Annotated in this window: 98 protein-coding genes, 2 pseudogenes and 1 riboswitch (2 of these 101 cut by a window edge); of the genes and pseudogenes, 67 read left to right on the top strand and 33 right to left on the bottom strand. The window is 62.5% G+C overall.

Translation table 11 applies throughout. The annotated features are described in order from the left end of the window. On the bottom strand, positions 1-1,695 hold the 5' portion of the coding sequence (argS, locus tag O3298_RS27625) for an arginine--tRNA ligase (RefSeq protein WP_305061050.1). It extends 15 nt beyond the left edge of the window; 1,695 of the gene's 1,710 nt are visible here — the first part of the coding sequence; its start codon is at positions 1,693-1,695; the stop codon falls past the left edge of the window. Positions 1,696-2,071: 376 nt separating this feature from the next. Here argS and rsmB point away from each other — a divergent pair, with 376 nt between their 5' ends. From rsmB to O3298_RS27585, 8 genes are all read left to right on the top strand, one after another. Further along, positions 2,072-3,493: a 16S rRNA (cytosine(967)-C(5))-methyltransferase RsmB gene (gene rsmB, locus O3298_RS27620; RefSeq protein ID WP_289913574.1), complete on the top strand. Its 1,422-nt coding sequence runs from the start codon at positions 2,072-2,074 to the stop codon at positions 3,491-3,493. A gap of 97 nt (positions 3,494-3,590) precedes the next feature. Then, positions 3,591-4,097 (top strand): DUF4390 domain-containing protein, encoded by a 507-nt coding sequence (locus O3298_RS27615; protein WP_251350982.1) that lies wholly within the window; start codon positions 3,591-3,593, stop codon positions 4,095-4,097. Continuing rightward, entirely contained in the window at positions 4,097-6,394 is a 2,298-nt protein-coding gene (locus tag O3298_RS27610; RefSeq protein WP_099665532.1) for a PAS domain-containing sensor histidine kinase, read from the top strand. Before O3298_RS27615 ends, O3298_RS27610 begins: the two co-directional genes overlap by 1 nt. Positions 6,395-6,492: 98 nt before the next feature. Further along, a complete protein-coding gene (locus O3298_RS27605; protein WP_034784724.1) occupies positions 6,493-7,212 on the top strand; it encodes a response regulator in 720 nt (239 codons plus the stop codon). Continuing rightward, entirely contained in the window at positions 7,209-7,610 is a 402-nt protein-coding gene (locus tag O3298_RS27600) for a GTPase (RefSeq protein WP_305061049.1), read from the top strand. Before O3298_RS27605 ends, O3298_RS27600 begins: the two co-directional genes overlap by 4 nt. 153 nt (positions 7,611-7,763) lie before the next feature. Then, positions 7,764-8,021, top strand: coding sequence for a DUF3567 domain-containing protein (locus O3298_RS27595; protein WP_077399469.1), 258 nt, complete (start codon positions 7,764-7,766; stop codon positions 8,019-8,021). A gap of 77 nt (positions 8,022-8,098) precedes the next feature. Beyond that, positions 8,099-8,878: a class II glutamine amidotransferase gene (locus O3298_RS27590; RefSeq protein ID WP_305061048.1), complete on the top strand. Its 780-nt coding sequence runs from the start codon at positions 8,099-8,101 to the stop codon at positions 8,876-8,878. 137 nt (positions 8,879-9,015) lie between these two features. Then, positions 9,016-10,296: an EAL and HDOD domain-containing protein gene (locus tag O3298_RS27585; protein ID WP_077399474.1), complete on the top strand. Its 1,281-nt coding sequence runs from the start codon at positions 9,016-9,018 to the stop codon at positions 10,294-10,296. Between the two features lie 72 nt (positions 10,297-10,368). Here the strand turns inward: O3298_RS27585 and O3298_RS27580 are convergent, their stop codons facing one another. Both O3298_RS27580 and metH read right to left on the bottom strand, forming a co-directional pair. After that, positions 10,369-10,740, bottom strand: coding sequence for an SPW repeat protein (locus O3298_RS27580; RefSeq protein WP_099665530.1), 372 nt, complete (start codon positions 10,738-10,740; stop codon positions 10,369-10,371). 120 nt (positions 10,741-10,860) lie between these two features. Then, positions 10,861-14,655: a methionine synthase gene (metH, locus tag O3298_RS27575; RefSeq protein ID WP_180278628.1), complete on the bottom strand. Its 3,795-nt coding sequence runs from the start codon at positions 14,653-14,655 to the stop codon at positions 10,861-10,863. Between the two features lie 641 nt (positions 14,656-15,296). Between metH and O3298_RS27570 the strand changes: the two genes are divergently transcribed. Beyond that, complete coding sequence (locus O3298_RS27570; protein WP_305061047.1) at positions 15,297-17,774, top strand: IPT/TIG domain-containing protein; 2,478 nt, start codon at positions 15,297-15,299, stop codon at positions 17,772-17,774. 88 nt (positions 17,775-17,862) lie between these two features. On the opposite strand, the gene fmt is transcribed toward O3298_RS27570, so the two are convergent. Further along, on the bottom strand, positions 17,863-18,819 hold the full coding sequence (gene fmt / locus O3298_RS27565; RefSeq protein WP_289906774.1) for a methionyl-tRNA formyltransferase: 957 nt from the start codon (positions 18,817-18,819) through the stop codon (positions 17,863-17,865). A gap of 108 nt (positions 18,820-18,927) precedes the next feature. Next, on the bottom strand, positions 18,928-19,470 hold the full coding sequence (gene def / locus O3298_RS27560; RefSeq protein ID WP_034784735.1) for a peptide deformylase: 543 nt from the start codon (positions 19,468-19,470) through the stop codon (positions 18,928-18,930). A 305-nt stretch (positions 19,471-19,775) separates the two neighbouring features. On the opposite strand from def, the gene dprA reads away from it, so the two are divergent. The 3 genes from dprA (at position 19,776) to O3298_RS27545 (ending at position 24,397) form a co-directional block, all read left to right on the top strand. Continuing rightward, complete coding sequence (dprA, locus tag O3298_RS27555; protein ID WP_289913576.1) at positions 19,776-20,879, top strand: DNA-processing protein DprA; 1,104 nt, start codon at positions 19,776-19,778, stop codon at positions 20,877-20,879. 94 nt (positions 20,880-20,973) lie between these two features. After that, complete coding sequence (locus tag O3298_RS27550; RefSeq protein ID WP_099665525.1) at positions 20,974-21,438, top strand: DUF494 family protein; 465 nt, start codon at positions 20,974-20,976, stop codon at positions 21,436-21,438. Positions 21,439-21,730: 292 nt separating this feature from the next. Beyond that, positions 21,731-24,397, top strand: a complete 2,667-nt coding sequence (locus O3298_RS27545) for a DNA topoisomerase III (RefSeq protein WP_289913577.1) — start codon at positions 21,731-21,733, stop codon at positions 24,395-24,397. 231 nt (positions 24,398-24,628) lie between these two features. Here the strand turns inward: O3298_RS27545 and O3298_RS27540 are convergent, their stop codons facing one another. The 3 genes from O3298_RS27540 to O3298_RS27530 all read right to left on the bottom strand — a co-directional run bounded on the left by O3298_RS27540 (position 24,629) and on the right by O3298_RS27530 (position 28,346). Beyond that, the gene (locus tag O3298_RS27540; RefSeq protein ID WP_289913578.1) at positions 24,629-25,366 is read right to left on the bottom strand and encodes a hypothetical protein; all 738 of its coding nucleotides are present in this window, start codon (positions 25,364-25,366) and stop codon (positions 24,629-24,631) included. Positions 25,367-25,440: 74 nt separating this feature from the next. Then, positions 25,441-26,865 carry an alkaline phosphatase gene (locus O3298_RS27535; protein WP_289913579.1) on the bottom strand — a complete coding sequence of 475 codons (1,425 nt, stop codon included), beginning with the start codon at positions 26,863-26,865 and terminating at the stop codon, positions 25,441-25,443. Between the two features lie 29 nt (positions 26,866-26,894). Continuing rightward, positions 26,895-28,346 (bottom strand): alkaline phosphatase, encoded by a 1,452-nt coding sequence (locus O3298_RS27530; protein WP_180278627.1) that lies wholly within the window; start codon positions 28,344-28,346, stop codon positions 26,895-26,897. 269 nt (positions 28,347-28,615) lie between these two features. Here O3298_RS27530 and O3298_RS27525 point away from each other — a divergent pair, with 269 nt between their 5' ends. The 4 genes from O3298_RS27525 to O3298_RS27510 all read left to right on the top strand — a co-directional run bounded on the left by O3298_RS27525 (position 28,616) and on the right by O3298_RS27510 (position 32,401). Beyond that, positions 28,616-29,485 carry an MBL fold metallo-hydrolase gene (locus O3298_RS27525; RefSeq protein WP_305061046.1) on the top strand — a complete coding sequence of 290 codons (870 nt, stop codon included), beginning with the start codon at positions 28,616-28,618 and terminating at the stop codon, positions 29,483-29,485. A gap of 148 nt (positions 29,486-29,633) precedes the next feature. Further along, a complete protein-coding gene (locus tag O3298_RS27520) occupies positions 29,634-30,290 on the top strand; it encodes a DsbA family protein (RefSeq protein WP_305061045.1) in 657 nt (218 codons plus the stop codon). Between the two features lie 93 nt (positions 30,291-30,383). Then, positions 30,384-31,847: a catalase gene (locus tag O3298_RS27515; protein ID WP_289913582.1), complete on the top strand. Its 1,464-nt coding sequence runs from the start codon at positions 30,384-30,386 to the stop codon at positions 31,845-31,847. Positions 31,848-32,017: 170 nt separating this feature from the next. Continuing rightward, positions 32,018-32,401: a hypothetical protein gene (locus O3298_RS27510; RefSeq protein ID WP_251350992.1), complete on the top strand. Its 384-nt coding sequence runs from the start codon at positions 32,018-32,020 to the stop codon at positions 32,399-32,401. Positions 32,402-32,454: 53 nt separating this feature from the next. On the opposite strand, the gene O3298_RS27505 is transcribed toward O3298_RS27510, so the two are convergent. From O3298_RS27505 to O3298_RS27490, 4 genes are all read right to left on the bottom strand, one after another. Beyond that, positions 32,455-36,033, bottom strand: a complete 3,579-nt coding sequence (locus tag O3298_RS27505) for a M1 family aminopeptidase (RefSeq protein ID WP_305061044.1) — start codon at positions 36,031-36,033, stop codon at positions 32,455-32,457. Positions 36,034-36,043: 10 nt separating this feature from the next. Beyond that, the gene (locus O3298_RS27500; protein ID WP_035824559.1) at positions 36,044-36,937 is read right to left on the bottom strand and encodes an ABC transporter ATP-binding protein; all 894 of its coding nucleotides are present in this window, start codon (positions 36,935-36,937) and stop codon (positions 36,044-36,046) included. Positions 36,938-37,140: 203 nt separating this feature from the next. Continuing rightward, on the bottom strand, positions 37,141-38,337 hold the full coding sequence (locus O3298_RS27495; RefSeq protein ID WP_077399518.1) for an ABC transporter permease: 1,197 nt from the start codon (positions 38,335-38,337) through the stop codon (positions 37,141-37,143). 3 nt (positions 38,338-38,340) lie between these two features. Further along, complete coding sequence (locus tag O3298_RS27490) at positions 38,341-39,120, bottom strand: ATP-binding cassette domain-containing protein (RefSeq protein ID WP_289919697.1); 780 nt, start codon at positions 39,118-39,120, stop codon at positions 38,341-38,343. Between the two features lie 148 nt (positions 39,121-39,268). Between O3298_RS27490 and O3298_RS27485 the strand changes: the two genes are divergently transcribed. Next, on the top strand, positions 39,269-39,700 hold the full coding sequence (locus O3298_RS27485; protein WP_077399521.1) for a hypothetical protein: 432 nt from the start codon (positions 39,269-39,271) through the stop codon (positions 39,698-39,700). A gap of 85 nt (positions 39,701-39,785) precedes the next feature. Further along, a complete protein-coding gene (gene coq7, locus O3298_RS27480; RefSeq protein WP_035824568.1) occupies positions 39,786-40,430 on the top strand; it encodes a 2-polyprenyl-3-methyl-6-methoxy-1,4-benzoquinone monooxygenase in 645 nt (214 codons plus the stop codon). Between the two features lie 160 nt (positions 40,431-40,590). Here coq7 and O3298_RS27475 read toward each other — a convergent pair whose 3' ends face one another. Beyond that, positions 40,591-41,019, bottom strand: coding sequence for an OsmC family protein (locus O3298_RS27475; RefSeq protein ID WP_070278278.1), 429 nt, complete (start codon positions 41,017-41,019; stop codon positions 40,591-40,593). Positions 41,020-41,244: 225 nt separating this feature from the next. Here O3298_RS27475 and rplM point away from each other — a divergent pair, with 225 nt between their 5' ends. The 5 genes from rplM (at position 41,245) to erpA (ending at position 44,219) form a co-directional block, all read left to right on the top strand. Continuing rightward, positions 41,245-41,673 carry a 50S ribosomal protein L13 gene (gene rplM / locus O3298_RS27470; protein WP_010393282.1) on the top strand — a complete coding sequence of 143 codons (429 nt, stop codon included), beginning with the start codon at positions 41,245-41,247 and terminating at the stop codon, positions 41,671-41,673. A 9-nt stretch (positions 41,674-41,682) separates the two neighbouring features. Beyond that, positions 41,683-42,075: a 30S ribosomal protein S9 gene (gene rpsI / locus O3298_RS27465; protein ID WP_010393285.1), complete on the top strand. Its 393-nt coding sequence runs from the start codon at positions 41,683-41,685 to the stop codon at positions 42,073-42,075. A gap of 169 nt (positions 42,076-42,244) precedes the next feature. Then, positions 42,245-43,282: an N-acetyl-gamma-glutamyl-phosphate reductase gene (gene argC, locus O3298_RS27460; RefSeq protein WP_305061042.1), complete on the top strand. Its 1,038-nt coding sequence runs from the start codon at positions 42,245-42,247 to the stop codon at positions 43,280-43,282. Between the two features lie 90 nt (positions 43,283-43,372). Further along, complete coding sequence (locus O3298_RS27455; protein ID WP_077408960.1) at positions 43,373-43,762, top strand: polymer-forming cytoskeletal protein; 390 nt, start codon at positions 43,373-43,375, stop codon at positions 43,760-43,762. 94 nt (positions 43,763-43,856) lie between these two features. Then, positions 43,857-44,219 (top strand): iron-sulfur cluster insertion protein ErpA, encoded by a 363-nt coding sequence (gene erpA / locus O3298_RS27450; protein WP_029496047.1) that lies wholly within the window; start codon positions 43,857-43,859, stop codon positions 44,217-44,219. 185 nt (positions 44,220-44,404) lie between these two features. Here erpA and O3298_RS27445 read toward each other — a convergent pair whose 3' ends face one another. Then, entirely contained in the window at positions 44,405-45,532 is a 1,128-nt protein-coding gene (locus O3298_RS27445; RefSeq protein ID WP_305061041.1) for an anhydro-N-acetylmuramic acid kinase, read from the bottom strand. 120 nt (positions 45,533-45,652) lie between these two features. Beyond that, the gene (locus tag O3298_RS27440) at positions 45,653-47,020 is read right to left on the bottom strand and encodes a M23 family metallopeptidase (RefSeq protein ID WP_099403330.1); all 1,368 of its coding nucleotides are present in this window, start codon (positions 47,018-47,020) and stop codon (positions 45,653-45,655) included. Between the two features lie 154 nt (positions 47,021-47,174). Between O3298_RS27440 and tyrS the strand changes: the two genes are divergently transcribed. From tyrS to O3298_RS27385, 11 genes are all read left to right on the top strand, one after another. Beyond that, positions 47,175-48,440 carry a tyrosine--tRNA ligase gene (gene tyrS / locus O3298_RS27435; protein ID WP_305061040.1) on the top strand — a complete coding sequence of 422 codons (1,266 nt, stop codon included), beginning with the start codon at positions 47,175-47,177 and terminating at the stop codon, positions 48,438-48,440. Then, entirely contained in the window at positions 48,437-48,886 is a 450-nt protein-coding gene (gene dtd, locus O3298_RS27430) for a D-aminoacyl-tRNA deacylase (RefSeq protein WP_305061039.1), read from the top strand. The genes tyrS and dtd overlap by 4 nt, the downstream gene beginning before the upstream one ends. An 18-nt stretch (positions 48,887-48,904) precedes the next feature. Then, the gene (locus O3298_RS27425) at positions 48,905-49,543 is read left to right on the top strand and encodes a YbhB/YbcL family Raf kinase inhibitor-like protein (protein ID WP_305061038.1); all 639 of its coding nucleotides are present in this window, start codon (positions 48,905-48,907) and stop codon (positions 49,541-49,543) included. 3 nt (positions 49,544-49,546) lie between these two features. Next, entirely contained in the window at positions 49,547-50,191 is a 645-nt protein-coding gene (locus O3298_RS27420; RefSeq protein ID WP_289919685.1) for a histidine phosphatase family protein, read from the top strand. Positions 50,192-50,295: 104 nt separating this feature from the next. Next, the gene (dusB, locus tag O3298_RS27415) at positions 50,296-51,348 is read left to right on the top strand and encodes a tRNA dihydrouridine synthase DusB (RefSeq protein ID WP_305061037.1); all 1,053 of its coding nucleotides are present in this window, start codon (positions 50,296-50,298) and stop codon (positions 51,346-51,348) included. A 170-nt stretch (positions 51,349-51,518) separates the two neighbouring features. Continuing rightward, positions 51,519-51,752 carry a helix-turn-helix domain-containing protein gene (locus O3298_RS27410; protein ID WP_008445162.1) on the top strand — a complete coding sequence of 78 codons (234 nt, stop codon included), beginning with the start codon at positions 51,519-51,521 and terminating at the stop codon, positions 51,750-51,752. A 102-nt stretch (positions 51,753-51,854) separates the two neighbouring features. Next, entirely contained in the window at positions 51,855-53,441 is a 1,587-nt protein-coding gene (purH, locus tag O3298_RS27405) for a bifunctional phosphoribosylaminoimidazolecarboxamide formyltransferase/IMP cyclohydrolase (RefSeq protein WP_305061036.1), read from the top strand. Between the two features lie 99 nt (positions 53,442-53,540). Next, complete coding sequence (gene ruvC, locus O3298_RS27400) at positions 53,541-54,080, top strand: crossover junction endodeoxyribonuclease RuvC (protein WP_289913592.1); 540 nt, start codon at positions 53,541-53,543, stop codon at positions 54,078-54,080. Positions 54,081-54,122: 42 nt separating this feature from the next. Continuing rightward, positions 54,123-54,701 carry a Holliday junction branch migration protein RuvA gene (gene ruvA / locus O3298_RS27395; protein ID WP_034784779.1) on the top strand — a complete coding sequence of 193 codons (579 nt, stop codon included), beginning with the start codon at positions 54,123-54,125 and terminating at the stop codon, positions 54,699-54,701. Between the two features lie 6 nt (positions 54,702-54,707). Beyond that, positions 54,708-55,763: a Holliday junction branch migration DNA helicase RuvB gene (gene ruvB / locus O3298_RS27390; RefSeq protein WP_034749202.1), complete on the top strand. Its 1,056-nt coding sequence runs from the start codon at positions 54,708-54,710 to the stop codon at positions 55,761-55,763. 32 nt (positions 55,764-55,795) lie between these two features. Further along, positions 55,796-56,254: a YaiI/YqxD family protein gene (locus tag O3298_RS27385; RefSeq protein WP_099668247.1), complete on the top strand. Its 459-nt coding sequence runs from the start codon at positions 55,796-55,798 to the stop codon at positions 56,252-56,254. A gap of 54 nt (positions 56,255-56,308) precedes the next feature. Here O3298_RS27385 and O3298_RS27380 read toward each other — a convergent pair whose 3' ends face one another. The 4 genes from O3298_RS27380 to O3298_RS27365 form a co-directional block, all read right to left on the bottom strand. Continuing rightward, positions 56,309-57,451, bottom strand: coding sequence for an OmpA family protein (locus O3298_RS27380; RefSeq protein ID WP_305061035.1), 1,143 nt, complete (start codon positions 57,449-57,451; stop codon positions 56,309-56,311). A gap of 13 nt (positions 57,452-57,464) precedes the next feature. Next, positions 57,465-59,240, bottom strand: coding sequence for an ice-binding family protein (locus O3298_RS27375; RefSeq protein WP_305061033.1), 1,776 nt, complete (start codon positions 59,238-59,240; stop codon positions 57,465-57,467). 274 nt (positions 59,241-59,514) lie between these two features. After that, positions 59,515-59,982, bottom strand: a complete 468-nt coding sequence (locus O3298_RS27370) for a DUF2147 domain-containing protein (RefSeq protein WP_099665508.1) — start codon at positions 59,980-59,982, stop codon at positions 59,515-59,517. Positions 59,983-60,096: 114 nt separating this feature from the next. Beyond that, positions 60,097-62,904: a valine--tRNA ligase gene (locus O3298_RS27365; protein ID WP_305061032.1), complete on the bottom strand. Its 2,808-nt coding sequence runs from the start codon at positions 62,902-62,904 to the stop codon at positions 60,097-60,099. Positions 62,905-63,074: 170 nt separating this feature from the next. On the opposite strand from O3298_RS27365, the gene O3298_RS27360 reads away from it, so the two are divergent. Continuing rightward, positions 63,075-65,429 (top strand): ankyrin repeat domain-containing protein, encoded by a 2,355-nt coding sequence (locus O3298_RS27360; protein ID WP_305061031.1) that lies wholly within the window; start codon positions 63,075-63,077, stop codon positions 65,427-65,429. Between the two features lie 537 nt (positions 65,430-65,966). Next, on the top strand, positions 65,967-67,046 hold the full coding sequence (locus tag O3298_RS27355) for a porin (protein ID WP_305061030.1): 1,080 nt from the start codon (positions 65,967-65,969) through the stop codon (positions 67,044-67,046). On the opposite strand, the gene O3298_RS27350 is transcribed toward O3298_RS27355, so the two are convergent. Beyond that, positions 67,043-69,127: a bifunctional diguanylate cyclase/phosphodiesterase gene (locus O3298_RS27350; protein ID WP_305061029.1), complete on the bottom strand. Its 2,085-nt coding sequence runs from the start codon at positions 69,125-69,127 to the stop codon at positions 67,043-67,045. The two genes, O3298_RS27355 and O3298_RS27350, sit on opposite strands and share 4 nt — an antisense overlap. Positions 69,128-69,364: 237 nt before the next feature. Here O3298_RS27350 and O3298_RS27345 point away from each other — a divergent pair, with 237 nt between their 5' ends. From O3298_RS27345 to O3298_RS27290, 12 genes are all read left to right on the top strand, one after another. Next, positions 69,365-70,105 (top strand): Crp/Fnr family transcriptional regulator, encoded by a 741-nt coding sequence (locus O3298_RS27345; protein ID WP_289906795.1) that lies wholly within the window; start codon positions 69,365-69,367, stop codon positions 70,103-70,105. A gap of 49 nt (positions 70,106-70,154) precedes the next feature. Next, on the top strand, positions 70,155-72,059 hold the full coding sequence (locus tag O3298_RS27340) for an ATP-binding protein (protein ID WP_305061028.1): 1,905 nt from the start codon (positions 70,155-70,157) through the stop codon (positions 72,057-72,059). A 28-nt stretch (positions 72,060-72,087) separates the two neighbouring features. After that, positions 72,088-72,894 carry a response regulator gene (locus tag O3298_RS27335; RefSeq protein ID WP_099665502.1) on the top strand — a complete coding sequence of 269 codons (807 nt, stop codon included), beginning with the start codon at positions 72,088-72,090 and terminating at the stop codon, positions 72,892-72,894. Between the two features lie 38 nt (positions 72,895-72,932). Beyond that, entirely contained in the window at positions 72,933-73,187 is a 255-nt protein-coding gene (locus tag O3298_RS27330; protein ID WP_077399591.1) for a hypothetical protein, read from the top strand. Positions 73,188-73,295: 108 nt separating this feature from the next. Beyond that, positions 73,296-73,411: riboswitch (TPP riboswitch) on the top strand. A 79-nt stretch (positions 73,412-73,490) separates the two neighbouring features. Then, entirely contained in the window at positions 73,491-75,404 is a 1,914-nt protein-coding gene (gene thiC / locus O3298_RS27325; RefSeq protein WP_099665500.1) for a phosphomethylpyrimidine synthase ThiC, read from the top strand. Between the two features lie 20 nt (positions 75,405-75,424). Beyond that, positions 75,425-75,628 (top strand): sulfur carrier protein ThiS, encoded by a 204-nt coding sequence (gene thiS, locus O3298_RS27320; protein WP_305061071.1) that lies wholly within the window; start codon positions 75,425-75,427, stop codon positions 75,626-75,628. Positions 75,629-75,653: 25 nt separating this feature from the next. Then, on the top strand, positions 75,654-76,448 hold the full coding sequence (locus tag O3298_RS27315) for a thiazole synthase (protein ID WP_305061027.1): 795 nt from the start codon (positions 75,654-75,656) through the stop codon (positions 76,446-76,448). Continuing rightward, a complete protein-coding gene (locus tag O3298_RS27310; protein ID WP_305061026.1) occupies positions 76,448-77,212 on the top strand; it encodes a hydroxymethylpyrimidine/phosphomethylpyrimidine kinase in 765 nt (254 codons plus the stop codon). The genes O3298_RS27315 and O3298_RS27310 overlap by 1 nt, the downstream gene beginning before the upstream one ends. A gap of 10 nt (positions 77,213-77,222) precedes the next feature. Beyond that, the gene (gene thiE / locus O3298_RS27305; RefSeq protein ID WP_305061025.1) at positions 77,223-77,858 is read left to right on the top strand and encodes a thiamine phosphate synthase; all 636 of its coding nucleotides are present in this window, start codon (positions 77,223-77,225) and stop codon (positions 77,856-77,858) included. 67 nt (positions 77,859-77,925) lie between these two features. Beyond that, positions 77,926-78,558: an ANTAR domain-containing response regulator gene (locus O3298_RS27300; RefSeq protein ID WP_034749164.1), complete on the top strand. Its 633-nt coding sequence runs from the start codon at positions 77,926-77,928 to the stop codon at positions 78,556-78,558. Positions 78,559-78,684: 126 nt separating this feature from the next. Further along, complete coding sequence (locus O3298_RS27295) at positions 78,685-79,791, top strand: S-(hydroxymethyl)glutathione dehydrogenase/class III alcohol dehydrogenase (RefSeq protein WP_305061024.1); 1,107 nt, start codon at positions 78,685-78,687, stop codon at positions 79,789-79,791. A gap of 200 nt (positions 79,792-79,991) precedes the next feature. Then, on the top strand, positions 79,992-80,846 hold the full coding sequence (locus O3298_RS27290) for a hypothetical protein (protein WP_305061023.1): 855 nt from the start codon (positions 79,992-79,994) through the stop codon (positions 80,844-80,846). A 13-nt stretch (positions 80,847-80,859) separates the two neighbouring features. Here O3298_RS27290 and O3298_RS27285 read toward each other — a convergent pair whose 3' ends face one another. Both O3298_RS27285 and O3298_RS27280 read right to left on the bottom strand, forming a co-directional pair. Further along, positions 80,860-81,396: a GNAT family N-acetyltransferase gene (locus tag O3298_RS27285; protein ID WP_305061022.1), complete on the bottom strand. Its 537-nt coding sequence runs from the start codon at positions 81,394-81,396 to the stop codon at positions 80,860-80,862. Next, complete coding sequence (locus O3298_RS27280) at positions 81,381-81,653, bottom strand: hypothetical protein (RefSeq protein ID WP_305061021.1); 273 nt, start codon at positions 81,651-81,653, stop codon at positions 81,381-81,383. Before O3298_RS27280 ends, O3298_RS27285 begins: the two co-directional genes overlap by 16 nt. Before the next feature lie 114 nt (positions 81,654-81,767). On the opposite strand from O3298_RS27280, the gene O3298_RS27275 reads away from it, so the two are divergent. Next, positions 81,768-84,077, top strand: a complete 2,310-nt coding sequence (locus O3298_RS27275) for a UvrD-helicase domain-containing protein (RefSeq protein WP_099665494.1) — start codon at positions 81,768-81,770, stop codon at positions 84,075-84,077. Between the two features lie 64 nt (positions 84,078-84,141). On the opposite strand, the gene O3298_RS27270 is transcribed toward O3298_RS27275, so the two are convergent. The 3 genes from O3298_RS27270 to O3298_RS27260 form a co-directional block, all read right to left on the bottom strand. After that, positions 84,142-84,933: a BPSS1780 family membrane protein gene (locus O3298_RS27270; protein WP_034784808.1), complete on the bottom strand. Its 792-nt coding sequence runs from the start codon at positions 84,931-84,933 to the stop codon at positions 84,142-84,144. A gap of 2 nt (positions 84,934-84,935) precedes the next feature. Beyond that, a complete protein-coding gene (locus O3298_RS27265; RefSeq protein ID WP_305061020.1) occupies positions 84,936-85,892 on the bottom strand; it encodes a homoserine kinase in 957 nt (318 codons plus the stop codon). 83 nt (positions 85,893-85,975) lie between these two features. Next, positions 85,976-86,371 (bottom strand): hypothetical protein, encoded by a 396-nt coding sequence (locus tag O3298_RS27260; RefSeq protein ID WP_070278239.1) that lies wholly within the window; start codon positions 86,369-86,371, stop codon positions 85,976-85,978. Positions 86,372-86,675: 304 nt separating this feature from the next. Between O3298_RS27260 and polA the strand changes: the two genes are divergently transcribed. The 4 genes from polA to O3298_RS27240 all read left to right on the top strand — a co-directional run bounded on the left by polA (position 86,676) and on the right by O3298_RS27240 (position 93,372). Beyond that, the gene (gene polA, locus O3298_RS27255) at positions 86,676-89,435 is read left to right on the top strand and encodes a DNA polymerase I (protein ID WP_305061019.1); all 2,760 of its coding nucleotides are present in this window, start codon (positions 86,676-86,678) and stop codon (positions 89,433-89,435) included. Positions 89,436-89,463: 28 nt separating this feature from the next. Beyond that, positions 89,464-90,348 (top strand): dienelactone hydrolase family protein, encoded by an 885-nt coding sequence (locus O3298_RS27250; RefSeq protein ID WP_099665491.1) that lies wholly within the window; start codon positions 89,464-89,466, stop codon positions 90,346-90,348. 246 nt (positions 90,349-90,594) lie between these two features. Continuing rightward, positions 90,595-91,353, top strand: a complete 759-nt coding sequence (locus O3298_RS27245; RefSeq protein ID WP_099665490.1) for a ZIP family metal transporter — start codon at positions 90,595-90,597, stop codon at positions 91,351-91,353. A gap of 276 nt (positions 91,354-91,629) precedes the next feature. Beyond that, complete coding sequence (locus O3298_RS27240; RefSeq protein ID WP_305061018.1) at positions 91,630-93,372, top strand: ABC-F family ATP-binding cassette domain-containing protein; 1,743 nt, start codon at positions 91,630-91,632, stop codon at positions 93,370-93,372. A gap of 43 nt (positions 93,373-93,415) precedes the next feature. On the opposite strand, the gene O3298_RS27235 is transcribed toward O3298_RS27240, so the two are convergent. Continuing rightward, the gene (locus tag O3298_RS27235) at positions 93,416-94,267 is read right to left on the bottom strand and encodes a sulfurtransferase (protein WP_305061017.1); all 852 of its coding nucleotides are present in this window, start codon (positions 94,265-94,267) and stop codon (positions 93,416-93,418) included. 473 nt (positions 94,268-94,740) lie between these two features. Between O3298_RS27235 and O3298_RS29195 the strand changes: the two are divergent. Further along, positions 94,741-94,860 (top strand): annotated as a pseudogene (locus O3298_RS29195) (hypothetical protein); the annotation flags it as partial. Here O3298_RS29195 and O3298_RS29190 read toward each other — a convergent pair. Together O3298_RS29190 and O3298_RS27225 are read right to left on the bottom strand one after the other, a co-directional pair. Next, positions 94,812-95,189 (bottom strand): annotated as a pseudogene (locus O3298_RS29190) (EamA family transporter); the annotation flags it as partial. The pseudogenes O3298_RS29195 and O3298_RS29190 sit on opposite strands and share 49 nt — an antisense overlap. A gap of 72 nt (positions 95,190-95,261) precedes the next feature. Further along, complete coding sequence (locus O3298_RS27225) at positions 95,262-96,362, bottom strand: aromatic ring-hydroxylating dioxygenase subunit alpha (RefSeq protein ID WP_092612841.1); 1,101 nt, start codon at positions 96,360-96,362, stop codon at positions 95,262-95,264. Positions 96,363-96,767: 405 nt separating this feature from the next. On the opposite strand from O3298_RS27225, the gene O3298_RS27220 reads away from it, so the two are divergent. The 8 genes from O3298_RS27220 to O3298_RS27185 all read left to right on the top strand — a co-directional run bounded on the left by O3298_RS27220 (position 96,768) and on the right by O3298_RS27185 (position 104,785). Next, positions 96,768-97,019 (top strand): exodeoxyribonuclease VII small subunit, encoded by a 252-nt coding sequence (locus O3298_RS27220; protein ID WP_251351026.1) that lies wholly within the window; start codon positions 96,768-96,770, stop codon positions 97,017-97,019. Between the two features lie 8 nt (positions 97,020-97,027). Beyond that, on the top strand, positions 97,028-97,927 hold the full coding sequence (locus O3298_RS27215) for a polyprenyl synthetase family protein (protein ID WP_305061016.1): 900 nt from the start codon (positions 97,028-97,030) through the stop codon (positions 97,925-97,927). Next, positions 97,928-99,799: a 1-deoxy-D-xylulose-5-phosphate synthase gene (gene dxs, locus O3298_RS27210; protein WP_289919649.1), complete on the top strand. Its 1,872-nt coding sequence runs from the start codon at positions 97,928-97,930 to the stop codon at positions 99,797-99,799. Between the two features lie 133 nt (positions 99,800-99,932). Next, positions 99,933-102,074 carry an FUSC family protein gene (locus tag O3298_RS27205; RefSeq protein WP_305061015.1) on the top strand — a complete coding sequence of 714 codons (2,142 nt, stop codon included), beginning with the start codon at positions 99,933-99,935 and terminating at the stop codon, positions 102,072-102,074. Between the two features lie 86 nt (positions 102,075-102,160). Continuing rightward, the gene (locus O3298_RS27200) at positions 102,161-103,300 is read left to right on the top strand and encodes a cytochrome-c peroxidase (protein ID WP_305061014.1); all 1,140 of its coding nucleotides are present in this window, start codon (positions 102,161-102,163) and stop codon (positions 103,298-103,300) included. 275 nt (positions 103,301-103,575) lie between these two features. After that, the gene (locus O3298_RS27195; protein WP_289906814.1) at positions 103,576-103,761 is read left to right on the top strand and encodes a hypothetical protein; all 186 of its coding nucleotides are present in this window, start codon (positions 103,576-103,578) and stop codon (positions 103,759-103,761) included. Between the two features lie 78 nt (positions 103,762-103,839). Continuing rightward, positions 103,840-104,220 carry a glutaredoxin family protein gene (locus O3298_RS27190; RefSeq protein ID WP_289913612.1) on the top strand — a complete coding sequence of 127 codons (381 nt, stop codon included), beginning with the start codon at positions 103,840-103,842 and terminating at the stop codon, positions 104,218-104,220. A 364-nt stretch (positions 104,221-104,584) separates the two neighbouring features. Then, positions 104,585-104,785, top strand: coding sequence for a hypothetical protein (locus tag O3298_RS27185; RefSeq protein WP_289913615.1), 201 nt, complete (start codon positions 104,585-104,587; stop codon positions 104,783-104,785). A 53-nt stretch (positions 104,786-104,838) separates the two neighbouring features. Here O3298_RS27185 and O3298_RS27180 read toward each other — a convergent pair whose 3' ends face one another. Then, positions 104,839-105,393 (bottom strand): cob(I)yrinic acid a,c-diamide adenosyltransferase, encoded by a 555-nt coding sequence (locus tag O3298_RS27180; RefSeq protein WP_305061013.1) that lies wholly within the window; start codon positions 105,391-105,393, stop codon positions 104,839-104,841. A gap of 150 nt (positions 105,394-105,543) precedes the next feature. Here O3298_RS27180 and O3298_RS27175 point away from each other — a divergent pair, with 150 nt between their 5' ends. The 3 genes from O3298_RS27175 to glcF are packed head-to-tail and all read left to right on the top strand — an operon-like array spanning position 105,544 to position 109,364. Next, complete coding sequence (locus O3298_RS27175; protein ID WP_289913616.1) at positions 105,544-107,034, top strand: FAD-linked oxidase C-terminal domain-containing protein; 1,491 nt, start codon at positions 105,544-105,546, stop codon at positions 107,032-107,034. Positions 107,035-107,050: 16 nt separating this feature from the next. Further along, positions 107,051-108,121 carry a glycolate oxidase subunit GlcE gene (gene glcE, locus O3298_RS27170; protein WP_305061012.1) on the top strand — a complete coding sequence of 357 codons (1,071 nt, stop codon included), beginning with the start codon at positions 107,051-107,053 and terminating at the stop codon, positions 108,119-108,121. 4 nt (positions 108,122-108,125) lie between these two features. After that, positions 108,126-109,364, top strand: a complete 1,239-nt coding sequence (gene glcF, locus O3298_RS27165; RefSeq protein ID WP_305061011.1) for a glycolate oxidase subunit GlcF — start codon at positions 108,126-108,128, stop codon at positions 109,362-109,364. On the opposite strand, the gene O3298_RS27160 is transcribed toward glcF, so the two are convergent. The 4 genes from O3298_RS27160 to O3298_RS27145 form a co-directional block, all read right to left on the bottom strand. Then, a complete protein-coding gene (locus tag O3298_RS27160; protein ID WP_099665478.1) occupies positions 109,357-111,468 on the bottom strand; it encodes a bifunctional diguanylate cyclase/phosphodiesterase in 2,112 nt (703 codons plus the stop codon). The two genes, glcF and O3298_RS27160, sit on opposite strands and share 8 nt — an antisense overlap. A 185-nt stretch (positions 111,469-111,653) precedes the next feature. Beyond that, positions 111,654-112,139 (bottom strand): glutathione peroxidase, encoded by a 486-nt coding sequence (locus O3298_RS27155; protein WP_305061010.1) that lies wholly within the window; start codon positions 112,137-112,139, stop codon positions 111,654-111,656. Position 112,140: 1 nt separating this feature from the next. Continuing rightward, positions 112,141-113,280 (bottom strand): PilT/PilU family type 4a pilus ATPase, encoded by a 1,140-nt coding sequence (locus tag O3298_RS27150; protein WP_305061009.1) that lies wholly within the window; start codon positions 113,278-113,280, stop codon positions 112,141-112,143. A gap of 3 nt (positions 113,281-113,283) precedes the next feature. Next, entirely contained in the window at positions 113,284-114,327 is a 1,044-nt protein-coding gene (locus O3298_RS27145) for a type IV pilus twitching motility protein PilT (protein ID WP_099665476.1), read from the bottom strand. 70 nt (positions 114,328-114,397) lie between these two features. Here O3298_RS27145 and O3298_RS27140 point away from each other — a divergent pair, with 70 nt between their 5' ends. After that, positions 114,398-115,099: a YggS family pyridoxal phosphate-dependent enzyme gene (locus O3298_RS27140; protein WP_305061008.1), complete on the top strand. Its 702-nt coding sequence runs from the start codon at positions 114,398-114,400 to the stop codon at positions 115,097-115,099. A 22-nt stretch (positions 115,100-115,121) separates the two neighbouring features. Then, a protein-coding gene (gene proC, locus O3298_RS27135) for a pyrroline-5-carboxylate reductase (protein ID WP_305061007.1) crosses the window boundary here: on the top strand, positions 115,122-115,343 show its beginning. The gene runs 609 nt beyond the window's last position; 222 of the gene's 831 nt are visible here — the first part of the coding sequence; its start codon is at positions 115,122-115,124; its stop codon lies off the right edge, out of view.

Here is a 115,343-nt window from a genome sequence, read left to right as displayed (position 1 = left end):
CGCGGACACGCCGATCAGTGCCAGGCCGTTGCGCAGTACCTGGCGCGCGGCGATGACGAGGGCCAGGCGGGCCAACTTTACGGCTTCGTCCTCGACCAGCACTTTTTCGGCGAAGTAGAAGCTGTGCAGGTTGGCGGCCAGGTCGCGCAGGTAGAAGGCGACTTGGTGCGGTCCCAGTTCGGCTTGCGCGCGCGCCAGCATTTCAGGGTAGGCGGCCAGGGTCGCCAGCAGGGTCGCTTCGGTCGGCGCCGTCAGCGGGGAAAGGTCGACGCTGGCGACCGTGCTTGCATCGCCGCCCCAGTTTTCCAGGATGCGGCAAATGCGCGCATGCGCGTATTGCACGTAATAGACGGGGTTTTCGTCGGTGGTTTTCAGCGCCACGTCGACGTCGAAGACGAATTCCGTGTCGGCCTTGCGCGAGATCAGGAAGAAGCGCACGGCGTCGCGGCCCTTGGCGATGTCGCCGCCGCCCGACCATTCGATCAGGTCGCGCACGGTCACGTAGGAGCCGGCGCGCTTCGAAATCTTGACTTCTTCGCCATCCTTCATGACGGTGACCATCTTGTGCAGCACGTAGTCGGGGTAGCCTTGCGGGATGCCCATGTCGACCGCCTGCAGGCCGGCGCGCACGCGCGCGATGGTGCCGTGGTGGTCGCTGCCCTGGATATTGATGGCTTGCACGAAGCCGCGCTGCCATTTCACCAGGTGATACGCGACGTCCGGCACGAAATACGTGTAGGTGCCGTCCGTCTTGCGCATGACGCGGTCCTTGTCGTCGCCGAAGTCGGTGGTGCGCAGCCACAGCGCGCCATCCTGCTCATACGTGTGGCCCGCCTTGATCAGGGTTTCCACCGCGCTGTTGACCTTGCCGTCCGCATACAGCGACGATTCCAGGTAGTAATTGTCGAACTTCACGCCAAACGCCTGCAAGTCGATGTCTTGCTCGTTGCGCAGGTAGGTGACGGCGAACGGGCGGATCGAATCGATGTCTTCCACGTTACCGTTGGCCGTCGCTGGCTGGCCATCGCTGGCCGAGACCGTCTTGCCTGCCTTGAAGTCGTTGGCGATATCGGCGATGTAGTCGCCGTTGTAGGCGGACTCTGGCCATTCGGCGTCGCCCGGCTTGAAGCCGCGCGCGCGCGCCTGCACGGAATTGGCCAGGGTCTGGATCTGCACGCCCGCGTCGTTGTAGTAGAACTCGCGCGTCACTTTGTAGCCTTGCGCGTCGAACAGCGAGGACAGGGCGTCGCCCAGGGCTGCCTGGCGGCCGTGGCCCACGTGCAGCGGACCGGTCGGGTTGGCCGAGACGAATTCCAGGATGACTTGCTTGCCGGCGCCTGCCGTGCAGCGGCCATAGCTGTCGGCCTCGCTCAAGATGGTTTTCACCACGGCTTGCTTGGCGGCGGCGGAGACGCGCACGTTGATGAAGCCGGGACCGGCGATTTCCACTGCCTCGACCAGGCCCTTGCCGGCCGGATTGGCCAGCACGGCCGTCACGATGGTTTGCGCCAGTTCGCGGGGATTCTGTTTCAGCTGCTTGGCCAGTTGCATGGCGATATTGCAGGCGACGTCGCCATGCGATGCATCGCGTGGTCGCTCGAGCACTACGCTAGGCGCAAGCGAGGTGCCGGCCAGGACGGGAGCGAGGGCGGCCTGGAACAGGGCGATGATTTCTTGTTTCTGTTGGGCGAGCATGAGCAGGATGGCGGTGGAACCGCGTTAAGAATGAATAGAATGAATCAAAAAGCAAAACGGACGGCCAGTACCCAAGCCGCCCAGACTGCGTTAATTATACTGGTTTGCTGCCGGGAACAATACGCCAGCCGGCAGTGTGCCCGTGCCGGCGCTTTTCACGATATTATCAGGACAGCATGCCTATGTTGGTGCATGAAAACATCAGCATGGCGCATTCTGCTTGTATATATGCAGTTTTTTGCCGCAATTTACATGTATCGCTGCAATCGCTTGGGCCAGAGGGCGCCACAAACGCTACAATCGACCCTTTATTGATGACGCGCGGCCACGACTTTGCCACCATGCAGCCCGCCGCGCGCAGCCACACCGGATAACTATGAACAAGCGCCCCACGCTGAAATTGAAAACCAAGCCGGCGCCAGGCCAGGCTCCTGCCGCACCGAAATTGCGTCCCAGCTACCATCCCGACCTGAAACCGGTCTTGCAGCCAGGCTTCCAACCCGATTTGCGCGCCGACTCGCTGGCGTTTTGCCTGCTGGGCGCAGCCAATGCCGTGGCGCAAGTGCGCACGGGCACGGCCCTGCCGCAGGCGCTGGCCAAGGTGTTTACGCAATCGAACGCCAGCCCGCAGGCGCGCGGCGCCATCCAGGATATCTCCTACCGTACCATGCGCCAGCTGGGCCGCAGCGAAACCCTGGTCGGCCTGATGACGTCGAAGGCGCCCGAGCCGCCGATGCTGGCCGCCCTGCTGTGCTGCGCGCTGTCGCTGATGTCGGCCGAGCCGGGCGAGCAGCCGTACGAAGAATTTACCGTTGTCGACCAGGCTGTCACAGTGGCCACTTCGCACCCTGACCTGGCGCATGCCAAGGGCATGGTGAATGCCGTCTTGCGCCGTTTCTTGCGCGAGCGCAAATCCTTGCTGGAAGCGGCCCTGCAGCAACCGTTGGCACAATGGAATTATCCGCAGTGGTGGATCGACTCGCTGCGCCTGGCTTACCCGCGCGATTGGCAAGCCATTCTGACGGCTGGCAATGCCGTGCCGCCCTTGACCTTGCGCGTGAACCGCCGCAAGAGCACGGTCGAAGCGTATCTGGCCGTGCTGGCGGAGGCGGGCATCGCCGCGCGCCAGGTGGGACCGTTCGCCGTGCGCCTGGACAAACCGATCGGCGTGGCGCTGATCCCCGGCTTCGAGCAGGGCGTCGTTTCCGTGCAAGATGCTGGCGCGCAATTGGCCGCGCCGCTGCTGGACTTGCAAGATGGCATGCGCGTGCTGGACGCCTGCGCCGCGCCGGGCGGCAAGACGTGCCACATCCTGGAACTGGCCGACGTGCAAGTGACGGCCATCGATGCGGACGCCAAGCGCCTGCCGCGCATCGCGGAAAACCTCGAGCGCCTGGGCCTGGATGCCACTCTGAAGGCGCAGGATGCGCAATCGAGCGCGTGGTGGGACGGCCAGCAGTACGACCGCATCCTGGCCGACGTGCCGTGCACGGCCTCGGGCATCGTGCGCCGCCATCCCGACATTCGCTGGTTGCGCCGCAAGGGTGATGCGTTCCAACTTGCAACACTTTCCTCCAAAATTCTGGACAACCTGTGGCAGATGCTGCGCCCCGATGGTAAATTGCTGTTCGTGACATGTTCATTGTGGCCGCAAGAATCCGAGGCACAGGCGGCGGCATTTGCGGTACGCAATAATGCGATCCGATTGACAGCGCCTGGCCAGCTGTTGCCGACTGGCAGCGCGGAGCAGGACCACGACGGTTTGTTCTATGCGCTATTCCAAAAAAATGCGGCTTGAGCGATTCGTCGAACCTTATCTTACGGACACTACCGGCACACTTGTGACAACACGACTCTTCCGACTCCTGGCCCTGCTGCTGATGCTGGCATGTACCATGCCACGCGCGCATGCCGCCGACATGGTCGAGATCACCCGTGCCTATATCGAGTCGGGCGAAGAGGGCTACAAGCTGGCCGCCACGTATTCCTTCGAGCTCAATCACGACCTCGATGATGCAGTACAGCATGGCGTGCCGCTGTATTTCACGACAGAAATCGAACTGACCCGGCCCCGCTGGTACTGGTTCGATGAAAAAGCCATCGTGGCGCGCCAGACCAGCAAGCTGTCCTATAACGTGCTGACGCGCCAGTATCATGTGTCGGGCGGCGGCTTGCAGCAAAGCTTTCCCACGCTCGACGATGCGCTGTTCCTGATCCGCCGTCCCAGCCGCTGGCTGGTGGCGCGGCGCGGCGAGCTGAAAGTGGGGCAGACGTACAACGTCACCTTGCGCATGGGCATGGACCGCGACTACCTGCCCAAGCCGATACAGGTCAATGCCTTCAATAACAGCGACTGGCGCCTGGCTTCGAATAAAAAAACCTTCTTGTATACGGCGGAGTAGTGAGTCAAGCATTGCGCTATTTGCTGGTGGTGGGCGGCGGCATTGTCAGTATCCTGCTGTTCCTGCTGGCGTCGGCTTCCGACAATTCCGGCTTTTTCGACCGCTATTACACCTGGCTGCTGGGCCTGAACGCGGCCGTCGCCGTGTCCCTGCTGGCGCTGGTGGGCATTTCCCTGGCGCGCCTGTACGCGCGCTACAAGAGCGGCAAGTTCGGCTCCAAGCTGATGACGCGCCTGGTGATGCTGTTCGCCGCCGTCGGCATCCTGCCGGGCCTGGTGATTTTCCTTGTCTCAGTGCAATTCGTCTCCCACTCCATCGAATCCTGGTTCAACGTCAAGATCGAAGCGGCGCTGGAATCGGGGATTGAGCTGGGCCGTGCCGGCCTCGATGCGGCCCTGGTCGAGCTCGACCACCGGGGCCACAAGGCCGTCGAAGAACTGGGCGCCGACCCGGTGGCCGGTCCGGCCGTGCTGACGAGCCTGCTGCGCGAAGAGGGCATGCAAAACGTCATGCTCGTCAGCGGCGACGGCGTGCTGCTGGCCAGCGCCGGGCCGCACAGCGCGGCCGACTTGCCGACGCCGCCCATGCTGGTGCAGGCGGCCTTGCCGGCCGGCTATGCCTCCGCCGAGGGCGGACTGGAGTTGCACGACGATGGCACGGAGTCGGGCGGTGGCGGTTTCCGCTCGGGCCTGCCGGCGTCGCTGGAAACGGCGGCCAGCCTGCGCCTGCGCGTGCTGGTGGCCGTGCCGGGGCCTTCCGTCTCGCCCCGCTATTTGCAACTGCTGCAATCGGTACCGCCCAAGCTGGCGACGAATGGCGAAGTGCTGCGCGCCGCCTACAGCGAATACAAGGAACGTTTCGTCGCGCGCGTGGGACTGCGCAAGATGTACATGGAAATCCTCACCCTGACCCTGCTGCTGGCTATTTTCGGCGCCATCGGCAGCGCTTTCCTGATCGCCGGCAACCTGGCCCAGCCCCTGCTGCTGCTGGCTGAAGGCACGCGCGCCGTGGCTGAGGGCGACCTGTCGCCGCGCCCCATCGTCGCCACCAAGGATGAACTGGGCACCCTGACGCAGTCGTTCAACATCATGACGCGCCAGTTGCTCGATGCGCGCACGGCCGTGGAAAGCAACCGCGCCGCCTTGCAAAACGCCAAGGCCCACCTGGAATCGGTGCTGGCGAACATGTCGGCCGGCGTGATGGTGCTCGACGGCGACTTTAAACTGGTGACCTGCAATGAGTCGGTCGAGCGCATCCTGCAGCATTCGGGCATGAGCATGGTGGGCCAGCCGCTGGCGAATATTGCTGGAATGGAAGAGTTTGGCGGCGCCATCATCAGCGCCTTCACGGCGCAAAGCGCGCAATCGGCATCGGGCCGCAACCAGCAGCGCCTGCACTGGCAGCGCCAGATCGAGATTCCGCGCCGCCTGGGCAGCAGTGCCGACGAGCATGACATTACCTTGCTGGCGCGCGGTTCGCGCCTGCCGCTGGAGTCCGGCAGCGGCTACATCGTCGTCTTCGACGATATTTCCGACGTAATTTCCGCGCAGCGCTCGATCGCCTGGGGCGAGGTGGCGCGCCGCCTGGCGCATGAAATCAAGAATCCGCTCACGCCCATCCAGCTTTCGGCCGAGCGCCTGCAGATGAAGCTCGAAGGCAAGCTGGAGCAGCCTGATGCCGACCTGCTCAGCCGCGCCACCACCACCATCGTCAAGCAGGTCGATGCGATGAAGCGCATGGTCGACGACTTCCGCGACTATGCGCGCACGCCGCCGGCCGTGCTCACGCCGCTGCGCTTGAACGAGCTGATCGAAGAGATACTGAACCTGTACCTGCGCGGCGACGATGGCGACATCATCCACCCGCTGCTGGCGCCGAATTTGCCGATGGTGATGGGCGATCCGACCCAGTTGCGCCAGGTGATACACAACTTGCTGCAGAACGCGCAGGACGCCATGGCCGACCTGCCGCCGGACTCGCCGCATCCGCGGATTGACGTAAGGACGGAAGCAATTCATTATCGCAGTGCGGACGGCGGCGTGAATATCGCCGTGCGGCTGGCCATCAGCGACAATGGCCCTGGTTTCGCGCCAAAAATCCTGGCGCGGGCCTTCGAACCCTATGTGACCTCGAAGGCGCGCGGCACGGGATTGGGCTTGGCGATGGTCAAGAAAATTATCGATGAACACGGCGGACGCATCGATATCGAGAACCGGGTCGACGGCAATGGCGCTTCGGTGGTCATTTTGCTGTTAAAGTTAGCTCCCGACACTCCTGCCCAGGAATTCCTGGCGTGAGGGTCTGGTTTAGTATTTAAAACACTAATAAAATCATAGTTGTCCGCCGTGTGCATCTTGTGCGCGACGGCCGGCGAAATGAGGAAGGCAAGACACGAATGGCAAACATACTCGTAGTGGATGATGAAATGGGTATCCGTGAGTTGCTCTCGGAAATTTTGGGCGACGAAGGACATGCTATCCAGCTGGCCGAAAATGCGCAGCAGGCGCGCGAAGCGCGTGCCGCCGGTGCGCCGGATCTGGTATTGCTGGATATCTGGATGCCCGACACCGATGGCGTCACCCTGCTCAAGGAATGGCAGCGCGACGGCTTGCTGACCATGCCGGTGATCATGATGTCGGGCCACGCCACCATCGATACGGCGGTCGAGGCGACGCGCATCGGCGCCATGAACTTCCTGGAGAAACCGATTGCCCTGCAAAAACTGCTGAAGGCAGTCCAGCAAGGCTTGACGCGGGCACAGGAAACCGTGCGCGCGCCGAGCGTGGCGCCGCGCCCCGTGGCGCCCGTGGTGGCCGAGGAAAGCAGCCATCCCGTACCGAGCTTTGGCGGCAGCGCGCCGCAACAGCTGATGGTGCGCCCAGGCATCGCCGTACCGGCGGTGGCCGAAGGCCATGGCTACAACCTGTCGTTCGACTTGCCGCTGCGCGAGGCACGCGACGCGTTCGAGCGCATGTATTTCGAACATCACCTGGGACGCGAAGGCGGCAGCATGACCCGCGTGGCGGAAAAAACGGGCCTCGAGCGCACCCATTTATATCGCAAGCTGAAACAGCTGGGCGTCGAACCGGGCAAGCTGGCCAAGAAAAGCCTGTGACGGCAACCGTGCGGCGTCCGACGCCGCTGACTCTGGTCAGCGGTGGACGCGCCGCCGGGCGCGAAGCGGCCATCGCGCAAGCCTTGCCGCCTGACCAGCCGGCCGCCGTGATCCTCGAAGGATTGGCTGACGGCAACGCCATCCTGGCCGACCTGGCCGGGCAAGTTTCTCCTTCTCTATTATTTCCATTGCAACTGTTGCGCATCGCGCCAGGTTGCCTGTGCTGCAGCGGCAATCTCGTATTGCGTGTAACATTGAATCGTCTGCTGCGCCATCCACCCGCACACTTGTTCATCAGCCTGGCCGACGCCACGCACATCGAACAATTGCGCACCTGGCTCACCGCCAGTCCCTACGATGCCCTGCTGGCGCTGCAAGCAGACATGGTGGTTTCCTGACGATTTCTTGATCGCCTTACCGCAGTCGTAGTTTGCATCTCGTTACAACTCTGTAGCCCGCAGGGTGGCATGGCCGCTTGAAATGGCGCCGTGTGAACCCCACCTCTGTTCTGACACCGCAGGAGCTTCTCCTGCTTGAGCGAAGGATGCAAAATGAACCTGATCTATAACAGCGAACAATACAGCGTTGTGGAATTCGGCGTCGACGGCGACCTCGAAGCCCTGCGCTTTGGCGGCTATGAAATCGTCGATAAGGGGGGCAAGCGGGAAACGTTTATCGCGGGCATCCTTGCGCAACACTTCCGCCGCGACGTCACGGAGCTGATCGCCAGCGAACCCAGCATGGAAGAGATCGATGAATTTTTGGGCAGCTATGATTCCCTCATGAGCCAGCCCGTGCTGTTGCACTGACCGGATGGCTATCGCCACCATACCAATCCGTCTGACGGCATGGTATGGTGGTTGTGTTATTCAGCTGCAAACAGACCATGTGCCAACTTCTCGGAATGAATTGCAATGTCCCCACGGACATTGTCTTTAGTTTTACCGGCTTCGCCATGCGCGGCGGCCATACCGATACCCACCATGACGGCTGGGGTATCGCCTTTTTCGAAGGCGCCGGCGTGCGCCATTTCGTCGACCACCAGGCGGCCATCGCCTCGCCCGTGGCCGAACTGATCAAACGCTACCCGATCAAGTCGCGCAATGTCATCGCGCATATCCGCAAGGCGACGCAAGGCCAGGTGGCGCTGGAAAATTGCCACCCGTTCGTGCGCGAACTGTGGGGCCGCTACTGGGTCTTTGCCCACAATGGCGATTTGAAGGACTTCAACCCCGTGCTGACGGGCAGTTACCGCCCCGTCGGCTGCACGGACAGCGAACGGGCTTTCTGCTACCTGCTGCAGGAACTGCACGCGCGCTTTGGTGATACCCCGCCGGCATTGCCGCAACTGCATGCGGCCCTGGCGGAGTTGCTGCCCAGCATCGCGGCCCACGGCACTTTCAACATGATGCTGTCGAGCGGCGAGGCGCTGTTTGCCCACTGTTCCACCAGCTTGCACTATCTGGTGCGACAACATCCGTTTCCAACTGCTAAACTCTCCGATGAAGACCTGAGCGTGGACTTTTCCCAGGTGACGACACCCCAGGACCGCGTGGCCGTGATTGTTACCCAGCCGCTGACGACAAATGAGCAATGGACGGCGTTTGCGCCGGGCGAATTGAAATTATTTGTCGACGGGATGGTGCAAGACACGCCAGTCGCCTAATTTGTTGACGACAATAAACTGGATTGCTGCCAAAATACCCACAGCGCGGGCGGAATTCAGCTAAAGTATTGTCAATAGTGAACCTTGATGCGGGCGCGGCGCGGCCGGTGTCACTCGACGTGATTGATGAAGAGTTAATGATCGATATTTCCAGCAACGACATCACCCCGAAACCCTTGCGCGTGCGCGAGTTCTATCTGGGGCGACAACCTATCCTTGACCGCAATCAAGCCCTGTTTGGCTATGAGTTGCTATTCCGCAACGCTCCGGTCGGTCCCGCCAACATTACCAGCGATCTGTCCGCCACGGCCTCCGTCATCGCCCACGCTTCCCAGCTGGGCATGGAAAAGGTCATCGGCGACGCGCTCGGTTTCGTCAACGTCGATGCCGACGTGATCATGAGCGACATCTTCGTGTTCCTGCCGCGTGAAAAAGTGGTGCTGGAAATCGTCGAATCGATGCCCGTCACGCCGGAAGTGCGCGCGCGTATCAGCGAGCTGGTGGGCCATGGCTTCACTTTCGCGCTGGAAAACGTCGTCTCCGATACGGCGCAAGTGCAGGAACTGCTACCGCTGGTGCAGTACGTCAAGATGGACATGAGCACCGTCGACCCGAAAGTGCTGGCAGCCCTGGCGCCCCGTTTCAAGCAGGAAAACAAGAAACTGGTGGCGGAAAAGGTCGAGACGCGCGAAGAATTCAAGTCGGGCCTGGACCTGGGCTTCGATTACTTCCAGGGTTATTACTTTGCCAAGCCTGCCATCATGACGGGCAAGAAACTGTCGCCGTCGCAACTGGCCGTCATGGAACTGATGACCCTGGTGACGTCGGACGCCGACAATATGGACATCGAGCGGGCCATCAAGCGCGACGTGTCGCTGGCCCTGAACTTGCTGCGCCTGGTCAATACACCGGCCGTGGGCGCGCGCCAGCGCATCGATTCGCTGAGCCAGGCCGTGACCGTGCTGGGCCGCCGCCAATTGCAGCGCTGGCTGCAAATCATGCTGTACGCGGAACCAAGCAAGCGCGGCCATAGCATGACGCCGCTGCTGATGCTGGCCACCACGCGCGGCCGTTTGCTGGAATTGCTCGCGCATAAACTGCGCCCGAACCACGCCCATTCGGCCGATATCGCCTTTACGGTCGGCATCATGTCGCTGATGGATACCCTGTTCGGCGTGCCGATGTCGGAAATCCTCGGCCAGATCGAAGTGATCGACGAAGTGGCCGAAGCGCTGCTGTCGCGCGAAGGCTTCTACGGCGACCTGCTACGCCTGGCCGAGTGCATCGAGCGCATCGAAGACATGGAAGGCGAGATCGTGCCAACCTTGCGCGACCTGGCCATGTCGCCGGACGATCTGGTGGAGCTGGAAATGGCCGCCTACGAATGGAGCGATAACGTTGTCAGATACGCCCTGTAATTGGCATAGCTAGCCATATCAAGAACCCCGCCCGGCAGTGCCCGGCGGGGTTTTTTTACGCCGGTAGCTGCACTACGCCGCGGCGCCGGGCCAGTGCTTGTGCAGTTCGGGGTCGGTGCGCAGCTCCCACAGGGCCAGCACGACGACGGCGATACCGACGACGAGCTCGTTCCACAGGACGACGCGCTGTTCGGCCAGCCGCAGTATCCACGGCGAGGCGGCGACCCAGACGCCCACCAGCAGGTTGACGACGACGGCCCAGAAATACGTCTTGTACAGGTCGAAGGCGGCCAGGATGGCGATCACGAGGCCCGAGACAAAGGCGTTGATCATCTGCGGCGAGCCTTCGGGGTAGGAAAACGCCCAGGGCGAGACGACGAGCCACAGGCCCAGCAACAGGATCACCTGATCCTGCCAGCGTTTCAGTTTGAAATTGGTTGCCATATATCCTCCTTGCCGGTTGGGAACGGGCCGGAGCGGGCATGCAGCATGCCGGCCGGCATACTGCGTTAGTGCGCTTCGGCGCGCGATAAGTTCCGCGCGCCTTGTGCTTATATTATGGCATTACGACAGGTTCGGCGCCAGCCAGCGTTCCACGTCCTCGATGCTGACGCCACGGCGCTTGGCCATGTCTTCCACCTGGTCCATGCCGATCTTGCCGACGACGAAGTATTTCGACTCCGGGTGGGCAAAATAGAAGCCGGACACGGCCGCACCGGGGAACATGGCATACGATTCCGTCAACTGCATGCCGATTTCCTCGGCTTGCATGACCTCGAACATCTCTTTCTTGACGGTATGTTCGGGGCAGGCCGGGTAGCCTGGCGCGGGGCGGATACCGACATATTTCTCGGCGATCATGTCGTCGTTGCCCAGGTGTTCGTCCGGCACGTAGCCCCACAAATCCTTGCGCACGCGCTCGTGCAGGTATTCGGCGAACGCTTCGGCCAGGCGGTCCGCCAGGGATTTGAGCATGATGGACGAGTAATCGTCGTGCGCATCCTCGAAGCGTTTTTCGTATTTCTCGATGCCCAGGCCCGAGGTGACGGCGAACATGCCGATGTAATCCTTCACGCCCGATGCCTTCGGCGCGATGAAGTCGGCCAGGCACTGGTTCGGACGCTGCACGCCGTCGACCACGGGTTTGACGCCCTGCTGACGCATGCCGTAATACGTGAACGCCACGCTACTGCGCGTATCGTCGGTGTACACCTCGATATCGTCGTCATTGACGCTGTTGGCCGGCAGCAAGGACACCACGCCGTTGGCCGTCAGCCAGCGTCCGTCGATGAGTTTTTTCAGCAAGGCCTGGCCTTCCGCGTAGACCTTGGTGGCCGCGTCGCCCACCACTTCATCCGTCAGGATGGCGGGGAAGGGGCCGGCCAGGTCCCAGGTCTGGAAGAACGGGCCCCAGTCGATGTAGTTGGCCAGGGTGGCCAGGTCGACATTTTTAAACACGCGCCGGCCGATGAACTTCGGTTTCACGGGCGTGCAGGCGCCGTCGAACGGGACGAGCATCTTGTTGGCGCGCGCCTGCGCCAGCGGCAAAATCGGCAGCGCCTTCTTGTTGGCGTGCTGCTCGCGGATGCGCGCGTAATCGAGTTCGATGTCTTCCACGTATTTGTCGCGCTGTTCCGGCGTCAGCAAGGATTGCGCCACGGACACGGAACGCGAGGCGTCCGGCACGTAGATCACGGGGCCTTCGTAGTTGTGGGCGATTTTCACGGCCGTGTGGGCGCGGCTGGTGGTGGCGCCGCCGATCAAGAGGGGAATCTTCAGCATGCGGAAGTGTTCGTCGCGCTGCATTTCCTTGGCGACATACGCCATTTCTTCCAGCGACGGCGTAATCAGGCCAGACAGGCCGATGATGTCGGCGTTTTCCACCTTGGCGCGGGCGAGGATTTCCGAGCACGGCACCATCACGCCCATGTTGACCACTTCGAAGTTATTGCATTGCAGAACGACGGTGACGATGTTCTTGCCGATGTCATGCACGTCGCCTTTCACGGTCGCCATGATGATCTTGCCTTTCGGCTTGGCGACGATGCCCGTGCGCTTTTCTTCCAGCAGCTTTTCTTCCTCGATAAATGGAATCAGATGGGCCACGGCCTGTTTCATCACGCGCGCCGATTTCACCACTTGCGGCAGGAACATCTTGCCTTGGCCAAACAGGTCGCCGACCACGTCCATGCCGGCCATCAGCGGACCCTCGATCACGTGGATGGGGCGTCCGCCATTGTGCAGCAGCTCCTGGCGCGCTTCTTCCGTGTCTTCCACGATGAATTGCGTGATGCCGTGCACCAGCGCGTGCGACAGGCGTTCCTGCACCGTGCCTTCGCGCCAGGCCAGGGTTTGCGCCTCGGCCTTGCCGCCCGCCTTCAGGGTGCCGGCAAATTCGATCATGCGCTCGGTCGAGTCTTCGCGGCGGTTCAGCACCACGTCTTCCACGCGCTCGCGCAATTCCGGGTCCAGGTTGTCGTACACGCCCACCATGCCGGCGTTGACGATGCCCATGGTCATGCCGGCCTTGATGGCGTGGTACAGGAATACGGTATGGATGGCTTCGCGGGCTGGATCGTTGCCGCGGAAACTGAATGACACGTTCGACACGCCGCCCGAGATCTTCGCGTACGGCAGGTTTTCCTTGATCCAGCGCGTGGCGTTGATGAAGTCGACGGCGTAATTATTGTGCTCTTCGATGCCGGTGGCGACGGCAAAGATGTTCGGATCGAAAATAATGTCTTCCGGCGGGAAGTCCAGCGCATCGATCAATAAATGGTATGCGCGCGCGCAAATTTCGATCTTGCGCTCGAAGGTGTCGGCCTGGCCCTTCTCATCGAAGGCCATGACGATGACGGCCGCGCCGTAGCGGCGGCACAGCTTTGCCTGGCGCAGGAATTCCTCTTCGCCTTCCTTCATGGAAATCGAGTTGACGATGGCCTTGCCCTGCACGCATTTCAGGCCCGCTTCGATGACCGACCATTTCGACGAGTCGACCATGATGGGCACGCGCGAAATGTCGGGTTCCGAGGCGATCAGGTTCAGGAAACGCGTCATGGCCGCCAGCGAATCGAGCATCGCTTCATCCATGTTGATATCGATCACTTGCGCGCCGTTTTCCACTTGCTGGCGGGCCACGGAGAGCGCCTCGTCATATTGCTCGTTGAGAATCATGCGCGCGAACGCCTTCGAGCCCGTGACGTTGGTGCGCTCGCCCACGTTGACGAACAGTGACTCGTCATTGACGACGAACGGTTCCAGGCCCGCCAGGCGCAGGTCGTGCGATGGGGCCGGCACGGTGCGCGGGGTGTTTTTCGACAGCAACTCGCCAATGGCGGCGATGTGCTCGGGCGTGGTGCCGCAGCAGCCGCCCGCCATGTTCAGGAAGCCCGCGTCGGCAAATTCGCGCAGCAGGGCGGACGTGTCGGCTGGCAACTCGTCGAAACCCGTGTCGCTCATGGGGTTGGGCAAGCCCGCGTTCGGGTAGATGCACACGAAGGTGTCGGCGATCTTGGCCAGCTCTTCCGCGTACGGGCGCATCAGGGCGGCGCCCAGCGCGCAGTTCAGGCCGATGGTCAGCGGTTTCGCGTGGCGCACGGAATTCCAGAAGGCGGGCACGGTCTGGCCCGACAAGATGCGTCCCGACGCGTCCGTGACGGTGCCCGAAATCATCAGCGGCAGGCGCACCACATCCGGGTTTTGCTCGTAGAACAGGTCGATGGCGAACAGGGCCGCCTTGCAGTTCAAGGTATCGAAGATGGTTTCCACCAGCAATACGTCGGCGCCGCCTTCCACCAGACCCTGCGTCTGCTGCAGGTAGGCGGCCACCAGTTGGTCGAAGGTGACGTTGCGCGCGGCCGGGTCGTTCACGTCGGGCGAGATCGACGCCGTCTTCGGCGTGGGCCCCAGGGCGCCGGCGACGAAGCGCGGCTTGTCCGGCGTGGAATATTTATCGCAGGCGGCGCGCGCCAGCTTGGCCGCCTGGACGTTCATTTCATAGGCCAGGTGGGCCATGTGGTAATCGTCTTGCGCGATCGTCGTGGCGCCGAAGGTATTCGTTTCGATCAGGTCGGCGCCGGCCGCCAGGTAACGCTCGTGGATTTCCTGGATGATGTGCGGCTGCGTCAGGGTCAGCAACTCATTATTGCCCTTGACGAACAGTTCGCGCGCGCCACTGTCGGCCGGCGCGGCGAAATCGATGAAGCGGCCGGCGGGGCCGCCGCGATACGCTTCTTCGTCGAGCTTGTATTGCTGGATGATCGTGCCCATGGCGCCGTCGAGAATCATGATCCGCTGCGCCAGAATGGCGCGCAAGGTGGCTTCGGTCGGGGACATGGCGGGGATCACGGTATCGTTCATTTCATGCTTTCAATAGGCAAACGGGCGGCGGCGCGGCGACAAGACGTTACGAGGCGGATGCGGGTCAGCAGGATCAGCTGACGGAGAGTTGCCGGCCGGGTAGGGCAGGCAGAAGGTGGCAATCGCCTGATTTCACCGGGTCTAAAATTATACGGCATCAGACTGCTTTGGTTTTAAGCAAAAGCGGCCGTTCGCCCCACGGCAGGCCTTCTTGCAACACATCGCCTGCCGCCACGCCTGCTTCTGAAAATTACATTCCTGAAAATCTTACTCAAAACGTTAATTCTTTCAGCAAAGTTGGCAGAACGATATGGCGTCTAGGCTGTGGAAAAATTTCCACATTATTTGCGCCGCATCAGCATATTTTTAATGAGTCGAATGGCAATAGCTGCAAAGGAAAGTAATTTTGATTTTAGCCAACACAGAGTGAGGGAAATAATGCCCAGAATAAAGTTTGCTAAGGAGATATTTTAATTATTATCAAAACCAATTGAATCAAAAGCATTAATAGTTGTCTTTGGGAATCGAACTAAACCATAATATTGGTTCTTCGAAATTAAATTCTCACCAAAAGTCACCAATATGTCACATTTATCTCGTGTCCTTCCCGGCATCGCGCTGCATCAACATGGTTGCCAGCCATGAAAAACCATCTGCTTGTCGCATTGTTTGTCATGCTGGGCCTGTCCGCCTGCGGCGGTGGCGGCGGTGGGGGCGGCGACACGGTGGTGGCGACCACGTCGGGTACGCCCGTGCTGCTGCCTGCCGTGACGGCCGTTTCGGCGGCGAATGTCGCCGTCGGTGGCAGCCTGGTGCTTACGGGCACGAATCTGAGCCGCGTGACGGCTTTCCAGGTGGGCGGCGTGACCGTCGCCACCAGCGCCGCCAGCGACACCAGCATCACCCTGACCATGCCGGGCGTGCCCGTATCGGGCGCCTTGAGCCTCGTCAGCGCCAGCGGCACGGCGGCCACCAGCTATAACGTCAATGTGTACCTGCCCTTGAGCGTGGGCAGCGTCGCACCGGCGACGGGCGGCGTCGGTTCCAGCGTGACGATCACGGGCGGCGGCATGGGCGCCGTGACGGCGGTGCAGTTTGGCAATGGTGCGGCGGCAACGCCGCAAAGCCAGACGGCCGGCAGCGTGACGGTGCTGGTGCCTGCGGGCGCGGCGACAGGCGCGCTGACGGTGCGCGGTCCCTACAACGATGTGCTCAGCGGCGACACGTACACGGTGCTGGCCAGCGTGACGGTGACGTCGATCACCTCGGCCGTCAACAACGGACGCTTGTCCGTGACGGTGCAGGGCAGCAATCTCGACCAGGTCACTTCGGCGTCGGTGGGCAATACGCCGGCCGTCATCGTCAGTGCCAGTGCCAGTCAGCTGGTATTGTCTGCACCAGACTCGGCAACGGGCAACGTGATGCTGGCGGCTGCGTCGCGCATCGCCGTGAATGCGGGCACGGTGTCGGCCTTTACCCTGGGCAGCATTGATTTCGCGCAAGTACTGAATTTGAATGCCAGCAATACGGCCTTGCGCTTGACGCGCGGCAAGTCGGCCGCCGTGCGCGTGTCCGTGCTGGCCGGGCAGGCGGGCCAGTCCAGCCCGGCGGTCACCTTGAATGCGACCGCCGCCAATGGCAGCAACCTGGGCAGCATCGCGATGACGGGGCCGGCGCTCTTGCCGACGACGAAGACCGATGACAGTTTCAACGGCAATTTCAGTGCCGTCCTGCCTGCAGGCTGGATCTTGCCCGGCGTGCGCGTGCGCGTGACGGCCGTCGGCAATGACGGCGTGCAAGTGAGCCAGGAAGCGGCACCCGTGGTGGCCAGCCTGGCCAAGATCCGTCTGGTGCTCGTGCCCTTGAGCACCGATGATGGCGTGGCGCAACTGCCTGACGCCGAGGTGATCCGCGCCGCGCTGCTGCGCGTGTATCCGTATGCGACGGAAAATATCAGCATCACGACGCGCGCCGCGCTGAGCCTGCCAGGCAGCAGCACGGCCGACAGCTGGTGGAGCGATGCCCTGGGCAAGCTGGAAAACCGGCGCGCGATGGAAGACAGCGGTGCCTACTATTATGGTTTCGTGCCGAGGATGTCCGTCACCAACGCAGCCGGCCTGGCCTACATCAACGAGCGCAGCAGCGGCAACGACTTCACGTCGGCCATCGGCCTCGATGCCCAGTTCAAGAGCGTTGCATCGGTCGATCCCTTCGGCAATCAATGGCCTCTATGGCTGACTACGCTCGTGCATGAGCTGGGCCACAACCACTCGCTGCAGCACGTCGCCTGCGGCGGTCCGGCTGGCGCTGCTGTCGACTACCCATATGCGAATGGCAATCTGGGTCCGCAACCGTTGTACAACAGCAACTATGCAGGCAGCATCGGCCAGCTGAGCAAGGCAGTCTATGGCAACACGCCGATGAAGGACGTGATGAGCTATTGCAGCGGCGCCTGGTTCTCCGACTACAGCTATGCGCGGGTGCAGCAATTCCTGGAAAAACGCAGCACGCAGATTACGGGCAGCAATGTGCTGGCCGCCAGCATGGCCGTGGCCCAGAACGGCTACTTGACCATTTCCGGCCGCATCACGCCTGGCGGCGTGGCCCTGCGCCCGGCCGTTGCCTCGTCGGCGCGCATCGGCGCCGCTGCCAGCGGCAGCGGCCATGCTTATACCTTGCGCGTGTTGACGGCGTCCGGACAGACTATCGACTTGCCCTTCGATGGCGTCTCCGTGGCCGACCATGGCGGCAACGCCATGAGCCACTTCCGCGTCAGCTTCGCCAACCCGGGCGAAATCAGCGATGTGCAAGTGTTGGCAAATGGCAAGGCTTTGGCCAAGCTGGAACGCCCGGCGCGCCGCAGCAAGGCTGCCGCCAACGATGCCACGTTTGATGCGGCGCAAAGCGGTGGCCAGCTGGCGCTGGTCTGGAATGCCGAGGCGGAACCGTATGCCGCCGTCATGCATGTGGCTGCCGATGGCCGCAAGACGGTGGTCGCCAGTGACTTGACGGGTGGCAAAGCCAATGTCGACGTGAGCGCCGTGCCGGCCGGCGGCCGTTTCGAGGTCAGCCTGTCGTCGTCTGTGGGCGCACGCCTGATGATGGTGCAGCGCCGCTAAGCTAGCGGGGCTGATGCAAAAAAGGCTTGCCGCGGCAAGCCTTTTTTTTGTGGCCATCGGCATGATGGCGCGGTGCAATCCGGTGAAGTCAGGCGAAGCGCTTGCCTTCGAGAGGGAAACCCTTGATGAACTCGGCCGCGGGCAGGCGCTTGCCGCCCGGTTTTTGCAGTTCCGTCAGGCGCAGCGAGCCATTGCCGCAGGCCACGACGATGCCGTGCTGGGCGTCGGCCGCCAGCACCTGGCCCGGCGCTTCCTTGCTGTCCGCTTCGAGCACGTCGGCGGCCCAGATCTTGATGGTGGTGCCATCGACCTGGCCGCAGGCGCCGGGAAACGGATTGAAGGCGCGGATTTTCAGGCCCAGTTCCAGCGCCGGCAGGCTGAAATCGAGCGCCGCTTCTTCCTTGGCGATTTTTGCCGCATAGGTGACGCCTGCTTCAGGCTGGGGCACGGCTTCCAGCGCTTGCAGCTGCATCTTGCGCAGGGTCTCGACGATCATCTTGCCGCCCAGGGTAGCCAGCTTGTCGTGCAGGCTGGCGGTGGAATCGCCCGCCTCGATGGGCGTGCGCTCGATGGCCAGCATGGGGCCCGTATCGAGGCCTTCTTCCATCTGCATGATGGTCACGCCCGTTTCATCGTCGCCGGCTTCGATGGCGCGGTGGATGGGCGCGGCGCCGCGCCAGCGCGGCAGCAAGGAACCGTGGATATTGATGCAGGGTTTGATGTCGAGGGTGCTGCGCGGCAAGATCAAGCCGTAAGCCGCCACCACCATCACATCGTAGTCGGTGGTCAGCAGGCGCTCGTGCGCCGCTTTCGCTTCGGCGGCGCGCTGCGGATCCTTGCTGTCCATGCGCAGCGACAAGGGCTGCAGCACCTCGATGCCGTGCTGCTGTGCATATTGCTTGACGGCCGAGGCGTGCAATTGCATGCCGCGTCCGGCAGGGCGGTCGGGCTGGGTCAGCACCAGCGGAATCTCGAATCCCGCTTCGTGCAAGTCTTTCAGGGCCGTGGCGGCAAATTCAGGCGTGCCTGCGAAGATCACTTTCATATGGTTCCTTGACGTGAGGTGCGCAGGCCCGCGCCCGAGGGCGCCAGGCTGGCGTGGTGTTACGGTCAGTCTTTGCGGTCAGTCTATCAGCACAGCTGCAAAAGCGGCTTAGAAACGGCGATTCTGTGCGCGCAGGCTCGCTTCGCGTTCGAGACCGCGGATTTCCTTGATCATCTTGGTCTTGATGCGGTTGCGCTTGAGCGGCGACAGGTATTCGACGAATACCTTGCCCAGCAAGTGATCCATCTCATGCTGGATGCAGACGGCCAGCAAGCCGTCGGCTTCCAGTTCGAACTGCTTGCCGTGGCGGTCCAGGGCGCGCACCTTGATGCGGGCCGGGCGCTCGACGCCGTCGTAGACGCCAGGCACGGACAAGCAGCCTTCGTCGTAGACCTGCTTTTCCTCGCTGGCCCAGGTGATTTCCGGGTTGATGAACACTTGCAGCTGGTTTTTTTCTTCGGTGATGTCGATCACCATCATCTGGATATGCTCGTCCACTTGCGACGCGGCCAAGCCGACGCCCGGGGCGTCGTACATGGTTTCAGCCATGTCGTCGATCAGGGTTTGCAGGCGCGCGTCAAATTCGGTGACGGGCTTGGCGATCGTGTGCAGGCGAGGATCGGGGTAACGCAGGATATTTAATATGGACATACGGATTCGACTGGTTAAGGTGGGCGCCGGTGCGCCGGATTATTCATGCCTGGGCCATGCGAACGATGGCAGGGCTATTTTCTGTTGGGTACGCCATGCTTGGGCGCGTATGGCACAACGGCGCGGCAGATGCGTTTGCCAGTGCGCTAATCGTTTCCTGCAAAGGGAAATTTTATCACAGACGCCCATGCTCCTGTGGATGGGGGGCCGTTTTGCACGCGCATTGCACGCATCCTTGCGCGCGTCGGTATCGCGTGCGTGCCATCGCGCTAGCATGGGAGGGCACAGTACACAGCGAGGTGGTCATGCATGCACTTGCAACGACGGCAGACACGGCCACGGAATTGGCGGGCTGGCTGCGCCTGCAGCATCTGCCCGGCGTGGGGCCGGTGGCGGCGCGCGCCTTGCTGGCCCGCTTCGGCTTGCCGCCGGAGATCTTCGCCACACCTTTCGAGACCTTGCGTGAAGCGGTGCCGGCCAGCGTGGCGCGCGCCATCGTGCAGCCGCCCAAGCCCGTGGCCAACAGCCAGCTGGAACTCACCCTGCAGTGGCTGCAGCGGCCCGGCAACGCCGTGCTGACTTTGGCCGATGCCGCGTATCCGCCCCTGCTGCTGGAAATCGCCGATCCGCCGCTGTTGTTATATGTACGGGGGCGGGCGGAACTGCTGTCGCGTCCCGGCGTGGCCATCATCGGCAGCCGCAATGCCAGCGCGCAAGGCATGCAGAATGCGGCCGCTTTCGCGCAAGCGCTGAGCATGGCGGGTCTGACCATCATTTCCGGGCTGGCGCTGGGCATCGATACGCACGCGCACGAGGGCGGCTTGCGCGGCGCGGGCGCTACCGTCGCCGTGATCGGCACGGGCGCCGATCTGGTGTATCCGCGACGTAACCTTGATCTAGCGCAAAGAATTGCCGAACAGGGTTGCATCGTCAGCGAGTACGCGCTGGGCTTGCCCGCCATGCCAGCTAACTTTCCGCGCCGCAACCGCCTGATCAGCGGCCTGGCGCGCGGCGTGCTGGTGATCGAGGCGGCCGCGCAATCGGGTTCATTGATCACGGCGCGTCTGGCCGGCGAGCAGGGGCGCGATGTGTATGCCTTGCCCGGTTCCATCCATGCGACCCTGGCCAAGGGCTGCCATGCATTGATCAAGCAGGGCGCCAAGCTGGTCGAGTCGGCTGATGACGTGCTGCAAGAGTTGCAATGGCTGGGCGGCGTGCCCCAAGTGCCGCCAGCGGTGGAAGACGAAGCGCCGCTGCTGGCCGCGCTGGGCCACGATCCCCTCGATGCGGATACCCTGGCCGCGCGCAGCGGCCTGGCCATGGGCGTGCTGATGGGCGAATTGCTGGCGCTGGAGCTGGCGGGCCGGGTGGAACGCTTGCCGGGAGGACTGTTTCAACGCTGTAAATGACAGCTTGTCACTTGTGTGGCGGCCTTGCCGCACGGGGGCGCTTTGTCGGCGCACACCCTTGTGTCGCAGCGAACTTAGCTGATAGAGTAGAGCCATGTTCGATATCCTGGTGTACCTCTACGAGACTTACTATCGCCCCGATGCCTGCCCCGAGCCGGCAGTCCTGGCGCGCAAACTGTCGGCCGTCGGTTTCGACGACGTGGAGATTTCCGAAGCGCTCGTGTGGCTGACGGACTTGAACGCCATGGCCGGCGTCGAACAAACCCTGACGGCCAGCTCCACGGGCACGCGCTTCTATGTGCAGCAGGAAAGCGACGTGCTGGGCACGGCCGCCGTCGGCTTCATCCAGTTCCTGGAAAGCGCCAAGGTGCTGTCGCCGCTGCAGCGCGAAATCGTCATCGAACGGGCGCTGGCGCTCGACGAGGCACCCGTTTCGCTGGGCAAGCTGAAAGTCATCGTGCTGATGCTGCTGTGGAGCCAGGGCAAGGAACCGGACGCCCTGATGTTCGACGATCTGTTTGTCGACGACGAAGACCTCCCGCCGCGCTTATTGCACTAATATATAGGCGTCGCTGGCGGCCGCTGTCGCTGCCTGCCGACCCTGGCGCCGCTGCCGCGCCATCCCCATTACCATGTGCTGCACCAGCGCGCCCGCCAGCCTGTTGTGTTTGCGCTTGCGCATTCTTGCTTGCAGATAACTTGCCGAATTCTTCAATAGGCGCTTATCATTGGCCGCTTGACAAGACCACAAGTCACAAGGCCTTGCGCAGACAAAAGCGTCGGCGCCTGGCAATGCACTGTATGATGCGCATGCTGAAACTATCCTAGAGCATTTTTCGAGACTAAAAAATATGACAAAAACCCTCATCATCGCCGAGAAGCCTTCTGTCGCGAACGATATCGCGAAGACGCTTGGCGGCTTTACTAAGCACGATGAGTACTTTGAATCGGATGAATACGTCCTGTCGTCGGCGGTCGGCCACTTGCTGGAGATCGCCGTGCCGGAAGAATTCGACGTGAAGCGCGGCAAATGGAGTTTCGCGCACTTGCCGATGATTCCACCGTATTTCGCGCTGAACCCGATCGCCAAGACGGAAGCGCGCCTCAAAGTATTAAACAAGCTGATCAAACGCAAAGACGTCACTACCCTCATCAACGCATGCGATGCGGGGCGCGAAGGCGAGCTGATTTTCCGCCTGATCGCGCAAAACGCGAAAGCCAAGCAACCGGTCAAGCGCCTGTGGCTGCAGTCGATGACGCCGGGCGCCATCCGCGACGGTTTCTCGCACCTGCGCAGCGACGAAGAAATGCTGCCGCTGGCCGATGCGGCCCGCTGCCGTTCGGAAGCCGATTGGTTGATCGGTATCAATGGCACGCGCGCCATGACGGCGTTTAATTCGAAAGAAGGCGGTTTTTATCTGACCACCGTGGGCCGCGTGCAAACGCCGACCCTGTCCATCGTGGTCGAACGCGAAGACAAGATCAAAAAATTCGTGCCGCGCGACTTCTGGGAAGTGCGCGCCGAATTCGTTTGCGCGGCCGGCATCTATGAAGGCCGCTGGCTGGACACGAAGTTCAAGAAGGACGAGAACGACCCCGAGAAGCGCGCCGAGCGCCTGTGGAGCAAGACGGCTGCCGACTCGATCGCCACCGCCTGCCGCGGCCGCCAAGGCAATGTCACGGAAGAATCGAAACCGACCACCTCGATGGCGCCGGGCCTGTTCGACCTGACCAGCCTGCAGCGCGAAGCGAACTCGCGTTTCGGCTTCTCGGCCAAGAATACGCTGGGCTTGGCCCAGGCGCTGTATGAAAAGCACAAGGTCTTGACGTATCCGCGTACCGATTCGCGCCACCTGCCGGAAGACTACATGCCGACCGTGCTGCAGGCGCTGGAAACGGTCAAGGACAACAGCAACTACCACCAGTTCGCCAAGCAGATCATCGACAAGGGTTGGGTCAAGCCGAACAAGCGCATCTTCGACAACACCAAGATCTCGGATCACTTCGCGATCATCCCGACGACGATCGCGCCGAAGAACCTGTCCGAGCCGGAACAGAAGCTGTATGACCTCGTCACGCGCCGCTTCATGGCCGTGTTCTTCCCGCCTGCGGAATTCCAGGTCACCACGCGCTACACGGAAGTGTCCGGCCATCAGTTCAAGACTGAAGGCAAGGTCATGACCAATCCGGGCTGGCTGGCCATCTACGGCAAGGAAGCGTCGACGGACGCCGACAAGGAAAGCAATGGCAACGGCAACCTGGTGCCAGTGGCCAAGGGCGAGAAAGTGCAGACGGAAAGCGTCAACGCCAACGGCCTGGTGACGAAGCCGCCTGCGCGCTTCACGGAGGCGACCTTGCTGTCGGCCATGGAAGGCGCCGGCAAGCTGATCGACGATGACGAGTTGCGCGATGCGATGGCCGGCAAGGGTCTCGGCACCCCGGCGACGCGCGCGGCCACCATCGAGGGCTTGCTGACGGAACGTTACCTGATCCGCGAAGGCCGCGAATTGATTCCGACGGCCAAGGCATCGCAGCTGATGACTCTGCTCAAAGGCCTGGGCGTCAATGAATTGACGGCGCCGGAGCTGACGGGCGAGTGGGAATACAAGCTGTCGCAGATGGAAAAAGGCAAGATTTCGCGCGAAGAATTCATGCGCGAAATCGCGCAGATGACGCAGATCATCGTCAAGCGCGCCAAGGAATACGATAATGACACCATTCCCGGCGACTATGCGACGCTGGAAACGCCATGCCCGAATTGCAGCGGCGTGGTGAAGGAAAACTACCGTCGTTTCGCCTGCACCAAGTGCGAATTCTCGATGAGCAAGACACCGGGTTCGCGCCAGTTCGAAATTGCCGAAGTGGAACAATTGCTGAAGGACCGCACCATTGGCCCGCTGCAAGGCTTCCGCTCGAAGATGGGCCGTCCGTTCGCCGCCATCCTGCGCATCGTGCGCGATGAAGAGATCAAGAATTTCAAGCTGGAATTCGATTTCGGCCAGAACGACGAGAGCGAAGATGGCGAAGGCGTCGATTTCACGGGCCAGACGCCCGTGGGACCGTGCCCCAAGTGCAACGCCGGCGTGTACGAAATGGGCCTGGCCTATGTGTGCGAACACAGCGTGGCCAAGCCGAAGACGTGCGACTTCCGCAGCGGCCGTATCATCTTGCAGCAGGAAATCTTGCCGGAACAAATGGCAAAACTGCTCAACGATGGCAAGACGGACTTGTTGCCAGGCTTTGTTTCGCAGCGTACCCGCCGTCCGTTCAAGGCATTCCTCGTGCGCGGCAAGGATGGCAAGGTGAGCTTCGAGTTTGAAGAGCGCAAGGCCAAGCCGGGCGCCAAGACGAAGGCGGCAGCGGCCGAAGCCGAGGGCGAAGAAGGCGCGGCGCCAGCGAAGAAAACGGCCGTCAAGAAAGCGGCAGCCGTCAAAAAGGCGCCAGCCAAGAAAGCGACGGCCGTGAAAAAGCCGGCCGCCAAGAAGGCGCCGGCGAAGAAGGCGGCAGCGGCGGAGTAATCCGGCGCCCGCCGGTCAGGCAAACAAAAGCCAGGGATTTCCCTGGCTTTTTTTACGTCCCGAGGCTGGCTAAGAGCCTGTCCCAGTAGATGAATACATCCCCCGCTGGCGCGCCTCAGAAGCGGGGACTGCGTTGATCGTCGTCGCGTGGCTCGCCACGCGTCCTCCTCACGCCTTGTCCGCGCTCCTGATGTGCTGCCAGCAGAAGACGCTCCCTACTGGGATAGGCTCTTAGTCCAGGTAGTCCGAATACTCGCGCTGCGCGTAGTTCTGCAAGTTGGCCCACGGCTGCGCCTTGCTGACGGTGGGCTGCAGCTTGACGTCGACGCGGCGATAGAAGGTATTCGCGCGGTCGCCGCTCTCGATGATCAGCGGAATCTGTTTTTGCTCATCCCACAGGATGCGCTGGAACACGCCATTCTTTTCCACTTCGCGCCAGCGCGCGCCCGTCACGTTCGACGCCTGTTTCGACAGCGGCATAGCGGCCACCAGTTTCGGGTCCAGCAGATAAAAACTGTTTTCCCAGGAACCGTCGAAATTGACGTTTTCGTACTCGGCCTTGGGGATGGCGACGACGATCTTGTCATGCGCATCGATGTATTCCACGCGCACGGTGTTCTTTTCCAGCGTCACATGGCGCGGTATCAGCACGGGATTGAAGTGCTTGTGCTCATGCTGCGTGGCCGCGGTCGACGTTTTCAATGCCACTTTCTTGTTTTCACCGTGGCTGTGGCCCGCATGCGCATCGGTCGACGGCGCCAGAACGCGCTCGACCCACACGTGGCCGGGGCGGCGCAGCATCTTTTCTTCGTAGCGGCTTTCGCGCGTCACGCCTTCGGGCGTCAGGACGCGGCTGTAATAGGTGATGCCCAGGTCCAGGTCGGCAGGAGCGGCAGGCGTGGCAGGAGCGGCTTGCGCGCTGGCGGCAAAGCCGGCGGCGAGGAGGACGGCGATCAGGGACGATTTCATGGTGTTGCCTTTACGTGCAGAGGGGCGGAGGGCATACGCCATCCGCCCCGGTGGGGTTACCGTGTTGATGTGGATCAGAAGCCGAAGGCCGCCTTCAGCAGGTCAAACACCTTGGTGTTGTCCAGGGTGCCCTTGAAGGCCTTCGCGCCGGCGCCCGTGGCGAGCAGCTTGACGTCGCCGCCGCCGTGGGTTTCGCTGGCCAGGCGCACGCCTGTTTCTTGCAGGTAGTTGTCTTTCAGGGCCGTGGCGCTGTCGACGTTGCTGCGCAGGGCAGGGCGGTTCGGGCCGTTGCCGAACACCAGGGTGGTGTAGGTATTGCCATCGGCATCCTTGCTCGGCTGGTTATCCTTGTAGCCGCGGTTGATGTCGAGGATGTGGTTGCCGCGCTTGCCGTAGCCGTTGAAGGCCAGGGTGTGGTCATGGTCGGCCGTGACGACGATCAGGGTGTTGGCCAGCGTCGGATCGGTTTCCTTGATCTTGGCGATGGCCGCCTTGATGGCGTCGTCGAAGGCGATGGTGTCCGTCAGCGCGCGCTTGGCGTTGATGCCGTGCAAGGCGTGGTCGATGCGGCCGCCTTCGACCATCAGGAAGTAGCCGTTCGCGTTTTTCGACAGCAAGTCGATGGCTTTCAGCGTCATTTCCGACAGGCTAGGCTGGGTCGCGCCTTCGCCCAGCGGCGGCGTGGCGGTGCGGTCCAGTTCATATTCCAGGTGGCTGCGGGTGCTGTACAGGCCGATGAATTTCTTGCCGCTCTGCGCCGCGGCCATTTCCGCCTTGTTGGCGGCCACGGTGTAGCCCTTGGCGGCAAATTCCGTCAACAGGTTGCGGCCATCGGCGCGGCCATACTTGTTGCTGGCCGACCAAGGCGTAAAGTGGTTGCGGCCGCCACCCATCAGCACGTCGACGCCGTCGCCCAGGGCCGCGTTGTAGCCCGCGCCGCCCGGCACCGTTTGCGCGGCGATCGCGTATTGCGCATTGCGGTTGCAGATGTGCGAGAAAGTCGTCGCCGGCGTGGCGTGCGTCAGTTCCGTGGTGGTGATGGCGCCCACGGCCTTGCCCTTGGCTTTCGCCAATTCCAGGATGGTCGGCGCGCTCTTGCCGCCGGCCGGGCAGTTATCCACGCCCAGGTTGCCGTTGACGTCGCGGCTCGGTTCCTTGGCGATGGTGTCCTGCGCCATCGAGATGACTTCATTGTTCATCTTGACGCCGGTCATGTAGGCGGCCATCGATGGCGCGCTGTCCGTCGTTTGCGCATCGTTCGAGAACGTCTTGATGCGCGCCGTGCGCTCCAGCGTGTCCATCGTCAGGTTACCGTCTTCCTGGTACTGGTAGATGCGCGCTGCCGTCACGACGGACGGGCCCATGCCGTCGCCGAGGAAGAAGATGACGTTCTTGGCGTCGGCGGCGTAGGCGCTGGCGACGCTGGCGGCCACGAGCGTGGTCAGCAAGGAGAGTTTCAGGGCCGATTTCAGTGCGGCGGGTGTCGATGCAAGTTTCATGTGCTTGTCCAATTCTTGTCTCTTGGGGATTACAGACCGCCGGCGGTCTTGACCAGGCCGAATACTTTGGTGTTTTCGATGGTGCCAAGGAAGGTTTCCGAACCCTTGCCGATGGCGCCCAGGAAGACGTCGGTGCCGCCGTGGGTTTCATTGCCGACGGCCGTGCGGATCACTGCTTCCTGGTGGTAATTATTGGCGCTGGTGACGGTTTCATCGAGGCTGGCCATGGCGGCGCGGCTCGATTGCGTGCGGTTTTCGCCATTGCCGAAGCCGATGATCGAATACGGTGCGCCATCCAGGTCTTTCTCGACCGCGCCGGTCACGTAGTTCTTCACTACGCCCAGCACGCCAGGGTTGCCGGCAGCCGTCTTGCCCGTGCGCTTGGCATAGCCGTTCAGCACCAGCGTGTGGTCATGGTCGGCCGTGACGACGATCAGGGTATTGGCCAGGGTCGGATCGGTCAGCTTGGCTTTTTCGATGGCGGCCTTGATGGCGTTGTCGAACGCGACGGTGTCTTGCAGCGCTTTCTTGGCGGTCGTTTCGTGCAGCGCATGGTCGATGCGGCCGCCTTCGACCATCAGGAAGTAACCCTTCTTGTTCTTCGCCAGCACGTCCATGGCCTTGGTGGTCATTTCCGCCAGGCTAGGTTCCTTCGCTGCGTCGCGGTCCAGGTCGTAGCTCATGTGGCTGGACGTGAATACGCCGAACAAACGGTCCGTTTTGGCCGCATCGACGGCCTTGAAGTCGGTGGCGTTGTTGGCGACCGTGTAGCTTTTGGCTTTCAATTCGGCGATCAGGTCGCGGCCGTCGGAACGCTTGCCGCCATCCTTGAATTGCGTGAAGAATTGCGCGCCGCCACCGAGGACCACTTCCAGGCCGGTGGTGCCCAGGGCGCTGTTGTAGCCCGTGCCGCCTGGCACCAGGGCCGCGGCGATATCGTTTTCCAGGTCGCGGTGGCAGATGTGCGAGTAGGTTGCGGCCGGCGTGGCGTGCGTCACGCGCGCCGTGCTGACGACGCCGGCGGCGAAGCCCTTGGCCTTGGCCAGTTCCAGCAAGGTGGTGGCGGGCGTGCCGTTGCCGGTGCCGCATTTGTTGACCAGCTTGTTGTTATTCGCATCCGTGCCCGGATCGATGGCGACCGTGTTGGCCGACATGGAAATGACTTCATTGTTCATCTTGACGCCGGTCATGTAGGCGGCCATCGATGGCGCGCTGTCCGTCACTTGCGCGTCGTTCGAGTACGTTTTCACGAAGGCCGTTTCCGGCAGGGTGTCCATGGTCAGCGCACCCTCTTCACCCACGGAATAGATGCGCGCGGCCGTCATGGTGGTCAGGCCCATGCCATCGCCAAGGAAGAAGATGACGTTTTTCGGCGGCGCTTCAGCCACTGCCTCTTCTTTTTTTGCGTCGCTGCCGCAGGCGGCCAGCATCAGGGTGATGGCGACGCTGCAGCCAGCGACGGAAATTTTTCTGCGTGTCATGTGGTTCATCCGGCTAGGTTTGAAAGAGCTAGCAAGATAACAATCCAATGTGACACCCTCATGACGCTGTGACACATTTTGCGACGGCACTACGCCGCCGCAGTGGCGTGACTTTGGCGCGCGCCGTCGTTGGAAAAATACGCCGTAGCGTGTTCGTCATCGGGTGATTGCATCGATATAAGCAACAAACTATTGCGCTTTACCTAGTTTTTCTACCGCTTTGAGCAACGTAAGATGCAGTCATCCCAATCATCTTGTGAAGGCGCATCATGTTCTCCAAATCCATCAGCAGCGTTCTTGTCTCCACCCTGTTTGCCGCCGGCGCCGCCTCGGCCGCCGCCAGCGCACCCCTGACCCTGGAAGTCTTCAACCCGGGCGAAGCGGCCATCTTTCCCGTCGCTTCCGTGCTGGTCGCGGGCAAGCATGACGCCGTGCTGATCGATGCGCAATTTTCGCGCGCCGAAGCGCAAAAACTGGTGGAAAAGATCCGCGCCAGCGGCAAGAAACTGACGACCGTGTACATCAGCCACAGCGATCCCGATTTTTACTTTGGCCTCGACGTGATCAAGGCTGCGTTCCCGCAGGCGAAAATCGTTGCCACGCCAGAAACCGTCGCGGAAATCCGCCGCAAGGCTGACGCCAAGGTCGCCTACTGGGGCCCGATCCTGAAAGACAATGCGCCGCACGGCATCGTCATCCCCGACGCGCTGAAGGGCAAGCGCATCAGCCTGGAAGGCCAGTCGCTGGACATCGCCGGCCCGACGCCAGCGCGCACCTATGTGTGGATTCCATCGATCAAGGCCGTCGTCGGTGGCGTGGTGCTGTTTGGCAACTTGCACGTGTGGACGGCCGATACGCAAAGCCTGCAATCGCGCCAGGACTGGCTCAAGACCCTGGACGGCATCGCCGCCCTGAAACCCGTCACTGTCGTGCCGGGCCACTTCAAGGTCGGTTCGCCCCTGACGCCGGACAGCATCGGTTTTACGCGTGACTACCTGGTGACGTTCGAAGCGGAAACGGCCAAGGCCGCCAATTCGGCCGCCCTGATCGAGGCGATGAAACAGCATTATCCGAGCCTGGGCCTCGATGGCGCGCTGGAGACCAGCGCGAAGGTCGCCAAAGGCGAAATGAAATGGTAAAAACCTACTGCGCGACGCGATTTCCGGCCTGCGATGCTCACTGCCTCGGCGGCCCCGTGCCTAGCACAGTTGCGCTTCTCAGCCAGAACTAGCGCCGCTCGCTACGGTTTTTTAAGTCATCTGTTTTAGTTTTATAAAGGATAGGGTCATGCCCACACTGCACTACATTTTCGATCCCCTGTGCGGCTGGTGCTACGGCGCCGCGCCGCTGGTCGAGGCGGCACGCGCCGTGCCCGGACTGACGCTGGCCTTTCACGCCGGCGGCATGATGACGGGCAGCAATCGCCGCCAGATCACGCCCGCCTGGCGCGGCTATGTGCTGCCGCATGACCGGCGCATCGAGCAATTGTCTGGCCAGCCCTTCGGCGACGCCTATATCAACGGCTTGCTGAACGACACCACGGCCATGATGGATTCCGAACCGCCGATCACGGCCATCCTGGCGGCCGAATCGCTGGCCGGCAAGGGCCTGGACATGCTGCAGCGCGTGCAGCGCGCCCATTACGTGGACGGCTTGCGCATCGCCGACCTGCCCGTGCTGGTGGCGCTGGCGCAAGAACTGGGCATGGACGGCGCCGCCTTCGAGGCCGCATATGCGCAACAGGCGGGCGCCGCCACGCAGCGGCATATCGACGCCAGCCGCGCCTTGCTGGCGCAGGTGGGCGGCCAGGGCTTTCCTACCTTCGTGCTCGACGATGGCAGCGGCAAGCTGTCCGTAATCGATATCGGCGGCTTCCTGGGCCAGCCGGCGAAACTGCAGGCGCAACTGGGTGGCGTGTGCGATGCACAAGGTTGTGCATTGTAAATATCTATCGATTCGATAAAATCAATTATCTTTTCCTTTGTTGTTGACCTCGTTACACTAGTTCTATTAGTCAACAACGAAGGAAAAGCAGCCATGAGCCAACAGCCGCCATTCAGTACCGCCTCGGGCATCCCCGTCGCCGACAACCAGAATTCCCTCAGCGCCGGCCCCCGTGGCCCCTTGCTGCTGCAAGACTTCCACCTGATCGAAAAACTCCAGCATTTCAACCGCGAGCGCATTCCCGAGCGCGTGGTGCACGCGAAAGGTTCGGGCGCCTACGGCACCTTTACCGTCACGCACGATATTTCGCGCCATACCAAGGCCAAGCTGTTCAGTGAAGTGGGCAAGCAGACGGCCACCTTCGCGCGCTTTTCCACCGTTGGTGGCGAACGCGGCAGCGCCGACACGGAACGCGACCCGCGCGGCTTCGCCGTGCGTTTCTATACGGAAGAGGGCAACTGGGACCTCGTCGGCAACAACACGCCCATGTTCTTCATCAAGGACCCGATCAAGTTCCCCGATTTTGTCCACACGCAAAAGCGCGATCCGCAAAGCAACTTGAAATCGGCGGAAATGATGTTCGATTTCTGGAGCCATGCGCCGGAAAGCTTGCACCAGGTCACCATGCTGTTCTCGGACCGGGGCACGCCGGACGGCTACCGCCACATGGATGGCTTCGGCAGCCACACGTATAGCCTGATCAATGCCGACGGCCAGCGCGTGTATGTGAAATGGCACTTCAAGACGCGCCAGGGCATCAAGAACCTGCCTGCCGCGGAAGCGGGCCGCCTGGCCGGTGCTGACCCCGACTACGCCCAGCGCGACCTGTTCGGCGCCATCGAACGCGGCGATTTTCCCCAGTGGGAAGTCAAGCTGCAGGTGGCGACGCAGGAGCAACTCGATGCATGGGAGCAGCGCACGGGCTGGAACCCGTTCGATTTGACGAAAGTGTGGCCGCATGCGGACTTCCCGCTGCTGCCCGTGGGTATTTTCGAGTTGAACCGTAACCCGGACAATTACCACGCGGAAGTCGAGCAAGCGGCCTTTTCGCCGGCCAACGCCGTGCCCGGCATGGGTTACTCGCCGGACAAGATGCTGCAAGGCCGATTGTTCGCCTACCACGACGCCCAGCTGTACCGGGTCGGCACGAACCACCAGCACTTGCCCGTGAATGCGGCCCGCTGCCCCTTCCACAACCAGCAGCGCGACGGCGGCATGGCGATCAACAATGGCGGCGCGGCGCGCAACTATGCGAACGTGGCGGCGGCAGGCACGCAGCCGCAAGGGCTGGGCCACGGCGAGCCGGCGTTGGACCTGGCCGGCGGCGCGGCGCGCTACGATGGCCGCGGCGTGGAAGATGACTTTACGCAAGCCGGCAATCTGTTCCGCTTGATGTCGGTGCAGGCGAAGCAAAACCTGTTCGACAACCTGGCCGGTCCCTTGAGCCAGGTGCGGCCGGAAACCTTGCAGCGTCAGCTGGGCCACTTCGACCGTGCCGATGCCGCGTATGGCGCCGGCGTGCGGGCCGCCTTGCAGGCGCGCGGCGTGGTGCTGTAATTATGTGTTGCAGGCGGAACAAGCTTGTTCCGCCTGTTGTTGATACAGCACAAATTAGAGGGAGATACCAAATATTGCCGTATGGACATATTTGCCGCCCATGCGTAGACTTGTCGGTCTGATGATCGCGCCGCCTTCCTGGCAGCGTCCTGACTAGAAAGTCTTGTAATATGAATATGGCGAAGCTGTCGGTGCATGGGGACGACCCCACGCTTAAATCCATCCTCGAAGTCTTGCCCACGGATCCCGAACGGCAATGGCGCAAGGGCGAGGCGAAGGGCGCGGGCCGCGTGCATCTCGATTCCGGCTTCGAGGTGCTGATCGCGCAGGCATCCAAATCGCAAGTGTTACCCTCGCGCATACGCAGTTACCTGGCCGAATGCCGCTCGCGCGGCGTCAGCTTCACCATGCCGCGTATCGTTGCTGAACTGCAACTGGAGCTGAATGGCGACGACACGGTCGACTCTCCGCTGGATCTGACCCTGGCCGACATGCAGCACCTGACGGAAATGGGTATCAGCCTGAGCCTGGTGACGCGTTGCGCCGAGGCTTGAGGAGCGCCTGAGAATAAAAAAAATGGCCACCTTTCCAGGGTGGCCATTTTTTGTCATGGTTCGGCGATGTCGACGGTGACCATATTGTCATCGGGCTTGCGGTCGATCAGCTTGTTGTCGGGATCGATGCCCGCCTTGCCGGGACGGCTGCCGACGATGACGGTATAGCTCGCTTCGCGCGCCGTCATGCGCAGGCGTTCGCGCAGCAGCGGATGGCCGTTCGCGTCGTCGACGCCGATTTCGATCCAGTCGTGCAGGGGCGCGTCGTGTTCCTCTCCCTGTTCGCCGGCCGTCAACTTGCTCGCCTGCACTTTCACGGTGACGGCGTACTTGCCGTCGCTGCGTTTCGTGGCCGTGGCCGACAGGGCGCGGTTGTCGAACAACACGATTTTCTCGAACAGGTCGTCGATCAGGTAAGCCTGCTCGGGCGGCGTGACCTGGCGCAAGCCCTGGATCAGGGCCGTCACGCTGGCATACGGCGGGCCTTTCTGGCCATGCGTCTTCAGCAACTCGCGCAGCACGCCGTTGACCTTGTCTTCGCCGATGATGTCTTGCAGCAAGTACATGGCCAGGCTGCCCTTGTTGTAGTGGATGTAGGGCTGGTTTTCATTCTCGGCCAGCGGCAATTCCTTCTTGCGCTCTTCGCTGCGTCCCATCAGGTATTGATTCAGGTCATAGCGCAGGAAGCGGCGCATCTTGGCCGGCCCCGCGGTTTTCTTCATCACCATCAGGGCCGAATATTCGGCCAGGGTTTCGCTGAGCACGGTAGCGCCCCGTGTATTGCCGCCCACCAATTGATGCGCCCACCACTGGTGCGCCACTTCATGCGCCGTCACGTAGAACGGATAATCGATATCCTTGGGATTCTTGTCATCGACCCTGGCGATGAAGCCCAGCCCTTCCGAGTACGGTATCGTGTTCGGGAACGATTGCGCAAACGTGGCGTAGCGGGGGAACTCGACGATGCGCAGGACCTTGTGCTGGTAGGGGCCGAAGTTCTTCGTGTAGTACTCGAGCGCTTCCTTGCTGCCGCGCACGAAGCGATCGAGGTTGTATTCATGGCCAGGGTGGTAATACACGTCGATGGCCACGTCTTGCCAGCGCTCGTGCTTGACGGCGTAGCGGGCCGACTGGAACGCGTAAAAATTCAGGATCGGCTGTTCCATCGTGTAATGGAAGTAATGGCGGCCCTTGGCGATCCAGTCGTTGTCCAGCATGCCCGGCGCGATGGCCGTCTGGCCGTCGACGGTACTGACGGTGGCGTCGAAGTTGATGCGGTCGGCGTCGTTGCTGATGTAATTGTCGGCGAGCCCCCGTGCATCGTCGCGCGGCAAGGCCCGTTCGCGCGCCGGCAAGCCGTGTTTCTTGCGGTCGCGCGGATCCGTCAATTCCTGCTGCGGCTGGTAGCCGATGTGGGGCAGCACGGCATTCGTGAAGAAGGTGCCGTTGGCCACCACGGGCGTGTCCTGGCCCAGGCCGAAGATGCCGCGCGGCGCAAAGCGGACGTCGAAATCGAGGCCCAGGGTGGCGCCCGGCGCCAGCGGCGCGGCCAGGCGGTAGCTGTAAAAGCCCAGCTTGCCGTCATCGAGGCCGGGATGCACGCGCGCGTCAAAACGCAGGCGCATGGTGGAGCTCGGATCTTGCTGCACAAAAATATGGCTGATCGGCAGGCTGGTCTTGTTTTGCAGCACATAGCGGCCCGTGACGGCCAGGGTGCGCTGCGCCGGGTAGATGGCCACGTCGAGTTTCACGTCGGTGATTCTCGGCTGCGGCGTGGCGGCAAACTTGCGGTACTGGCGCTCGACTGTGGCGCGGTCCGCATCGCGCGCGAATTCGGACTTGTAATCGTTGGCCACGTGGTAGACGTAGAACAGCACCGCGCCGGCGCCGACGAAGATCAGGGCGCCGCCGGCAAAGCTGGCCAGCACGCCCTGCGTCAGGCCGTGGCGCGCCAGGCGCAGGCGGATGCGCCAGCTGTCCTGCGCGCCGCGGGGCCAGAACAGCAGCGACAGCACCGTCAGCATGACGGCCGCGCCGCTCCAGTACAGCAAGTACCAGCGTTCGCGCAACAGATAGTGGCCGGCGCCGTTCATGGCCGAATACACGAAGTCCGGCGTGTTGCCGTACAGCAGCAGCGGGTCGCCCAGGCCCAGCGAGGAAAAGCTGATGCTGGCGATGTGGTACAGGATCATGGCGAAATACGCCAAATACTTGTGATTGATCAACACCTGCAAAAAGATGGCCAGCACGGCGATCAGCGCGTAGGACGGCAGGTGCGACAGGAACAGCGATTCCAGGTACAGGCCGGGGTCGAGGCGGTAATAACCCTTGAAGACCTGGATCGACATGCCGCACAGCATGATTACCAGGCTCAGCAAGGCCTGCAGGCCGATCAGCGCAAACAGCTTCGACAGCAGGGGCAGCCAGTTCGGCACGGGCAGGGCGTCGAGCATCAAGTGCGTGCCCGCCTCGCGTTCGCGCCACACCAGCTCGCCCGCATAGAAGGTGGTAATGATCAGCATGAACAGGGCGAACGAGGCGCTGACCATGTCCAGCACCCTTTCCGTCACGGGATACGTATTCGTGCCATAGATGGAGCCCATGTCGAGCGCGCCGCCATACATGGTCAGCACGCCGGCCAGCACGATGACGACAAAATAGATGTTCTTGATGGTTTCGCGCAAGTTCAGCCAGCTCATCTTGAGGAGCAGGGCGGCCAGGTTGCGCTGCGCGAAGTCCGGTGTTTCCTGCGTGGACAGCGAAGCGTTCGACAGGCGCAGCGGGACGTCGCCCTCGCTGCGGCGCTTGCCGGCGCCCGCGTCCGTCGTGGCGTGGAACTGGAAGCGCCAGTAGCCGAGCAGCAATGCCACGAGGGCGAAGCCGGACCAGATGGCGCGGTTCAGCAAATACACGCCTTCCAGGGTCACCAGGCGCGTGTTGCGCTCCGCGTTCGGCCAGTATTCCGTCAGGCGTATCAGCGCCGTGGTGCCGAAGGGGTCGATCAGGGCGGCCAGGGTCTTGTAGTCGAGGTCGCGCGCCAGGGACGGGGCCACCAGGTAGCCGATCAGCATGACTACCGAGCTGATGTAGACGGGCAGCATGCGCCGCGTCAGGGCCGCGATGACGAAGAAAATGGCGCCAAAGATGAACAGGTTCGGCAGCAGGGTAAACACATACGGCATCAGGTAGGCCAGCGCCCGTTGCGGCCCCAGTCGTTCCGGGTCGATGCCGGGCAGCCAGGCGCCCAGCCAGGCACCGATGACGATGCTCGAAAACACGACGGCCAGCACCAGCCAGGCGCCAAGGAAGCGGCCGAACACGTACTGGTATTTCCGGATCGGCGCGCTGAAGAAGAAATGCTGCATGCCGTATTCGAAATCCTGCTGCACCGAGCGGCCCATCATGGCGGCCACCACGACGGCGCCGAAACAGCCCAGCAGGCTGCACGTGAATGCCAGCGAGCGGGGCGCGTTGATCAGGAACTTGCCGCCGAAACTGATGCTCGCTTCCTTGAAGACGCCGCCGGCGGCAGCCATCCACAGCATGGCCAGCGCCAGGAACATGGCGAAATACACCCAGGTGGACAGCAGCTTGAGCCGCTGTCGCGCTTCAAAGCGGGCGATGGCAAACATGGCGCGCCCCTCAGTCGCACTGCGGGGCGACGCGGTGGCGCCCGGCAATGGTGGCGAAATACAGGTCTTCCAGGTCGCCGATGGCTTCCTCGAAGCCGTCGCCCGGGTCGTCGTCGCTGTAGACGTGGATCAAGGTACGGCCCGACAGCAAGCGCGTGGAAATGACGGCGTGGCGCTGCTGGAAGCTGGCCAGCTCTTTCTTCTCGACGAAGCGCGCCCAGATCTTGCAGCTGACTTCGTCGATCAGTTCCTGGGTCTTGCCGCACAGCAGCAAATGGCCCTTGTTGATGATGGCCATGTTGGCGCACAGGTCGGCCACGTCGGACACGATGTGGGTCGACAGGATCACCGTCTTGTCTTCGCCGATGTCGGACAGCAAGTTATGGAAGCGGACTCTTTCCTGCGGGTCGAGGCCGGCCGTCGGCTCGTCGACGATGATCAGTTTCGGGTCGCCCAGCAGGGCTTGCGCGATGCCGAAGCGCTGGCGCATGCCGCCGGAAAAGCTGCCCAGGCGCTGGTGGCGCACGTCGAACAGGTTGGTTTGCTGCAACAGGCCATCGACGACCTCGCGCCGGCGCGCCCGCTGCGACAGGCCTTTCAAGGTGGCGAAGTGGTCGAGCAGCTCATAGGCCGTCACTTTCGGGTACAGGCCGAAGTCCTGCGGCAGGTAGCCGAGCATGCGGCGGATCTCGTCCTTGTCGTCGAGCACGTCGTAGTCGCCGAAGAAAATGGAGCCGGAATCGCATTCCTGCAAGGTGGCCAGGGTGCGCATCAGGGTCGACTTGCCGGCGCCATTCGGGCCCAGCAAGCCAAACATCCCGGGCGGTATCGTCAGCGACACGTTATCCAGCGCCACCACGCCATTCGCGTAGGTCTTCGACAATTTGCGAATCTGCAATTCCATACAACTCCTAACTCATGCGTTGCAGCCCGATGGTGCAGGGCTTCTGTATGCTGGCATTGTATTGAATTTAAGACGTACTGGGCAGTTGCATGCGATACACGGCATTTTCGCGTGACCAGAGTGCAATTGGGCGGGGTGGACGGCGCGCCCGTGTGGGGCTTCCGTGGGGGCCTGTTTCGCCCCGCTGGCGCGCCGCGTGACTATCAATTACGGAATAGCACCGATTCGCGGTTAAACCACCAGCGGCACAGCATCAGCAGGGCGCCCGCGATCACCGTGGTCGAGGCGAGGATCACGCCGAACATGCGGTAATCCATGGTGCCCTTGACCAATTCCTTCATGGCCAGCGACACGTTGGTCAGCGGCACCATGGCCCACATCCAGTTCAGTTCGACGCCGGGCAGCATGGCCGCTACCGTGGGCAGGATGACGAACAGCATCAATGGCGTGATCATGCCGGCCGCTTCCTTGTAGCTTTTCGCGTAGATCGAGATCGACAGCAGCAGCGAGGCAAAGATGGCGGCCGTGGGCACCAGCATCAGGGTCACCATGGCCAGGTCGGGCAAGCCGATGCTGCGCACCATCACGGCCATGTTGCCTTCGAGCGAACTGCCGAAGATGGCCAGCAGGGCGCCCATGCTGCCCACCATCAGCACGGCCGAGGTCATGCCCACCGTAAACAGCACGAGGAACTTGGCCAGCACGATGGCGCTGCGCGGCACGGGTGCCAGCAGCAGGGTTTCCAGGGTGCCCCGCTCCTTTTCGCCGGCGCCCAGGTCGATGGCCGGATACATGGCCGCCGTCAGGCACACCATCAGCAGCAGATAGGGCAGCATGCCGCCGACGATGGCGCCCATCTGCTCGCGCTCGTTGGCCGTCGACTGTTTGTCGAGCACGATGGGGTGCAGGGCAAAGGCCAGCTGGGCCGGGCTCAGGTTCAGGGCCGACAGCGCGCTTTCGCGCAGGCTGGCGTTGTACGCCTCGACGATCTCGCGCACCCGCTGCTGGGTCACGTCGACCGTGCTGGCGCTGTTGTAGTGCAGCACTACCTTCGTTTGCTGCTGTTGCTGCAGCGATGCTTCAAAATGCGGCGGAATGACGACGGCGAACTTGATGGTGTCGTCGCCGATGGCGCGGCGGATGTCGCCCTCGCTGGCCAGCGGCACTTCGCGCAGGTTGTGCTGCTGGGCAAAACGCCCGCTCAAGCCCGGCGAATGGTCCTTGCCGAACAGGGCGTAGCGCATTTCCGCCGTCTTCGCGTTCTTGAACATATTGCTTGAAACATAAGCGAAGCCGCCAAAGATCAGCGGCATGGCAAAGATGGGGATGAGGATGGTGAAGATCAGCGTCTTGCGGTCGCGCGTGAGTTCCAGCAACTCTTTCACATAAATGGTCCACATGGCTCAGGCTCCCTGGTTGATGACGCTGACAAAGGCGTCGTACAGATCGGCACTGCCGCCCAGGTGGCGCAGTTCGCTGACCGTGCCATTGAAGGCGGTGGTGCCGCGGTTGATGATGCAGACGCGGTCGCACAGCTTTTCCACCTCGTGCAGGTGGTGCGTGGAAAAGATCAGCGGCACGCGCAGCGCCTTGTAGCTGGCGATGAAGTCGAGCAAGATCTTGGCCGACATCACGTCCAGGCCCGTCGTCGGTTCGTCGAGGATCACCACCTGCGGTTCGTGCACGACGGTGCGGGCGATCGCGCACTTCTGTTTCATGCCCGTCGACAATTGATCGGCCCGCTTACCGCCGTATTCCTCCATTTGCAGCAGGGAAAACAGTTCGTCGCAACGGCGTTTCAGCTTGTCGGCCGGCATGCCATGCAGGCGGCCGAAATATTCCACGTTCTCGCGCGCCGTCAGGCGGCCATACAAGCCTGTCGAGCCGGACAGGAAGCCGATGCTCTGGCGCGCCACCAGCGGCTGGCGCAGCACGTCGACGCCGTTGACGAGGGCGCTGCCCGCGTCCGCCTGCAAGGCCGTCGACAGCAGGCGCAGGGTGGTGGTCTTGCCGGCGCCATTCGGGCCCAGCAGGCCCAGCACTTCGCCGGGGGCGCAGCTGAAACTGACGTCGCGCACGGCGTGAAACCAGCCCTCGTGTTCGCGCGGATCGCTGACGTGCACGGCCTTGCCCTTGTGGGGCGGCATGCGGAAACGTTTTGCCAGGTGCTTGACCTCAATCATGTGCTTCATCCATTTAACGGTGAAGAATGAGAGTAGCATGCAAAAAATGTAACTTGCAAGGTGGAAATATCGTTTGGTCTATTGAAAAAAACAGCATCTTCATGCAAGCTGGCCCGGTGGGCGCCGGCGGACGGCGCGGGAGAGCGCAATGCAAACGATCGATCAGGCGATGCAGGACAAGGTACTGGCCGTGGCGCGCGCCGGCATGACCAGTGCCGAAGCCATCGGTTTCTTCCGCGTCAGCCTGGGGCTGTACTACCTGGCGGGCCTGATGACGGAGGAAACCCTCGATTTCAAGCAGATCGACGCGAAGTACAACCGTTTTATCTACCACTCGATCGGTGGCGGGCACAGCATCGCCAGCGTGCTGCAATTCATGAGCGGCGAGAAAGTCTTGCGCGTGCTGCAAGCGGAGCGTTTTCGCGCCGCGTTTGCCGAACATTGCCCGGACATCCCCGTCGACAGCATTTCCTTCCTGATTTCACTGAACCTGGGCGTGGCGAAAAGCCTGTCCGGCCTGGACGCCGTCGGCCCCGTGGTGGACTGGATCGAGCGGGAAAAAGCGCGCACAAGTCAATAAAGCCCCGTTCACCCTGCGCGCGGCGTGGGTACGGCTGGCCCTGATCGTCCTATAATCCATGTTTTCCCTTACATGAATAGCCACGATGACCGCGAACCGCCACTTTGACCCCCTGGATCGTTTGATTGTTGGCGCCGACAAGGCCTTGCGCGTCATGGCGGGCGTGGCTTCGGCCTCGCGCCCCACGCCGGCCGCGCATGCGCCCGATGCGGAACTGAGCCCGGCCGAACAGCGTCACAGCGCCGGCTTGATGCGCGTCAACCATGTGGGCGAAGTGTGCGCGCAAGCCCTGTACAACTCGCAGGCGCGCTATGCGCACAGCCCGGCCATCCGCGCCCAGTTCGACGAAGCGGGACGCGAAGAGGAAGACCATCTGGCCTGGACGGCGCAGCGCCTGACGGAGCTGGGCTCGCGTCTGAGCCTGCTCAATCCCCTGTGGTATGCGGGTTCGTTTGCGCTGGGCACCATCGCCGCGCGCATGGGCGACGGCCGCAGCCTGGGTTTCGTGGTGGAAACGGAACGCCAGGTGGAAGCGCACCTGGCCAGCCACTTGCAGGAATTGCCGCCGCAGGACGCCAAGTCGCGCGCCATTGTGAAACAGATGGCCATCGACGAAGTGGAACACGGCGCCGCTGCCCAGCGACTGGGCGCCATCGACACTCCGGCGCCCGTGAAGGCGTTGATGGGCATCATGGGGAAAGTGATGACGAAAACCGCGTATTACATTTAAAACAAAGGCGCTCCGAAGAGCGCCTTTTTTATCCATATCTGAGCCGTGAAACGCCTGACAAAACCGTAGGGAGCGGAAGGGAGAGGTGGTCGAGAAGCGCAACCGTGCTGGAGCACGGTGAGCATCGCAGGCCGCCTATGCCGACGCGCAGTAGGTTTGGTCAGGCGCTTTCTTCGATGATCTCGAAGGAATGTGTAATCTCCGCCGTCTTGGCCAGCATGATCGACGCCGAGCAATATTTATCATGCGACAAGGCCACGGCCCGTTCGACTGCCGTGGGTTTCAGGGCCTTGCCGCGCACGGTGAAGTGGAAGTGGATCTTGGTAAATACTTTCGGATCGGTGTCGGCGCGGTCGGCCTTCAGGGTCACTTCGCAGCCGCTCACGGCTTCGCGGCCCCGTTTCAGGATCAGCACCACGTCATAGGCGGTGCAGCCGCCCGTGCCCAGCAAGACCATTTCCATGGGGCGTGGCGCCAGGTTGTGGCCGCCGCCATCGGGCGCGCCATCCATGGTCACCAGGTGGCCGGAACCCGTTTCTGCCCGAAAACTCATGCCCGACGGGCCATTCCAGCTGACTTTGCATTCCATCGTACTCTCCGAAAATTGTAAGCGTTTTGTATTGTAATAGAGGAATGCCCATCCATGTGCCGCCCGCCGGGCCGCAGCCGGCCTCGATTGCAGCTTGACGCGGCAAGGCAAAGCCGCTTATACTTGTCGGCTTTCCGTTCGCTCAGGAAAAGTAAATAAGGCAGAGTCCGCATAGCAGCATCGGCGGAACCACCATTTGAGCGTGTAATCTATTAGGAAGTCAACATGAAAACATTTTCCGCTAAAGGACATGAAGTCCAGCGCGATTGGTTCGTGGTTGACGCGACGGACAAAGTCCTCGGACGTGTTGCCAGCGAAGTGGCACTCCGACTGCGCGGCAAACACAAACCAGAATTTACTCCTCACGTCGATACCGGCGACTTCATCGTCGTCATCAACGCAGGCAAACTGCGTGTGACCGGTACCAAAGCTACTGAGAAAATTTACTACCGTCACTCTGGCTATCCAGGCGGCATCTACGAAACCAACTTCCAGAAAATGCAACAGCGTTTTCCAGGTCGCGCGCTTGAGAAAGCGGTCAAAGGCATGCTGCCTAAAGGCCCACTCGGCTACGCAATGATCAAGAAGCTGAAAGTGTACGCGGAAGGTTCCCATCCGCACGCTGCTCAGCAACCTAAAGCACTTGTTCTCTAAGGAACTGACATGATCGGTAATTACAATTATGGAACCGGCCGTCGCAAAAGTGCAGTGGCTCGGGTTTTTATCAAAGTTGGCACAGGCTTGATCGTTGTTAACGGCAAACCAGCAAACGAATACTTTTCGCGCGAAACGGGTCTGATGGTCATCCGTCAACCACTGGAACTGACCGGCAATGTCGAGCGTTTCGACATCAAAGTCAACGTCCATGGCGGCGGTGAGTCGGGCCAGGCTGGTGCAGTTCGTCACGGCATCACCCGCGCTCTGATCGACTACGATGCAGCGTTGAAACCGGAACTGGCGAAAGCCGGCTTCGTGACCCGCGATGCACGTGAAGTCGAGCGTAAAAAAGTTGGTCTGCGCAAAGCACGTCGCGCAAAGCAATTCTCGAAGCGTTAATTTCTACGCTACAGCACCTTCCGGGGTGCTGGTCGAAAAGCCGCTGGACTTCGGTCCCGCGGCTTTTTTGCATTTCAGCGTGACTCGGCGTTGCGCTGTAAAATACGCGGAAATCCCGTGGGGACTGTCTCCCCTCCATCTCTATGCACTCTATACACAAGGAAAGAACATGATCAAAGTTGGCATCGTCGGCGGCACTGGATACACGGGCGTGGAATTGCTGCGCTTGCTCGCTACCCATCCAGATGTCGAGTTGACGGCGATTACTTCGCGCAAGGAAGATGGCTTGCCCGTTGCTGACATGTATCCTTCCCTGCGTGGCCACGTGAAACTGGCGTTTTCCTCGCCCGACAAAGCCAATCTGGAGCAGTGCGACGTGGTCTTCTTTGCCACCCCGCACGGTGTTGCGATGGCGCAAGCTCCAGCCCTGCTGGCCGCCGGCGTGAGAGTCATCGACCTGGCCGCCGACTTCCGCCTGAAAGACCAGGCCAAGTTCGAGCAGTGGTACAAGATTCCCCACACGGCACCGGAGCTGATCGAACAGGCCGTGTACGGCTTGCCGGAACTGAACCGCGAAGACATCAAGCAAGCGAAGCTGATCGCCAACCCCGGTTGCTACCCGACCACCATGCAGCTGGGCTTTTACCCGCTGCTCAAGGCGGGCCTGGTCAACGCGGGCGGCTTGATCGCCGACTGCAAGTCGGGCGTGTCCGGCGCCGGCCGCAAGGCGGAAATCGGCATCCTGTTCTCGGAGGCAAGCGACAGCTTCAAGGCCTACGGCGTGGCCGGCCACCGCCACCTGCCGGAAACGACGGCGCAATTGCAGCGTTTCACGGACGAGAAAGTGGCGCTGACCTTCACGCCGCACCTGGTACCGATGATCCGCGGCATGCATTCCACCCTGTACGCGCAGTTGAACAAGGATGTCAGCAATGAAGAATTGCAATCATTGTTCGAAGAGCAATACAAGGATGAGCCTTTCGTCGACGTGATGCCGTTCGGCTCGCACCCGGAAACCCGCTCCACGCGCGGCTCGAACATGCTGCGCCTGGCCTTGCACCGTCCTGAAGGCGGCAATACCGTCGTCGTCCTGGTGGTGCAGGACAACCTGGTCAAGGGTGCAGCGGGCCAGGCCGTGCAATGCATGAACTTGATGTTTGGCCTGAAAGAAACGGCCGGTTTGCAACATATCGCCGTGATGCCTTAAATATAGGCACAGGCGTTTGCGCAGGTCTGGCGCCTTTTTGCCGGACCTGTGATAAATTGGACTGCCACGTACCCCGACAGGATGACGTTCATGTTCGAGCGCAACGCGAAAAACCCCATCGATACCCTGATCGGCGCTTCCACGCGGATCGAGGGCGACTTGCTGTTTTGCGGCGGTCTGCGCATCGACGGCCATGTGCGCGGCAACGTCACGGGCGAGCCGGGCGACCCCACCTATGTGGTGCTGGGCGAGGCGGGCCGCATCGATGGCGAGGTGCGCTGCTCCAGCCTGGTCGTCAGCGGCGAGATCAACGGCCCCGTGTATGTGTCCGAAATGCTTGAAATCCAGCCAAAAGCCCGCATTGTAGGAGAGGTCTATTACAAGGTGCTGGAAATGCACAGCGGCGCGCAAGTCCAGGGCAAGCTCAGCCGCCACGACAGCGCCGACCCCGTGCTGCACCTGGCCGTGTCGGAAATGTGAGCAGGAACAACACCCGCCAGCCGCGCCAGCGGCGGCGGCAGCGTGACTTGCGCCAACAGTCTATAATGAGGCTATGTTTTCTGAGGAGTCTGAAATGAATGCAGTCGCTGAAATGCAAGATGTGATCCCTTCGCCTATCATCTTTACCGATAGCGCCGCCGAAAAAGTCGCGCAGCTGATCGAGGAGGAAGGCAATCCCGACCTGAAATTGCGCGTGTTCGTGCAGGGTGGCGGCTGTTCCGGCTTCCAGTACGGCTTCACCTTCGACGAAATCGTCAACGAAGATGACACCACCATGGTCAAGAACGGCGTCCAGCTGTTGATCGATTCCATGAGCTACCAGTACCTGGTCGGCGCGGAAATCGATTACAAGGATGACCTGGAAGGCGCGCAGTTCGTGATTAAAAACCCTACCGCGACGTCCACCTGCGGTTGCGGTTCGTCTTTCTCGGTATAAGCACACCCGAGAAAACGCCCATGGCGGCGTTGCATTGCCTCGCCGTACTATTTGTACTGTCTTCGGCAATGCGCCTTGCCCTGAACGTTTTTCAGGCGCGCCGGTTTACAGGCGCAGCGTAAAAATAGCGGATCATCGATCCGCTATTTGTGTTTCTGAAACACTTGTTCTTGATCAATGCGGTATCAACGCGGGTATAGCGCGCCCAGTACCCGCAAGCCCTGCGCACCCGTTACCGCCGGCAAGTTGCCAGGCTTGCGCTGCGTAAAGCGCCAGGCCAGCCACGCAAAGGCCAGCGCCTCGACCTGGCTGGGCGCCACGCCCAATGCTTGTGTGGACTCCACCGCCATGCCCGGCAATTCGGCGGCCAGCGCCGCCATCAGGCTGGCGTTCTGCGCCCCGCCGCCGCACACATACACGGTTTCCGCCTGCGCCCCGTCGCGCAGGATCGCGCGCGCCAGGCTGGCGGCCGTCAGCTGGGTCAGCGTCGCCTGCACGTCGGCGGGCAGGGCGGCCGGGTAATTGGCCAGCTTGGCGCTCAGCCAGTCGGCATGGAACAGGTCGCGGCCCGTGCTTTTCGGCGCTGGCAAGTCAAAATAGGGCTCATCGAGCAAATCCGCCAGCAGGGCAGCGATGACCTGGCCCGTGGCGGCCCAGGCGCCGTTGGCGTCGTAGGGCTGGCCCAGGTGCTGCAAGACCCAGCCATCCATCAGCGCATTGCCGGGGCCCGTGTCGTAGCCCGTCACCGTGCCATCCGCATGCAGCACGCTGATATTGCTGATGCCGCCGATATTGGCCAGCACGCGCGTGTGGCCCGGCAGATTGAAGATGGCCTGGTGAAAGGCCGGCACCAGCGGTGCGCCCTGGCCGCCGGCCGCCACGTCGCGGCTGCGCAAGTCCGCGATGACGTCGATGCCCGTCAATTCGGCCAGCAGGGCCGGATTGTTCAACTGGCGCGTAAAACCCAGCTCCGGGCGGTGGCGGATGGTCTGGCCATGCGCGCCGATGGCGGCGATGGCGTCCGCGACGATGCCCGCGTTGCTTAAAAGCATGGCGACGCAATTGGCGTAATGGCGCACGAGTTGATTGGCCGCCAGTGCTTCGCGTTCGATTTCATTCTGGCCGGCACTTTGCAAGGCCATCAGGTCGGCGCGCAGGCTGGCGGGGAAGGGAATGTACGCATCGCCCAGGCTGCGCGTGCCCTCGTCGGAAAAGTCGACCAGCGCGCCGTCGACGCCATCGAGGCTGGTACCCGACATTAGACCGATATACAGCATGGGGTTTTCCTTGAATACGTAAGTGGTGAGGTGCATTGTGCCGCATTTGTGGCGCACGCAAAAGCGCGCAGGGAAAACAAAAGCACGCGGGAAAAAACAAAGGCACCGGCCATCTGCATGGGCGGTGCCTTTATTGTTGCCCGAAGGCAGTCTTGCTTAACGCGACGCCAGGGCCGTGTCGTTCGGACGCAGCAGGGTGAAGCGGTGCATCATGTCAGCCGACACCATGCGGAAGCGGCTCAGCTCGGCGGCCGTCAATGGCGCCTGGGCTTGCACATTCAGCTTGCTTGGGTCTTGCGCCACGCCGCCAACGCGGAATTCATAGTGCAAATGGGCGCCCGTGGACCAGCCGGTGGTGCCGACGTAGCCGATCACATCGCCCTGGCTCACTTTTTGACCTTTTTTCAGGCCCGAAGCGAAGCGGCTCATGTGCGCATAGGCGGTCGTGTAGTTGGCCCAATGTTTCAGGACAACAACATTGCCGTAGCCGTTTTGGCTGCCGACGGAATCGACCACACCGTCGCCCGAAGCGCGGATAGGCGTGCCCGTTGCTGCAGCGAAATCGATGCCCTTGTGCGCTTTCCAGTTGCCGGAAATCGGGTGCACGCGCATGGAGAAGCCGGACGAGATGCGGGAGAATTCGAGGGGGGATTTCAGGAAGGCTTTTTTGAGGGACTTGCCGTCGAAACTGTAGTAACCGCCGCCTTGCTTGCTGGCTGGGTCTTCGAACCAAACGGACTGGTAAGTCGTGCCGCGGTTGGTGAATTCACCGGCCAGGATGCGGCCCGCTCGGACAAATTCGCCATCTTGCCAGAATGTTTCATAGACAACATTGAACGAGTCGCCGCGTTTCAGGTCGGAGCGGAAGTCGATATTGGTGGAGAACATTTCCACGATTTGCGCGGAAATCGAGTCTGGCAGGCGGGTGCCGTCCAGGCTGGAGTCGGTGGCGGCGAACAGGGTGGAGGTAATCTTGCGCGCGTGCATTTCAACGCGGCGTTCCAGCTGGGCTGCCACTTCCGTGGCCACGAACTTGTCGCCCTTGCGGGTGATCAGGATGTTCTTGACCGATTTGTCCGTGCCGTCGACGAGGGTGGCGCGCATCCAGTTGAGGTCACCGTTTTCGGACGTTTGCGCTTGTACGCGCTTGCCCGATTTCAGCAACATCACGCCGCGCGCGATCTTGTCGGTTTTGATGAAATTGGCGGCCACCGGATCATCCACGCCGAGACGGGTCAGCAGGGTGGCGAGGGTATCGCCGGCGCGGACTTTTTCTTCGTGGGTGAAATTCTGGTCTACCTGTTCCATCGCGGAAATTTGCGAGGCGAGATCAGGCATTTCCAGGTTCTGGGCGATGGACGTCACCGGCAAATCGGATGCGTCGGGCGCCATGGGCGACACAGCGACCGCGCCGAAGGCGGCCACGGCGAGCAGCACTGCGGAGGCACCGATAATGCGTGCCTTGCGTGTCGTCGTCAGCTGTGTGTACAAGCGTGAGCCTGTGATTTTATGTATAGGGTTCATGCAATCAGTTAAAATTTGCCCTTGAACGATTCGTGAACTAGTGCTCTTTGTTATTGTTATTTTGGTTCGTTTTCATACGGCAAGATTGATGGGATCGAGCATTATAGCAAACTCCGCAAACCTACTACCATTTTGAGATCTACAGTCAAATTTTATGGAAATCAACACCACCGCATCGCCTACAAAGGCTAACGCCGCTCAGACCGCGCTTCCGCTGTCGGACAGAGTACAAGAAGCCCTCGCGATTACCAAGCGTGGCGTCGACGAACTCTTGATCGAAAGCGAATTTGCGCAAAAATTAGCACGCTCCGAGAAAACCGGTGTTCCACTGCGCATCAAACTGGGCCTGGACCCGACCGCGCCCGACTTGCATCTGGGCCATACTGTCGTCCTGAACAAGATGCGCCAGCTGCAAAACCTCGGCCATCAAGTCATTTTCCTCATCGGCGACTTCACGTCCATGATCGGCGACCCTTCGGGCCGCAACGTCACGCGTCCGCCCCTGACCAAGGAACAGATCGAGATTAACGCGATGACGTATTTCGCGCAAGCATCTTTAGTGTTGGACGCCAGCAAGACCGAAATCCGCTATAACTCCGAGTGGTGCGATCCGCTGGGCGCGCGCGGTATCATCCAGCTCGCTTCCCACTACACGGTGGCGCGCATGATCGAGCGCGACGACTTCACCAAGCGCTTCCAGGGCGGCATTCCTATTTCCGTACACGAATTCCTGTACCCGCTGATGCAGGGCTACGACTCGGTGGCCCTGAAATCGGACCTGGAACTGGGCGGCACGGACCAGAAGTTCAACCTGCTGGTGGGCCGCGAACTGCAAAAGCAGTACGGACAGGAGCAGCAGTGTATTTTGACCATGCCTCTGCTGGAAGGTTTGGACGGCGTGGAAAAAATGTCCAAGTCGAAGAATAACTACATCGGCATCACGGAACCGGGCAATACCATGTTCGCCAAGCTGATGAGCATTTCCGACGTCATGATGTGGCGCTACTACGAGCTGCTGTCGTGGCGCTCGATCGCCGAACTGGCGCAGCTGAAGCGCGAAGTCGAGGAAGGCCGCAATCCGCGCGATGCCAAGGTTGCGCTGGCGCAAGAGATCGTCGCCCGCTTCCACTCGCAGCAGGCGGCGGAAGATGCGCTGGCCGACTTCGTCAACCGCTCGAAGGGCGGCATTCCCGACGATATCCCGGAAGTGACCTTGGCCGGCGCGCCGTTGGGCATTTCGCAACTGCTGAAACAGGCGGGCCTGTGCCCATCGGCGTCGGAAGCCATGCGCAAGATCGACCAGGGCGGCGTGCGCATCGACGGCACCGTCATCAGCGACAAGGGCTTGCAAGTGGAAGCCGGTCAGTTCGTGTTGCAAGTTGGCAAGCGCAGCTTTGCGCGCGTCACCTTGACGGCATGATCGCGCTGCTGCAGCGCGTGACGCAGGCAAAGGTCGACGTGGCCGGCTCCACCATCGGCGCCATCGACGCCGGCCTGATGGTGCTCGTGTGCGCGGAGCGGGGCGATACGGAAAAGGAAGCGGACGCCCTGCTGGCCAAGTTGCTCGGCTATCGCGTGTTTGCCGACGACGCGGGCAAGATGAACCGCAGCGTGACGGACGTGGCCGGCGGCTTGCTGCTGGTGCCGCAGTTCACCTTGGCGGCCGACACCAAGTCCGGCACGCGCCCGTCGTTTACGCCGGCGGCTGCGCCGCAGGACGGCTTGCGCCTGTTCACGTATTTCGTGGACCAGGCGCGCAGCCGCCATGCGACCGTGCAAACGGGACAGTTTGGCGCCGACATGCAGGTGTCGCTGACGAATGACGGCCCGGTGACCTTCTGGCTGCAAGTGAACGCCAAACAATAACTAAAAGAGGAGCAAGCGATGAAATTGTGGAGCGAGACGTTTCGTGATGGCGGCCTGATGCCGGCCGATCATGCCTTTGCCGAGATCGATCCGGCCAGCCGCGTGCGCCTCGCCGGCAACCGCAATCCCCATCTGGCCTGGGACGAGGTGCCGAACGGCACCGAGTCGCTGGCCCTGTTCTGCATCGACCCCGATGCGCCGCAAGACGCCAGCCTGGTCAATGTTGAAGGCCAGGCCCTGCCGCTGACGGCGCCGCGCGGCGACTTTTATCACTGGAGCTTGCTCGACTTGCCGCCTGCCATGCGGGTTATTGCCGCCGGAGAATTTTCCAGCGGCATCACGCCGCGCGGCAAGGCTGCCGGGACTGCTACTGGGCTGCGCCAGGGCTTGAACGACTACACGGGCTGGTTTGCCGCCGACCCGGACATGGCCGGCGACTATTACGGCTACGATGGCCCGTGCCCGCCGTGGAATGACGAGCGCATCCACCACTACATTTTCCGCCTGTATGCCCTCGACGTGCCGCAGCTGACCTTGCCCGAGCGTTTTACTGGGCAGCAAGCCCACGCCGCCCTGTACGGCCACATCCTCGACGAAGCCCAGCTCGTCGTCGCCTATTCGCTCAACCCCGAGCTGGCACTTACCCTGAAGAAATAACGCATGAGCACCACGATTTTACTGATACGCCATGGCGAAACGGCTTGGAATGCGGGCCGCCGCCTGCAAGGCCATATCGACATCGCCCTGAACGAGGCGGGCCTGGCGCAAGCGGGGGCGCTGGGGCAGGCGCTGGCGGACGAACCGCTGGCCGCCATCATCGCCAGCGACTTGCAACGCGCGCAGCAGACGGCGCAAGCCGTGGCCGACGTGAAAGATTTACCCGTGCAAACGGATCCCTTGCTGCGCGAGCGCTGCTACGGCGCCTTCGAAGGCTTGCTGTATGCTGATATTGCCGCGCGCTATCCGCACGAGTATGCACAGTGGCAATCGCGGCAGATCGACGCCGTGATGCCGTCGGGCGAGCGCCAGGCCGAAAGCTTCCGCCAGTTCTATGCGCGCGCAAATGGCGCCATCGCCCGCTGGGCCGGGCAATATGACGGCCAGACGATCGCCATCGTGGCCCATGGCGGCGTGCTCGAGTGCGCCTACCGCGAGGCGGTCGGCATGACGCTCGACAGTCCGCGCGACTTCCAGGTCAAAAATGCCAGCGTCAACCGTTTCTCTTACGCGGACGGCAAGCTGCATTTGGTGCACTGGGGAAATATCGAACATCTGAGCGCGCCCGCGATGGACGAACTGGGCTAAGCGGTCCCTCCTCACTCTGACGCACTGAGCAAAAAATAGTGCTTATTAATTAGGCAGGGAATCGGTTAAAATAGCAGGTTCCTCCGTCCATTCCAGGTTCTTCAGTGCAAATCGGCCCTCACATTCTGCGCAACAACGTTTTCGTCGCTCCCATGGCGGGCGTGACGGATCGGCCTTTCCGCCAGTTGTGCAAGCAGTTGGGCGCCGGTTACGCCGTGTCGGAGATGGCGGCGTCGAATCCGCGCCTGTGGGCGACGGAAAAAAGCTCGCGCCGCACGGACCATGCAGGCGAAATGGAGCCGAAGGCCGTGCAGATCGCCGGCGCCGATCCGCAAGACCTGGCCGACTGCGCCAAGTTCAACGTGGACCGGGGCGCGCAGATCATCGACATCAACATGGGTTGCCCCGTCAAAAAGGTGTGCAACAGCTGGTGCGGTTCGGCCTTGCTGCAAGACGAAAGCCTGGTCGAAAAGATCTTGCACGCCGTCGTCAACGCCGTCGACGTCCCCGTCACCTTGAAATTTCGCACGGGCTGGAACCGCGAAAACAAGAATGCCCTGAAAATCGCCCGCATCGCCGAGCAAGCCGGCATCCAGATGCTGACCTTGCACGGCCGCACGCGCGCCGATGGCTACAAGGGCGATGCCGAATATGAAACTATTGCCGCCGTGAAAGCATCGGTGGGCATTCCCGTGGTGGCCAACGGCGACATTACCAGTCCTGAGAAGGCCCGCTTTGTGCTGGATCAAACTGGCGCCGATGCCGTCATGATCGGCCGCGCGGCGCAGGGCCGGCCGTGGATTTGCCGCGAGATCGACCACTTTTTGCGCACCGGCACCTTGTTGCCGGCGCCTTACGTGGATGAAGTCCGCACCCTGATGGATGAGCATTTGCGCGCCCATTACGCGTTTTATGGGGAATTTCTCGGCGTGCGCACGGCGCGCAAGCACATCGGCTGGTATGTCAAGGATCTGGAAGGCGGCGAAGCGTTCCGACAGCAAATGAACTTGCTGGAGTCGACGGAAGCGCAGTTGCTGGCCGTCGATCAATTTTTTGAGTCGCAATGGAAATTTGGCGAACGGTTACAATACCGCCTCTCCGAATCCAGTGAAAGTGGCCTGATCGATGTGATCGAACCTGCGGCCACGGCAGCATGAGCAGATAGCAACAAGCAGCATAAATTAGTGACCAGCAGTACAAGGGCGAGCGCCTATATACAGAGCGTCATGCAATATTAATTACAACACCGAGGCAAGAGGGCAGCACGCGGACCGCATGAGCGACGCGGCACCGGATAGCCAGGTGTTCAGCCGGTTGAAGCATACAAATGAGCAAAGAAAGCATTCAGGAAGTCGTACAGAAAAGTCTAGAAGATTACTTCAATGACCTGGGCGAACAGCAAGCATCGAATATCTATGACATGGTCGTGCTGACCGTGGAAAAGCCCATCCTGGAAGTCGTGATGACACGCGCCGATGGCAACCAGTCGCACGCCGCGCAGATGCTGGGCATCAACCGCAATACCCTGCGCAAGAAATTGCAGGAGCACGGTTTGCTGTAATGCCGGCATGCAAGTGACGCCAAGATTTGAATCCGCCGCCGCCTCAGCCAGACGACTGAGCGGCGCCATTCGCCAAGAACACTTAACCACCTAGCCACAGCCATGATCAAACAAGCTCTCCTCTCCGTTTCCGACAAGACCGGCGTTCTCGAATTCGCCCGCGCCCTGTCCGCCCTTGGCGTCAACCTCCTGTCCACAGGCGGTACCGCAAAATTGCTGGCAGACAACGGTGTTCCCGTCACGGAAGTTGCCGATTACACGGGTTTCCCGGAGATGCTCGATGGCCGTGTGAAGACCCTGCACCCGAAAGTGCACGGCGGTATCCTGGCGCGCCGCGATTTCCCTGAGCACATGTCGAAACTGGTCGAGCACGATATGCCGACCATCGACATGGTGGTGGTCAACCTGTACCCGTTCCAGGGCACGGTCGCCAAGGCCGATTGCACCTTGGAAGACGCGATCGAGAACATCGATATCGGCGGCCCGACCATGCTGCGTTCGGCGGCCAAGAACCACAAGGACGTGGTCGTCATCTGCGACCCGAGCGACTACGACGCCGTGCTGGCGGAAATGCGCTCGGCCGACGGCAAGGCCGGCGACGTGAGCTACGACACCAAATTCATGCTGGCGAAAAAAGTCTTTGCGCACACGGCGCAATACGATGGCGCCATCACCAACTACCTGACCAGCCTGGGCCCGACGAAAGTGCACGCCGAGCGCGGCGCCTACCCGCAAATCCTCAACGTTGCATTTGAGAAAGTGCAAGACATGCGCTACGGTGAAAACCCGCACCAGAGCGCCGCCTTCTACCGCGACCTGGTCGCCACCGATGGCGCGCTGGCCAACTACCGCCAGCTGCAAGGCAAGGAATTGTCGTACAACAACATCGCCGATGCGGATGCGGCCTGGGAATGCGTGAAGAGCATGGGCGGCTTCGAGCAAAGCGCCGCTTGCGTCATCGTCAAGCATGCGAACCCATGCGGCGTAGCGCTGGGCAAGAATGCGGCGGAAGCGTATGCGCGCGCCCTGCAGACGGACCCGACCTCGGCATTCGGCGGCATCATCGCCTTCAACACGGAACTCGACGGCGCCACCGCCGGCGAAATCGCCAAGCTGTTCGTCGAAGTGCTGATCGCCCCATCGTTCTCCGCCGAAGCGAAACAGATTCTGTCGAGCAAGCAAAACGTGCGCATGCTGGAAATTCCGCTGGGCGGCGGCGTGCACGCCATGGACTTCAAGCGCGTCGGTGGCGGCTTGCTGGTGCAATCGCCGGACGCGAAAAACGTCGGTATCGGCGACTTGCGCGTGGTCAGCAAGCTGCAGCCAACGCCGCAGCAATTGGCCGACCTGATGTTCGCCTGGAAAGTGGCGAAATTCGTCAAGTCGAACGCCATTGTCTTCTGCGGCAATAACATGACCCTGGGCGTGGGCGCAGGCCAGATGAGCCGTATCGACTCGGCCCGCATCGCGTCCATCAAGGCGCAAAACGCCGGCCTGAGCCTGACCGGTTCCGTGGTGGCGTCGGACGCCTTCTTCCCGTTCCGCGACGGCCTCGACGTTGTCGTCGACGCGGGCGCGACCTGCGTCATCCACCCGGGCGGCTCCATGCGCGACCAGGAAGTGATCGATGCGGCGGACGAGCGCGGCGTTGTCATGTTGTATACCGGAACCCGTCACTTCCGTCATTGATCTGGAACAGGCCGGGATTCAATACCCCGGCTGGCAGTAACTCAGCGGCAGGCACCGGTTATTCACCGGTGCCTGCCGTATTCATTATAGAATCTGGCGATGATTATTCTTGGCATCGATCCTGGCCTGCGCACGACCGGCTTTGGGGTCATTGAAAAACACGGCAACAAGCTGCGCTATATCGCTTCGGGTACCGTCAAGACGGGTTCCGAAGGGGAATTGCCGCCGCGCCTGAAGGTCATCTTGCAGGGCGTGGGCGAAATCGTCGGCACCTACCAGCCCGATTGCGCGGCCATCGAAAAAGTGTTTGTCAACGTCAATCCCCAATCGACCCTGCTGCTGGGCCAGGCGCGTGGCGCGGCCATCTGCGCGCTGGTCAACGCCGACCTGTCGGTGGCCGAATACACGGCGCTGCAAGTGAAACAGGCCGTCACGGGCCACGGCAAGGCGGCCAAGGAACAGGTGCAGGAAATGGTGTCGCGCCTGCTGTCCTTGCCCGGCTTGCCCGGCACGGATGCGGCCGATGCCCTGGGCGTGGCCATTTGCCATGCCAACAGCATCGATGCGCTGGCCATGCTTGGCGCGCTGGCGCCCCAGCTGCAGGGGCTGCGCATGAAGCGCGGCCGTTTAGTGGGATAGCTGCATGGCCCTCATATATATACACAACATTAGGAACACGCGATGATAGGCCGTCTCTCCGGTATTTTGCTTGAAAAGAATCCGCCACAATTGCTGGTCGATTGCCAGGGCGTCGGCTATGAAGTCGACGTGCCGATGAGCACTTTTTACAACTTGCCCCACGTGGGCGAAAAAGTCGTGCTGTTCACGCACCAGGCCATCCGCGAAGATGCGCATTTGCTGTTTGGCTTTGGCAATGCGGCCGAGCGTGCCGTATTCCGCCAGTTGATCAAGATCACGGGCGTGGGCGCGCGCATGGCCCTGTCGATTTTGTCCGGCATGACGATTGCCGACCTGGCCCAAGCCATTACCCTGCAGGATTCCGGCCGCCTCGTGAAAGTGCCGGGCATCGGCAAGAAGACGGCCGAACGTTTATTACTGGAATTGAAGGGCAAGATCGGTGCGGATCTCGGTCCGCTAGGCGCGCACGCGGCGCCGGACGCCCAATCGGACATTTTGAATGCACTGGTGGCGCTCGGCTATTCGGACAAGGAAGCGCTGGCGGCCGTGAAGAACGTGCCGGCAGGCAGCGGCGTGTCCGATGGCATCAAACTGGCGCTGAAAGCGCTGTCGAAAGGCTGATAGGGCATGAGCATCCAGACCGACAGCTTCACGGAACAGCGCATCATCGATGCGGCGCCCATTTCGCACAACGAAGAGGCGATCGAACGGGCCTTGCGCCCGAAGCAACTCGATGAATATGTGGGGCAGGAAAAGATCCGCGACCAGCTGGAAATTTTTATCACGGCCGCACGCCAGCGCAAGGAAGCGCTCGACCACACTTTGTTGTTCGGCCCGCCTGGCTTGGGCAAGACGACCCTGGCGCACATCATCGCGCGCGAAATGGGCGTCAACCTGCGCCAGACCTCCGGCCCCGTGCTGGAGCGTCCGGGCGACCTGGCGGCGATCCTGACGAACCTGGAAGCGAACGACGTCCTGTTCATCGATGAAATCCACCGCCTGTCGCCCGTCGTGGAAGAGATTTTGTATCCGGCACTTGAGGATTATCAAATCGATATCATGATCGGCGAAGGCCCGGCCGCCCGTTCCGTGAAACTCGATCTGCAGCCGTTTACATTAGTGGGCGCCACCACGCGCGCCGGCATGCTGACCAATCCGCTGCGCGACCGCTTCGGCATCGTCGCCCGGCTGGAGTTCTACAACACGGGCGAATTGACGAAGATCGTCACGCGCAGCGCCGCCTTGTTGAAGGCGCCCATCGATCCGGAAGGCGCGCATGAAATCGCCCAGCGCGCCCGCGGCACGCCCCGCATCGCCAACCGCCTGCTGCGCCGCGTGCGCGATTTCGCGGAAGTCAAAAGCAATGGCGAGATCACCAAGGTGGTGGCCGACCGCGCGCTGGCCATGCTCGACGTCGATTCCGCCGGTTTCGACGTGATGGACCGCAAGCTGCTCGAAGCCGTGCTGTTCAAGTTCGGCGGCGGCCCCGTCGGCATCGGCAACCTGGCGGCAGCCATCGGCGAAGCGGCCGATACCATCGAAGACGTGCTGGAACCGTACCTGATACAGCAAGGTTTCCTGCAGCGCACGCCCCGTGGCCGTGTCGCCACGCCGGCCGCGTACCTGCACTTCGGCGTCAGCGCGCCGCGCATGGGTCCTGGCGGCGAAGCGTGGGAATTGTGATGGCGGAAGGAAGCCAGCAGACCGCGCCGGGGATGCAGATCTGGATCGACGCCGATGCCTGTCCCGTCGTCATCAAGGAAATTTTGTACAGAGTCGCCGACCGCCTGGAGTTGCCGCTCACCCTGGTGGCCAACCAGGGCTTGCGCGTGCCGCCTTCGCGTTTCATCCGCACCGTGCAAGTGCCGTCCGGCGCCGACGTGGCGGACCAGGAAATCGTGCGGCTGTTGAATCCCGGCGACCTCGTCATCACGGGCGACATCCCGCTGGCCGCCGACGTGCTGACGAAGGGCGGCTTTGCGCTGAACCCCCGTGGCGAGTTTTACACGAAGGACAATATCGCCCAGCAACTGACGATGCGCGCCTTCATGGAAGAATTGCGCAGCGGCGGCGTCGACACGGGCGGCCCGGCCGCCTTCAGCCAGTCGGACCGGCAACAGTTCGCCAACAGCCTGGACCGGCATCTGAGCAAGCATCACCGCAAGCCGGCGTAAAGCGGCAGGCGAAAAAAAACCGGCGCAAGCCGGTTTTTTTAAAGCCAGTTTGATCTAGCGCACAACTTTTCTCGTACCCACCACTTCCACCGTCACGCGGCGGTTCTTGGCGCGCCCGGCGGCGCTCGTGTTGTCGGCCACGGGCTGCGTTTCTCCCTTGCCTTCCGTGTAGACGCGGTTCGTTTCCACGCCTTGCGCCACCAGGTAAGCCTTGACGGCTTCGGCGCGGCGCTGCGACAGTTTCTGGTTGTAGGCATCCGGACCGACGGCATCCGTATGGCCCACCGTGACGATGACTTCCAGGTCCATGCCGTTCAACTGGCCCAGCAACTGGTCCAGCGCCGCCTTGCCTTGCGGCTTGAGCGTCGATTGATCGAAATCAAACAGCGCTTCCGCGGCAAATGATACTTTTTCCGAGACGGGTGCCGGCTTTACCTCGGCCACGGGGGCCGGCATGGTTTCGCTGATGGGCGGCAATGCCACTTGCGGCGCCGGCTGGTAGGCGGGCGTGGCGCTGGCCGGGCGGCCCAGTTTATACACGAGGCTGACGGAATACAGGTCCGCATCGCCGCGGTTGCCGACGGCGTCGTTCAAGCGATAGCGCTCGACTTCGCCGCGCAGGGCCAGCGCTTCGCTGAACTTGTATTCGAGACCCAGGCCCAGCTTGGCATTGAGCTTGCGCTCGCTGGCATGCGTGTTGGCTGAACCCAGCAGGCGGTTGCCGCTGAATTCCGTATTCGTCTTGGTGTAGTGCATGCCGACCCGGCCCACCAAGGACAGCCGTTGCGACAGCGGCAGCTGGCCCAGCAAGTCCAGGTTCACGCCGCGAAAGGCCGCTTGTCCGTTCAGCACGCCGTTGCCGCTGGTGGTCGAGCGGAAGTCGAACTTGCCCAGGTCAAAGTAGCCTGCTTCCACGGCGACATACTGGTTCAGTTGCCGACCGACAAACAATTTATAGCCCGTGTCGCGCTGGTCCTTGTTGAACGCGGTGACGGTTTCGCCATTTGCGGCCAGGCTGGCGCGCAGGCGCGGTTCGTCGATGGTGGCGCGCGACTGGCCCACGCCCGCGCCGAGGTACCAGGCGCTGTTGGCCCAGTCCGGGTTGATGAAAGTGTTGTCCTGCGCCTGCGCCGCTTGCGCTGCCAGCAAGGCGCCGGCCATTACGCTCAGGGCGCCCAGTGTGTGTGCGATAGTCATGGTCATGTCCCGGTTATTTGGTGATCTGATTGTTGCGCAGGGTAACGGCGGCAGCCGTCAGCACGCGGCCATTGAGCAGGGTCGTGTTGTCGCCCACCGTGATGGCGGCCGACTGGCCCAGGATATTGCCTTTGAAGACGCTGTTAGCGGCCAGGGTGGTGGGGCCGACGGGCAGCCAGCTGACGTTGTCGGCCGTGGCGCCATTGTTCAGGGCGACCACCGAGTTGACGGTCGAATTCAAGGTCAGCGCCGTGCGGAAGATGTACACGCCGGGACCGTTCAGGGTCAAGGTACCCGTAATGCTGATGGCGCCCGCGTAGCAATACACGCCGGGGCCGAAGGTCTGGCCGCCCAGGTCGATGCCGCCGGCAAAGCTGACGTCGCAAGTGCGGCTGTTGCCGTCCGTGATCGCCGCTTGCAAATCCGTCATGGCGCCGGCCAGGATGGCGCCCGACTTGTAGTTGGTAAAACCGGCCGCCTGGGTCGGATCGACCGTTTGCGAAGGCGCGCCGACGTCGCCCGTGATCAGGGTGGTGCCGCCCGAATTGTTCGTGATCGAAGTGCCGGCCAGCACGCCGAATGGCGCCGCGCGGCCCAGGATGATCGGGTTCAGGACGGGCGGGATGGCGACGGCGGAGACGGTCAGCAGCGCGCTGCCCGACTGGCCGCCGGCCGTGGCCGTGATATTGCTGGTGCCGACGGCGATGCCCGTGGCGACGCCCGTGTTCAATACCGTGGCATTGGCGACGGTGCCCGAGGTCCAGGCGGCGCTATTGGTGATGATGGCGTTCGAGCTGTCCGAATACGTTGCCGTGGCAATGAATTGTTGCTGGGTGCCGACCGCGATGCTGGCGGTGGCCGGCGTGACGGCGATGCTGACGATGGTGGCGGCAGGCACGGTGACGGTGGTGCTGGCCGTCTTGCCGTTGAAGCTGGCATTCATGACGCTGCTACCAAAGGCAACGCCGGTGACGAGGCCATTGCTGGCGACACTGGCGAAAGCGGGCGTGGCGGCAACAAAGCTGCTGCCGGCCGTGACGTCGGCGGTGCTGCCATCCGAATACGTGGCGAGGACGGCCAGCTGGCGCGTCGCGGCGACGGGGATGATGGGGTTTTGCGGCGTGACGGCGATAGCCAGCAAGGTCGCTGGCGTGACGGTCAGTACGGTGCTGGCCGTGAGCGTGCCCGTGGTGGCTGTGATCTGCGTCGTGCCGGCAACTTTGCCCAGGGCCAGGCCGCCAGTGGCGATGCTGGCCGTGGCGGGACTGGCCGAGGCAAAGGCCGAGACGGCCGTGACGTCGCGCGTGGCGCCGTCGCTGAAGCTGCCGCTCACCATAAATTGCTGCGTTGCCGCGATGGCGATCGATGGCGCGAGCGGCGTGATGGCGATGGCCGTCAAGGTGGCCGGCGAGACGGTTAGCTGGGCCGCCGCGCTCTTGCCGCCGAACGCGGCGCTGATGCTGCTGCTGCCGGCAGCCACGCCAGCGGCAACGCCGCTGCTGGCATTGACGGTGGCATTGGCCGGCGTGGCCGACGTCCAGGCTGCCTTGGCGCTGACGTCTTGCGCGGAGCCGTCGCTGTACGTGGCGATGGCCGTGAATTGCTGGCCCGCGCCGATGGCGACGGTGGCCGTGGCGGGCGTGACGGCCAGGCTGGACAGGGTGGCGCCCGGCAAGCCGAGGATGGGATCGCGCCCCTGGTCACCGCCGCCGCAACCGGCGAGGGCGGTCATGGCCAACAAACCTGCCGAGACGAGCAGCGGGGTCAGATATCGCTTGAAGAGATTCATATAGTTCCTTTGTGCATGGCAGTCATTGCCGGGCATCCGCGGATGGGGTCATCCGGCAGAGCCATGCCGCCTTTCGCTACAGGGCGATGGCGTCACAGGCATGCACTATTTCATTTAGGAAACTTCAAGTATGTTCGGTGGCGCGCATAGCTTGCCCGCACGTGGAAATACGCCAGAATGGGAGGAATTTGGCCTGGAAAACAACAGGTTTGCCGCAGGGGGGCGCAAAAAAGCCGACGCAGGGCCGGCTTCATCAGGACAGGGCGTGCGTTGATTACTCTTCGCGCACCCACGTTTGCGAGCGGCCAAACATCGGCACGCCGACATAGCCGCGCACTTGCAGCTTGGTGCCGCCTTCGATCAGCTCGGCCTTGCTCTTGTAGACCTTGCCGCTGGCCGGGTCCGTGATTTCGCCGCCCGTCCATTCCTTGCCGTCATATTTCAGGCCGGACAGGATCACCAGGCCGATGATGGGCTGGTCCTTGTTGGCGCCCGTGCACTTGTCGCACTTGGGATTTTGCTCTTCGTTCGGGCCGCGGAACAGCTTTTCGATCTTGCCTTGCAAGACGCCGTTGCTTTCCGTGATGACGACGAGGGATTTCGGCTTGCCGCTGGCATCGTCGATGGTTTTCCACGTGCCGACGGGGGTGTAGTTGCCGTCGCGCGCGGCGGCGCTGCCGGCGATGGCCAGGGCGGCCATCATGATGCTTGCTGTGACGCTTGCTTTGAAAATTTTATGCATTGCTAGTCTCCAATGGTTTTTTTGATCGGGTCACGAACAGTGTATATACCAAGGCAAGACCAGCCATCCTGCGCGGCGTCACGGATGACGCCGCGCAATCTTTCCAAACTTGCCTTATGCGCTGGCTAGTTTAGCAAACTGTTCGCGCAGTTTTTCAATTGTCGCCGAAAAACTGAGCAAACGCTCGTTTTCTTGCGCAACGATGGCGGCAGGGGCGCGCGCGACGAAACTTTCATTGCCCAACTTGCTGTTGACCTTGGCAATTTCCGCTTCGATGCGGGCGATTTCCTTGCCCAGGCGCTCGCGTTCGGCGGCCACGTCGATTTCCACTTTCAGCATCAGCTTGGTGGTGCCGACGATGGCGACGGCCGCTGGCGAGTCCGGCAGCGCATCGACGATCTGCACTTCGGCCAGCTTGCCCAGCGACTGGATGTACGGTGCGTACGACGCCAGCGCTTCTTTCTCGCTGGCATTGCCTGCCTCGACGATCAGCGGCACGCGCACGGATGGCGAGATCTGCATTTCGCCGCGCAGGTTGCGCGTCGCGTCCGTCAAGGCTTTCAGCTGCTGCATCCACGCTTCGGCCGACTCGTCGATCTTGTCGGTGTTGGCGATCGGATACGGCTGCATCATGATCGAATCGCCCTCCGGCTTGAGCGTCTTGCCGGCCAGTGGCGCCACTGTCTGCCACAGGGCTTCCGTGACGAAGGGGATGATCGGATGGGCCAGGCGCAGCACCACTTCCAGCACGCGCAGCAGGGTGTGGCGGGTGGCGCGTTGCTGGCCTTCCGTACCTTGCTGTACTTGCACCTTGGCGACTTCCAGGTACCAGTCGCAATACTCGTCCCACACGAATTTGTAGATCGATGCGGCGATATTGTCGAAACGGAAGTCTTCGAAGCCCTTGGCCACGTCCAGTTCCGCTTTTTGCAGCAGGGAAATAATCCACTTGTCCGCTTGCGACAGATCAACATCATTTGCCGTGCAATCCTTGCCTTCCGTGTTCATCATGACGAAACGGGTGGCGTTCCACATCTTGTTGCAGAAGTTGCGGTAGCCTTCGCAGCGGCCCAGGTCGAAATTGATGTTGCGGCCCAGCGAGGCATAGCTGGCCATGGTGAAGCGCACGGCGTCCGTGCCGTAGGCCGAAATGCCTTCCGGGAATTCCTTGCGCGTGGCCTTGGTGATCTTTTCCGCGTCGCGCGGGTTCATCAGGCCCGTGGTGCGCTTGACGATCAAGCCTTCCAGGTCGATGCCGTCGATCAAGTCGATCGGGTCCAGGGTGTTGCCCTTCGACTTGGACATCTTTTGCCCTGTCGAATCGCGCACGAGGCCGTGCACGTAGACGGTTTCAAACGGCACCTTGCCCGTGAAGTGCGCCGTCATCATGACCATGCGCGCGACCCAGAAGAAGATGATGTCGAAACCCGTCACCAGCACGGATGACGGCAGGAAGGCCTTCATGTCCGGTGTTTCTTCAGGCCAACCCATGGTCGAGAACGGCACCAGCGCCGACGAGAACCACGTGTCGAGCACGTCGTCGTCGCGCTTCAAGGGGCCCGTGCTGCCGGCGGCCTGCGCCTTGGCTTCCGCTTCGGCTTGCGTTTTCGCAACAAAGATATTGCCGGCGTCGTCGTACCACGCCGGGATTTGATGGCCCCACCACAGTTGGCGCGAGATGCACCAGTCCTGGATGTTGTTGAGCCACTGGTTGTAGGTGGTGCTCCAGTTTTCCGGCACGAACTTGATTTCGCCGTTGGCGACCTTGTCCAGCGCCGTTTCCGCGATCGACTTGCCGGGGAAGAAAGTGCCTTCCGGGGCCGGCTTGCTCATGGCGACAAACCACTGGTCCGTCAGCATCGGCTCGATGACGACGCCCGTGCGGTCGCCGCGCGGCACCATCAGCTTGTGGGGCTTGACTTGCTCGAGCAAGCCTTGCGCGTCCAGGTCGGCGACGATCTGCTTGCGCGCGGCGAAGCGGTCCATGCCGCGGTAGGCCTCGGGCGCATCGTCCGTGATCTTCGCGTCCAGGGTCAGGATGACGATTTGCGCCAGCTTGTGGCGTTGGCCCACGGCGTAATCGTTCATGTCGTGCGCAGGCGTAATCTTGACGCAGCCCGTGCCGAATTCCTTGTCGACGTATTCGTCGGCGATGATGGGGATTTCGCGGTCCGTCAGCGGCAGTTTCAGCATCTTGCCCACCAGCGCCGTGTAGCGCTCGTCCGTCGGATCGACGGCCACGGCCACGTCGCCCAGCATGGTTTCAGGACGGGTGGTGGCCACCGTCAGGAAGCCGCTGCCGTCGGCCAGCGGGTACTTGATGTACCACATGGAGCCGTCTTCTTCCTCGGACACCACTTCCAGGTCCGAGACAGCCGTGCCCAGCACGGGGTCCCAGTTGACGAGGCGCTTGCCGCGGTAGATCAAGCCTTGCTCGAACAGGCGCACGAAGACGTCGGTGACGACTTTCGAGCGCGGTTCATCCATCGTGAAGTATTCGCGCTGCCAGTCGGCCGAGGCGCCCAGGCGGCGCATCTGGCCGGTGATGATGGAACCGGATTTTTCTTTCCATTCCCACACTTTTTCCACGAATTTCTCGCGGCCCAGGTCATGGCGCGAAATCTTTTGCGCGTCCAGCTGGCGTTGCACGACGATTTGCGTGGCGATGCCCGCGTGGTCGGTGCCGGGAATCCAGGCCGTGTTGTGGCCCAGCATGCGGTGGTAGCGGGTCAGGCCATCCATGATGGTCTGGTTGAACGCATGGCCCATGTGCAGGGTGCCGGTGACGTTCGGCGGCGGCAACTGGATGCTGAAGGAAGGTTTTCCGGCATCGAGGGTGGCGGTGAAGTAACCGCGCTGTTCCCACTCGGTGCGCCAGAATTGTTCAATGTCGGCGGGCTCGAAAGACTTGGCTAATTCCATGATTTGGCGTGTGATTGGCAAAAGGAACCATTATAAGGGGTGCATAAAGCATGCGCAGCAAATAGCGGCCCTGGATGCGCCGAAAAGCCGCGCACGATTGAGCAATATTGCTTCATTGTATTTTTTCTAAGCTATCATATTTGCAACATTACTTGAAAGCCCAGACTATCATGAAAAAAATGTGGCAATTGGCCGTGCTCGGCGTCGGATTGGCTGCCGGCGGCGCATGCGCCGGCGTTCCGGAGGGGATGGCGGCTTTCCAGGCCGGGCGCTGCAGCGAGGCCGTGAGGCAATTGAGCGGACCGGCGCAAGGTGGCGATGTCGAGGCGCAAAAAGCCCTCGCCGATATCTATCAGGGCGAGCAAGGATGCCGGGACGTGGCGCGCAGCGAGGCCGAAGCCGAGCGCTGGTATCTGCTGGCGGCCAAGGGGGGCGACCGCGCCGCGCAGAAGGCGCTGGTTTTCATGTATGCATACGCGCCCGGCCGCATGCGCAATCCCGCGCGCGCGCGGCCCTGGCTGGGCGTCATGGCCGCGCAGGGTGACGGCAAGCCGCTGCAGGAACTGGCGCAAATGCATGAACGGGGTGAAGGCGGGCCGGTCGACCGGGTGCTGTCGTACGCGCTCAACCTGCTGGCGCAGCAAGACAAGGAGTGGAGCGGCGCGGCCGCGATGGAGAAGTCCCTGCCGGCGCAGCGTGACAGGATGTCGCCGGACCAGGTCGATGAAGCCGTGCGCCTGGCTGCCGGCTGGAAGCGGGGCGCGCCCTTACCGGCGACGTCGCTGACGGGACAGCGTTCGCCGCAGGACTGGTACCGCCGCGCCGCGGAGGGCGGCGACATGGAAGCCGCCTACCAGTTGGGCTTGCTGTGCTGGAAAGGCACGGGCGGCCTGGATGAGCCGCAGGCCGCCCGCTGGCTGCGCAAGGCCGCCGAAAGCGGCAGTGCCAAGGCCCAGTTGCAGCTGGCTGTTCTGTATGGAGAGGAGGCGGGCGTGCCGCAGGACTATGTGCTCGCTTCCATGCTGAGCCAGTTGGCGGCGGCGGGCGGCGCGGCGGAGGCCGGCGACGTCGTGGCCCGCTGGGCAAAGAAATTGAATGCGGCGCAACACGCCGAGGCGGATCAGCTGGCGCGGGCATGGAAGGTGGGCATGCCATTGCCGCAGGTCTCCGTGCACGGCATGGAACGCCTGATCAATTATGTGCACGAGGCACGCAACAAGCTGCCGCCGACGCCAGAGGTGACGGCGCTGTTCAAGGCTGCCAGAGAGGGCGATGAAGCGGCCTTCGGCAAGCTGCTTGCCGGTGTCGCCGAGCCGGGCAACTATGCGATCGACAGGCTTCCCTTGCTGAACTATTTGATCTTGCCCCCATCCGGCATGTTCAAAGCCGAAGCGGCATGGCTGAAGGCGCAAACGTGGCGGGACGACGATCAGGAGCGACTGGCGCAGGCGTCGGAGCCGGCCCGCCGCCAGGCGCTGCGTGAGCGGCACGCCGCGCTGTTGCCCACCAAGCTGCGCATGATGACGCTGCTGTTGCAACGCGGCGTGCCGCTCGGCGAAGGCGATACGCTGTACCACGCCGCGCCCCTGCATCTGGCTGCCCTGTATGGCAATGCCGCGATGGTGCGCCTGTTGCTGGCCCATGGCGCCGATGCGCGGCAATACGGCGGCGAAAACCAAACGATGGCGCCGCTGGAATACGCCTTGCAGCAGGAGGATGCGGGCATCTTGCCGGAATTGATCGATGCGAATGAACGGACGGCCAGCATGATCGCCTTGCTCGACGCAGGCGCGGGCCGGCCATATTTGCTGGTAGATCAGTATCTGGCAGAGAAAAAAGCCAAGAAAGGCGGGGCTGCGCAGCCAGCCGAACGGCCGCTGGCCGATTCGTTGACATGGGGGCGCTTGCTGCGCCTGACGCGCGGCACTGAAGTGCTCGACAAAATGCTGGCCACCGGCACCACGCCGAATATTGATGAGCAGGAAAAGTCGCTGTACGCCTTTGCCGCCGAAGCGGGCAACGCCGGCGTGCTCGATTGGCTCAAGCAGCGCGTGCCCCGGCATGACGCGAAGGGCAAGGACCGCTGGCTCGACGCCGCGATGCGCGCCATGTACAACCATCAACCGGCGTCCGAAGACGTGCTGCGCCAACTGGTGGTGCCCGGCATGCCATGGCAGCAAGTCGGCCCCGCCGCCGAAGAGTCTTACAAGGGACAGGGGGCGGCGCTCGATTCGCGGCGCCTGGAAAAGGAGACGCTGCTGTGGCATGCCGTGCGCAGCCAGCGGCCAGACTGGGTCACTCGCCTGGCCGCGATGGGCGCGCCCGTCGTCAGCGACGGCTATCTTCCGCCCTTGCTGGCGGCCGTCGAAAATGGCGACGCGGCGATGGTCAAGCTGCTGCTGGGCCTGGGCGCCGATCCGCAGGCCGGGGGGATTTCCGTGTTGAAGGTGGCGCAGCAACGGGCGTCAACGTCGGAAAACAAAGCCGTGCTGGCCGCGCTGCGGGCGGCTGCCGCGGCGCGCTAGCATCCGGCAGCCGCACCGCTGCACAGGGCAAGGACAAGGCCGCCAGCCTGCCGCCGCAATAGCCGTTAGCCTGGCCGGCATGCGCCGCCTTGGGCGGCGACATCGCTGTGTTTTGGCGGCCTGGCGAGTCGTTTTACTGCAACAGAACGGGGATCAAGGCGCTGCCGATGCTATAATGCCGGCCTCGGCGCCTCCTGCCTCATCCTTGCGGACGGCGCCTGCAGACGCGGTTGTATCAACGTTTCATATCCAACACGCGCCCGCGTCTCAAGGCCAGCGCATCCGCGATGCCAGCCACCTTCAGCGCGTCCCCTTCGGGCCGGGCGCCTGAGCCACGCGCACCGCCAGCGGTGCACCATTCACGGCGGAATACCGCGCGCCATCGTCTTTATCGGCCGCGCCGCCACAGCTTAGCCAGGAATGTTGTTATCTGGCCCGTCGTCTTTCGATACGGCATGTAACTACGGCGCGCCTTGACGCCTGTGGCCGCGCCATGGCCGCGCGCTTTCCTGGTTTTGCCTTTACAAGGAAACCAGCATGAAAAAACTCTCGATCAGTGTCGGCCTCGTTTCGACCATCGCCACCCTGGGCGTCTTGCCTGCCGCCCACGCCCAGTCGTCTGCCGGCCCGTCGTCAGTCATCCCGTCGTCAGTCACCATCTATGGCTTGATGGATGCGGGCCTGGTGCAGGAAGGCGGCGTCAGCAAGCTCACCAGCGGCGTATCGGCCGGCTCGCGCCTGGGCTTGCGCGGCACTGAATCCCTGGGCAATGGCTTGCACGCCGTGTTCACCCTGGAAGCAGGCGTCCTGAGCGACTCGGGCCGCTCCGACCAGGCGGGGCAATTGTTCGGCCGCCAGGCATTTGTCGGCATCGACAGCCCGCTGGGCATGCTGACCGTGGGCCGCCAGTACAACCTGCAAAGCCAGGCGCTGACCGACGTGGCCGACCCGTTCGAGGGCGGCCTGGCCGGCGCGGCGACCAACCTGGCCGGCTATTCGGCCACGCGCATCGACAATACCGTGCGCTACACCTCGCCGGAATGGCGCGGCGTGACGGGCACCGTCATGTATGGTGTCGGCGAGCACACGGGGATTGCGGCAGATCAACGTTCGCTGGGCCTGGCATTGGGTTATGTCAACGGTCCCCTGACCTTGCGCCTGGCGCGCCAGAGCCGTGCCGGCGAGCCGGGCAAGGCCGACGTGAATAACACCATTCTGGCCGGTAATTACAACTTTGGCGTGGCCACGGCGTTTGCCGGCTATGGCCGCAACACGGGCGATGGCAGTAGCATGTTCTTTGCGGAAAATCCGTACGGCGCAGCGCAGGCGCCGGCCCAGTCCACCGACAGCCGCGACGCCATCGTCGGCGTCTCCGTGCCGCTGGGCGCGACGACACTGCTGGCCTCGTATGTGCGCAAGGATGACCGCGATGCGGCCAACCGCGACGCGCAGCAGCTGGCCATTGGCGCCACGTACGCCTTGTCCAAGCGCAGCAAGGTGTATGTTGCCTACGCGCATATCCGCAACCGCAACGACGCTGCCTACATGGTGGGCAATGCAACGGAAGTGGGCAGCGGCAACCGCGCCTTCAACATCGGTCTGCGCCACGCTTTTTAAGCGGGCAGCATGTTGCCTTCGAGCAGCAATGTTTCGAAAGCGGCGGCGGCCAGGGGGCGGCTGAACAAATAGCCCTGCATCTGGTCGCAGCCGTGCTGGCGCAGGAAGTCCAGCTGCTGCGCCGTCTCCACGCCTTCGGCGATCACTTTCAGGCGCAGGCTGTGCGCCAGCGAAATGATGGCGCGCACGATGGCCGCGTCGTCCATGCTGTGCGTGATGTCGCTGACGAAGGTTTTGTCGATTTTCAATACGTCGATGGGGAAGTGGCGCAGGTAGGCCAGGCTGGAGTAGCCGGTGCCGAAGTCATCGATGGACAGTTGCACGCCCAGTCCCTTCAGCTTGGCCATGATGACCGTGGCTTGATCCACGTCATGCATGACCATGCTTTCCGTCAATTCCAGTTCCAGGTGGGCCGCGGCGAGTCCCGTGTCCGCCAGCGCTTGCGCCACCGCGTGCAGCAGGTTCTTTTGCTTGAATTGCCTCGCCGACAGGTTGACGGCCAGGCGCAGCGGGCCATGGCCGGCCAGCTGCCAGGCGCGCGCCTGGGCGCATGCCGTGCGCAGCACCCAGTCGCCGATGGGCGTGATCAAGCCCATTTCCTCGGCCAGGCCGATGAAGCTGGCCGGCGGAATCCGTCCCAGCTGCGGGTGGGTCCAGCGCAGCAGCGCTTCCATGCCCACCACCGTGCCGCTGGCCAGGTCCAGCTGGGGCTGGTATTCGAGGTGGAATTGCCCCCGCTCCAGGGCGTGGCGCAACTCGCTCTCCAGTCCCAGCCGTTCCAGGGTGCCCGTATTCATGCTCGCGGCATAGAATTGCCAGTGGCCCCGTCCCTGTTCCTTCGCGCGGTACATGGCGATGTCGGCGTGCTTGATCAGCGTGTCGGCATCGTCGCCATCGTCGGGATACACGGCCACGCCCATGCAGCAGCTGAGGAAAAATTCATATTCGCCCAGTTGCAGCGGTTGCGTCACGGCGTCCTGGATGCGCTGCAGGATGGCCACGCCCGGTTCGCCATTGCCATGCTGGGGCAACAACAGCACGAATTCGTCGCCGCCCAGGCGCGCCACGGTGTCGACTTCGCGCGTCGCGTCGCGCAGGCGCTCGGCCACGCTTTTCAGCACCAGGTCGCCCGCATCGTGGCCCAGGGTATCGTTGACGAATTTAAAGCGGTCCAGGTCGATGAAAACCACCCACAGGGGCAGGCCGCTGCGCCGCGTCACGGCCATCGCCTGCTCCAGCCTTTCGCGCAGCAGGGCCCGGTTGGCCAGGCCCGTCAGGATATCGTGCCTGGCCTGAAATTCCAGTTCCTGTTCGAAACGCATGACGGTGCTGATGTCGTATTGCGCTACGACAAAGTGGCTGACGGGGCCATCGCCATCGTCGCGCACGGGAGCGACGAACAGCTCGCTCCAGTAGCAGCTGCCATCCTTGCGGAAATTGCGCACGATGGCCTTGCCTTCGCGCTGTTCGCGCAGGGCCGCCGTAATGGCGTGCATGTCTTGCCGCCCTTGCTCGGGACCTTGCAAGTCTTCCAGGCGCTGGCCGATGACTTCGCCGGCCGCATAGCCGGTGATGCGTTCGAAGGCGGGGTTGACGTATTCGATCAGGTAGCCGGGCGCGTCGGCGCTGCACAGGATGATGGCATTGGCCGACACTTCGATGATGCGTTCGCGCAGCCGCAGCGACTTTTCATTGTGCATGCGCGCGGCGATGTCTTCGGACAGGCGCAAATTGGCAAACTGCAGCGCCGCCGTGCGTTCGCCCGTGATGCGGGCAATCACGGAATTGCGCGACACCAGCTGATACACATACGCGGCCGCCAGCAGGCTCGACAGCAGACCGCCCAGCAGCACGTACAGCGAGCCGCGGTGGTTGGCGTCCAGGCCCATGCCTTTGGCCGGCAGCAGGGCGGCGCCCAAGGTGTGCGCGCTGGCGTGGTACTGCAGCAGCAGCCGGGTGCTTTCCGACTCGATCTGCCGCGCCGAGGCGTAGCACAGGGCCGTCAGGCACAGTCCGAACGCCAGTGTGAGCAGGGCCGAGGTGGAAACGGAAATGGAGATGCGCTTGAAGAATGATTGCATGGTGACGTCCCGTGGCAGCGCCGGTGCCGATCCATGATCAGGCAGGCCGGGCAGTGACTGACTGTAGGGCGGGCGGCGAAATACCGTCCGTTCGCTACCGAACGGACGGCCATGCCGGCAAGAAATATAGTCGGGGCACCGTGCCAGCGCTGTGTTACGCTGCACCACATGGCGGCCCTCGTTCGGACGCCTTTCATCGATCCCCTAGCTGACGACTGGAAACCAGGAAACCTGCCCATGTCGAGTCCGCATGCCCAGCTGCACAACCCGAATCAAAACCATTTGCTCGCCGCCATGCTCGACGCCGATTTCGCGCGCCTGGCCCCGTACCTGGAGCAAGTGTCGATGCTGCTCGGCGACGTGATCTACGATTCGGGCGACAAGCTGCAGCATGTGTATTTCCCCACCACGGCCATCGTTTCCATTCATTACCTGCTGGAAAATGGCGGTTCGTCGGAAATTGCCGGTGTCGGCAATGAAGGCGTCGTGGGCGTGTCGCTATTTATGGGCGGCAACTCGACACCGAGCCGCGCCGTCGTGCAGACGGGCGGCGTCGGCTACCGGCTGAAGGCGCATTTGCTGATGGAAGAGTTCGACCGCGCAGGGCCCGTCATGCGCTTGCTGCTGCGCTATACGCAGGCGCTGATCACGCAAATGTCGCAGACGGCCGTGTGCAACCGCCACCATACGGTGGAGCAGCAGCTGTGCCGCTGGCTGCTGCTGACCATGGACCGCTTGCCGAACCGGGAGCTGACGATGACGCAGGAGTTGATCGCCAACATGCTGGGCGTGCGCCGCGAAGGCGTGACGGAAGCGGCCGGGCGCCTGCAGCAGCGCGGCTTCATCAGCTACCGGCGCGGCCATATTTCCGTGCTGGACCGCGCCGGCCTCGAAGGCCATGTGTGCGAATGCTATGGCGTGGTCAAAAAGGAATTTGCGCGCCTGTTGTCGGACGTGCGCCAGCGCCAGGCTTCCTGAAGACCGCACTGCCTCGTATTCTTATCGTTGTCATAGCCCGGGCTACCTCATGCAATCTGTCGAAAACATTTCCCCGCGCGCACCGTCGCGCTGGCCCATGGCGCTGGCGTTTTCCTTCAGCGCCGTCGCGCTGCTGGCCGTCGGCGTGCTGGCCTGGCGCGCGCCGTTCGAGACGGCCTGCGTCATCGACGCGCTGGTCTTCTTGCTGCTGATGCTGCTCGTGGCGCTGTACCGGCGCACGGTGGCGGCCAGCCTGCCGCGCCAGCTGCTCAAGGCGGGCGCCTTGCAGGATGCGATCTTCAACAGTGCCAATTTCTCGTGCATCGCCACCGATGCGCAGGGCGTGATCCAGATTTTCAATGTGGGCGCCGAACGCATGCTCGGTTATGCGGCGAGCGACGTGGTCGACAAGCTGACGCCGGCCGGTATTTCCGATGCGCAAGAAATTGTCGCGCGCGCGGCCGCCCTCAGCGCCGAACTCGACACCGTCATCACGCCGGGCGTGGAAGCGCTCGTCTTCAAGGCCACGCGCGGCATCGAAGACATCTATGAACTGACCTACATCCGCAACGATGGCAGCCGCTTCCCCGCCATCGTTTCCGTGACGGCCTTGCGCGATGCGCAGAGCAAGGTCATCGGCTACTTGCTGATCGGCACCGACAATACGGCACGCAAGCAGGTCGAGGCGGAACAGGCGTTGCTGGATCAGCGCCTGCGCGAACAGCAGGCGTACACGCGCTCGCTGGTCGAAACCAACAATGCCGAACTGAAGAAGGCGCGCCTGGTGGCGGAAAAGGCCAACCGCGCCAAGTCCGAATTCCTGTCGAGCATGAGCCACGAATTGCGCACGCCGCTGAATGCCGTGCTGGGCTTTGCGCAGCTGATGGCGTCCGACGTGCCGCCGCCCACCGTGCCGCAGCAGCGCTCGATCGAACAGATCCTCAAGGGTGGCTGGTATCTCTTGCGTTTGATCAATGAAATCCTCGACCTGGCCATGATCGAATCGGGCAAGGTGACGTTGTCGCAGGAAGCGATGTCGCTGCTCGACGTGCTGCAGGATTGCCAGGCGATGATCGCGCCGCAGGCGGAAAAACGGGGCATCAGCCTGCATTTCCCCCGCTGCGGCGAAGCCTACTTCGTGCATGCGGACCGCACGCGCGTGAAACAGGTGATGATCAACCTGTTGTCGAACGCCATCAAATACAACCAGGGCGGCGGTTCCGTCACCGTCGACTGCAGCCAGCGCGGCGCCAAGGTGCGCGTCAGCGTGCGCGACAGCGGCGCCGGCCTCGATGCGGGGCAGGTGGCGCAGCTGTTCCAGCCCTTCAACCGCCTGGGACAGGAAAACAGCACGGAAGAGGGCACGGGCATCGGCCTCGTCGTCACCAAGCAGCTGATTGAATTGATGGGCGGCACCATCGGCGTCGACAGCACCGTCGGCGTGGGCACCACCTTCTGGTTCGAGCTGGCCGCCAGCAATGCGCCGGCACTGATGCTGGGCGACGGCGACGCGCTGCCGCAGGCGCAGGAAGCGCAGGAAAGCCAGCGCACCTTGCTGTACGTGGAAGACAATCCCGCCAACCTGGCGCTGGTGGAGCAATTGATCGCCCGCCGCAGCGACTTGAAGCTGCTCACGGCCATCGATGCGCACCTGGGCATCGACCTGGCGCGCACGTATCAGCCGGATGTGATCTTGATGGATATCAACCTGCCCGGCATCAGCGGCTATGGCGCCCTGCATATCCTGCACGACGATCCGCTCACGAAACATATTCCCGTGATGGCCCTGTCGGCCAACGCCGTGCCGCGCGACATCGAGAAGGGCCTGGAAGCGGGTTTCTTCCGCTACCTGACCAAGCCGATCAAGGTCGTCGAATTCATGGATGCGCTCGACGTGGCCCTGCACCATGCGGCCGCGCACGGCCTGGCCGACGACACTCATGCAGTACGCTAATTCAGCATTTATTTTTAGGAATACCGCCATGCTTCAAGCCACCGAGATCCTGAACGCCAGCATCCTCATCGTCGATGACCAGGAGGCCAACGTCATGCTGCTGGAACAGGTGCTGCGCAATGCCGGCTATACGCGCATCACCTCCACCATGGACCCGCAAGCCGTGCGCGCGCTGCACCAGCAGCACCGCTACGACCTGATCCTGCTCGACTTGCAGATGCCGGAAATGGATGGTTTTGAAGTCATGGAAGGCTTGCGCGACCTGGAGGCGGGCAGCTATCTGCCCGTGCTGGTGATCACGGCCCAGCCGGGCCACAAGCTGCGCGCGCTGCAGGCGGGCGCCAAGGATTTCGTCAGCAAACCCTTCGACCTGGTGGAAGTCAAGACGCGCATCCACAACATGCTGGAAGTGCGGCTGCTGTACCAGAAGCTGGCCGAATACAACAAGTCGCTGGAACAGATGGTGGAAGTGCGCACGGCGGAGTTGCGCGAAAGCGAAGCGCGCTTCCAGCGCTTCACGGAACTGTCGTCCGACTGGTACTGGGAACAGGATGCGCAGGGCAACTTGACGCGCTTTTCCGGCCCCGTGGCTGAAATGCTGGGCATCGGCAGCGAGGAAGAGCCGCAGCGCTGGAACGCGGCCGAGCGTGCCTTGCTCGACGCCAAGATTGCTGCGCGGGAACCGTTTCTCGACTTTATCTACAGCCGCGCCAACCTCGACGGCAGCACGCAGTATCTGCAGGTGAGCGGCGAACCGATGTTCGACACGGGCAGCCGCTTCATCGGCTACCGCGGCATCGGCCTCGATGTCACGGAGCGCCATCGCAGTGCCTGATTTATACTGGGCGCCATCGATACAGACCAGGAAAAATCATGACCGACAAATCTCCCTCCTACTGGTTCCCCGCCAAGACCTATGGCTGGGGCTGGGGCTTGCCCATCACCTGGCAAGGCTGGCTGGTGTTCCTGGCCGCGCTGGCGCTGTTCGCCTGCGGCGCCTTCCTGTTCCCTCCGCAAACCATGCTGGTCGGCTACATCGTCTATGAAGTGGCCATCGTTGCCGTGCTCATTTTCATCTGCCAGCTGAAGGGCGAACCGACCAGCTGGCGCTGGGGCAAGAAGAAATAAGCGCGATGGCGTCTGTTGCAATGCAGCAGATGCGCAAAGACGACACCTGCAAGAAATCATCTGGCCACGCGGCGTGAACCGCGTATAATTGGCTCGCTGCCGCAAGGCGGCAAACGCTAGGGGTCCTGCCTTTCGCTGTGGAAACACGGTGCAAGCGCGGGTGAGAAATACCCTCCGAACCTGATCTGGATAATGCCAGCGAAGGGAAGCTTTAGGATGACTGCACCCCGCTTTTCCGCGTGCGCAATTCCGAACCTCCTTAGCTGGCTCCAGGCTTAAAAATAGTCTAGCCAAGGAGCCAAAATGAACGCCAACCCGAAATTCCTCTCCGCCACCGCCACGGTCGACGAAGCCGCCATCGCGCCGCTGCCCAATTCGCGCAAGATTTACGTGCAAGGCAGCCGTCCCGACATCCGCGTGCCCATGCGCGAGATCAGCCAGTCCGACACGGAAGCGTCGTTCGGCGGCGAAAAGAATCCGCCGATCTACGTCTACGACACATCCGGCCCGTACACGGACCCGGACGTGAATATCGACATCCGCTCCGGCCTCGATACGCCGCGCCTGCCATGGATCATGGAGCGTGCCGACACGGAAGAATTGCCCGGCCCTACCTCCGACTACGGCATCGCCCGCCTGGCGGACCCGAAGCTGGCCGAGCTGCGTTTCAATTTGCACCGCAAGCCGCGCCGCGCCATCGCCGGCAAGAACGTGACGCAAATGCATTACGCGCGCCAAGGCATCATCACGCCGGAAATGGAATTCGTTGCCATCCGCGAAAACATGCGCCGCCAGGAGTATTTGCGCGAGCTCAAGGCTTCCGGCCCCATGGGCGAGCGCCTGGCCGACCTGATGGGCCGCCAGCACCCGGGCCAGTCCTTCGGCGCCAGCATCCCGGTCGAAATCACGCCGGAATTCGTGCGCGAGGAAATCGCCCGCGGCCGCGCCATCATCCCCGCCAATATCAATCACCCGGAAGTCGAACCGATGATTATCGGCCGCAATTTCCTGGTGAAAATCAATGCGAATATCGGCAATTCCGCCGTGACGTCTTCCATCGGCGAGGAAGTGGAAAAGATGACCTGGGCCATCCGCTGGGGCGGCGACAATGTGATGGACCTGTCCACAGGTAAACATATCCACGAGACGCGCGAATGGATCGTGCGCAACAGCCCCGTGCCCATCGGCACAGTGCCCATCTACCAGGCGCTGGAAAAGGTCAATGGCAAGGCGGAAGATCTGACTTGGGAAATTTTCCGCGACACCCTGATCGAGCAGGCCGAGCAGGGCGTCGATTATTTCACCATCCACGCGGGCGTGCTGCTGCGCTATGTGCCGATGACAGCCAAGCGCCTGACGGGCATCGTTTCGCGCGGCGGCTCCATCATGGCGAAATGGTGTCTGGCGCACCACCAGGAATCGTTCCTCTACACGCATTTCGAAGAGATCTGCGAAATCATGAAGGCGTATGACGTGTCGTTCTCGCTGGGCGACGGCTTGCGCCCCGGCTCCATCTACGACGCCAACGACGAAGCGCAACTGGGCGAATTGAAAACCTTGGGCGAGCTGACGCAAGTTGCCTGGAAGCACGACGTGCAAGTGATGATCGAAGGTCCGGGCCACGTGCCCATGCAATTGATCAAGGAAAACATGGACTTGCAGCTGGAACAGTGCGGCGAGGCGCCGTTCTACACCTTGGGGCCGCTGACGACGGATATCGCGCCCGGCTACGACCACATCACTTCGGGCATCGGCGCGGCCATGATCGGCTGGTATGGCACGGCCATGCTGTGCTACGTGACGCCGAAGGAACACCTGGGCTTGCCGAACAAGGCGGACGTCAAGGACGGCATCATCACGTACAAGATCGCCGCGCACGCGGCCGACCTGGCGAAAGGCCATCCGGGCGCGCAAATCCGCGACAACGCGCTGTCGAAAGCCCGCTTCGAATTCCGCTGGGACGACCAGTTCAACATCGGCCTGGACCCGGACAAGGCGCGCGAATTCCACGATGAAACCTTGCCCAAGGATTCGGCCAAGGTGGCGCATTTCTGCTCCATGTGCGGCCCGCATTTCTGCTCGATGAAGATCACGCAGGAAGTGCGCGAATACGCGGCCGGCATGGGCATCGCGGAAGACAAGGCGCTGCAGCAGGGGATGGAGGTGAAAGCCATCGAATTCATCAAGAACGGCGCCGAGCTGTACCGCAAGGTCTGAAGGAGGGCGTGATGACTGCATTGATCGACATCACGCTCAACGGCGCGCCGCACCAGGTGCCGCCGGGGCAAACCCTGGACCAATTGATCGCCGCGCTGTCGCTGGAAAACCAGGCGCTGGCGCTGGCCGTCAACCGCAGCGTCGTGCCGCGCAAGGCGTGGCAGGACAGGGTCCTGGAAACCCAGGACCGAGTGGAAATCGTACGCGCGATTGGCGGCGGTTAAGTTGAGAATAGACAAGGAAACGCACATGCATACCGCAACAAACAACGACCTGCTGACCATCGCAGGCAAACAGTATCGATCGCGCCTGCTGGTGGGCAGCGGCAAGTACAAGGATTTGCCGCAGACGCGCGAAGCGACGGACGCGGCCGAGGCGCAGATCATCACGGTGGCGATCCGCAGGGTGAATATCGGGCAAGATCCGAACGCGCCCAGCCTGCTGGACTTCGTGCCGCCCGACCAGTACACGATTTTGCCGAACACGGCCGGCTGCTACAACGCCAAGGATGCCGTGTACACCCTGCAACTGGCGCGCGAACTCCTGGGCGGGCGCAATCTGGTGAAACTGGAAGTGCTGGGCGATGAAAAGACGCTGTTTCCGCACATGCCGGAAACCCTGGTCGCGGCCGAAGCGCTGGTCAAGGATGGCTTCGACGTGATGGTCTACTGCAGCGACGATCCGATCCAGGCGAAGATTCTGGAAGACATCGGCTGCGTGGCCGTCATGCCGCTGGCGTCACTGATCGGTTCGGGCATGGGCATCTTGAACCCGTGGAACTTGTCCTTGATCATCGACCAGGCGAAAGTGCCCGTGCTCGTCGATGCGGGCGTGGGGACGGCGTCGGACGCGGCCATCGCCATGGAACTCGGTTGCGATGGCGTGCTGATGAATACAGCGATTGCCGGCGCGCGCGACCCCGTGCGTATGGCGCATGCGATGAAACTGGCTGTGCGGGCCGGGCGCGAAGCGTTTCTGGCGGGCCGCATGCCGCGCAAGTTCGCCGCCTCGCCTTCGTCGCCGATGGCGGGCCGGCTGGCGTGATGGCGCTGCAACGTCGCACCGTGCTCGTGTTTGCCGGTGCCGACCCGTCGGGCGGCGCCGGCATCGCCGCCGATATTCTAGCGATTGCGGCGCAGGGCGCGCATGCCTTGCCCGTGATCACGGCGCTGACGGTGCAGGACAACGACCGCGTGTTTGCTGTCGAGCCTGTGGCGCCGGCGCTGCTGCGCCGCCAGGCGCAGGCGCTGATCGCCAAGGTTGCCATCGATGCCGTGAAAATCGGCATCCCCGGCAGCGCGGCGAATGCGGCCGTCATCGCGCAACTGATCGCCCACTTGCGGCTGGCCCGGCCGAACTTGCCTGTCGTGCTCGATCCCGTACTGGCCAGCGGCCATGGCGACGTGCTCAGCCGGGACGACGCCGTGCTGGCACTGGCGCCCTTGCTGCCGATGACTACCGTCATCGTACCGAACGGGCCGGAAGCGCTGGCCCTCGGTGGCGCAGATAACCTGCGCGCGCAAGGCTGTGGACACGTGCTGGTGACGGGCGGCCACGGCGACGGCGAGGAGATCGTCAACTGCTGGCTGGACGGTGATGGGGGTGCGCGCGAGTGGCGCTGGCCGCGCCTGCCCGGAGAGTTTCATGGCAGCGGCTGCACGTTGGCGTCGGCCATCGCGGCCCGCCTGGCATTGGGCCAGCCGCTGGCGCAAGCGCTTGACCGGGCGCAAGCCTATTGCCATGCGGCCCTGGCCGGCGCGTATGCGATTGCGCCAGGTCAACTCATGCCGCAACGATTCATTGAATAAGGAAAACATCATGCGTGGACTGTATCTGGTCACCCCGAACTGGGATGACACCGACCGCCTGCTCGATATCACGGAGCAGGCTTTGCACGGCGGCGTGGCTCTGCTGCAATACCGCCACAAGAGCGCCGACGCGGAGCAGCGGCGCGAACAGGCGGGCGCCTTGCTGGCCCTGGCCCGCAAGTATGGCGTGCCTTTCATCGTCAACGATTTTCTCGAGCTGTGCGAAGAGCTGGACGCGGACGGCGTGCACGTGGGCGGCACGGATGCGTCCGTCGCGCAGGTACGCGCGCGCCTGGGCAAGGACAAGATCGTCGGCGCTTCCTGCTATGGCGACATGGCCCTGGCGCGCACGGCAGCAGAGGGCGGGGCCAGCTACGTGGCCTTCGGCGGCTTTTATCCATCGCTGGTGAAAAAGTATCCGGTGACGACGCCGCCCGATATCGTGCTGCAGGCGAAACGCGAAATCGCCTTGCCCTGCGTGGTGATCGGCGGCATGACGCCGGAGAACGCGGCGCCGCTGGTGGCGCGCGGGGCCGACATGGTGGCGGCGATCAGCAGCGTATTTGGCAAGGGATCTCAGGCGGACGATGTGGATATTGCAGTGCAGCAATTCAATCTGCTGTTTGCGCAGGCCGGGGAGGCGTGAGGGGGCGGATTTGGCGAATAATCGGCATATAATAAGGGCATCATTCATTACCGAGGTCCCTTTACCCATGAGTCAGCCAGCCGCCGCGAAACGCCTTATCCTGATCGTTGACGATGACCAGCTCCTGTTGGAATTCCTTGGCGAAGTCCTGCGCCATGCCGGCTACGAGACGGCCCTGGCCCATTCGGCCGAAGTGGCGCTGCAGCTGATCGCCCAGCGCGAGCCTGACCTGGCCTTGCTCGACATCCACATGCCGGGCATGTCCGGCCTGGAATTGGCCAAGCGCCTGCACGGCGAAACGGCCGTGCCATTCATGTTCCTGTCCGGCAGCGGCGACAGCGAATCGGGCAAGCAGGCGGCCGCCTACGGCGCCGTCGGCTATGTCGTCAAACCCGTCGACGAAGGCCGCTTGATGCCGGCGTTCGAAGCGGGTCTGGCGCGCGCCGATGAAATCCGCCAGCTGCGCCGCACCGAGCTGAACCTGAACGCGGCCCTGGCCGCCGGCCGCGAAACGAGCCTGGCCGTCGGTTTGCTGATGGGCAAGTTCCAGACGGACCGCAACACGGCGTTCGAAGTGCTGCGCGACCACGCCCGCTCCAGCCGCCGCAAGATCAATGAAATCGCCAGCCAGCTGCTGCTGGCCGAGGAAACCCTGAACGGCTTGCACGGCGCCTTTTTGAACCGGGCGAAAACCAAGTAAGAGTTTCAAGTAAGTGTTTCAAGTAAGCGTTGCACCGGCGCCGGCGTGGCACGTCGGCGCCTGCCTTGTTATGATGTGACGATACGGCGCGCTGGCGCGCCTGGTTCAACCATACACAGGACACACATGAAAACCAAAGCAGCGATTGCATGGAAGGCGGGCGCGCCTTTGACCATCGAGGAAGTCGACCTGGCCGGCCCGCGCGAGGGCGAGGTACTGGTCGAGATCAAGGCCACCGGCATTTGCCACACCGATTACTACACCCTGTCGGGCGCCGATCCGGAAGGCATCTTTCCATCCATCCTCGGCCATGAAGGCGCGGGCATCGTCATCGACGTGGGTCCTGGCGTGAAAAGCCTGAAGAAGGATGACCACGTCATCCCCCTGTACACGCCGGAATGCCGCCAGTGCAAATTCTGCCTGTCGCAAAAGACCAACCTGTGCCAGTCGATCCGCTCGACCCAGGGCCGCGGCCTGATGCCGGACGCGACGTCGCGCTTTTCCATCGACGGCAAGCCCATCTTCCACTACATGGGCACGTCCACCTTCTCGAACTACATCGTCGTGCCGGAAATCGCCCTGGCGAAGATCCGTGAAGACGCGCCCTTCGACAAGGTCTGCTACATCGGCTGCGGCGTGACGACGGGCGTGGGCGCCGTGTTGTTTACAGCCAAGGTCGAGGCGGGCGCCAACGTGGTCGTGTTCGGCCTGGGCGGCATCGGCTTGAACGTGATCCAGGCGGCGAAGATGGTCGGCGCCGACAAAATCATCGGCGTGGACATCAACCCGGCGCGCCAGGCGATCGCGCGCAAGTTCGGCATGACGCATTTCGTCAACGCCAACGAGGTGGAAAACGTTGTCGATACCATCGTGCAGCTGACGGACGGCGGCGCCGACTATTCGTTCGAATGCATCGGCAACACCACCACGATGCGCCAGTCGCTCGAGTGCTGCCACAAGGGCTGGGGCCAGTCCATCATCATCGGCGTGGCGGCGGCCGGCCAGGAAATTTCCACCCGTCCGTTCCAGCTGGTGACGGGGCGCGTGTGGAAAGGTTCCGCCTTCGGCGGCGCACGCGGTCGCACGGACGTGCCGAAGATCGTCGACTGGTACATGGAAGGCAAGCTCAATATCGATGATTTGATCACACACAGGCTGAAGCTCGATGATATCAATCAAGGTTTCGACTTGATGAAGAGCGGTGAATCGATCCGCTCCGTCGTGCTGTATTAATTAATTGAAATTTAATTGAAATACGCCGTACCACGGCGTTTTTGCGGAGGCTGCGGCCTCCGTTTTTTTTGCCCGGCATGCCATCCATCGCCGGTGTTTGCCATCCAGGCAGGCCTTTTTGCAGCCTGTCGCACGGCGCTGGAGGCCAGGTCCGCTTGCCGCTACAGTCAACGCTCCACTACTTTTGCGACGAGGCAGCCATGACCACTTCCCATCGTTTGATCCTCAGCCTGGCCGGTATCCTGCTTGGCGGCAGCGTGCTGGCCGTGCAGCCGCCGCAACCGCCCGCGCCACCGGCCCCGCCGGCCGCGCCCAGCGTGCAGGTCAGCCGTTCGCTCGACAAGGGCGAAAGCTATGCGCTGGTTGATGGCACCAGGGATAGCGAGGGCGTCATCGTCGTCGACAGCGATATTCACTCGGAGCAGGTGGAAAAACTCAAGCGCTCGATCAAGGGGCCGTTCCTGTGGTTCCGCGACCAGGGGCAGGCCTATGTGCTGCAGGATGCGGCCTTGCTGGGCAAGGTGCGCACGGCATGGGAACCCTCGAAACAGCTGGGCAAGGAGATGAGCGCGCTTGGCGATCAAATGGGCGCGCACGGCAAGGCCATGGGGGAAATGGGCCGCAAGATGGGAGCCCGCAGCCTGGAAAAAGGCAGCGCGCGCGAATCGGAACAGCTGCGCTTGCTGGGCCGCCAGCAGCAGGAGCTGGGCCGCAAGCTCGGCGACGCCTCGCGCCGCCAGGCGCTGGCGACGAGCGACACGGCGCGGCGCGCGGCCGAGCGCGACGTGGAACGCCTGCAGCAGCAGATGGAAGATGCGCAGGACAAAATGGAAGAGATCAACGACCGCATCGCCGACGTACACGAGCGCGAGGCCGAGAAAATGGAGCAGATGTCGCGCCAGATGGAGCAGCGCGGCAAGCCGATTGAAGCGCTGGGCAAGCAAATGGGCGACCTGGGCCGCCAGCAGGAAAAAGTCGTCAAGATCGCGGACAAGGCCACGCGCCAGGTGATCGCCCAGGCGCTCAGCGAAGGCAAGGCCAAGCTGGTGCGCTGAAGGATGTGCTCAATTAGCAGGCCAGTGGCTTGCGCATCAGGCAGCGAAGCGCCGGATCGTGTCCGTCCTGCGCTTCGCGCGCCAGCTTGAGCGCGTGGCCTGCGCCCAGCGCCGCAGCCCCGATTTCGCTGAAACCATGGCGCGCATAGTAGGGTGCGTTCCATGGCAGGTGGCGATACGTGCTGAGCGTCAGGCAGGCGCAGCCCTGCGCCTGGGCATGGGCCGCTGCCGCATCGAGCAAGCGCGCGCCCACGCCCTGCCGTTGATGCGGCAGGGCAACGGACAATTCCACGATGAACAGTTGCCCGTCGAGCGGTTCGGCGGCCAGGAAGCCTGTTGGCGCAGCGTGCCCATCGGCGGCCACCCATACGCGGTCCTCGCGCTGCAGCGCCTGTAAGGTGCTCAATGGTAAGGGTTCTCCCTGCGCCAGCCACGCCAGTCCGGGGCCGGCCTGCGCAAACAGGGCCGCGGCGCTGCGCTCGACCTGGGCCAGCAGGGGCAGGTCGGCGCTGCTGGCCGTGCGGATGGCGTACTTCACTGCGTATGCCACGCGGCGGCCACGGCGCGGTATTGCGCCGGCAACTGCCTGGCGTCGTCCTCGCTGGCATATGCGTCATCCTGCACCGTGTCCCAGCGCGCGTCGCAGCTGAAACGGTAGACTTGCGCTTCGTCCCCGTAGCGGCATACGGCCAGGCCGTGGATGGCGATGGGGGCGGCGCCATCTTTAGCGGCGACATGGCCGAAAGGCAAGTCGGACCAGGCCCAGGCCAGTACGCGGGCGCCGTCGAGGTGGCTGGGAGGTGTCATGGGCATGTTTTCATCAGCTGTGCAGTGATGCCGATTGTAGCGCGCACGCGGCGAATCCGGCGCGACCGCTGGACAAATGCACAGTATTTTTAGCCATGCCGGTATAATCACGGCATGCAAAATCTTCTTCACAACCTCAATCCCGAACAATTGGCTGCCGTCACCTTGCCGGCGCAGCATGCGCTGATCCTGGCGGGCGCCGGTTCGGGCAAGACCCGCGTGCTGACCACCCGCATCGCGTGGCTGATCCAGACCCAGCAGGTATCGCCGCCCGGCATCCTGGCCGTGACGTTTACCAACAAAGCCGCCAAGGAAATGCTCACGCGCCTGTCGGCCATGCTGCCGATTAACACGCGCGGCATGTGGATCGGCACCTTCCACGGCCTGTGCAACCGCTTGCTGCGCACGCACTACCGCGACGCGGCCTTGCCGCAGACCTTCCAGATCCTCGATTCCCAGGATCAATTGTCCGTGATCAAGCGCTTGTTGAAGGCAAACAATATCGATGATGAAAAATTCCCGCCGAAGACGGTGATGTATTTCATCAACAACGCCAAGGACCAGGGCTTGCGCGCCACGGACGTGGAAGCGTACGACGCGCACGAGCGCAAGATGGTCGAGCTGTACCAGCTGTACGACGACCAGTGCCAGCGCGAAGGCGTCGTCGATTTTGCCGAATTGCTGTTGCGCACGTATGAATTGCTGAGCCGCAACCAGCCCTTGCGCGAACACTACCAGGCGCGCTTCCGCCATATTTTGGTGGACGAGTTCCAGGATACGAACAACCTGCAATACAACTGGCTCAAATTGCTGGCCGGCCACGGCAGCCGCGATGGCGGCGCCCTGTTTGCCGTCGGCGACGATGACCAGAGCATCTATGCGTTCCGCGGCGCCAACGTGGGCAACATGAGTGCCTTCGAGCACGAGTTCCAGGTGAAGAACTTGATCAAGCTGGAGCAGAACTACCGCTCGCACGGTCACATCCTCGACAGCGCCAACGTATTGATCGCGAACAATAGCAAGCGTCTGGGCAAGAATCTGCGCACGGACGCGGGCCATGGCGAGCAGGTGCGCGTGTATGAAGCCAGTTCCGACTTGCAGGAAGCGCAATGGATCATCGAAGAGGCGAAAAGCCTGATCGCCGATGGCGCGTCGCGCAGTGAAATCGCCATCTTGTACCGTTCGAATGCGCAGTCGCGCGTGATCGAACACGCGCTGTTCTCGGCCGCGATTCCATATCACGTGTATGGCGGCCAGCGCTACTTCCAGCGCGCCGAGGTCAAGCACGCGATTGCTTATTTGCAATTGATGGACAATCCGCACAACGATTCGGCCTTCTTGCGCGTGGTCAATTTCCCCACGCGGGGCATCGGCATGCGCTCGATCGAGCAATTGCAGGCCGCGTCGGAACAGTACGGCATCTCGCTGTATGCGGCCGTGCCCTACGTGGCCGGTAAGGCGGGCAGCGTGCTGGCCGGCTTCGTCAAGCTGATCGAAGGCGTGCGTTTCGAAACGCAGCAATTGTCCTTGCCGGAAATGGTCAGAGTGGTGCTGGAAGCGAGTACCTTGCTGCAACATTATCAGAATGAAAAGGAAGGCGCCGACCGCATCGAGAACTTGGAGCAGATGGTCAGCGCGGCCAGCCAGTTCATTTCCGAAGAAGGTTTTGGCCAGGGCGCACCGGCGCATTTGGGGCCAGCGGCCCAGGCGCAGTCGGGCGCGCCCGTCGTGAACCAGGATGGCATCGAAATCCTGGACGCCGACGCGCCGCTGCCGGCCGTGATGTCGCCGCTCTCCGCCTTCCTGTCGCACGCGTCCCTGGAAGCGGGCGATAACCAGGCGCAGGCGGGCCAGGATGCGCTGCAGATGATGACGGTGCACTCGGCCAAGGGCCTGGAATTCGACAACGTGTTCATTACCGGCCTGGAAGAGGGCCTGTTCCCGCACGAAAGCAGCTCGAAGGAAGACAACGGCGTGGAAGAGGAACGCCGGCTGATGTACGTGGCCATCACGCGCGCGCGCAAGCGCTTATATATGAGCTTTTCGCAGACGCGCATGCTGCATGGCCAGACGCGCTACAACATGAAGTCGCGCTTCTTCGACGAATTGCCGGAAGAGTCGCTGAAATGGCTGTCGCCGAAGGTGCAGGCGAACTGGTTCGGCAACCGCAAGTCGGCCTGGGACGAGGCACCGAAGCTGGCCAGCCTGGGTTCGGACAATGCGATTGCGCAAAAGATCGCGCAAAAGGCCACGGGCGGCGGCTGGCGCATCGGCGAATCCGTGGCGCACGCCAAGTTCGGCGAGGGCGTGATTGTCAATATCGAAGGCGGCGGCGGCAATGCGCGCGCGCAGATCAACTTCGGCCAGCACGGCATGAAGGTGCTCGACCTGGGCATCGCCAAGCTGGAGCGATTGGGGCGTTGAGACACGAGCGGCCATAAAAAAGGGCAGCCTGCGCAGGCTGCCCTTTTTTCATGCGGCGTGAAAATCAGTCGTTCGGCTTGTCCAGCGACACCGTCTTGCTCTCATCGACGGGCAAGCCGAAGATCTGGCGGTAGGCGGCGTAGAACGAGCAATGCATGATGATGGTCAAGATCATCGACAGCGGCATCATCAGTTGCATCATCAGCGGCGTGCGGCCAAAGATGACGGCCAGCAACTGGCTGGTGACGACGCTGATGGCGAACCAGGTGGCGGCGAAGACGATGAAGGCCGACAGCGAGCGCCAGACGGCGAAAAAGCTGAAGAACAGCGCCTTGCCCAGCCCGGTTTGTTTCCAGTAGATCAGCGGTGCGGCAAAGCAGAAGGCCATGGCGGCCGGCACGTACAGCACGATGGCCAGCAGGATGCCGAGACCCAGGCGCGATTCGGGGATGGCGGTGCGCGCCGCTTCTTCCGTCAATTGCCCCGTGACCAGTTGCCACAGCAAGCCGTCGTCCACCAAAGTCGAGGCGCCGATGGCTACGATGGCCATCAGGATGTACAGCACGCCCAGGCCGAACAGGGAAGGAAAGGCCGGTTTGCGGAAGCCCGAGATCAAGAGGCTGGGCAAGACGCGCTTGCCCTGGTCGATGTTCAGGCAGCCTTGCACGAAGGCGACGGAAAAGACGGGGACGAGGATGACGGGCAGCATCTGGCCGAGCACGGGCACGATGCTGACGGCCAGCATGCAGAACATATAGCCGAGAAACAGCATCGACATGCCCCCAGGTTGCTTGCGAAACAGGGCGAAGCCTTGTTTCACCCATTGCCAACCTGTACTTGCAGGTAATTTTTCCATGTTTAAAACAGTTCCGGAGCAGGTGTGGCGATACGTTCGCGCAGAATGCGTTCGAAATGCGTGGGATCGTGCGGGGTCAGCATTTCCGCTTCGCGCGGCTGGTAATAATCGTACAGGCGCGACAGCCAGAAGCGCAGCGCGGCGGCGCGCAGCATCGGTTGCCATGCCGTCTGTTCTTCATGCGTAAACGGACGCACGGCCTGGTAGGCGTCGAGCAGGGCGCGCACTCTTGCCGTGTCGAGCACGCCCGTGTCCAGGTCCACGCACCAGTCGTTGACGGTGACGGCCACGTCGAACAGCCAGGTGTCGCAGCCGGCAAAGTAAAAGTCGAAAAAGCCCGTCAGTTGTTCGCCGTCAAACATGACATTGTTGCGGAACAAGTCGGCATGCACGGGACCGCGCGGGATTGCCTTATAGGTATCGCAGGCAGCAAAGGCGTCCTGGAAGTGGATTTCCGCGCGCAGCAGATGCGCCCTGGCATCGTCGAGGTGGTGCAGGACGAGGGGCGTGGTGGTGTTCCACCAGTCCAGGCCCCGCAGATTCGGCTGTTGCAGGGGGAAATCCTGCGCCGCCAGGTGCATCTTCGCCAGCATGGCGCCCACGGCCGCGCAATGCACGGCTTGCGGCGCCATCTGCGAGCTGCCGTCGAGTTTGCTGACGATGGCGGCCGGCTTGCCTTGCAAGGCCGTCACCAGTTCGCCGTCCGCATTGGCGATCGGCGCCGGCACCAGTACGCCCCGGTTCGCCAAATGGCGCATCAGCTGCAGATAAAACGGCAATTGTTCGAAGCTGAGGTTTTCAAAGATCGTCAGCACATACTCGCCGCGCTCCGTGCTCAGGAAGAAATTGCTGTTCTCGATGCCGGACGCGATGCCCTTGAGCGCCAGAGGTTTGCCGAGTGGAAATTGCGTGATCCACTGGCCGATATCGTCCAGGTGTAGCGCGGTAAAAACTGCCATGGGAAAGAGAGGAATGGTCTAAAAGGTCAAAAAAAGCCGGCTGCCCCGCAGGTGGCCGGGGCAGGGCAGAAGAGAGTGGCTGCTTACTTCGCTGGTGCGGGCGGCGCTGGCGCGTCCGCGGCCTCTTCGTCGCGTTGTTTCTGTTTCTTCTTGCCCAGATCAAATTCCAGTACTTTCCATTGCGGGCCGCGCAGGGCGCCGCTGTGGGCCTGGTCGCCGCCGGCGGCCGGTTTCATGTAATAGGTGCTGCCGCCGCTCGTCACTTTCACTTCGGACGTCACGCCCGCTTCGCGTTTTTCGGTAATCTGCTGCTTGGCCGCGGCCGGCGCCACGGTGATGGGCGCTTCGCCCATTTCCTCGATGCGTTCCAGTTGTGGCGGCGCGTCGCTCGGTTTGGCCGGCGTCTGGGCGCTGGCGATGGCCGAACATGCCAGCAGGGGCAGGGCGAGGAATGTCCAGAGTGTCGATGTACGCATCATGATGGGTTCGCTTCCATGTGAGGGACTGCAGCGCGTGCAGTAGTGTAATGCCGTCAATTTATCTATAAGGCATTGTAACAAACTGGTAGGCAATGCTGTTTAATACGGCTGATTAATGTGCCGAAATGGCCGGCAGCGGCGGCCTGCGCGCCCGCACGGGGCCGCCAGGGTGGCAAAAACGCCGGAAATGGCAGGCGTTGCGGCCGGTGGCGCGGGCCTAAACTCTGCGATAATTGGGCGATATTCCGCCCGCCCGCCGCTGTTTCTTCCCGGCTGGCGCGGCTCACCTTATTTTATTGGCATTATGCAAAACACCCTGCTGTTAGTCGACGGTTCCAGTTACCTCTATCGTGCCTTCCATGCGCTGCCCGACCTGCGCAGCCCGGACGGCTATCCCACGGGCGCCATGCACGGCATGGTCAACATGCTGCGCCGCCTGCGCGCCGATTACCCGGCCGCCTATATCGCCTGCGTTTTCGATGCCAAAGGCAAAACTTTCCGTGATGACATGTATCCGGAATACAAGGCCACGCGCGCCTCGATGCCGGACGACCTGCGCCTGCAGATCGAACCCATCCACGAAGCCGTGCGCGCCATGGGCTGGCCGATATTGATGGTCGACGGCGTGGAAGCGGACGACGTGATCGGCACCCTGGCCGTGCAGGCGGCCGCCGCCGGCATGGACGTGGTGGTGTCGACGGGCGACAAGGACCTGGCGCAGCTGGTCAACAGCCAGGTGACCCTGATCAATACCATGAGCAATGAAAAGCTCGATGAAGCGGCCGTGCTGGTCAAGTTCGGCGTGCCGCCGAACCGCATCATCGATTATCTGTCGCTGATCGGCGATACGGTCGACAACGTGCCGGGCGTCTCGAAGTGCGGCCCGAAGACGGCCGTCAAATGGCTGACCTTGTACGACAGCCTGGAAGGCGTGATGGAAAACGCGGCCAAGGTGGGCGGCGCCGTGGGCGAAAACCTGCGCACGGCCCTGCCATGGCTGCCGCAGGCGCGCGCCTTGATCACCGTCAAGACCGATTGTGACTTGTCCGGACACATGACGACCATCGCCGACTCGCTGGTGGCGAAACACGAAGACAAGGAAGCGCTGCTGGCCTTCTTCCAGCGCTACGGCTTCAAGGCCCTGCTGCGCGAACTGGGCGCCACGCCGCCGCCGATGTCGCCCGTTGGCGCACCGGCAACTGGCGGCGCTGCGGCCAACACGACGGGCGACATGTTTGCCGACGCCGCGCCAGCCGTGGAAGCCGTGTATGAAACCGTGCTGACGGACGAGCAGCTGGACAAATGGATCGCCCTGATCGATGCGGCGGCTTTGACGGCCGTCGATACGGAAACCACGTCGCTGGAACCGATGACGGCGCAAATGGTCGGCATTTCCCTCTCCGTGGCAGAGCACGCCGCCTGCTATATCCCGCTGGCCCACGATTACGCGGGCGCGCCGGAACAGTTGACGCGCGAACACGTGCTGGCGAAACTGCGTCCATGGCTGGAAGATGCGAACAAGCCCAAGCTGGGCCAGAACCTCAAGTATGACAGCCACATCTTCGCCAATCACGGCGTGATTCTGCGCGGCATCGCCCACGATACCCTGCTCGAATCGTATGTGTTCGAATCGCACAAGAAGCACGACATGGACAGCCTGGCCCTGCGCCACCTGAATTACACGACCATCCCGTTCGAGGACGTGTGCGGCAAGGGCGCCAAGCAGATTACGTTCAACCAGGTGGAAGTGGAGCAGGCGGCGAAATACGCGGCCGAGGATGCGGACGTCACCTTGCGCTTGCACAATGCCATGTGGGGCAATGTGGCGAATGATGAGAAGCTGACCTTCATCTATGAAAAGATCGAGATGCCGACGGCCGTGGTCTTGCAAAAGATCGAGCGCAACGGCGTGCTGATCGACGACGAATTGCTCAACATCCAGTCGGCCGAACTGGCCGTCAAGATTCTCGAACTGGAAAAGAAGGCGTATGAACTGGCCGAGCAGCCGTTTAATCTAGGCTCGCCCAAGCAGATCGGCGAAATTTTCTTTGAGAAATTGAAACTACCGGTGGTCAAGAAAACCCCGACGGGCGCGCCGTCGACGGATGAGGAAGTGCTGCAAAAGCTGGCCGAGGATTATCCGCTGCCCAAAGTGCTGCTGGAATACCGCGGCATGGCCAAGCTGAAATCGACCTACACGGATAAATTGCCGAAGATGATCAACGTCACGACGGGCCGCGTGCACACGAACTATGCGCAAGCCGTGGCCGTCACGGGCCGCCTGGCGTCGAACGACCCGAACTTGCAGAATATTCCCATCCGCAGCGCGGAAGGCCGCCGCATCCGCGAAGCCTTTATTGCGCCGCCGGGCAGCCATATCGTCTCGGCCGACTATTCGCAGATCGAATTGCGCATCATGGCGCACATCTCGGGCGATGAAGCCATGTTGCGCGCGTTTGCCGACGGCATCGACATTCACCGCGCCACGGCTGCCGAAATCTTTGGCGTGCCGGCCGCGGAAGTGCAGAGCGAACAGCGCCGCTACGCCAAGGTCATCAACTTTGGTTTGATCTACGGCATGAGCGCATTCGGCCTGGCCGGTAATCTGGGCGTGGACCGCACGGCCGCGCAAAGCTATATCGACCGCTACTTTGCCCGTTTTTCCGGCGTGAAACAGTACATGGAAGACACGCGCCAGCAAGCGAAGGCGCGCGGTTACGTGGAAACCGTGTTCGGCCGCCGTTTGTGGCTGCCGGAAATTAATTCGCCGAACGGCCCCCGCCGTCAGGGCGCGGAACGGGCGGCGATCAACGCGCCCATGCAAGGCACGGCCGCCGACTTGATCAAGCTGGCCATGATCGCCGTGCAAGGCTGGCTGGAAGCGGACAACTTGCAGACGAAGATGATCATGCAGGTGCACGATGAACTGGTGCTGGAAGTGCCGGACGCCGAGCTGGAACTGGTCAAGCGCAAGCTGCCGGAACTGATGGCGGGCGTGGCCGCGCTGAAAGTGCCGCTGACGGCCGAAGTGGGCGTAGGACGCAATTGGGACGAAGCGCATTAATTAAACGCAACATTTTCAGGAGAAACGCATGAGCGACATGATCACCGATTGTGAAAGTTTGCTGGGCCAGAGCAGCTTGTCCGGGCCGGACGGCCGGCGTGGTTTCCTGAAGGTGGCGCTGGGCACGGGTTTTGCCGTGGCCGTGCTGCCCGTGGCGGCGCAAAACGTCGTCAAGACGGATTCTGCCGGACTCGTCACGGGCAGCATGTCGGTGATGGTCGATGGCCAGGCCGTGCCCGTGTATGCGGCGCAGCCGGAAGGCAAGACGGGTTTGCCCGTGGTATTGGTCATTTCGGAAATCTTTGGCGTGCATGAACATATCGCCGACATGGCGCGCCGCTTCGCCAAGCAGGGCTATCTGGCGCTGGCGCCCGACCTGTTCGTGCGCCAGGGCGATGCCACCAAGGTGGCCAGCATTGCCGATTTAATGAAGGGCATCATCGCCAAGACGCCGGACGCGCAAGTGATGGCGGACCTCGATGCGGTGGTTGCATGGGCGAAACAGAATGGCGGTGACACGAGCCGCCTGGGCATCACGGGTTTTTGCTGGGGCGGGCGCATCACGTGGCTGTACGCGGCGCACAATCCGGCCGTCAAGGCGGGCGTAGCCTGGTATGGCCGCCTCGTTGGCGAACCGACTGCCTTGCAGCCGAGCAACCCCATCGATATCGCCGCCAGCCTGAAAGTCCCTGTGCTGGGCTTGTATGGCGGCAAGGATACGGGCATCAGCCAGGAATCGATCGGCAAGATGAAGGATGCGCTGGCCAAGGGCGGCAACCAATCCGAGTTTGTCGTGTATCCCGATGCGGGCCACGCCTTCAACGCCGATTACCGCCCCAGCTATGTGGCGGCCGATGCGAAAGACGGTTATGCGCGTTGCCTGGCCTGGTTCAAAAAGCATGGCGTGGCGTAATGCCGCAACAGAAAAATACCGCATTTCCCAGAAATTGACGCGAAAGCCGCACCGGGCTGTAAAATGCCCGGTGCGCGCCAATGCAGTACAATTGCATCTTCATCGCGCGACGCTGCCGCCAGACGCGCAAAAAATTAAACAATAGATAACAACGCATTCATCAGGCCAGACGCCAGCATCGCGGGCGCCAGTGACCCGGCGCCATTTTGAGGTAAGAAAATCATCGATCCCGTCCTTATATCCATTTTGCTCGCGACCACGATCGCGGGCGTGTTCAGCATTACCGCGGCGGCGATCTTTTCGTTTGCATTCCTCTCCAAAGTGGTCGAGCGCATGGTCAGCTTGTCCGTCGGCATCATGTTGTCGACGTCCCTGCTGCACGCCTTGCCCGAAGCGTTCGAATCGCAGGCGGACCCGCGCAGCCTGTTCGCCACCCTGCTGGCGGGCTTGCTGGCCTTTTTCATGCTGGAAAAATTCGCGATTTTGCGCCATTCGCACCACCACGAAGGCGACGGCCACCACCATGCGCACGGCCACGACAAGCACGAAGCGGGCAAGTCCGGCTGGATGATTTTAGTGGGCGACGGCATGCACAACTTTACGGACGGCATTTTGATCGCCGCCGCCTTCCTGGCCGACCCGAAGCTGGGCCTGGTGACGGGCCTGGCCATCATCGCGCATGAAATCCCGCAGGAAATCGGCGACTTCATCGTGCTGCTCAACGCGGGTTTCTCGCGCCTGCGCGCCTACATCTTCAATCTGCTGTGCAGCCTGATGGCGGTGGCGGGCGGCTTGCTCGGCTATTTCACCCTGGACCGCGCCAGCAACCTGATTCCTTACGTGCTCGTGTTTGCCTCGTCCGGCTTCATCTACATCGCCTTGAGCGACCTGATGCCGCAGATGCAGCGCCGCGCCACCTTGCGCGAAACCATCCCGCAAGTGCTGCTGATCGCGCTGGGCGTGTGCATCGTGCTGTTCCTGACGCATAAGCGCCACGGCGGTTGATGTCCGGCACTGCCGGCGCAGTGCTACCTATGCTATATTGCCTTTCTGACTAACTTGCACAGAAAGGAGGAAAATATCATGGAAGAAAACTTGTTGCTCGCCGTATGGCGCGCACGCTCTTTAAGCGCATTTGCCAGCTCTTGCCCACGTTCTATCGCGCTGCGATAACCTGGCCAGAGCAAAGTCACCCTCCTATACGAGTCCTTTCCTGGTACTCCGTTGTCGTTAGCGCTCCTGTTAACGCGGATGCTTGCATCCCGAACAAAGACAAGAGCCATGACTACCCTGATCTCGACACAAGCTTTACAACTGGATACCCACGACGGTTTCCTCTTCAATGAACTCGCCTTTACCTTGCGCCAGGGCGACCGCATCGGCCTGATCGGCCACAATGGCTGCGGCAAATCCACCTTGCTGGGCTTGCTCAGCGGCACGCGTGCAGCCACGTCCGGCACCATCCATTATTCCCGTGCCTGCCGCTTGCAGCACGTGGAGCAGCACTTGCCGCCGGAACTTGCCAGCCTGAGCCTGTACGACGCCTTGCTGGCACCCGTGCTGGAGCAGCCGGAACTGCATTGGCGGGTCGACAGCCTGCTGGCCGAACTGGGCTTTGATGTTGATACGGCGCAAGTGCCCGTGCATTCCCTGTCCGGCGGCCAGCACACGCGACTGCTGCTGGGGCGTGCCCTGCTGCAAGAGCCGAACGTGCTGCTGCTCGATGAGCCGAGCAATCACCTGGACTTGCCGTCGCTGCTGTGGCTGGAGCAATTCCTGCTGGCCTGGCGCGGCGCCTTCATCCTCGTCTCGCACGACCAGCGATTGCTCGACAACGTGGCCACGCGCAGCTGGATCTTGCGCGATAGCCGTCTCTACGATTTCGACTTGCCGTGCGGCCCCGCGCTGGCGGCGCTGGCCGAGGCCGATATTGCCGCCGCCGCCCGCCATGCGGCCGAACAGAAGGAAATCGACCGCCTGTCGGCCAGCAGCGCCCGCCTGGCCCTGTGGGGCCGCACCTATGACAATGAAGACCTGGCGCGCAAGGCCAAGACCATGCAGCGGCGCATCGACAAGTTGAAGGATGAGCAATCGTTCGTCAGCGATGGCGCGCCGTGGCGCTTGAGTCTGCGCGGCAAGGTGCTGGCGGCCGACCAGCTGCTGGCGCTGGACGGACTGGACGTGCGCGCCGTGCCCGCGTCTCCCGTGCTGTTCCAGGTCGGCCAGCTGTGGCTGAAACCGGGCGACCGCATCGCCTTACTGGGCGCCAACGGCAGCGGCAAGTCGTCGCTGCTGCGCCTGTGCTGGCAAGCGATCCAGGCACAGGAGGAACGTGCGGACTTGCGCTACCACAAGGCGGCAAACATCGGCTATTACGACCAGTCGCTCAAGCAACTGGCCGATACGGCCGACCTGTCCGACGCCCTGTACCCGTTCGCCGTGCAAAACGAGGCTGCGCGCAGCCAGGTGGCGCGCAAGCAGGCGCTGATTGCGGCCGGTTTTCCGTATGCGCGCCATGGCCAGACGGTGGCCACCCTGAGCGGCGGCGAGCGGGCGCGGCTGCTGTTCCTGGGACTGTCGCTGGCCAGTTATCATTTATTGCTGCTGGACGAGCCCAGCAACCACCTGGACATGCAGGGCAAGGCGGAGCTGGGGCAAGCGCTGCGCGGCTTTGCGGGCGGCTGCCTGCTGGTGTCGCACGACCGCGACCTGATCGAGACGGCCTGCAACCGTTACTGGGTGGTGGCCGACGGCGGGCTGGAAGAGTGGCCCGATGCAGCCAGCGCGTATGCACGGCTGAGTCTTGAGGATGGGCAAGCGCCGGCGTCCGCGCCGCGCGTGGAAACGGCTGCGCTTGCGCCAGCGCAAACCGACGTCGACGTCCAGCTGGAACGTTTGTGCGAACTGGAACAATTGCTGGCGGAAGACCTGGCAAGAAAACCGCGCCACCAGAAGCTGGCCAGCCAGCAGGCGTGGCAGGCGGAACTGGAGCAGTTGAATCAAGCGCTGGGGATAACGTCGTAGTTACCCACAGCGCATAAAAAAGCGGACCGAGGTCCGCTTTTTTTTAGTTACCCGTCGCCACGGGCCGCGCCGGATCCGCGCACCATTCGCTCCACGAGCCCGGATACAGGGCTGCGCCAGGCAAGCCGGCCACTTCCAGGGCCAGCAAGTTGTGGCAAGCCGTCACGCCGGAGCCGCATTGCAGGATGGCCGCTTGCGGTGCATCAAACAATGCGCTGAAATGGCGCCGCAGTTCCTCGGCACTTTTAAAGCGGCCATCCGCTTGTAAATTATCCTTGAAGAAACGGTTTTTCGCGCCGGGGATGTGGCCGCCCACGGGATCGATGGTTTCATTTTCGCCCCGGTAGCGGTCGGGGGCGCGCGCGTCGATGACCGTCAAGGCCCGGGTTTCCAGGTTAGCGACGACGTCCTGCACGGTCACGGTGCGCGTCAGGCTGGCTTTTTCCGTGAGCTTGCCGGCAGGGCGCGGCGCCACGGGCGTGACCAGCGGCAAGCCTTGTGCCTGCCAGGCGGCCAGGCCGCCATCGAGTACGGCCACGGCTGGATGGCCGACCCAGCGCAGCAGCCACCACAAACGGGCGGCGAACATGCCGCCTTGCCCGTCATAGGCGACCACTTGCGTGTCGTCATTGATGCCCCAGCCGCGCAGGGTGGCCAGCAGGGCGTTGCGGTCGGGCAAGGGATGGCGGCCCGTGAAGGCGGGGCCGCGCGCCGTCTTGGGGCCGGACAGGGCCGTGTCGATATCGGCGAACTGGGCGTTCTGGATGTGGCCGGTGGCAAACGCGTCGCTGCCGGCGGCCGGATTGAGCAAGTCGTGGCGGCAATCGAGGATGACCCAGTTGCTGTCGTTCAGGTGGCTGGCCAGTTCGCTGGCCTGTATCAGGGTGGTGTACATCAGGAACGCTCCTTTACACTTCGCTGGCGATGGGATCCGTGCGCGCGATGGCGGCGCCACGGGCCGTGTTGCGGGTATTGTAATAGGTTGCCGCGATGCCGGAAGCGAGAATGATGCCGATGCCGGCCCAGCCATGCCAGTCGAACAGGTCGCCAAAGATGACCACGCCCCAGAAGCTGGAAAAGACGATGCCTGTGTATTGCAAATTCGCAACCACGAGGGTCTTGCCCAGGCGATAGGCGCGCGTCATGGCCATCTGCGCCATCGTGGCGCACAGGCCGATGGCGGCCAGCAAGCCGATGCCATAGCCGCTCGTGTGCGCATGCCAGACGACGGGGCCGCCGCCGGCGCTGGCCACGTGGCCGATCACGCCGGCGAGGAAATTGACGACCGAGAAATAGAATACGACCCGGTATTCGGGTTCGCCCAGCAAGCCCAGCTTGCGCACTTGCAGGTAGGCGAGGGCCGACAACATGCCGGAAATCAAGGCCGTGATGGCGCCAGCAGCCTGGTCCGTTTCGAACACGGGTTGCAGCAGCAGGGTCACGCCGACAAAGCTCATGGCAATCGCCGCCACCAGCGGCCACTCGACCTGCTGCGTCGCCTTCCACCAGCCGCCCGCCAGCAAAATCACGGCGATCCAGATGGGCGCCATATAATTGAGCGTCATGGCCGTGGCCAGCGGCAGGATGGCGATCGCATAAAACCACAGCCACAGGGCGATCACGCCCACCACGCCGCGCCACAGATGCTGGCCCGGCATCGTGGTTTTAAAGCTGCCGCCCTGGTACAAAATCGTGCAGCTCATGACGGTCATGCCGATGATGCCGCGGTACATGACGATTTCAGACGTCGAATACATGTCCGACGCCAATTTGACGCACACGCCCATGATGGCAAACATGAAACTTGCAAACAGCATCCAAAGAGATTGCATCTGATTCCTGAAAAACGCGGGGATAAAAAAAGGCCGCACGAGGCGGCCCTTGAGGGATTACAGTTCGATATTGTTGCGGTACCACTCGTGGAAATGCTGCATGCCATCTTCCATCGGCGACTGGTAAGGACCCACTTCGCTCACGCCGCGCGCCATCAGGGCCTTGCGGCCCGCATCCATGCGCTGGGCGATTTCATCGTCCTCGACGCAGGTTTCCATGTAGGCAGCCCGTTCCGCTTCGACGAAGTCGCGCTCGAACAACACAATTTCTTCTGGGTAATAGAACTCCACCACGTTGCGCGTCTTTTGCGGGCCGTCGGGCCACAGGGTCGAGACGACCAGCACGTGCGGATACCATTCCACCATGATGTTCGGATACAGGGTCAGCCAGATGGCGCCATACGGCGGCGCTTCGCCGCCGCGGAATTGCAGCACCTGCTCCTGCCATTTCTTGTAGGCAGGCGAACCGGCTTGCTGCAAGCCGCGGTGCACGCCCACCGTCTGCACGCTGTAATCCTTGCCGAATTCCCAGCGCAGGTCGTCGCAGCTGACGAAGCTGCCCAGGCCCGGGTGGAACGGTTCCACGTGATAGTCTTCCAGATAGACTTCGATGAAAGTCTTCCAGTTGTAGTCGCACTCGTGGATTTCCACGTGGTCGAACATGTAGCCGGAAAAATCGAGGTCTTTCGAGACGGACAAATCTTTCAATTTTTCCATCACGTTGTAGCCATTTTGCTCGAACAGCAAGCCATTCCAGCTTTGCAGCGGCGTTTTCGACAGGTTCAGGCACGGCGTCTCGGGGAAATGCGGCGCACCGATCAGTTCACCCTTGAGGTCGTAGGTCCAGCGGTGCAGCGGGCAGACGATATGGTTCGCATTGCCGCGGCCATTGAACATCAGCGCCTGCCGGTGGCGGCACACGTTGGACAGCACTTCGATGCCATTGGCGTTGCGCACGAGCATGCGCCCTTCGTTCTCAGACGCCAGGGTCGCAAAATCGCCGGTTTCCGGCACCATCAGCTCGTGCCCGACATAGCGCGGGCCGGCTTGGAACAATTGCTGCATTTCACGCTGCAACAGCGTTTCGTCAAAATAGACGTGGACCGGAAGTTGCGCGTTTGAGCGCGCCAGCTTGGCGTGAGTAGCCAGATCGGACATCCCAACCCCCCATAAATGTACAACGGTCAGCAGTGCCCCAGGCCATTCCCTGGGCAACCGCTACAGAGAGAAAGAATCCGCAAAGACCTGAATTCAAATTTGTTGAAACGGTATTTCGGACAGAACCGGCGATTATAGCGCGGATCGGCCTCGGCATTATCAAAACCCCCCGGCAAATAGGCTTTTAATGAGAAACATTGTCATTTGGCGCGCAATTTCCGGCGGAGAGGGGCGATTCGGCTAAAATCTACTGACAAGCTGGCAACGCTATTGACTTTGAGCGCGTCGATTGCGCTTTAGTTTTCACTTAATAGTGTGGTTTGTTCTAAAATAACGCTTCTATGCTGGCCGGGAATCCCCGGCGTCTCCCTACAAGCCCCTCGTGCCACGAAGAGATCTGAGTCTATGTCGAAGAAATTAACTGCCGCTGCCGCAGTGCCGGCCTCGTTTGAAGAGGCAATGGCGGAACTGGCGCAGCTGGTAACGCAAATGGAAGCGGGCCAGTTGCCGCTGGAAGCATCGGTCGCGGCGTATCAGCGCGGCTCGGAACTGGTCAAGTATTGCGCGACCCAGCTCGACAGTGTCGAAGCGCAGGTGAAAGTACTCGAAGGCGACATGTTGAAACCGTTCACGGATGCCGGCGAGGCCGCCCAATGATGGCCAGCATGCAACAAGACGGCGTCACCTTCGGCGACTGGATGCAAAGCACCCAGTCCGGCGTGGAAGGCCGGCTCGACCAGTTCCTGCCGGCGGCGGACGCCGTGCCGCACAAGCTGCACTCTGCCATGCGCTATGCGCTGCTGGGCGGCGGCAAGCGCGTGCGCCCGCTGCTGGTGATGGCGGCTGGCGAACTGTTTGATGCCGATCAAGATACCCTCGCGCGCGCTGCTTGCGCGCTGGAAATGATTCACGTGTATTCGCTCGTGCATGACGACATGCCCTGCATGGATGACGATGCCTTGCGCCGTGGCAAACCCACCGTGCACATCGCCTATGACGAGGCGACGGCCCTGCTGGTCGGTGACGCGCTGCAATCGCAGGCGTTCATGCTGCTGGCCGACGGCGCGGCCATTCCTCCCGCGCGGCAGATGGCCATGATCAAGCTGCTGGCGCACGCCTCCGGTTCTGCCGGCATGTGCGGCGGCCAGGCGATCGACCTCGACAGTGTCGGCCTGGCCTTGACCTTGCCGCAGCTGGAACAGATGCATCAACTCAAGACGGGCGCCTTGCTGCGCGCGGCCGTGATTCTCGGCGCGCTGGCCGGCAAGGACTTGACGGCGGACGACATGACGGCGCTGAACGCGTATGCGCGCGCCGTGGGCCTGGCGTTCCAGGTGGTCGACGACGTGCTTGACGCAACGGCCGATTCGGCCACCCTGGGCAAGACGGCAGGCAAGGATGCGGCCGCCAACAAGCCCACCTACGTATCGATACTGGGGCTGGAACCATCGAAAGCCCTGGCAGAACAATTGCGGTGCGACGCCCATGCGGCGCTGGCGCCATTCGGGGACAAGGCACGCCGTTTGCGCGAGCTGGCGGACCTGGTCGTGCAGCGGAAGGCATAAATGAAACTGTTAGAAACCATCAATGAACCAGCGCAAGTGCGCAAGCTGGCCCGCTCGCAACTGGTGCCACTGGCCCAGGAATTGCGCAGCTTCCTGCTCGATTCCGTTTCCAAGACGGGCGGCCACCTGTCGTCCAACCTGGGCACGGTCGAGCTGACCGTCGCGCTGCATTACGTCTTCAACACGCCGCACGACCGCATCGTCTGGGACGTGGGCCACCAGACCTATTCGCACAAGATCCTCACGGGTCGCCGCGAGCGCATGCACACCCTGCGCCAGAAAGACGGCATTTCCGGCTTCCCGAAGCGCGACGAGAGCGAATACGACACCTTCGGCACGGCGCACTCGTCGACGTCCATTTCCGCCGCGCTGGGCATGGCGCAAGCGGCCAAGATCAAGGGCGACCCGCTGCACGCAATCGCCGTGATCGGTGACGGCTCGATGACGGCCGGCATGGCTTTCGAGGCGATGAACAATGCGGGCGTGCAGGAAGACGTCAACCTGCTGGTGATCCTGAACGACAACGACATGTCGATCTCGCCGCCCGTGGGCGCGCTGAACCGCCACCTGGCGCGATTGATGTCGGGCCAGTTCTATGCGGCCGCGAAAAACGTCGGCAAGTCCGTCTTGCCCGGCCCCGTGCTGGAACTGGCGAAGCGCTTTGAAGAGCATGCCAAGGGCATGGTCGTGCCCGCCACCATGTTCGAGGAATTCGGTTTCAATTACATCGGCCCCATCGACGGCCACGACCTCGATTCGCTGATCCCGACCTTGCAAAATATCAAGCAATTGAAGGGTCCGCAATTCCTGCACGTGGTGACCAAGAAGGGGCAGGGCTACAAGCTGGCCGAAGCGGAACCGATTTTGTACCACGGCACGGGCAAGTTCAACCCGGCCGAAGGCATCAAGCCGGCCACGGCGCCCGCCAAGATGACGTACACGGAAGTGTTCGGCAACTGGCTGTGCGACATGGCCGCGCACGACAAGCGCCTGGTGGGCATCACGCCGGCCATGCGCGAAGGCTCGGGCATGGTCAAGTTCGAACAGAAGTTTCCGACCCGCTACTTCGACGTCGGCATTGCCGAGCAGCATTCCGTGACGTTCGGCGCGGGCCTGGCTTGCGAAGGCTTGAAACCCGTCGTGGCCATCTATTCGACCTTCCTGCAGCGCGCCTACGACCAGCTGATCCATGACGTGGCCCTGCAAAACCTGGACGTGACGTTCGCGCTGGACCGCGCCGGCCTGGTGGGCGCCGACGGCGCCACGCACGCGGGCAACTACGACATGGCGTTCCTGCGCTGCATCCCGAACATGGTCATCATGGCCGCGTCGGATGAAAACGAATGCCGCCAAATGCTGACCACGGGCTACCACTACCCTGGCCCGGCCGCCATCCGCTATCCGCGCGGCGCCGGCGCGGGCGCGGCCATCGTGCCGGAACTGACCAGCATCGAGATCGGCAAGGGTGAGATCAAGCGCCAGGGCCAGCGCATCGCCATCCTCGCCTTCGGCTCGATGGTGGCGACTAGCGTGGCAGCGGGCGAGAAGCTCGACGCGACGGTGGCCAATATGCGCTTCGTCAAGCCGCTCGACGTGGCACTGGTGAAACAGCTGGCTGCCGAGCACGATTACCTGGTGACGGTGGAAGAGGGCTGCATCATGGGCGGCGCCGGCTCGGCCGTGGCCGAGGCCCTGGCGGCGGAGGGCATCGTCAAGCCTATCCTGATGCTGGGCTTGCCCGACACCTTCATCGACCATGGCGACCCCGTGCAATTGCTGAAAAGCGTCGGCCTGGACGCCAGCGGCATCGCTGCGTCGATCGAACAGCGCTTTGGCGGCACGCAGCCGCCGCGCCTGGCAGCCGTCAGCTAAGCTGGCTTGCCTACAGAAAAGCGACACCGCGGTGTCGCTTTTTTTTTTCGCTCTCGGGGATTTTACGCTGCACTGCAACATTTTTCGCCCGGGAATGCTACGATGACGCTTTGATACCCTTTCAAAGTCCAACTTGTATCTCAGGAAACTTCACCGCCGTTCGCGCGCACTGGCCGGCCGCTGGCTGACGGGCGTGCACGCCTATACCGACACCCTGGCGCAGCGCCGTCCCCTGTGGATGGTCAGCCTGGCCATCGATGAAACGAATCTGTCCGAAGGCTTGCGGGCCGCGTGCGCCTCGAGCGCCATGCTGCTGCTGGGCCTGCTGTTCGACCATCCCGATTTTTCCTGGGCCGCCATCGGCGCCTTCTGGACCTGCCTGGCCGACGCGGCCGGCACGCGGCGCATGCGCTTCGTCTCGATGGTGGGCTTCGGCTTGCTGTCGACGGTGGCCGGCGGCCTGACGGCGCTGGCGGCCGGCCATGGCGTGGCGACGGCCGCCATCGCCGTGCTGCTGTTTTCCTGGGCCGGCGCGCTGGCGCGCATCTGGGGCGCGGCCACGGCGCAGGTGGCCATCCTGGCCGCCACGGCGTGTGTGGTGATGGTCACGCATCCGCTGGAATCGATGACGCAGACGGCGCCTTTCCTGGGGCTGTATATGTTCGGCTGCCTGTTCGCCACCGTGCTCAGTTTTACCGTCTGGCGCATCCACCCGTTCGGCCCGAGCCGGCGCGCCATCCGCGCCGCGTATTCGCGCCTGGCCGGCATCGCGCGCGACAATGCGCGCTTCCTCGCACATGATGCGGCGCAGGCGGACGTTGCCGCGCATGGCGCCAGCTACCGTTCGCAGGCGCGCGCCGCGCTGGAAGCGGCGCGCGTGGCGCTGGCCGCCGTACCGCCCGCGCGCGCGGGCCGCAGCGCCCTGTACGACAACCTGCTGCTGGCGCTCAGCGACGCCGAGCGCATCTTCGCCTATCTGATCGCCGTCACGCATACGTGCGAGCGCGAGCAGCAGCGCCTGCGCCAGGACCCGCGCGCGCGGCGCAGCCTGGAAGTGATGGCCGTGCTGCTGCGCCGCCTGGGGCAAGCCGTGCAGCGCCAGCCGGAAACGCCGCCCCTGGAATTGCAGCGCCGCCTGGCTGGCTGCGGACGGCGCCTGGAAGCGGCGCTGGGCGCCTTGCTGCCGCTGCGCCTGAACGTGGACTTCATGGAGCTGGGCTTGCCGCGCGCGGCGCAGCTGCCGTGGCGCGAAGCGGCCTTCCTGGCACTGGGGCAGGCGTGGCAGACGGCGAAAGTCAATGCCACGCCGCAGTCGCTGAGCTGGCGCCATGCGGCGCGCGTGTCGCTGGCGACGACGGCCGGCTTCCTGCTGGTCGAGGCGCTGCACATTCCGTTCGGCTACTGGGCCACCATGGCGACCTTATTGATACTGCAGCCGTCCGTATCGACCACCTGGCCGCGCGGCATCGAGCGGGTGGCGGGCAGCGTGCTGGGCGCCGTGCTGGCCGTGCTGATCGGCCTGGTCATTTACACGCCGCTGGGCATCTCGCTCGTGGTGTTTCCCCTGATCGTCGCCACCATGGCCCTGCGCCGCGTCAGCTACAGCCTGCACGTGCTGTTCATGACACCCGCCTTCGTGCTGGTGGCCGACTATGCGGCGCCGGCCAGCGAGATGGTGTATGCGATGAGTCGTCTGGGCAACAATGTGCTGGGCTGCGTGCTGGCCTTGCTGGCCACGTTCTTCCTGTGGCCCGACCGCGAGGCGGACGACCTGGACCAGCGCCTGGCCAAGGCCGTGTCGGCCAACCTGAAATACCTGCTGGCCGTGCTGGCGGCGGGCGGCAAATGGGACAGCGCCATCGCGCGCCTGCGCCGCGAGGCGGGGCTGGCCAGCAATAACGCGGAACAGGTCTTGCAGCGCTTGCGCATCGAGCGCCGCCTGGACCGCAGCAGCGGCGTGGGCCTGGCGGCGCTGCGCACCTTGCCGCTGCTGCGCCGCGTGGCGGGCAGCACGGCGCGCATCAGCCTGAGTCCCCAGGCCGAGCCGGCGCCGCCCGCACTGCAGCAGTGGATCGCCGGCGTCAGCGGGGAAATCGATGCCTTGCTGCGCGGCGCCGCCGACGCCAGCGCGCCTGGTCCATGCGTTGCCGACAGCCTGACGCCGCTGCAAGCCGATGCCGTGGCGCAGGTGCAGTTGCTGCGCGGCTTGCTGCGCGAACATGTGCAGGCGCAGGCGGAGCAAACGCCGGGAAAATTGACGCAGATCGCCGAATAGACAAGCCCTGTCCCCTTTCGCTGTGCTGCTGCCATGTTGCTGGTTATCATTGGTCGAAGCCAGCGTACAAAAGAGGAATGAGCGACGTGTATAGATTTACAGCAGGAAAGACCGGATGGGTGGCCGCAGCGCTGCTGGCCATGACAGTGGGATTGCCTGCAGGAGGGGATGCGGCGGCGCGCGAAGCCACTACCACCGTTTGCGCCACGCCGGCGGGCTGGAATTCAGCCTGTCTGCGCCAGGCGTATGCCCGTCCCATTGCCGACTGGCCCCGTCCGCACCTGCCCGTCGGCGTGGCCGCCGCGGAAATGGCGCCCGTCTCGGCCATACCTGTGCCGCCCGTGGCACCGGCCGTCGCGGCGCTGGGGCAGCGCTTGTTCAACGACCCGCGCTTGTCGCGCGCGAACGCGGTGGCCTGCATCAGCTGCCACAGTCCCGCGCACAGCTTCGCCGACAGCAAGCGCGTTTCCGTGGGACACGAAGGCCGCCTGGGCCAGCGCAATGCGCCGGGCCTGCTGGGCGTGGGCCAGATCAAGCCGCTGTTCTGGGATGGCCGCGCCGCCACCCTGGAAGAGCAGGCGCTGGGCCCCTTGCAGCATCCGGACGAGATGGCCATGGACGTGCCGGCCCTGGCGGCCAAGCTGTCCGCGCTCGATGACTATCCGGCGCAGTTCGACGCCGCCTTCGGCAGGGGCGCCGGCGTGACCTTGCCGCGCATCTTGACGGCGCTGGCCGACTACCAGCGCACTTTGTTGCCACCCGTCACCCGTTTCGATACCTTCCTGGAAGGCCGGCGTGCGGACTTGAACGACCGCGAGCTGCTGGGCCTGCACCTGTTCCGCACCAAGGCGCGCTGCATGACTTGCCACAGCGGCACCTTGCTGACGGACCAGCAATTCCACAACCTGGGATTGACGTATTACGGGCGCAAGAAATATGAAGACCTGGGACGTTACCTGGTGACGGGCAAGGATGAGGACGTGGGCAAGTTCCGCACGCCCGGTTTGCGCGGCGTGGCGCAATCGGGGCCGTGGATGCACAACGGCCTGTTCCCGCAGATGGTGGGTTTGCTGAACATGTACAACGCGGGCATGTCGCGCCCCGTGCCGCAGAATGCGCAGCAGGCGGCCGATCCGAAGTTTCCCGTCACGTCGCCCCTGCTGCAGCGTTTGCAGCTGACGTCCGATGAAATCATCGCGCTGAAGAGTTTTCTCGAAGTGCTATAGCCTGCTATGGCCGCTCGGCCGGCTGCGCCCGCAGCCGGCCTTTACCTGCTTGCGGCGCCGATATTGTATAGACGTTTGGCGCCTCCCAATCTCTCCAAATTCCACATTCGATGGGCTTTCCCGATATATTTTCCAAAGTGGAAATTTATCGAAAGGAAACGTTGACTCTAAAATAAGTGCGGTCTATATTCGATTTTGTAGCAAGCAAAGATGAAATTTCTTACGACTGGTCTGACGCGATTGCCTGAGGCAATCGCCAACATGGAGAGTAGTAAATGAAAAAGATTGCAGCATTTATTTTTACCCTGGGATTGAGTGCATCCTATGCCTACGCTTCGGATATCGGCTGCTCTGCCTGCGAGGAAGAATGGCGGGAATGCACGATGCAAAATGGCGAGAGGTCCCCATTTTGCATCGGCAGTTACAAAGCCTGCCTGAAAGTCTGCGAAATCGGTGCCTGATACCCGTGCGTTGCAAGGCGGGCGGCAAGCACATGCTGCGTCGTCCGCCATCGATCATTTTCGCCTCTGACAATACTTATGATGCAGAAAAAAATTAAAACCATCGCCATGTATGGCGTGATATTGGCCGCCGGCCTGGGCAGCGGTTATGGCCTGTCTTTATTGCCTGGTTTATTCAAATCGACTTACACGGAAGGCAATTACGCCGCGTATTTCCCGAATGCCCAGGCGAAGGTGGTGTTGTACGGCACGGACTGGTGCGGCTATTGCGCCAAGACGCGCGCGTACTTCAAGGAAAACAAGATCGACTTTGTCGATCTCGATATCGAAAAATCGCCGGAAGCGAGAAAAGCCCATGAAGAACTCGGCGGCGGCGGCGTGCCCGTGGTGTTGATCGGCAACCGCAAGATCCAGGGTTTCAATACGGGCGCGCTGGAAGCGGCGCTGAAGAAAATCTGATTGCCGGATGGCGCGTAAGAGACGGCGCGCCATGGATGTTGCCCCTCGTCTGACATTTCTGCAAAGGAGTACCGATGTTTAAAAAACTGGGTTTCTTTTTGTTTGCCATGGGCCTCAGCGCCTCGTATGCGATCGCCGGTGGCGGCGATCCGGAATGCTACTCGCAGTGTAACGCCGAGCTGGAACAGTGCATGACCAGCCAGCCGGGGTCGCCAGGCGCGTGCAGAAGGATGCAACAGATTTGCTACGCCAGCTGCGATCCGATCTTGCCATAAATGAGGATGGCCGGTCGCCAGCATCCTGGCTGGGCCGGCTGCATCACCTCAACCGTCCTGCAGTCCCTCATTCCCGAAAAGGAGTGCTTATGTTCAAAAAGCTGGGTTTCTTTTTGTTTGCCATGGGCGTTAGCGCTTCGTATGCGATCGCCGGCGACGGCGACCTGGAATGCTATCTGACTTGCGATGACAACCTGGAACAGTGCATGATTAAAAATCCGATGTCGCCAGGTGCCTGTACCAAGGCACACATGCTATGCAACGACCGCTGTGATCCGTACTTGCCATAAATAAATAATTTTACCGGCCAGCCAGTACGCTGGCCAAGCCGGCTTTGGATGCATTATCCCCGCGTGCGGTCATGCCGCCACAGCACGTCGCTGCCGCCGGCAAAGCGGTTCAGCACGCGCGACAGCACGAACAGCAGGTCCGACAGGCGGTTCACGTACTGGCGCGGATGTTCGTGCAGCGGTTCCGCATTGGCCAGTGCGACGATGTTGCGCTCGGCGCGGCGGCACACGGTGCGGCACACATGCGCCAGCGAGGCGGCGCGCGAACCGGCCGGCAGGATGAATTCGCTCAAGGCCGGCAAGTCCGCATTGTATTTCACCAGCAAGTCGTCGAGGCGCAGCACGTGCTCTTCCTTGATCAACTGGTAGCCGGGGATGCAGATTTCTCCGCCCAGGTCGAACAGATCGTGCTGGATGGCCACCAGTTCGTCGCGCAAGGCGTCGGGCATGGCTTCGCACAGCAGCAATCCCAGATTCGAATTGAGTTCGTCCACGTCGCCCATGGCATGGATGCGTGCGCTGTCCTTGCTGGTGCGGCTGCCGTCGCCCAGGCCGGTGCTGCCATTGTCGCCCGTGCGCGTGGCGATTTTCGAAAGTCGGTTGCCCATGATGTCGATCCTGTAAAGAAGAATGGGGGCAGCATACGACACCGCGCGCCGCCTGGCCCCGGATTTGCCCGCAAATAGGACAAAAAATGCGCTGTGCGCCGCTTTTGTGCTTACAATCGTTGCACGCCCATGCACTTTTGCTCACATCCTATGCTCAATGCCGCCCCTGAATCCGGATTGACCGCCGCGCGCCAGCAAGCCGTCGTCGCGGCCCTGCTGGCCGTGCTGCCGGCCCGCTGCGTGCTGTCCGACGCCGAAGATACGCGCCCGTACGAATGCGATGGCCTGGCCGCCTACCGCCAGCTGCCGATGGTGGTGACGTTGCCGGATACGGAAGAACAGGTCATCGCCATCCTCGGCGTCTGCCGCGCGTTGAAGGTGCCGATCGTGCCGCGCGGCGCGGGCACGGGCCTGTCGGGCGGCGCCTTGCCCATCGCCGACGGCGTGGTGCTGTCGACGGCGCGTTTGAACCGCATCGTGCGCCTTGATGCGTATGCGCGCACGGCCGTGGTGCAGCCGGGTGTGCGCAACCTGGCCATTTCCGAAGCGGCGGCGCAACATGCCTTGTACTACGCGCCCGACCCGTCCTCGCAAATCGCCTGCAGCATCGGCGGCAACGTGGCGGAAAACTCGGGCGGCGTGCATTGTCTCAAATACGGCTTGACCGTGCACAATGTGCTGCGCGTGCGGGTTGTTACCATTGATGGTGACGTGCTGGAACTGGGCGGCGAATGCCTGGACTCGCCCGGCCTCGACTTGCTGGCCGTCTTCATCGGCTCCGAAGGCATGCTGGGCATCGTCACGGAAGTGACGGTCAAGCTGATCCCGAAGCCGGCCACGGCGAGGGTCATCATGGCATCCTTTGACGACGTCGTCACGGGCGGCAATGCCGTGGCCAACGTGATCGCGGCCGGCATCATCCCGGCCGGCCTGGAAATGATGGACCGGACGTCGTCGCGCATGGTCGAACCGTTCGTCAAGGCCGGCTACGACATCGACGCGGCCGCTATCTTGCTGTGCGAAGCGGATGGCACGCACGAGGAAGTGGAAGAGGAAATCGCCCGCATGACGGCCGTGCTGGAAGGGGCGGGCGCCAGCGCCATCGCCGTGTCGCAGTCGGAAGCGGAGCGCATGAAATTCTGGTCCGGCCGCAAGAACGCCTTTCCCGCGGCGGGACGCATCTCGCCCGACTACTACTGCATGGACGGCACCATCCCGCGCAAGCGCCTGGCCGAAGTCCTGACGGGCATCGCCGGCATGGAAACGACGCATGGCTTGCGCTGCGCCAACGTGTTCCACGCGGGCGACGGCAATTTGCACCCCTTGATCCTGTTCGACGCCAACATGCCCGGCGAATTCGAGCGCGCCGAAGCGTTTGGCGCGGACATCCTGGCCCTGTGCGTGGCCGTGGGCGGCACCATCACGGGCGAACATGGCGTGGGCATGGAAAAGATCAATTCCATGTGCGTGCAATTTACGCGCGCCGAACTCGATGCCTTCTTTGCCGTCAAGCGCGCCTTCGATCCCCATGCCTTGCTGAACCCGGACAAGGCGATTCCCACCTTGAACCGCTGCGCCGAATTCGGCAAGATGCATGTGACGGCGGGACGCCTGCCGTTCGCCAACCTGCCCCGTTTTTAATTTTCCGGAGACCCCCTTGCAAGCGATAGCGGAACAATTCAGGCAGCAGATCCTGGCGGCCAGCGCGGCGGGCCGCCCCTTGCGCCTGCGCGGCGGCGGCACGAAGGACTGGTATGGCCAGCAACTGGCAGGCGAGGTGCTCGATACGCGCGCGTATGCGGGCATCATCGACTATGAACCGACGGAACTGGTGATCACGGCCCGCTGCGGCACGCCGCTGGCCGAGATCGAGGCGGCGCTGGCCGCGCGCAACCAGATGCTGGCCTTCGAGCCGCCCCATTTCGGGCCGGGCGCCACGGTGGGCGGCGTCGTCGCCAGCGCCCTGTCCGGCCCGCGCCGCGCCAGCGCGGGAGCCTTGCGCGACTTTGTGCTGGGCGCCGTGCTGATGGATGGCCATGGCCAGCGCCTGGCCTTCGGCGGGCAGGTGATGAAGAACGTGGCCGGCTACGATGTCTCGCGCCTGCTGGCGGGGTCCCTGGGCACCCTGGGCCTGATCCTGGAAGTGTCGCTGAAGGTGCTGCCCTTGCCGCTGCGCGAAGCGACCTTGCGCCTGGAATGCGCGGAAATCGCTGCCTTGCGCATGCTCAATGAATGGGCGGGCAAGCCGCTGCCCATTTCCGCCAGTTGCTGGCATGACGGCGTCTTGAGCGTGCGCCTGTCCGGCGCCGAGGCGGCCGTGTCGGCGGCCCTGCAATCCTTGAAAGGCGAGCTGCTGGCAGCCGAAGACGCGGCCGCCTTCTGGCTGTCCGTGCGCGAGCAGACGCACGATTTCTTTGCCGGCCCGGGCAGCCTGTGGCGCCTGTCGCTGCCGCCGCACGCCAGCGCCGTGATTTTAAAGGGGCGCCAGCTGATCGAATGGGGCGGGGCGCAGCGCTGGCTCAAGCTCGACGGCGACGCCGATGCGGCAGGCAGCCAGCATATCCGCCAGGCCGTGGCCGCGCTTGGGGGCCACGCCACCCTGTTCCGCGGCGGCGACAAGGCCGTGGGCGTGTTCCATCCGCTGGCGCCGGCCATTGAAAAAATCCACCAGCGCCTGCGGCACGCTTTCGACCCGGCCGGCATCTTCAACCCGCACAGAATGACTTGAGCGCATGCAAACCAATCTCGCCGATTTCATCAAGAATACGCCGGCAGGCGACGAAGCCGAAGCCATCCTGCGCGCCTGCGTGCATTGCGGCTTTTGCACGGCCACCTGTCCCACCTACCAGTTGCTGGGCGATGAACTCGATGGCCCCCGTGGACGCATCTACCTGATCAAGCAAGTGCTCGAAGGCGCGCCCGTCACGGCCAAGACGCAGACGCACCTGGACCGCTGTCTGACCTGCCGCAACTGCGAATCGACCTGTCCGTCCGGGGTGCAGTACGGGCGCCTGGTCGACATCGGCCGCAACGTCGTCGAACAGCGCGTGCAGCGCCCCTTGCGCGAACGGGCGCTGCGCTTCGCCCTGAAGGAAGCCTTGCCGCGCCGCTGGCTGTTTACGCCCGTGTACAAGGCGGGGCAGGCGCTGCGGCCCTTGCTGTCGAAAGGCTTGCAGGACAAGCTGCGTCCCGGAGAAAAGGCCGGGGCATGGCCCGCGCGCCGGCATGCGCGCACCATGCTGCTGCTCGACGGCTGCGTGCAGCCGGCCATGTCGCCGAACATCAACGCGGCCACGGCGCGCGTGCTCGACGCCCTCGGCGTGCAGCTGATTGTCGCGACTAAGGCGGGCTGCTGCGGCGCGCTGCGCCATCACTTGAACGACCAGGAAGCGGCGCTGGACGACATGCGCCGCAATATCGACGCCTGGTGGCCCTACGTAGATTGCGTGGACAGCGCGGAAGCCATCGTCATGACGGCCTCCGGCTGCGGCGCCACGGTGAAGGAATATGGCCATCTGCTGGCGCACGACGCCCGCTATGCGGACAAGGCTCGGCGCATCGCGGCATTGACGCGCGACTTGTCCGAGATCATGCCCGCGTTCGAAGCGGAACTGGTGGCGCTGCTGCAAGGGCGCATCGGCAAGCGGGTGGCGTACCACCCGCCGTGCACCCTGCAGCACGGCCAGCAGGTGCGCGGCAAGGTGGAGCAGGTGCTGCGCGCCGTCGGCGTCGACGTGCGCCTGTGCGCCGACAGCCATCTGTGCTGCGGTTCGGCGGGCACGTATTCGATCCTGCAGCCGGCATTGTCGCAACAGTTGCGCGACAACAAGGTGGCGAACCTGGAAGCGTGCGAGCCGGAGATGATCGTGTCGGCGAATATCGGCTGCCTGAGCCACCTGCAGTCGGGCACGGAGACGCCCGTGCGGCACTGGATCGAACTGATCGACTCTGCCTTGACCCCGGTCAAATAGGCACTTCGCTGTATTGGGCGATGCGCCATTGCGGCGCCGGGATGAAATTGTTCGCCCACTCCAGCACGGCGTCGGCCGGCATGGGCCGGGCGATGCCGTAGCCTTGCGCCAGGTCGCAGCCCAGCTGGATCAATCGGGCGCCATGCTCGACGCTTTCCACGCCCTCGGCGATCACCGTCAAGCTGAAGGAGCGGGCCAGGCCGATGACGGCGCGCACCAGGTGCAGGTCGTCGCGGTCGTTGAGCATGTTGCGCACGAAACTCTGGTCGATCTTGACGATATTCGCCGGCAGGCGTTTTAAATATGACATCGAGGAGTAGCCGGTGCCGAAATCGTCGAGCGCAAACGTGATGCCCAGCGCCTGGCAGGCGCGGATGATGCGGCGCACGTCTTCGATGTCGTGCAGGGCCGACGATTCGAGGATTTCCAGTTCCAGCATGCTGGCGCGCACGCCGGGAAATTCGCCGAGGATGGTTTCCAGGCGCGAAACGAAGTCCGGTTGCTGGAAGTGGCGCGCCGCGATATTCACGCTGACGACCCAGTGCTTGCCGCAAGCGACCCAGCGCTGCATCTGCCACAGGGCCTGGCGCAGCACCCATTCGCCGATGTCGATGATCAAATCCGTCTGTTCCACCAGCGGCAGGAATTGCGCGGGCGCCAGCACGCCGCGGCGCGGGTGCTGCCAGCGCAGCAGCGCTTCCATGCCTACCACCGTGCCTGCGCGCATGTTCACCTTGGGCTGGTAGTACAGCCGCAGTTCGCCATTGATCAGGGCCTGGCGCACTTCCGTGCGCTGGTTGTGGTGGGTGCGCACTTCTTCATCGAGGTTGGTGTCGAAGAAGTGGTACTGGTTGCGCCCCGTCAGTTTCGCCTGGTAGACGGCGTGGTCGGCGTGGCGCAACAGGCTTTCCGTATTCAAGTCCTTGCCCGCGTAGACGGCGATGCCGACGCTGGCCGTCACGTGCAGCGCCTGCTGGTCGCCCTGGTAGGGGCGGCTCAGTTCCTGCAGCAATTGCGTGATGTTCTGTTCGATGCTGGCGATGCTGGCCTGGCCGCACAGCAGCAGGACGAATTCATCGCCGCCCAGGCGCGCCGCGTAGTGGATCTGGCCCGTAAAGCCGTGCAGGCGGCCGGCCACCTGCTTGAGGATTTCATCGCCCGCTTCGGCGCCGTAGCGGTCGTTGATGGCCTGGAAATGGTCGAGGTCGAACAGGCAGACGGCCAGCAGGCGCTGGCGTTCGCGCGCCAGGAACAGCTCCTGTTCGAAGCGGGCGGCCAGCGCGGCGCGGTTGGGCAGGCCCGTCAGCACGTCATTGTAGTTTTGCCACGACAGCTTTTGCAGCGCCTGCTGCATGTGCACGGTTTCGTTCAACTGTTCGCCCAGCTGGCGCTGGCTGGTCTTCAGCGAGGTCAGCAGTTCTTCGATATCGCCGGCCATGCCGTTGAACGACTGCGACACGGCTTGCGCTTCGGGCGTGGCGCCGGCCGCCAGGCGCACGGCGAAGTTGCCATCGCGGAAGCGGTCGGTCGCCTGCACGAGCCGCGCCAGCAGCTTGCGGTGCGACGCCAGGATCAAGCCCAGCAGGAGGAAGACGAGGACGATGTTGATGGTGCTGAGGACGGCCTGCCCGCGTACCCGTTGCCACACCTGCGCCAGGGGCAGGCCGGGCGTGTAATGCACGTCGAGGATGCCGTCGCCGCCATCCGGCAGCGCCACCGTCAGGCGGCTGCGGATGGCCGCCATGCCCGCCAGGCGTGCAAACCACGCCGGCACGCCGTCGGCCAGCGTGTCGGTCAGCTTGTTGTCGGCCAGCACTTCGACATGCGCGCCAGCCGTATCCCAGCGCATGGCGGCGAGGCTGCGGTTCAGCGGCAGGGCGCTGCGCAGCACTTGCCGCACGCTGTCGTGCATCGCATGCCGGTCCGTATGCACGGCCAGCGGCAGCACGCTATTGGCCAGGAACAGGTCGAGTTGCCGGGCTTCGCTCTGGTAGCGGGCATTGGCCAGCGCCGTTTCCGTCCCGAGCAGGGCGTGATAGCGAAAGGCGGAAACGGCGAGTATCAGGAAGGTAATAGGGATGAAGAGGCGGGAATAACTGCCCATCCGCATCCATGAAGATAATATTTTCCCAAAGACTGGCATCGTTTTATGATCGATATCTGCGAATAATTATGTAAACATTATCACCGATATTTGCTATTTGAAACACAATATTGATATCAAGCATGAAATAAATACAGTTTTATTGATTTCGCATGATTGTTGTCTTAAGTCAAAGTATTGCGCTTCTACTCTTGTAGCAATTGCCGTATGTCGTCCGCCAGGCTGGCCGGCTTGCTGGCCGTCGCATAGCGGCGAAATACGCTGCCATCCTTGCGCACCAGAAACTTGGTGAAATTCCATTTGATCGATTGCGTGCCCAATATGCCGGGCGCCGCCTGTTTTAATTGGGCAAAGACAGGATGGGTATGCGGGCCATTCACGTCGACCTTGGCAAACAGGGGAAAGGTGACGCCGAAGTTTTTTTCGCAAAAGGCGCCAATTTCCTCGTTCGAGCCCGGTTCCTGTTGCCGGAATTGATTGCAGGGAAAACCCAGCACGACCAGTCCCTGGTCGTGGAATTCGCGGTACAGCGCTTCGAGCCCTTGGTATTGCGGCGTGAAGCCGCAGGCGCTGGCCGTATTGACGATCAGCAGTACTTTGCCCTTGTAGCGCGCCAGGTCGACCGGTGTGCCGTCCAGCGCCTCGGCCTGGAAATCGTGGATGCTGGTCATGTCAGAGTAGTCCCAGTTTGGTGGCGCCCGCCTGCGGGGCCGGTTCCGGCGCCGCAGCGCCCTTGAGCTTGATCGTCAGGCGCAGGTCGTTGACGGAATCCGCATTGCGCAGCGCGTCTTCATAGCTGATGGCGCCCGCCTCGTGCAGGTCGAACAGGGCCTGGTCGAAAGTCTGCATGCCATGCTCGCGCGATTTTTTCATCAATTCCTTGATCTCGTGCACCTGGCCCTTGAAGATCAGGTCGCTCATCAGCGGCGAATTGAGCAGGATTTCCAGCGCCGCCTGGCGCCCGCCGCCATCCTTGTTGGGGATCAGCCGCTGCGAAATCATGCCCTTCAAATTCAGCGACAGGTCCATCAGCAACTGCTGGCGCCGCTCTTCGGGGAAGAAATTGATGATGCGGTCCAGCGCCTGATTGGCGTTGTTCGCGTGCAAGGTCGCCAGGCACAGATGGCCCGTCTCGGCAAACGCGATGGCGTGGTCCATGGTGTCGCGGTCGCGGATTTCGCCGATCTGTATCACGTCGGGCGCCTGGCGCAGGGTGTTTTTCAGGGCCGTGGCCCAGTCGTCCGTATCGACGCCCACTTCGCGCTGGGTGACGATGCAGTTGCCATGCGGATGGATGAATTCCACGGGGTCTTCGATGGTGATGATGTGGCCGTGGCTGTGGGCGTTGCGGTGGCCCACCATGGCCGCCAGGGTGGTCGACTTGCCGCAGCCCGTGGCGCCCACCATGATGACGAGGCCGCGCTTGCTCATCACGATGTCTTGCAGGATGGCGGGCAAGCCAAGGCCAGCGAGGGTGGGGATGGCGGTATTGATCAACCGCAAGACCATGCCTGCCTGGCCCATCTGCACGAAGGCGGATACGCGGAAACGTCCGAGTCCCTCCGGGCTGATGGCGAAATTGGCTTCGCGGCTGGACTCGAACTCGGCCGCCTGGCGCTCGTTCATGACGGCGCGCACGTAGCCGGCCGCCTGGGCCGCGTCAAGCGCGCCGCCAGCCAGCGGCGTCAGCTTACCGTCGAGCTTGATGGCGGCAGGAAAGCCGGCCGTGATGAACAGGTCGGAGCCGCCCCGTGCGCGCATCTGCGCCAGCAGCGCGTGCATGGCGCCATAGTGTTCGTGCGTCGTCTGCATGGCTTATCCGGGGAAGTTTTCAGGGGACTTGGCGGCCGAGCGGGCCGTTTCCGCCGAGATCGTGCCGCGCCGCACCAAGTCGGTGAGGCACTGGTCCAGGGTTTGCATGCCCACGTTGCTGCCCGTCTGGATGGCCGAATACATTTGCGCCACTTTCGCTTCGCGGATCAGGTTGCGCACGGCAGGCGTGGCCAGCATGATTTCATGCGCGGCCACGCGGCCCGCGCCGTCCTTGGTTTTCAGCAAGTTTTGCGAGATGACGGCTTGCAAGGATTCGGACAGCATGGCGCGCACCATTTCCTTTTCTTCGGCGGGGAAGACGTCGATGATGCGGTCGATGGACTTCGCCGCCGACGAGGTGTGCAGGGTGCCGAATACCAGGTGGCCCGTCTCGGCCGCCGTCAGCGCCAGGCGGATGGTTTCCAGGTCGCGCAATTCGCCCACCAAAATCACGTCCGGGTCTTCGCGCAGGGCCGAGCGCAGCGCATTGCTGAACGAATGCGTGTGCGAACCGACTTCGCGCTGGTTGATCAGGCATTTCTTCGGTTCATGCACGAATTCGATCGGGTCTTCGATGGTCAATATATGGTGGTTCAGGCGCTCATTGACGTGGTTCACCATGGCCGCCAGGGTGGTCGACTTGCCGGAACCCGTCGGGCCCGTCACCAGCACGAGTCCCCGCGGACGCATGGCCAGCTCGCCGAAGATGCGCGGCGCATTGAGTTCTTCCAGCGTCAGCACCTTGGAGGGAATCGTGCGCAGCACGGCCGAGGCACCCCGTTCCTGGTTGTAGGCATTGACGCGGAAGCGCGCCAGACCGGGAATCTCGAACGAAAAATCGCATTCCAGCGCTTCTTCATACGCCTTGCGCTGGCTGTCGTTCATGATGTCGTAGATCATGCTGTGCACTTCCTTGTGCTCGAGCGGCGCCACGTTCAGGCGGCGCACGTCGCCATTGACCCGTATCATCGGCGGCAGGCCGGAAGACAGGTGCAGGTCGGAAGCCTTGTTGCTGACGGAGAAAGCGAGTAGTTCGGAGATGTCCATTTATAATCCCTGTGCCTGCATTGATGGGCTGGCGCACTGTGCCGCCGCCCCTATACACTAGAAAATGATTATGTCCACAATCGAACAGAACTTGCAAGCCGTGCGCGACAGTATTGCGCAGGCCGCCTTGGAGGCGCAGCGCGCCCCTGGTGACGTGACCTTGCTGGCCGTGTCGAAAACCTTCGGCGCGGACGCCGTGCTGGCTGCCATGCGCGCGGGCCAGGCGGCGTTTGGCGAAAACTATCTGCAGGAAGCGCTCGACAAGATTAGTGCCGTCAAGCTTGCGCTACCGCAAGGCGCACCCGTCTGGCATTTCATCGGCCCCATCCAGAGCAACAAGACGCGCCCCATCGCCGAACATTTCGACTGGGTGCATACGGTGGAACGGGAAAAGATCGCCGCCCGCCTGTCCGAGCAGCGCCCGGCCGGCTTGCCGGACTTGAATATCTGCCTGCAAGTCAATATCAGCGGCGAAGCCAGCAAAAGCGGCGTGACGCCGGCTGACTTGCCGGCGCTGGCGCATGCCGTGGCGCAACTGCCCCGTTTGCGCCTGCGCGGCCTGATGGCCATTCCCGAGCCGGAAACGGATGTCGACCTGCAGCGCGCCGCCTTTGCGCAATTGCGCGCGCTGTACGACCAATTGAAGGCGGACGGCCTGGCGCTCGATACCTTGTCGATGGGCATGTCGGCCGACTTGCGCGCCGCCGTGCTGGAAGGCGCCACCATCGTGCGCGTGGGCAGCGCCATCTTTGGTTCCCGCAATTACTCTTAACTGATTGATAGAAAGCATAGCCATGACGACAGAATTGAATATCGCCTTTGTGGGCGGCGGCAATATGGCGGCGGCCCTGATCGCCGGCCTGGCGGGCAAGCTGACCCTGGGCGGCAATATCCACGTGATCGACCCGCATGCGCCGGCGCTGGAAAAATTGCAGGCGCAATTCGGCGTGACGACGGCTTCCGCCGCTGGCGACACCTTGCGCGGCGTGGACGTGATCGTGCTGGCCGTGAAACCG

This window comes from Janthinobacterium sp. SUN137, from assembly GCF_030587265.1.
Lineage (GTDB): Bacteria > Pseudomonadota > Gammaproteobacteria > Burkholderiales > Burkholderiaceae_D > Janthinobacterium > Janthinobacterium kumbetense.
The sequence above is the reverse complement of the archived record's forward strand: the minus strand, read 5'-3'. Positions and strand labels throughout refer to the sequence as shown.

What these genes read in the sequence shown, in the direction of transcription:
- rsmB (WP_289913574.1), top strand. Translation starts at nt 2,072, where the DNA reads ATGAACAAGCGCCCCACGCTGAAATTGAAAACCAAGCCGGCGCCAGGC.
- O3298_RS27615 (WP_251350982.1), top strand. Translation starts at nt 3,591, where the DNA reads ATGCCACGCGCGCATGCCGCCGACATGGTCGAGATCACCCGTGCCTAT.
- O3298_RS27605 (WP_034784724.1), top strand. Translation starts at nt 6,493, where the DNA reads ATGGCAAACATACTCGTAGTGGATGATGAAATGGGTATCCGTGAGTTG.
- O3298_RS27595 (WP_077399469.1), top strand. Translation starts at nt 7,764, where the DNA reads ATGAACCTGATCTATAACAGCGAACAATACAGCGTTGTGGAATTCGGC.
- O3298_RS27590 (WP_305061048.1), top strand. Translation starts at nt 8,099, where the DNA reads ATGTGCCAACTTCTCGGAATGAATTGCAATGTCCCCACGGACATTGTC.
- O3298_RS27585 (WP_077399474.1), top strand. Translation starts at nt 9,016, where the DNA reads ATGATCGATATTTCCAGCAACGACATCACCCCGAAACCCTTGCGCGTG.
- O3298_RS27580 (WP_099665530.1), bottom strand. Translation starts at nt 10,740, where the DNA reads ATGGCAACCAATTTCAAACTGAAACGCTGGCAGGATCAGGTGATCCTG.
- metH (WP_180278628.1), bottom strand. Translation starts at nt 14,655, where the DNA reads ATGAACGATACCGTGATCCCCGCCATGTCCCCGACCGAAGCCACCTTG.
- O3298_RS27570 (WP_305061047.1), top strand. Translation starts at nt 15,297, where the DNA reads ATGAAAAACCATCTGCTTGTCGCATTGTTTGTCATGCTGGGCCTGTCC.
- fmt (WP_289906774.1), bottom strand. Translation starts at nt 18,819, where the DNA reads ATGAAAGTGATCTTCGCAGGCACGCCTGAATTTGCCGCCACGGCCCTG.
- def (WP_034784735.1), bottom strand. Translation starts at nt 19,470, where the DNA reads ATGTCCATATTAAATATCCTGCGTTACCCCGATCCTCGCCTGCACACG.
- dprA (WP_289913576.1), top strand. Translation starts at nt 19,776, where the DNA reads ATGCATGCACTTGCAACGACGGCAGACACGGCCACGGAATTGGCGGGC.
- O3298_RS27550 (WP_099665525.1), top strand. Translation starts at nt 20,974, where the DNA reads ATGTTCGATATCCTGGTGTACCTCTACGAGACTTACTATCGCCCCGAT.
- O3298_RS27545 (WP_289913577.1), top strand. Translation starts at nt 21,731, where the DNA reads ATGACAAAAACCCTCATCATCGCCGAGAAGCCTTCTGTCGCGAACGAT.
- O3298_RS27540 (WP_289913578.1), bottom strand. Translation starts at nt 25,366, where the DNA reads ATGAAATCGTCCCTGATCGCCGTCCTCCTCGCCGCCGGCTTTGCCGCC.
- O3298_RS27535 (WP_289913579.1), bottom strand. Translation starts at nt 26,865, where the DNA reads ATGAAACTTGCATCGACACCCGCCGCACTGAAATCGGCCCTGAAACTC.
- O3298_RS27530 (WP_180278627.1), bottom strand. Translation starts at nt 28,346, where the DNA reads ATGACACGCAGAAAAATTTCCGTCGCTGGCTGCAGCGTCGCCATCACC.
- O3298_RS27525 (WP_305061046.1), top strand. Translation starts at nt 28,616, where the DNA reads ATGTTCTCCAAATCCATCAGCAGCGTTCTTGTCTCCACCCTGTTTGCC.
- O3298_RS27520 (WP_305061045.1), top strand. Translation starts at nt 29,634, where the DNA reads ATGCCCACACTGCACTACATTTTCGATCCCCTGTGCGGCTGGTGCTAC.
- O3298_RS27515 (WP_289913582.1), top strand. Translation starts at nt 30,384, where the DNA reads ATGAGCCAACAGCCGCCATTCAGTACCGCCTCGGGCATCCCCGTCGCC.
- O3298_RS27510 (WP_251350992.1), top strand. Translation starts at nt 32,018, where the DNA reads ATGAATATGGCGAAGCTGTCGGTGCATGGGGACGACCCCACGCTTAAA.
- O3298_RS27505 (WP_305061044.1), bottom strand. Translation starts at nt 36,033, where the DNA reads ATGTTTGCCATCGCCCGCTTTGAAGCGCGACAGCGGCTCAAGCTGCTG.
- O3298_RS27500 (WP_035824559.1), bottom strand. Translation starts at nt 36,937, where the DNA reads ATGGAATTGCAGATTCGCAAATTGTCGAAGACCTACGCGAATGGCGTG.
- O3298_RS27495 (WP_077399518.1), bottom strand. Translation starts at nt 38,337, where the DNA reads ATGTGGACCATTTATGTGAAAGAGTTGCTGGAACTCACGCGCGACCGC.
- O3298_RS27490 (WP_289919697.1), bottom strand. Translation starts at nt 39,120, where the DNA reads ATGATTGAGGTCAAGCACCTGGCAAAACGTTTCCGCATGCCGCCCCAC.
- O3298_RS27485 (WP_077399521.1), top strand. Translation starts at nt 39,269, where the DNA reads ATGCAAACGATCGATCAGGCGATGCAGGACAAGGTACTGGCCGTGGCG.
- coq7 (WP_035824568.1), top strand. Translation starts at nt 39,786, where the DNA reads ATGACCGCGAACCGCCACTTTGACCCCCTGGATCGTTTGATTGTTGGC.
- O3298_RS27475 (WP_070278278.1), bottom strand. Translation starts at nt 41,019, where the DNA reads ATGGAATGCAAAGTCAGCTGGAATGGCCCGTCGGGCATGAGTTTTCGG.
- rplM (WP_010393282.1), top strand. Translation starts at nt 41,245, where the DNA reads ATGAAAACATTTTCCGCTAAAGGACATGAAGTCCAGCGCGATTGGTTC.
- rpsI (WP_010393285.1), top strand. Translation starts at nt 41,683, where the DNA reads ATGATCGGTAATTACAATTATGGAACCGGCCGTCGCAAAAGTGCAGTG.
- argC (WP_305061042.1), top strand. Translation starts at nt 42,245, where the DNA reads ATGATCAAAGTTGGCATCGTCGGCGGCACTGGATACACGGGCGTGGAA.
- O3298_RS27455 (WP_077408960.1), top strand. Translation starts at nt 43,373, where the DNA reads ATGTTCGAGCGCAACGCGAAAAACCCCATCGATACCCTGATCGGCGCT.
- erpA (WP_029496047.1), top strand. Translation starts at nt 43,857, where the DNA reads ATGAATGCAGTCGCTGAAATGCAAGATGTGATCCCTTCGCCTATCATC.
- O3298_RS27445 (WP_305061041.1), bottom strand. Translation starts at nt 45,532, where the DNA reads ATGCACCTCACCACTTACGTATTCAAGGAAAACCCCATGCTGTATATC.
- O3298_RS27440 (WP_099403330.1), bottom strand. Translation starts at nt 47,020, where the DNA reads ATGAACCCTATACATAAAATCACAGGCTCACGCTTGTACACACAGCTG.
- tyrS (WP_305061040.1), top strand. Translation starts at nt 47,175, where the DNA reads ATGGAAATCAACACCACCGCATCGCCTACAAAGGCTAACGCCGCTCAG.
- dtd (WP_305061039.1), top strand. Translation starts at nt 48,437, where the DNA reads ATGATCGCGCTGCTGCAGCGCGTGACGCAGGCAAAGGTCGACGTGGCC.
- O3298_RS27425 (WP_305061038.1), top strand. Translation starts at nt 48,905, where the DNA reads ATGAAATTGTGGAGCGAGACGTTTCGTGATGGCGGCCTGATGCCGGCC.
- O3298_RS27420 (WP_289919685.1), top strand. Translation starts at nt 49,547, where the DNA reads ATGAGCACCACGATTTTACTGATACGCCATGGCGAAACGGCTTGGAAT.
- O3298_RS27410 (WP_008445162.1), top strand. Translation starts at nt 51,519, where the DNA reads ATGAGCAAAGAAAGCATTCAGGAAGTCGTACAGAAAAGTCTAGAAGAT.
- purH (WP_305061036.1), top strand. Translation starts at nt 51,855, where the DNA reads ATGATCAAACAAGCTCTCCTCTCCGTTTCCGACAAGACCGGCGTTCTC.
- ruvC (WP_289913592.1), top strand. Translation starts at nt 53,541, where the DNA reads ATGATTATTCTTGGCATCGATCCTGGCCTGCGCACGACCGGCTTTGGG.
- ruvA (WP_034784779.1), top strand. Translation starts at nt 54,123, where the DNA reads ATGATAGGCCGTCTCTCCGGTATTTTGCTTGAAAAGAATCCGCCACAA.
- ruvB (WP_034749202.1), top strand. Translation starts at nt 54,708, where the DNA reads ATGAGCATCCAGACCGACAGCTTCACGGAACAGCGCATCATCGATGCG.
- O3298_RS27385 (WP_099668247.1), top strand. Translation starts at nt 55,796, where the DNA reads ATGCAGATCTGGATCGACGCCGATGCCTGTCCCGTCGTCATCAAGGAA.
- O3298_RS27380 (WP_305061035.1), bottom strand. Translation starts at nt 57,451, where the DNA reads ATGACTATCGCACACACACTGGGCGCCCTGAGCGTAATGGCCGGCGCC.
- O3298_RS27375 (WP_305061033.1), bottom strand. Translation starts at nt 59,240, where the DNA reads ATGAATCTCTTCAAGCGATATCTGACCCCGCTGCTCGTCTCGGCAGGT.
- O3298_RS27370 (WP_099665508.1), bottom strand. Translation starts at nt 59,982, where the DNA reads ATGCATAAAATTTTCAAAGCAAGCGTCACAGCAAGCATCATGATGGCC.
- O3298_RS27365 (WP_305061032.1), bottom strand. Translation starts at nt 62,904, where the DNA reads ATGGAATTAGCCAAGTCTTTCGAGCCCGCCGACATTGAACAATTCTGG.
- O3298_RS27360 (WP_305061031.1), top strand. Translation starts at nt 63,075, where the DNA reads ATGAAAAAAATGTGGCAATTGGCCGTGCTCGGCGTCGGATTGGCTGCC.
- O3298_RS27355 (WP_305061030.1), top strand. Translation starts at nt 65,967, where the DNA reads ATGAAAAAACTCTCGATCAGTGTCGGCCTCGTTTCGACCATCGCCACC.
- O3298_RS27350 (WP_305061029.1), bottom strand. Translation starts at nt 69,127, where the DNA reads ATGCAATCATTCTTCAAGCGCATCTCCATTTCCGTTTCCACCTCGGCC.
- O3298_RS27345 (WP_289906795.1), top strand. Translation starts at nt 69,365, where the DNA reads ATGTCGAGTCCGCATGCCCAGCTGCACAACCCGAATCAAAACCATTTG.
- O3298_RS27340 (WP_305061028.1), top strand. Translation starts at nt 70,155, where the DNA reads ATGCAATCTGTCGAAAACATTTCCCCGCGCGCACCGTCGCGCTGGCCC.
- O3298_RS27335 (WP_099665502.1), top strand. Translation starts at nt 72,088, where the DNA reads ATGCTTCAAGCCACCGAGATCCTGAACGCCAGCATCCTCATCGTCGAT.
- O3298_RS27330 (WP_077399591.1), top strand. Translation starts at nt 72,933, where the DNA reads ATGACCGACAAATCTCCCTCCTACTGGTTCCCCGCCAAGACCTATGGC.
- thiC (WP_099665500.1), top strand. Translation starts at nt 73,491, where the DNA reads ATGAACGCCAACCCGAAATTCCTCTCCGCCACCGCCACGGTCGACGAA.
- O3298_RS27315 (WP_305061027.1), top strand. Translation starts at nt 75,654, where the DNA reads ATGCATACCGCAACAAACAACGACCTGCTGACCATCGCAGGCAAACAG.
- O3298_RS27310 (WP_305061026.1), top strand. Translation starts at nt 76,448, where the DNA reads ATGGCGCTGCAACGTCGCACCGTGCTCGTGTTTGCCGGTGCCGACCCG.
- thiE (WP_305061025.1), top strand. Translation starts at nt 77,223, where the DNA reads ATGCGTGGACTGTATCTGGTCACCCCGAACTGGGATGACACCGACCGC.
- O3298_RS27300 (WP_034749164.1), top strand. Translation starts at nt 77,926, where the DNA reads ATGAGTCAGCCAGCCGCCGCGAAACGCCTTATCCTGATCGTTGACGAT.
- O3298_RS27295 (WP_305061024.1), top strand. Translation starts at nt 78,685, where the DNA reads ATGAAAACCAAAGCAGCGATTGCATGGAAGGCGGGCGCGCCTTTGACC.
- O3298_RS27290 (WP_305061023.1), top strand. Translation starts at nt 79,992, where the DNA reads ATGACCACTTCCCATCGTTTGATCCTCAGCCTGGCCGGTATCCTGCTT.
- O3298_RS27280 (WP_305061021.1), bottom strand. Translation starts at nt 81,653, where the DNA reads ATGACACCTCCCAGCCACCTCGACGGCGCCCGCGTACTGGCCTGGGCC.
- O3298_RS27275 (WP_099665494.1), top strand. Translation starts at nt 81,768, where the DNA reads ATGCAAAATCTTCTTCACAACCTCAATCCCGAACAATTGGCTGCCGTC.
- O3298_RS27270 (WP_034784808.1), bottom strand. Translation starts at nt 84,933, where the DNA reads ATGGAAAAATTACCTGCAAGTACAGGTTGGCAATGGGTGAAACAAGGC.
- O3298_RS27265 (WP_305061020.1), bottom strand. Translation starts at nt 85,892, where the DNA reads ATGGCAGTTTTTACCGCGCTACACCTGGACGATATCGGCCAGTGGATC.
- O3298_RS27260 (WP_070278239.1), bottom strand. Translation starts at nt 86,371, where the DNA reads ATGATGCGTACATCGACACTCTGGACATTCCTCGCCCTGCCCCTGCTG.
- polA (WP_305061019.1), top strand. Translation starts at nt 86,676, where the DNA reads ATGCAAAACACCCTGCTGTTAGTCGACGGTTCCAGTTACCTCTATCGT.
- O3298_RS27250 (WP_099665491.1), top strand. Translation starts at nt 89,464, where the DNA reads ATGAGCGACATGATCACCGATTGTGAAAGTTTGCTGGGCCAGAGCAGC.
- O3298_RS27240 (WP_305061018.1), top strand. Translation starts at nt 91,630, where the DNA reads ATGACTACCCTGATCTCGACACAAGCTTTACAACTGGATACCCACGAC.
- O3298_RS27235 (WP_305061017.1), bottom strand. Translation starts at nt 94,267, where the DNA reads ATGTACACCACCCTGATACAGGCCAGCGAACTGGCCAGCCACCTGAAC.
- O3298_RS27225 (WP_092612841.1), bottom strand. Translation starts at nt 96,362, where the DNA reads ATGTCCGATCTGGCTACTCACGCCAAGCTGGCGCGCTCAAACGCGCAA.
- O3298_RS27220 (WP_251351026.1), top strand. Translation starts at nt 96,768, where the DNA reads ATGTCGAAGAAATTAACTGCCGCTGCCGCAGTGCCGGCCTCGTTTGAA.
- O3298_RS27215 (WP_305061016.1), top strand. Translation starts at nt 97,028, where the DNA reads ATGCAACAAGACGGCGTCACCTTCGGCGACTGGATGCAAAGCACCCAG.
- dxs (WP_289919649.1), top strand. Translation starts at nt 97,928, where the DNA reads ATGAAACTGTTAGAAACCATCAATGAACCAGCGCAAGTGCGCAAGCTG.
- O3298_RS27195 (WP_289906814.1), top strand. Translation starts at nt 103,576, where the DNA reads ATGAAAAAGATTGCAGCATTTATTTTTACCCTGGGATTGAGTGCATCC.
- O3298_RS27190 (WP_289913612.1), top strand. Translation starts at nt 103,840, where the DNA reads ATGATGCAGAAAAAAATTAAAACCATCGCCATGTATGGCGTGATATTG.
- O3298_RS27185 (WP_289913615.1), top strand. Translation starts at nt 104,585, where the DNA reads ATGTTCAAAAAGCTGGGTTTCTTTTTGTTTGCCATGGGCGTTAGCGCT.
- O3298_RS27180 (WP_305061013.1), bottom strand. Translation starts at nt 105,393, where the DNA reads ATGGGCAACCGACTTTCGAAAATCGCCACGCGCACGGGCGACAATGGC.
- O3298_RS27175 (WP_289913616.1), top strand. Translation starts at nt 105,544, where the DNA reads ATGCTCAATGCCGCCCCTGAATCCGGATTGACCGCCGCGCGCCAGCAA.
- glcF (WP_305061011.1), top strand. Translation starts at nt 108,126, where the DNA reads ATGCAAACCAATCTCGCCGATTTCATCAAGAATACGCCGGCAGGCGAC.
- O3298_RS27160 (WP_099665478.1), bottom strand. Translation starts at nt 111,468, where the DNA reads ATGGGCAGTTATTCCCGCCTCTTCATCCCTATTACCTTCCTGATACTC.
- O3298_RS27155 (WP_305061010.1), bottom strand. Translation starts at nt 112,139, where the DNA reads ATGACCAGCATCCACGATTTCCAGGCCGAGGCGCTGGACGGCACACCG.
- O3298_RS27150 (WP_305061009.1), bottom strand. Translation starts at nt 113,280, where the DNA reads ATGCAGACGACGCACGAACACTATGGCGCCATGCACGCGCTGCTGGCG.
- O3298_RS27145 (WP_099665476.1), bottom strand. Translation starts at nt 114,327, where the DNA reads ATGGACATCTCCGAACTACTCGCTTTCTCCGTCAGCAACAAGGCTTCC.
- O3298_RS27140 (WP_305061008.1), top strand. Translation starts at nt 114,398, where the DNA reads ATGTCCACAATCGAACAGAACTTGCAAGCCGTGCGCGACAGTATTGCG.